The organism is Acinetobacter lwoffii (assembly GCF_019343495.1).
Lineage (GTDB): Bacteria > Pseudomonadota > Gammaproteobacteria > Pseudomonadales > Moraxellaceae > Acinetobacter > Acinetobacter lwoffii_P.
This window is the reverse complement of sequence record NZ_CP072549.1, coordinates 2420809-2536151: the sequence shown is the minus strand read 5'-3', so window position 1 is coordinate 2536151 and position 115343 is coordinate 2420809. Positions and strand designations below refer to the sequence as shown.

Genomic DNA, 115343 nt, shown 5'->3' with positions numbered 1-115343 from the left:
CAAAGTTTCAACCCGCTTGACTTGCAACAAAAGGATTATGCTGCTTTTCAAAACCAATGGTGCTGATCGGCCCATGTCCTGAAATGAATTGGGTTTCATCTGGCAGGCTGAAACATTCTCGCTGAATTGAATCTAAGAGCTGTTGATGGTTGCCACGCGGGAAATCAGTCCGGCCAATCGAGCCTTTAAACAATACATCCCCTGTCCATAACAAGTCATAATTTTTGTTATAGAATATCACGTGACCCGGCGTATGGCCTGGAGCAAAACGTACTTCAAATTCTTCATTGCCGAGTTTGAGCACTTCTCCACCTTCCAGCCATTGGGTCACTTCGACTTTTTCCGGAATCGGAAAGCCATAACGTGCAGAAACTTCCTGAATCATGTCGAGCCAGAATGCATCTTCCTTATGTGGTCCGATTACTGGGACATTCCAAGCCTTTTTTAATGCACCCACCGCACCCGCATGATCCAGATGACCATGAGTGAGCCACAAGGCTTTAACCGTTAAACCCAGCGCTTCAACTTCAGCTTTCAGTTTTTCAGGTTCGCCCCCTGCATCAATCAAAATGGCTTCTTTAGTATCCATATCCCAAACGATGGAACAGTTTTGCTGAAATGCAGTAACTGGAACAATTTTGACTTGTAACATGGATTGAAAAACCTCGGGCAAGTTAATGGGCAAGTGTCTGTGTCAATGCATCCAGATTAGCCTGAAGCAGACTATTGAGCAATCGCAAATGATCTTCACGGCTATTTAAAGCAGGAATATAGCGATAGCTTTCACCGCCGAGTGCTTTAAATGTCTCGGCATTTTCGATTGCCAGCTCTTCAAGCGTTTCCAGACAGTCCGCGGAAAATGCCGGACTCATCACCTGAATTGATTTCACCCCTTGCTTGGCCCAATCTTCGAGCAAAACATCGGTATAGGGCTTGATCCACTCCTGTTTGCCAAACCGCGACTGAAAGCTGATCGCATATTGATCTTCATTTAAACCTAGGGCTTTAGCCACCAGTTTGCCTGTGATGCGACAACGGTCGGCATAAGGATCGCCTTTATCGGCATATGGCTGTGGAATACCGTGGAAAGACATTAACAGTTTTTCTGGTTGACCATGAATTGCCTGATAATCACGTACACTTTGAGCCAACGACTGGATAAATAAAGGATGTTGATAATAATCCCGGATCACTGTCAAACCGGGTAAATTACGCTGTTTAACCACCCATTTCGCCACAGCATCGTATAGAGGTGCAGTCGACGTGGCAGAATATTGTGGAAACAGGGGAAATAGAATCACGTGTTCCTGTGGCTGCGCGGAGACCTGTGCCAAGACATCCTGAATATTGGGATTGCCATAGGTCATGGCAGGTACCACATTCAGTTCAAACTGTGGATACAGCTGGGTGAGATGCGTCTTGACTGCTGCGACCTGCTCAAACAGAATTTCACGCATCGGTGAATCCTGTCCCCATACTTGTGCATAAGCCTGTGATACCCGCTTTGGACGGAAGGGTAAAATGAATAAGCGCAGAATGATTTGCCAAATCGGTTTGGGAATCTCAATCACACGCTGGTCGGATAAAAACTGCTTGAGGAAACGGCGTACCGCTGGAATCGTAGGCTCATCTGGTGTGCCCAAGTTTGCCAATATAATCGTCACTTTCGCTTTAGCAGTAGAATACATTCAGTTCGTCCGTCAGGATATCAACCCCTGTACTTTAACAGCTTTTTATTTATTCTCTCTATGGATTAATACGCTGACTTATATTGAAAAGTGCGATCTAAATCCAGCAAGCTGCTGTCCAGCAACTTTTGCGCTTTTGGCGTGATCTGCCACAGCATGCGCTGTCGGTCATCACGACCGGATGGCACAATCCAGTCATTCTGGCGCATTTGAATTTTTAAACTATGCAAGGCACGGATATTCATCTGGGCACGCGCCACTGCATGTGCACGCGGCATCTGCACCCGTGCATCCTGCAAACCGGTTTCATTCAGATATTCATTCATGCGCTTCGAGAAAAATTCCTCAGGGGTCGGATTGACAAAGGTTGAACCCAGCAACGCCAACAATTGTGCCCAAGTCAGTTTTTTCTGGACTTTAATTTCCTTGAAGTTACCATCCTGATAGGCATGCATCCGGTATTCAAAAGAAAAAACTTCATGCATCGCCACTTTGGGTAAACTCAGGAATGGATCAATTTCTGCAGTTCCGCCATCACGTTCCAGTTGCGCGACTTTGGCTTTCAGCTGGTCAATCTCGTCATGCAGGGCTTGGGTATTTTGCGGGCGTACCCAGCCGGTCACCGGATAGCGCTCCAGCATTTGTGGCATGTTAAAACGCACTGCCATTTCCAGATCGCGCAGGCTACGGTAAGTAAAGACCTGATCGACTTCCTGCTGTAACAGTTGACGGAATTCCTTGAATTTTTCTTTTAATTCCGGTTTGGCATCATGCAATGCACTTTCACGTGATGCCGGATCATCATGCATAAACACAATAATCGGTTTTTGCTTGGTCACTGCATAAATATATTCGAGATGCATATAGCCGACACCCGATACCGACTGCTCCCCATACTGGCTGCCCAGCAGAATGACGACATAATCACAATCATCAATCTGGCGGCGTGCAAATGCAGTATTCAGCGGTGTACGCTGTTCCAGTCCCCACGAGAAAAACCCCATTCCTACCAGTGTTTGAGACAGAATGATACGCTCCGGTTGCATTTCTGCCCCAGAGGTTGAGATGAACACTTGGTACCGTTTATCCAGCATGGGCTATCCTCTTCTCCTGTACATTTGCGTAAAAATGCATTATCACATGCTTCTTTACCCAATATGGCCACCCCAAAATCAAAATATCTTTCTTCTTAAATTATAAAAATGAGTTTTAAACTGCACTCATATTACTGACCTGCCATTTTAAATCGGCCGGAATCAGGTGCTGCAAAATCGGTCGGAGCTGTTCAGCATTCTGCCCACTCACCACCAATTCAATTTTCACGCTTTCTTTAGACTCATGCTCAAATAATAACCCATTTTTAATTAAAATTCGGGCCGTTTGTCTTGCAACCGCGAATCCTGAGTCAATTAATGTCAGCTTTTGACCAAAAATATACTGAATTGACGATTTTAGGAAGGGGTAATGTGTACATCCTAATACTAAATAATCAGCGCCCTGATCTACAACTGGTTGTAAAATCTCTTTTAATGTCTGCAAACAGGCTGCACTCATCTGCTCTCCAGCCTCAACAAAAGGCACCAGATCCAGACTGGTCACAGGCAGGACTTTGACTTGAGCCGGTTCGGCAAAACGGGAAATGACATCTTTAATCAGTTGGCCGCGGAAGGTCGCGGGCGTGGCCAATACCGCCACCGTTTTCGACTGGGTATTCAGGACCGCCGGTTTAAGCGCGGGGACTAAACCGATAATCGGAAAGTTTTCACCATAATAGTCACGCAAATAATCCAGACTAAAAGCGGAAGCGGTATTACAAGCCACCACCGCAACTTTACAACCTTGACGATAAAGCCATTCAATCGCCTGAGCCGTCAAGGCACGAATTTCCTGATCATCTCTCGGGCCATAAGGCACATGCGCAGTATCCGCATAATAGACAAAGCGCTCATTGGGCAAATGGCGGGCAATTTCCAGGGCGACTGACAAGCCGCCTACGCCTGAGTCAAAAATACCAATCGGCGCATCTGCCGTGGCATTGGGCATCGGGTCTAATAGCTGGGAAATTGGTTGAATAGCGCTCATAACGTTGCAGGTAGCTTGTTTGAAATTTCTAGCGATCAAGCTTAAACCTCAGGTGCTCAAATGCAAGTCTAAATCACCACTTTTCAAACTTAAAACGGTTTCGCCTGCCGGATTTTCATCAAGCTCTCCCATCTCGACCAGATGTAAAAATGCAGCGCGCTGGATTAGGGCATTGATCCCGAAACGCACATGCACATAAGGTCGTAGTTCACCTTTATATTCACGCATAAAGATTGGATGTTCAGCATCGACAACAATCAGGTCTTGTGTGGTCGTGCCCAGTTGCAGATAAGTCACTCCATTGATCTCGACCTGATCGACCTGATTGACAAATAAAGGTTCATCTTCAACTTCAATTTCAATCATTTCTACCGGTGTTTTTAGATAGAAGTTATCGTTTTCTTTCCAGAGCACCGTTGCAAATAGGTCAATCATCGGCTGACGCTTGATCAATTGACCTTCGTGCCACCATTCGCCATTGGCTAAAACCTTCAGATCCATGGCGCCACAATGCTTTGGCTGCCATTGCTCCAAAGGAGGAATTGACCTTTTGTGACTGCCCTGTGCATCTTTTAAGTATTGTGCGATATCCATTAAATTTTTATCATCGGGATAAGTTACTTTTTTCGTCGGATTTGTGCTGGGTACTGGCTTATCCATAAAAGAAGACCTTAATGACGGAAAAATAATATGTTTCAGCCAATTGGCTAAAACCGGCTTTAAAACTATACTAGCCCAGATTATCAAAGACACCAGCATTTTTGTGTCTAGGAACCAAGAACACTTATGGCAGCACCCAACCATCCGGTTATGGTTGCCACCGAATAGTAATATGAGGAGTCCTACATGGAACACATCGAACGTGAATCGATGGAGTTTGACGTCGTCATCGTAGGCGCAGGCCCTGCGGGTCTTTCTGCTGCGATCAAAATCCGTCAACTTGCAATTGAAAACAACTTAAACGATTTGTCCGTTTGTGTCGTAGAAAAAGGCTCCGAAGTCGGTGCACATATTCTGTCTGGTGCGGTACTTGAACCGCGTGCCATGAACGAGCTGTTCCCGGACTGGAAAGAACAGGGTGCCCCGCTGAATGTCCCAGTGACTGAAGATAAAACCTTCTTCCTGCTGTCAGATGAAAAATCACAGGAAGCACCACACTGGATGGTACCTAAAACCATGCATAACGATGGCAACTATGTCATCTCGCTCGGCAACGTGGTGCGCTGGTTAGGCCAGAAAGCCGAAGAACTGGAAGTGTCGATCTTCCCGGGCTTTGCAGCCTCGGAAATTCTGTATCATGCCGATGGCACAGTCAAAGGCATCCAGACCGGTGACATGGGCATTGGTAAAGATGGCGAACCGACGCATAACTTTACCCCGGGTTATGAACTGCATGCCAAATACACGTTATTTGCTGAAGGTTGCCGCGGTCACTTAGGTAAGCGTTTAATCCAGAAGTTCAACCTGGACAAGGACGCTGATCCGCAACACTACGGTATCGGCATTAAAGAGTTGTGGGAAATCGATCCTGCCAAGCACAAACCGGGTCTGGTGATGCATGGTGCCGGTTGGCCACTTTCTGAAACCGGTTCTTCAGGTGGCTGGTGGTTGTACCATGCTGAGAATAACCAGGTGACTCTGGGCATGATCGTAGATCTGTCTTACACCAACCCGCATATGTATCCCTTCATGGAAATGCAGCGCTGGAAAACCCATCCATTGATCAAGCAGTATCTGGAAGGTGGTAAGCGTATTTCTTATGGTGCGCGTGCTGTGACCAAAGGTGGTTTTAACTCATTACCAAAATTCACTTTCCCAGGTGGCTCGTTAATTGGTGATGATGCCGGCTTCCTGAACTTTGCCAAGATCAAGGGCTCACATACTGCGATGAAATCCGGCATGCTCTGCGGTGAAGCGGTATTTGAGGCGATTGCGGCCGGTGTAGAAAAAGGCGGTGATCTGGCGGTGGCACGTGTTGTAGAGGGTGAAGATTTCTTTGTGAAAGAACTCACCGCATATACCGACAAGTTTAACAACAGCTGGCTAAAAGAAGAACTCTATAACTCGCGTAACTTTGGTCCGGCAATGCACAAGTTCGGTCAATGGATCGGGGGTGCCTTTAACTTCATCGACCAGAACGTATTTAAAGTGCCTTTTACCTTGCATGATCTGGTTCAAGACCATGCTGCGCTAAAAACCCAGGCAGCTGAAAGCTTCAAACCAAACTATCCAAAACCGGATGGCAAGCTAACCTTTGACCGTCTGTCTTCAGTGTTTGTATCGAATACCGTGCATGAAGAGAACCAGCCAGCACATTTGAAACTCACCGATGCTTCAATTCCGGTGGAAGTCAACCTGCCGACATGGGATGAGCCTGCACAGCGTTACTGCCCGGCGGGGGTCTATGAGATTATGGAAAATAATGACGGTTCAAAACGCTTCCAGATCAATGCAGCCAACTGTGTGCACTGCAAGACCTGTGACATCAAGGATCCGTCCCAGAACATCACATGGGTAACACCGGAAGGTGGTGGTGGTCCAAATTACCCGAATATGTAAGGTAATCATCAGATAAAAAATAAACCCGCTTTTAAGTGGGTTTATTTATGGATAAATATTAATAATTTCAGTTCCTGTCCATTCATCTATTTAATTAAGCAGATTTTTGAAATTTTATTTTCTAAATAAGACAAATGTTTGAGCTCATCAGTCCTTGGTATTTTTAGCCACCTTTCTTCACTAAATAATGAAATTCTTTATTGCCATTTTCATCCAGACGTTCTTCCTGCAAGAGCAACTCATGCCCCAAATGCATACAGAATTTTGGAATATCCCACGACGTTGAATTATCCGTGGCAAACACCTCAACTACATCACCTGCCTTGGATTTACGGATCGCCTGATGCAACATCATTACCGGCTCAGGACAACGCAAACCTCGGGTATTCAATTGCAGACTTGGAATAATTTCAGTTGGGGACATCGATAGACTCAGGATGGAAAGACCGTCATATTTTAGCATAAAGCTGCGATTACATTGCTGCTTTGCATACGTGGCCAGTTTTAAAATCAGCGCTGACTCACGCGATCAAGACTGTGCATCATATTTACAATAGACAAGCGTATTTTCTGCGGTATGATAAAACCACGTTTTTTTAGATATTAAGAGTCTTCAGGAAAAATCATGCACGAGGAATCAGGCCCGTCGTGGGGTATGCGCGGCTTACGCAAATGGCTGGGAACTGCACCCGAAACTCGCGACGAACTGCTAAAATTAGTACAAGATTCACGTCGATTTTTAGAACCCGATACTGTTGCCATGCTTGAGGGCGTTCTTGACCTCCCGGCAACCAAAATTCGTGAAGTCATGACGCCTCGCACGTCCATGATCAGCTTGCAGGAAGATGACCAGCTGCTGGATATCCTGCATGTACTGGTCGAGTCTGCGCATTCACGTTTTCCGGTATTTTCATCCGATCAGACCGATAATGTAGTCGGCATTCTATTGGCCAAGGATTTATTGCCTTTTCTGACTGAACCGACGGCCAAGGTCGATATTCGCGCGCTCATGCGTCAGCCTTTGTTTGTTCCGGAAAGTGCTCGCTCCGATCAGGTGCTGCGCATGCTGAAGAATACCCAGACGCATATTGCGGTAGTGATTGATGAATACGGTACGACTTCGGGTCTGGTGACGCTGGAAGATATTCTGGAAGAAATTGTCGGTGAAATTGAAGATGAACATGACAATGCTGATGAAGAAGCATACTACATTGTTCCGGACAATGATCCGACTACGGCCAATACATGGGTAGTCCAAGCCCTGACTCCGATTGAGTATTTCAATAATATGCTGGATGCGACTTTCCCGGATGATGAAGTAGAAACCATGGGCGGCTTGTTATTGCAGGAAATTGGTCTGGTGAGTGATCTTGAGGGTCAGACCATTGAACTGGAAAACTGGCAATTTACCATTCTTGAAGCAGATTCACGCTCGATTCACCTAATTCGAGCCGTGCGCCAATGAGAGCGTATTTTGATAAGCTGTTGAGTTCGTCTCAACAGCAAAAACCGTTGCCGCTAATCTATCCTGTTTTAATTGCCTTATTTGCAGGTGCCATCTTTAGTTTAGCACTGGCCCCCTATCATTACTGGTGGCTGGCGATTCTGTCTCCGGCACTGCTCTATGCCTCCCTGCGCGGACGTACTGCAAAACAGGCCTTTGGCATTGGCTGGGCTTACGGAATCGGCTTGTGGTTTGTCGGCGCATTCTGGCTGTATACCTCGATTCATGTCTATGGCGATACCAGTGCCTTTCTCAGCGTCGTAATGATCCTGATCATGGCGCTGGTGATGGGTCTGTTTAGTGCCGTTCAAACGTTTGTCTATCGCCGCTTTTTCCCGGAAACACCTTTAACCTTTGCCCCGCTCTGGGTGCTGTTTGAATGGTCCAAGACCTGGGTCTTTACCGGATTCCCATGGCTGTTTGCTGGTTATGCCTTTACCGAACGCTACTTGGATGCTTATGCGCCTTTATTCGGGGTGTTCGGGGTGTCTTTCGTGGTGATCATTCTGGCCTGTGCACTGGTTGAAATTCTGAATAGACGCCTGTTCTGGGCTATTCCTTCGGCAGTTTTATTACTCGGTGCCTGGGGCGCAGCACAGCTGACGTTTGTTGAGCAAAAAAATCAAAAGCCTTTAACGGTTTCCCTGATTCAGGGCAATATTCCGCAAGACTTGAAATGGCTAACTGAATATCAGGTGAAGACCTTATTGATTTATGCCAATTTGAGTAAAACCGAATGGGGCCGTGATCTGATCGTCTGGCCGGAATCTTCGATTCCCATGTTCCAGACTGATATTGAAGCCTTTCTGGAGGCCATGAAAGTACAAGCTGAAAAATCAGGCACTGCATGGGTGACCGGCATTCCATATTGGGATTTAGCCGAATCGCAGACTGCGGGCTATCCAAAATATTACAATAGTATTATGGCCAGTGGCGATGAATCCGATGGCCTATACAAGAAGCAACGACTGGTTCCCTTTGGTGAATATATTCCCTTATCAGGCTGGTTGAGCTGGGTATTGCCAGGTCTGCAGAATGATCCATCCATGAGCGGTTTTACCCGGGGTGCAGATCATCAGCAACCATTGAATGTGAAAAATCATCCATTGGGTTCTGCAATTTGCTATGAAGTGGCTTATCCGAATTTGACCCGCCGCAATGCTAGCCAAAGTGATTTTCTGGTGACCGTCTCTAATGATGCCTGGTTTACCGGCACGGCAGGACCATTACAACATCTGCAAATGGTGCAAATGCGTGCTAAAGAAAATGGCCGCTGGTTTATTCGGGCGACCAATACTGGTGTGACTGCGTTTATTGATCACAATGGTCATATTGTGAAAAAAGCCCCGATGGATCAGGAAGCAGTATTACGTGGCGAACTTCCAGCCATGCAGGGTGAAACGCTATATATGAAACTCAGCGACTGGCCGGTCCTGATCTTCTCGGTTCTACTCTTGCTAGTGGGCTGGCGCTTCCGTCCACGTAAAGTGGATGTCAGCTTTAAATCTAGACGGTAATTTTTTCAAGTACCCCTTTTACAAAGGGGGACTTAGGGGATTCCTGAATATAGCATCTTATCAATCCCTCCTCACCTCTCTTTATGAAAGGGAGGAACACTCAAAGCAATAAAAAAACCGAGGTCAATGCCTCGGTTTCTTTATCTCTTTAAAACTTAAAACTGTATAGCCAGATAACACAACATGCTGGCAAGAGACAGCATTGGTACATGACGATAGATCTGAACCAGTGTCTGCTCAAATACTGAACCTTGTTCGGCTTGAATGCGAACTACACTCGCGTTTAATGCTGACCAGAAACACAGGGCCAATAAACTGCTCATCAAGCTGATAGCAAAAAAAGCCACCATAATCTGGCTGCTGCCTTCGGTGCTTTGCCATAAATGAACGATACCCTGACTGATCGGCAGCATGCTTAAAACCAGAAGAACAGATTTCAGCATCGACCAATGAAATTGATTGATTTCATCTCCTAAGATTAATGCTTTCATGTGCTTCTCCGTTGGCGAGTCAAGTACCATTCAGATCATTATGAGCTTTTTTAAATAAATAGAAAGTGTATGTTTATTCATATTTTACGAGAATTGTAATAGATAAATATGGGAATAATTCTTATTATAACTCGCATATCGTTTTTATTATTTCATTATTATAAATATCATTAACTTACATTATATTTAATAATTAATAGTTATTATCACTTCACTTCGTATTGAAATAGCCTATTCAGTGAAGTGATATATTCTATCTATCGAAAATTTATAACGATTCTCAATTAAGGCTGATAATAAATATCGGCATCTGTTCCTTCACCACCCGATTGACCATCTGCACCAAATGAATACAGATCGAAGCTGCGGCCATCGGTGCCCGGAATCACATATTGCAGTTCATTATCCCAGCTGTCTTTTGGAAAACCGCCCTTGACATAACCGCCTGGCACCCAGTTTTTTGCAGTCGCTGGCTGATTCACCAGTGCATCCAGACCGCCTTCCTGCATACTTGGATACTTGCCATTGTCCAGCTTGTATTGATCCAGTGAACCTGCAATGCTTTGTAACTTGATCACGGTGGTATCGACTTTGGCCTTTTCACCACGTCCCATCACGTTCGGAACGATCAGCGCAGCAAGCACACCGAGAATTACAATCACCACCATGACTTCAATTAAGGTAAAGCCCGTCTGTTTATTTAATTGAGTCCTTTTCATTCAATCTCTCTCATTTATTTGCATCATTCAGAATTTCCACTTGAATCTTGATCACAACAAAATTCTAACTGGTTTCTGTTTAAATCATATTATTCATGTTCACAATTGGCAGCATCACTGCTATCACAATGACCAGAACAATACTGGCCATCAACACCAGCATTAAAGGTTCCAGCAAGGCCAGTAAAGTTGAAATCAGGGTGGTCACTTCGCGATCCTGCATTTGTGAAGCACGTTCCAACATGCGGTCCAGTTCACCAGACGCTTCACCACTTTTGATCATTTGTACCATCATCGGCGGGAAATAACCACTGCGTTCCAGTTGGGTTGCCAGGTTGCCACCTTCAGTGACTTTTTCCGCTGCCAGATTGACAGAATCCCGGATCACCCAGTTGTTACTGACTGCGGCACCAATCCGCAGTGCATCGACCAGCGGCACGCCAGACTGGGTCAAAATGGATAAGGTACTGGCAAAACGTGCGGCATTAATCCCGCGTGACAATTTGCCGAATAAAGGTAATTTTAAGGTCAGACGGTCAAAGGCATAATGCCCGGCGGTGGTTCTTAAAAACCGGACCAACAGGAAAATCCCCAAAGCCCCACCGATCAATAAAAATGGCCAGGCAATGCGGATAAAATCACTGGCTTTCATCAAGGCCACGGTAATCCACGGCAAGGCATCTTTACTCTGGTCAAAGGTCTTGACGATATCTGGCACCACATAGGTCATCAGCCCCATCACGATCGCAAAGGACATCAGCATCAGGATAATAGGATAGACCATCGCACCCTGGATTTTTTTCTGCATGGCAAAGCGGTTTTCGGTATAGTCTGCCAGTTGGTCCAGAATCAGGTCTAAATGCCCGGAACGTTCACCGGCGGCAATTGTGGCAATATACAGCTCGGGAAAACGTCCGGATTGTTGCAAGCCCTGCGCCAGACTATGCCCTTCCAGCACTTTGGAGCGCACCGACATCAGCAGGTTTTGTACATGCACTTTTTCACTTTGCTTGCCGACGGCGCGGATGGCTTCTTCTAGCGGAATTGCAGCAGCGACCAGCACGGATAACTGCCGGGTCATCAGAGCCAGATCGTAGGCGGTGATGCTTTTTTCAAACCATTTTCGACGATGCTGTTGATCTTTTTTTTCGACAGGATCAACAGAGACAGGAATAAGTGCTTTATCCCGTAATTGTTGCCGGATCTGACGTGCAGAATCCCCCTCCAGCACGCCTTTTTGCTGCTTTCCTGAAGCATCAAGCGCAATAAACTGATATGCAGGCATTGTAATGCTCTAATTTTCCAAAATTTTGCTCAACGCTGTTGCGTCAGACCACCGAAATCATTCATATTCTTTGATATAAATTATCTGCTCACTCTAACATAATCGAACTTTAAGCACGACGAAATTTCTTCAGGATCTCCACCCCAAGATATGCAAAATTCTCACACCGATTTAAGTCCAATTTATCGCGTACGCGTTGCTGTACCTGTGCATGTATTTGATTGTTTTGATTACACGATGAGTGCAGAACAATTTAAACAGGCGCAGATTGGCGCACGTGTACTGGTGTCGTTTGGTCGGCAGAATCTGGTCGGGGTGATTATCGAAAAACTCTCGGCAGACACCCCTCTCGATCCACGCTTTAAGCTTAAAGCTGTAACCGAACTGCTCGATGAACGCGCCATTATAGATAGCAAAGTTTTAAGTTTGTTGACATGGTCAGCGCAATATTACCAGTTCCCGATCGGTGAAGTCGTCCACAGTGCCCTGCCGACCCTGTTGCGTCAGGGTAAGCCTTATAACCTGCTGGCCCGTACCTGGAAATTGCTAGACCCTGATGCCGAGGCCAAAGTACGTCGTTCGGACAAGCAGCAGGAAGCCTACCGGATTTTAAAACTGCACCCGGTCGGGACTACTGAAAATGTGCTGAATATGGCCGGGATTGAAACCGCGACCTTAAAAGCACTGGAGAAAAAAGAGATTTGCGCCTGTGTACTGGAGCCACAAGATTTCAGCCCACAACCAATGCAATTGGCACAGATGCCGCTGACCGCCAATCCTGAACAAAAACATGCTGTCGAACAAGTATTAAAATATCGCAATCAATATCAGGCTTTTTTACTGGATGGTCTGACCGGCAGCGGTAAAACTGAAGTGTATTTGCAGATCATGGAACAGGTACTGAAACAGAGCAAACAGGTGCTAGTGCTGGTGCCGGAAATCGGCCTGACGCCGCAAACCATCAGCCGTTTTCAGTCCCGTTTTCATTGCCATATTGCGCTGCTGCATTCCGGGCTGAATGATTCCAAACGGCTACAAGCCTGGCAGTCGGCAGAAACTGGCAAAGCCTCAATTGTGCTTGGTACACGTTCCGCCATTTATACGCCAATGCCGAATCTGGGCCTGATCATTCTGGATGAAGAACATGACCTGTCCTTTAAACAGCAGGAAGGCTTCCGCTATCATGCCCGAGATGTCGCCCTGTACCGCGGCCATTTACAGCAATGTCTGGTAATCTTAGGGTCAGCCACACCAAGTATTGACAGTTATGCGCTGGTGGAACATGGCAAGATGCAGGTGCTGGAGCTGAATCAACGTGCCGGCACGGCCTTGATGCCCAAAATCCATATTCTGGATTTAAAAGTTGCGCAAAAAAAGCATGGGATTAGCCTTCAACTGATTCAGGACATCAAAAAGCGCCTGGAGAAAAAAGAACAGGTGCTGATTTTTTTAAACCGCCGTGGCTATGCTCCCGTCCTGCTGTGTGGCAGCTGTGGTTGGCAGGCGCAATGTCCGCACTGTGATGCCAACTTCACTGTACACCGTCAGCCTTATCAGCATCTGCATTGCCATCACTGCGGCACTATTCACCGCATGCCGGAACACTGCCCGCAATGTCAGCATCAGGAACTGGTTACACTGGGTATGGGCACCGGCAAAGTCGAAGAACATTTAAATGAGCTATTTCCGGATTTTGAGGTGATTCGGGTCGATCGCGATTCCACCAGTCGGGTCGGCAGCTGGCAAAAAATCTATGACAAGATTCAGAAAAGCGAACCGGCGATTCTACTCGGCACCCAGATGCTGGCCAAGGGGCATCATTTTCCTTATGTGACGCTGGTGGCGATTCTGGATATTGATTCCGGTCTACTGAGTGTGGACTTCCGTGCTACTGAACGGACTGCGCAACTGATCGTGCAAGTGGCTGGCCGTGCCGGACGTGGTGAACATAAAGGCGATGTTTATCTGCAGACCCTCAGACCTGATCATGCCCTGCTGAACACCTTAGTGAATGAAAATTATCGCGTATTTGCCCAGCAGACCTTAAAAGAACGGCAGATGGCCAGAATGCCGCCCTACCGTTATGCCATCCTGATTCGCTGTGAATCCAAGGATCAGGCACAAAATACCGAATTCTTACAGAAACATGCAGCACTCCTCAGGCAATATCCTGATCTGGCGCTGGACATCTGGGGACCAATTCCTGCGCCAATGGAACGTAAGGCCGGACGCTATCAGTCGCATATGGTGCTATTGTCAGCGGATCGTCCACGTTTGCATTACTATGTGCGTAGCTGGTGGCAAAACATGCTGCAGGACAAACCTTCTAGCATGAAGCTCACGCTGGACATCGACCCTCAGGAACTGAGCTAAAAGATATTGCGCCTGAGGATCGATCTGGAATACGAAACTGCAAGTCTGGATCAAGAATAAATTTAGGGCAGGAAAATGTCGATACTGTTACAAATAACACTGGTTCTGGTCATTGCACTGTTGATAGTGCCACTGAGTAAAAGGCTCAGATTGCCAAGTGTGCTGGGCTATCTGTTAACAGGGATCATCTTAAGTCCAAGCCTTTTGCACCTGATTCAGACACCCGAAGTCATGAGTAGTTTCATGCAAGTCAGCCTGATGGCACTGATGTTCTGGATCGGCCTGCAACTCAGACCACAACGCATTGTGCAGATTAATCCCTCCCTGTGGATGATGGTTGCTTTACAGGTACTAATCAGCACCCTGATTTTCACCCTCATGGCCTGGGTTTTCCTTCAGCAAAGCCTACTCGCCAGCATTGTAATTGGACTCGCCGGCAGTTTGTCCGCCCTGACTTTGGTGATTCAACATCTCAATCATCAGGAACAGTTCGCCACCAGCTATGGTCAGCAAGCCTATTCGATTCTGCTGATTCATGCTCTGTTGGCCATTCTGGTGATTGCAGCCATTCCCTTATTTGCCGGGATTCGCTCGACCGAACATGGCGTGGCCTACTTTGCTGCCCTCATCGCGACGTTAAGCGGTCTGTTCCTGTGTAATCGTTACTTGATGCAGCCGTTGTATCGCTGGATTGCTAAAAGTGGCAGTCACGAACTGCATGCGATTGTAGCGATTGCGGTGACCTTGGCATTGTTGGTGTTAATGAATACCCTCGGCCTGAATCTATTTCTCGGTGCCTTATTTGCCGGTATTTTACTGGCAGATTCAGATTTTCGTCCTGCGGTAGAAAGCACGATTCGGCCTTTTCAGGGCTTATTGATCGGCCTGGCCTTTATCAGTCTGGGCATGGCACTAAAATTGTCTGATCTGCTGAATTTCCCCTGGATCATTCTCGGCGGCACCCTCGCTTTAATCTTAGTCAAGTTTGCAATCAGCCTGACATTGGCGCGTTATCATCAAAATAGCTGGCGCAATAGCACCTTGTTAGCAGCTAGTCTGGCACAAGGCGGTGAATTTGCCTTACTGGCACTGGTGATTGCAGTATCCGACCAGATTATTCCGGCCGATCTGCTCTCTCCCTTGCTGTGGATGGTGAGTTTTTCCTTGCTACTGACGCCCGCATTTTATTGGTTATTGCACAGCCAGATTTTACCGCATCTGGATCGTCACAATCATCTGGCAGCGACCTTCGAAACCGATCTCAATCCTGAAACCAGTACTCCGATTCTGCTGATTGGCTTTGGCCGCTTCGGGCAAATCATCGCCCGGATTTTACTGCAACAGCAACACGCCTTTAGTGTCATGGACAGCAATGTGCAAGCCACTGAACTTCTGGCGCAGTACGACATCCCTTTCTATCAGGCAGATGCGACAGAGCCTGAAGCCTTGATACAGACCGGTATTGCCACAGCACAACAGGTGATTGTGGCGATTGACGATATTGAAGACTCAATGCTGATCGTGCGGCATCTGCGGCTGAATTATCCTGAAATCAGTTTATGGGTACGTGCCCGTGACCGGCATCATGTGCATTTATTACAGGATTTGGGCGTGAAACACATCTGGCGTGAAACTTATCTTTCAGCTTTAGAACTCAGTCAGGCCTTACTAAACCAGCTCAATCCTGACCCGGAAGAAAGCCTGCAACAGATTCAAAACTTCCGCGAACAGGATGAGAAACTGCTCAACAGCCAATATCATCTGGATCCGGATGAACATCCAAATTATGAAAATCAGCATAGTAGTTTGGCTGAACTGGAGCATCTGTTTACCCAGGATCAACGCCATAAAGTGCAAAAACAGGCTAAACAGCAGCAACAGGATACAAACGGCGCAGGAATTGATACGTTAAGAGATGAACTGTCCTAACTTGTGTTTTACAATAATGACACCATTAAAGCAGGGTTATGGAGAATTTTATGTCTGATTTACGCCAACGCTTTTTTATTGAAGATAGCCCTGTTCGTGGTGAAGTGGTGCATCTTGAAGAAGCTTTACAAACCATTTTAGCGCAACGTGACTATGCGCCTGCAGTTAAAATCCTGCTAGGTGAAATGCTTAGTGCCACTGCACTGCTGGCCAGCACATTGAAGATTAAAGGGCGTATCAGCCTGCAAATTCAGGCATCGGGCACATTTAAATGGGCTATGGCTGAATGTAACCATTTGGGTGAAGTTCGCGCTCTGGCTGACTATGAAGAAGATCCGCACTTTCTGGTCGGTGAAGACAGCAGTACAGTGTTGAAATCACTCACCTCTCCGGTTCTATTCATCAATATCGAACCAGAATTTGGTGAGCGTTATCAGGGAATTGTACCCCTTGATAAAGAAAATCTGGCGGGCTGTCTGATGCAATATTATGACCTTTCTGCACAGATTCCGACGCGTATTGTACTGGCAAGTGACCATCAGCGTGCAGGTGGTTTACTGATTCAGTTGTTGCCACGTAATAGTGAAGAAGAACAACGCCGGGTAGATGAAGACCTATGGCCACGTCTGACCATGCTCACAGAGACCCTGAAAACTGAAGAGTTAGTCGGTTTGCAAGCTACTGATATTCTGTACCGTTTATATAACGAAGAAGAAGTGCGTCTGCCAGATACGGAAGTGTTGAAGTTTGGCTGTACCTGCTCTAAAGAGCGTTGTGCAGTCGCTTTACAGCAAATCGGCGTAGAGTCGATCCGTGAAACGCTGGAATTTCAGAATCCGATCGAAATGGACTGTCAGTTCTGTAATAGCCAATATACTTTTACCGCTGAAGAAGCCTTGGGTCTATTTGGTAAACACCTGAGCTAAGCAGTTCTAATCCTTAAGTTTAAAAGTATTCCTAGGAATGCTTTTTTTATATTTTAAAACCTATGGGACTGAGTTCAACAGAGCGTATTCTCCTACAGTAGAAAACCTGTCTACCCCCTGAATCAAACTCTCCTGTAAATCCAATCTAAGAATCCCTTTTAAATTATAAGATTATTCACACTAACAAAACCTGAATATTCATCATTTTCAAAAAATTATGAGAAAGACCGCACAGTTCATACTCTTGATTTAATTATGCTTTTAAAATAAATTAGAGCAATAATTCTAAAATGAATACATCATCAATTTAACAGGTATGTTATGAGAAAATTATTGAATACTCTACTAATGGGGATAAGTTTGGCCGCAGTCTCTAGCCTGGCCTTTGCCTATGAAGATCCGTTATTGGGTAAATGGAAAACCATCGATGATCAATCGGGTTATTCTCGTGCGGATGTGGAAATTCGCAAGAAAGCAGATGGCAGTTATGAAGGAGTGATTGTCGAAACACGCAGCTTGCCTGGCGCAGAAAAAATGGGAATTTGTCATAAATGTCCAGGTCAGCTTAAGAACAAGCCTTTTCTAGGCCTGCCGTTTATCTGGGATTTTAAGGCAGATCCGAAAAAGCCACGTGAATACCATGATGGCAAAGTGCTTGATCCGATCAGTGGCAAAGTTTACAAAGGTAAAGCACGCTTAAGTGCCAATGGCAAACGTCTGACCTTGCGTGGTTATGTCGGGGTATCGGTAATTGGCCGCAGTGTTACTTGGGTAAAATATTAATTTCAGAAAGATTTTCAAAGCCCCTATATCAGGGGCTTTTTTCTTTGTCATGATTTGAAACAATAAGGTACAAATAAAAACTGTTTTGGAGCAGGCAAAGTCATAATAATGGATCGAAGACGGTTATTTTTTATCCACTTATGATGATCAATCTTCAGCCTCGTTCAATTTTGCCCTCTGGTCTGCTTTGCAGCCCTGATATGGCGCCCTCTATTCAACACAGGAAAGTGATTGAATACGCTTTGTCGATAACACATAAAATTATAAAAACAACTTCAACTTTAACCTTCTTTGCCTCGCATGCTGCTGATAGATATCCGGTCAGACCGACTGATCCATCAACTACTGGCACATCCCGACTCTTCACTCATGATCATTTGAGTCATCACTCTGAGTCTGCATGTCCAAGGATTGGAAAGCGTTCTATTTTAGCACCTTCCCTTTCTCCGGATTTTGCACACTTGGCTGTTTAAGGAGTAGACCCATGACTACGATTCAGTACCAAGAAAGTTTTTCCCAAGGTTATACCCCCTCAGAAATTATGGACGATCGTTCATTTGACTTGATCCACTTTGCAGAAGCGTGTGGACAAAGCCCGGAATGGGTCATGCAGTTAATTGAACATGGAATTTTACCCAATCGTTCTACAACCCCGACCAGCACTTTCCTCGGTGAAGATATCTCGCGTGCACAACGCGCCTATCGCCTGCAACGCGATTTTGATGCCTCATTTAGCGCCGTTGCCATGATGCTGGACCTCATTGATGAAGTGCAGGAGTTACGCCGCGAGGTCAAACATTTGCACTTCAAGTAAATCCTTTTCATGTTCTGTCGATCTGCATTTTTCAGTGCAGATCAGAACATATTTATATTTAATTTTATGATTAGAGTATAAGAATCCCTATGAAAACCAAAGATTGCAATAAGAAAATCAAATACATGTTTCCCGAATACCGCGACTTGATTGTGCAACTTCGCGAGGAAAATCCCTATTTTGCCAAATTATTCGAGGAACATAACGAGCTGGACAAAGAAATCAGCCAGCTTGAACTTGATCCAGTCAATCATATCAACAATGATATTGAGGCGATCAAGCGTAAAAAACTGAAATTAAAAGATGAAATCTATAAAATACTGACTCGAACAGCTCAAGTTGAGTGATCAGCAGAACAGAGTGTTGATTTCTACAGAGCTAATCTAAAATTGAAGTCCACTGATCTACGTGTGCTTGAAAAATAGGACAACTTTTATAAATATCGATTGATAAAGGTAGCTCTATTTTAATTTGGTCAGCTTTTCAACCTCTTTCATGGTCTCTTTCACTGATTGCTTAATCGGCTCATAGTCCAGGAACCAGAACAGATTCACGTGTTGATTCTTATGCTGTTGTGCCAGTAGATCAATCACACTGCGCTCCCCTCGGCCGACCAGATGTCTGCAATAGAAATAATACACCAGCAATACCGTGCTAATGAACATGATCATTAACATACTCCAGAACCCGACAGGAGATTTCGCCCCCGGAATAAATTCAAAGTTCATCCCGTAAATCCCGGTCAATAAGGTCAGCGGTGCAAAAATAGCGGTAATTATCGCCAAGATGCGCATATTTTCATTGGTCTGATTGGCAATGGCTGAAAAATGCAGGTCGATAGCCGCCTGAATCGAGGCACGCAAACGAACAGTGTGTTTTTGGATGCGCTCTACATGGCTGACCAGGTCATTCATTCGGACCAGCATAATATCCTGCCGTTCCGACTTCTTCTTACCTTTCAGGTGTGGATAATTATCGATAATTTCATCTCGCAGTTCTTGCAAGGTATCAATTTGCTCTTCACAGAGATTTTCCACTTGTTGAAAAGATATGCTTTCTTGCAATAACTGGTTCCATTTAGTAAAGCGGCGATGCCCCTGTAATAACTCCTGTTGCCAGAATTCAACCCGTCGGGTTAAAGGCACACGTAAATCCAAATAACCATCCACCATGCTATTCAGCAAACGTAACGATAAATCCAGCGGGGTCATCGGGAGTTTTCGTGACTTATTTTGTTCCTGAGTGGAACGGATCACATGGGTTTCAATACGGGAAATATAATTTTTTATTGCTTTATTGCCTTGCTCACGTACTGTAATCAGCACTTGAGGAGTCATGATAAAACTAATCGGAGTAGTCGCCAGACCAAATACTTTTTCATGCTGTTCCAGCGCCTGCTCACCGCTCTCGATGTCATCATCCGGGGTAATCAGCTTGCGAAAAATAAGCAACTCATAGTCATCCATGCTATCAAATACACAAGGATGTTCTAAATTAAGAATATCGTTTACATGCAATTCGTTTAGGTATAAATGGGTCTGCTGTTCTATTTCTTTTTGCCAAGTCTCAGCCCGATTAACCACATCTGCCCGGGTATAGTCGATCCAGATAAATTCAGGTTCGGCTTGAGCAATAGGCTCTTTTTGTACAAAAATATGATGTTCGGTCGGATGTTGGTAAAAATAATAAACCTGCATTAAGACAATTCTCTATTCACAATTCTGCTTTTTGTTGTTGCAGGATAGAGCTAGGCCTTCCCCATCTATCCGTCTTAAAATTATGAGCCGAGCCGAAGACTTAAGCAATCCAATCAGTCTTTATTTGCGTAGCAGAATCTTATTGAAGGCATAAAAAAGCCCTGAGCCAGCCAAAATAAACACTTTGATCAAGCTCAGGGCTTTTTTATTGTTATTCACATGAATTTTCCCATGTGAATATTTTTAAGAATTAAACTTGTTCGATGTCTTTCATCGTTAATTTAATGCGGCCACGGTTATCAACATCCGCAACCTGTACTTTTACTTCCTGACCTTCTTTCAATACATCTGCCACGTTCGCAATGCGTTCGTTTGAGATTTGAGAGATGTGAAGTAAGCCATCAGTACCTGGCAGGATATTTACGAACGCACCGAATTCAACAATACGAATCACTTTACCTGTATAAATTGTACCTGGCTCGATTTCAGCCGTAAGTGCCTGAATCTTGGCAACTGCAGCTTGCGCAGCCGCTTTAGTTTCACCAAATACGCGAACTGTACCGTTATCTTCGATATCAATCGCCGCTTTAGTTTCTTCAGTAATTGCACGAATGGTCGCGCCGCCTTTACCGATCACATCACGGATTTTATCCGGGTTGATGTTGATCACCTGGAATGTCGGTGCGTGCATCGAAATTTCAGGACGCGCACGTGAAATCACCTGGTTCATCTCATTCAAGATGTGCATACGACCCGCATAAGCTTGGTTCAATGCAGATTCCATGATCTCTTCAGTGATGCCTTCGATCTTTATGTCCATTTGTAGCGCAGTAATACCGTTTGCAGAACCCGCTACTTTAAAGTCCATGTCGCCCAAGTGATCTTCATCACCCAAGATGTCAGAAAGAACTGCGAAACGCTCGCCTTCTTTCACTAGACCCATCGCAATACCTGCAACTGGCGCTTTAAGTGGAACACCAGCATCCATCAATGATAATGAAGCACCACATACAGACGCCATTGAAGACGAACCGTTTGATTCAGTGATGTCAGAAACGATACGGATCACGTACGGGAAGCGATCAGCCGCAGGAAGAACTGCTTGAACACCACGACGTGCCAAACGACCGTGACCAATCTCACGACGCTTAGGACCAGATTCACGACCTGTTTCACCTACAGAGTATGCAGGGAAGTTGTAGTGCAACATGAAGTTGTCAGTTTTTGTACCTGCAAGGGTATCAACCATCAACGCATCACGTGTATTACCCAAAGTCGTTGTGACCAAGGCCTGAGTTTCACCACGTGTGAACAATGCTGAACCGTGTGCACGATCCAATACGCCTACTTGTACGTCGATTGCACGAACAGTTTTGGTATCACGACCATCGATACGTGGCTTACCAGACAGGATGTTGTCACGAACGGTACGGTATTTAAGGTCTTCGAACAGCTCATTTACTTCTTCTGCAATGCCAGTTTCGTCATTTTCAGGAACGAACTGTGCAACTGCTTCTGCATAAAGCGCGTCAAGTGCCGCATAACGGTCTTGCTTAACTGCAATCGTGTAAGCTTCAGAGATTTTCGCTTCGAATGCTTCTTTCAATTTACCAAGAAGTTCTTCGTTTTTAACTGGAGCAACCCAAGTTGATTCAACCGCGCCTGCAGCTGCAGCAAATTCTTTGATCGCCTGGATCGCAATTTGCATTTCGTCATGACCGAACAATACAGCGCCCAGCATTTGGTCTTCTGAAAGTTCTTTCGCTTCAGATTCAACCATCAATACTGCAGTTTCAGTACCCGCAACAACAAGATCAAGATCAGACTCTTTAAGTTGTTCAAGGTTTGGGTTCAGGATGTATTCACCGTTGATTAAACCAACGCGCGCGCCACCAATCGGACCACGGAAAGGTGTACCAGCAATAGACAATGCAGCTGAAGTACCCAACATTGCAGCAATATCAGCATCCATGGTTTTATCAGAAGAAATAACAGTGGCTGTTACTTGAATTTCGTTGAAGTAACCTTCTGGGAACAATGGACGAATTGGACGGTCAATCAGACGTGAAATCAAAGTTTCAGCTTCAGACTGACGGCCTTCACGCTTGCCATAACCACCCGGGATACGACCAGCAGCATATTGCTTTTCTTGATAGTTTACAGTCAATGGGAAGAAGTCTTGACCTGCTTTTGCTTTAGGCTGTGCCACAACAGCAACAAGTACTTGTACGCCGCCCATGGTGATCACAACAGTGTTTGCCTGACGGGCAACACGACCTGTTTCCAAGATAACGTTGTGCTGACCGAATTGGAATTCTTTACGAATAATATTAAACATTGACATGTTTTATTTTTTCCTAGTTCTTGTGAACAATTATTCTAGTGGAGACCCCTAAGGTTTGGCATTCATGACCATATGGACGAGTAAATGACAAAGCTTAGAAGCCGACCTCACCAGATTAAATACTATTTTTAAACACAAAGAAGGAGCGAAATATTCGCCCCTTCCACAGACCTAGCCATAAGCCAAGCCAACTTTAGTTTTCAGCAATACAGCACAAAGCATGCAATAAACCCGAAAATAAAGTTTAAATCGAATTAACGACGTAAACCTAAAGCACCGATCAATGCTACATAACGACCGTGGTCTTTACCATTTAGGTAGTCAAGAAGCTTACGACGTTGGTTAACCATACGGATCAAACCGCGACGGCTATGGTGGTCGTGTTTATGCTCTTTAAAGTGACCTTGTAAGTCATTGATTTGAGCAGTTAAAAGAGCTACTTGAACTTCTGGTGAACCAGTGTCGTTTTCAGCGCGAGCGAATTTAGCCATGATCTCTGCGCGATCTGCGTTAGTTAAAGCCATTCGATTTCTCCGAGATGCTTATATATTTTGATAAAAATCAAAGTGATGAGAATTCAAAACCTTGACTGCCGTGCATCACTACAGCAAGTTGCATATTTTAAGGGAAAACGCATCAAATTGCAAAAATAGATCCATATTTTTGCATGGCTTTGGTCGCTCATTGATGCAGTTCAGATCCGATGACTCTTGTCCCCCAAAGATTCGGGTTTTGCATTATTTTAGTGAAATAAATCCAGAATGAATTAAATATAGAAATTCCTTTGAAAAGCCAACAAACCCTTTAGCTCGCGTGAATCTTCCGCTGCTCTCCATAAAAATGGATAAAAAAAAGCCCGAGTAAACTCGGGCTTTTTGGCGCTGTAGTTCTTTCTCTTATCATTATTATTTATTGTATTATTATGGCGTTTTACGCTTATTATTATTTTCAAACATCCTGTTGAAAAATCATCTTCCTTGTGTGGTAGATTTTGCCATATTCCTACGAGACCACTAGAGGCATTTGCCTCATTTTGCTGTAAGCCATTTCGTACATCACAGGGTAAAAATTTGCATAATGTTACACAGCTCTCGTTTTATTTAACGCTATTTACTTAAGTTTACTGGCTAGAACTGAAAATCTTTGCTAAGAAATTAGAATAAAAATCCAGCAAGCTTCCTATAAAAAAAATCAGGATATAAAAAAGCCTTGTAGTCTCTCCCAAAACTACAAGGCTTAGCGGCTGTAAGTTTCCTCTTTCACTTACTTCACTGTAAGTTCGCTGTCTACCGACATTATTATTATCATTATACGATTATGCTCAACTTTCCGTGTTGAGTTATTTTGTAGAACCAATCTTCTCAAAAACCGAGCAAAAGCTCTATGCGTCAATTTCCTGAATCCTTGTAAGCTTTTACCTACAAGATTTGATTATTTTTGCCAATTAAATTACTAGATTTTTCAATGATTTTTTGGCTCAAACCACTTTTCCGGGTGGTTCTGACACAAAGTGCTTGTGTAAAAGCATCATAATCTACCAATAAACTGACCACTTTTTTGGCTCGAGTAATTGCAGTATAAATCAACTCTTTGCTCAATAAATTTTTTGCATATTGATCCAGCACCACTGCGGTATGGGAAAATTCTGAACCTTGAGATTTGTGAATGGTCAGTGCAAAAGCAGTTTCAATACTTTTAGGTAAACGGGTGGCTAACACCCATTTTTCCAAACTCGGAAAATACACTTCAAACTGGTGCTGACCAGATTGCTCACGTAAAAAACAGATGCCAATATCACCATTGGACAGCCCCAACTGATAGTCGTTATAATTCATCATGACGGGGCGTCCGACATACCAGTCGCCCTGTTTCAACTGCCCTTGGGCTGCTAAAAAGCGTTGCTCAATCTGCAGGTTGATCTTGATCAGACCCAAATCACCAGAACGGATTGCTGTTAAAATACGGTAATCATCAAAAGTTTTGACCACCTGTTGTACATACTGCTCAAAATCAGCTGAGTTTCGTTCTGTTTTTATGGCCTGTACATAAGCCTGATAACCATACATCAGCTGGTCATAATACAGATTCAAACTATGCGAGGTCTGTTCAGTGTCCGAGAGCAGATATTGTAGCTGTAACTGGTCGATTTCGACCTGATTCAAGTCAATCGTTTGTAACTCACTGGCTGCCACGATTTGCTGCTCAAATTTCTGCAAGACATGAGAAGGCTCATGATTCTGCTGGATAAACTCCGCCATTGCGCCAATCTTGGCTCCAGTCGCAAAACGTCGTGTGGTGATTAAATTGACCCGATTATCGTCCAGAGTCGCTACTTGCTGTAAATCTGCCAGTACCGTTCCGACATCCACAGAGGCCAGCTGGTCTGCATCACCGAGTAAAATCAGCCGTGCATGAGACGGTACGGCGGCCAGCAACATCTGTGACAGATTAAAATCCAGCATTGAGGCTTCATCGACCACGATCACATCATAGGGCAAAGGCTGTTTGGCATGAAAGCGTGGCTGTCCGCGAGTGCCCAGACCCAATAAGCGATGCAGGGTCACCGGTTGTAACTGTTTTAATGCTTCTAGCTCAAACTGTTGTAGAGCTTCACTATGCAAGGCTTTTTGCAGTGCCTCTTTCATCCGCTGTGCGGCCTTTCCGGTAGGCGCTGCCATGGCGATCCGGATATTTGGCATGGCCTCATGCAGGACCGCAATCATATGCGCCAATGTATAGGTTTTACCGGTACCCGGACCGCCGGTAATAATGCTTAAAGCTTGCTGAGCCACCATGTGCAGGGCTTTTTGCTGCTGTGGATCTGACAATAGGCTGCGATCGCGTTCGGATAAATGAATAGCGGCAACCGGTTGGGTTTTAATCCGAGCAATATGTACAGCTACCGCCTGCTCTAGCTGCCAGTAGCGGTACAAATACAAATGCTGATCTGCACAAATAAATGGTGCAATTCCTGTACTTTGCTGACGGCGATCTAGAACCAGATTATGTAATAGGGCAACCTGCTGAGGATCAACTTCGATACAGCTATCCCCCGCCTGCATCGCCTCAAGCAGTTGCTGGATCAATAATTTTACTGCCGGATCAAATACAGCTGTACTGAATGGAGGCTGACAAAGATAGTCAATCCAAGCCATTAAATTGGAGTCTTGCTGCGACACGTGATTCTGCTCATTTTCCACACAGTTATCCTCAAAGTTATCCACAGGATAATTTTCTGTTTAATCTTTATATATTTTATAAAACTGCAAAATCATGCTGATTTTTTCTGCTCAAAATAGCCCAATATTTGATCCAGTTTTTCTATGAATTCCAGGCTCGGTTGCCAATGATAAGCCCCTTGCTGCGCCTGTCCATTCATCCCGCGCAAATACAGATAGGTCGCGCCGCCCAATTGCTGCTGAATCGAATAACCCTGCATATTGGCACTCAGGTACCGATGCAGCGCCACCAGATACAAAGCGGCCTGCAACCAGTAACTGGACTGGCTCATATTCTGCTGAATTGCCTCAGCACTATAGTGCTGCTGATCAGGTCCGAGGAAGTTACTTTTATAATCGGCAATATGGTAGCGCTGACCATCGAAATACACCAGATCGATGGAACCGGTCAGATACCGCGCCGATTTGGCTTCATTAAAATCGCTCATGACCATGTCATGTTCGAGAAACAGCTGATGGATTTGCCAAATCTGCAAAGGGGCATCGATCAAGGAAAGATAAAAAGGAAATTCTGACAGATACTGTTTAGCCTCCAGCTGTGCCAAGGCAAAATCTGCCTGAATCGGAGTGGCCAGAATGTCATGTACCCAGTCATGCACCAGGTTCAGCAAAATATCTTCTGTGATCTCGTCCAGCAAGCCATCAAATGCAGTCTGGAAAATATTGTCCACATTCAGTGATTCAGTACTTGCAGGGCGTGTGAGCTGGGCCACTTCCTGTTCAAAAAACTGGATAAAGGAGTCATCCTCCAGCCCATCGATATACACTCGAAACTGATCTAAAAATTCCAGCAGACCCGAACGATCGAGCTGTTGTGCCGAGTGAAACAGCTGCTGCCATTGCTGGCGATAAGCTTTGCTTTGGTCATGCAGGCGAATTCCGGTCAATAACTTATAGTTCAGGCTGGACAATACGCGCTGCATACTATGACGCAATTCCTCGGCTTTGAAATCTGCCTGAGCTGTGGCCTGAAACAGGGTTCGCAGATTCACCACAGCGGCCTGATAATGCAGGGAAAAAGCCTGTTCTAGTACACTACGTATATGAAAAGCCTGTTCAAATTTTTCTTTCAGTTCCTGCCAGATTTGCGGTGCGGTATTTTTAAAACGGCGCCGGATTTCCAGATTCCAGTAACTGCTGTCCTGAAAATCAATATGTTCAAAAATGCTGTGCAAGAATGTTCCGGCTACGGTGCCTTTAGGAAAATTCAGCCTAATCCAGTCTAGGGGCACAGCTGCTGGCTGTTCTTCCAGACCGGTAAAATGAATTTCATCGGCGGCACTATCGGGCTGTTCATAAGCCGTGACCAGATCGTCCTGCAAGATATGTCCATGTAGCTGATGCTGTGACAAAGCCGTAAAACTGGTTTTGGTTCGCGGATAAAACTGCCGCTCTGGCAAAGGTTGCGCCCGCATGTCGACCTGATGATGGTTCGACTGCTCGACCAGGCGCGGTGGCTCCTGAGACAGAGGCGGCTCGACCAGACTTAAAGCATGTTGAAACAGTTGATCTCCCTGACCACGCCAGAAGGCCAGCCCCGAATCGGACTGTGCGTTTTGATCCTGCAGCATGGCATATACTCGGTGACTGGCACGGGTCAGCGCCACATACCAGAGCCGGTGGTTTTCGGCAGCATTACGCGCTGCATTTTGCAGAATCGCCTGCTCATGCAAATTCTTGTGATTGACTGCAATCACCCGGGATTGTTCCAGGATGTTGTCCTGTTCAGGCGCAGACAGGGAAAAATTCAGATTGCCTTTATTCACATCAAAAGCAGCATCTGCTCCCAATAAAAACACCACTTTAAATTCCAGCCCTTTGGAGGCATGAATGGTCATCAGCTGCACCCCATGATCCCCAGACAGCTTGCGTTCTTTTTCGCTGTCCTTGCCTGAAGGTGACTGAAGCTGGCGCAAATACCAGTGATAGAGTTTTTGCGCCCCCTGATAATATTCACTCTGCTGGCTCAGCATCTCGGTCAGATGGCGCAGATTGACCACCACCCGCTCATTGTCCAGACTTTGACTGGCCACCAGATTGGTCCAGACCTGAAACAGGTTCAGTGCATAATTCCAGGCGGTCAAAAAGCCTTTCTCAAACCACATTTCCCGAATTATATCCAGATCCGCAATATAGCGACTGAGGCCTTCACTCTGGCTTTGCAAATCAATCAGTTTTTTCAGATTGAAGCCCAGCAGACGGGTTAGTAAAGCCCGCTTGACCTTGGCCTCATTGAAAGGATCCATAATCGCCGTCAATACGGCCGCGACATCCTGAGCGATGGGACTGGCAAACACGCTCTGTTTGGATTCTTTATAGGAGGGAATGCCCATACGCTGCAGACGCTGCTTCACCTGTTCCAGAGCAAAATGCCCAAATCCCAACACCGCAATATCATCTGCACTCAGGTTTTGCTGATGCTCCTGCTGCTGAAAGTACAATTGTTGCTGGGCGGACTGATTCAGCAATGCACGGATTTTCCAGGCCACCTGATCGGCTTCTACATCGGCTTCACCTAGCTGAATCCATCGTAGCGGCTGTGGATTGCAGGCACCACTGTCGATTAAATCCGGATGTGGCCGGCTACCGGCCTGAATCAAGGTGTACTGCACCTGTTCGCCAAAATCCATTTGCCGCTGGAACAGCGCATCAACCACTTCTACGAGTGGTTTGACTGACCGATGGTTCTGCATCAGGGTATATTCGCGGCCCTGTTTATGCAGCACATCGGCATGTGCCTTGTTATAGGTGAGCATATCGCCGCCACGGAAACCGTAAATTGCCTGTTTCGGATCACCGACCATAATCATGCAGCCGGACTGCACCCGGTTGGCATCACGCCAGATCTTGGCCAGCAGATCATCCTGATCCTGATTGGTGTCCTGAAATTCATCGACCAGAATCAGCGGATAACGTGCCTGTACAAACTGGGCAAAACGCTGTCCCTGCTGGCCTTGCAATGCTTCCGCCAATGTACGGATTTGCTGGGAAAAAGTGGTTTCACCCTGCTGTTGCAAGGTTTGTGGCAAACGGGTCTGCACACTTTGAATAATATGAAATTCCAGATAGGTCGTAAGCTGTTGCAGCTGCTCATCCAGATACTGTTTGACCTCACACAGCGCATCAATTGCCACGATCAGACTATGTTGCAAAATCAGCTGCTGCTCTGCATCCGGACAGCTTTTGTTAAAGACCTGAGTGGTCGGCTGGAAATCGGTTTTCTTGCGGCGCAAATGGCACAGATTCAGTAAAATCGGCTGCAATTCAGCATCAAAGAAACTCATTGTTCCTTGAGTTTTCAGGGCTGCGCTCCAGGTCATAAAGTTTTCACAAATTTCGGTTAACTTGGTCAAAAAACTCTTGTGAAAATACTTCGGACTTTCCTGACAATAACGCCGCATGACGGCAAGATCATGCTCCTGAATATTCACTAATTGACTGATGCAGGCTTCCAATTTGTTCAGGTCACATTCAGCCGGTTCGATCTTCCGAAAATGCTGCTTGCTGAAATTCAGGGCATCACGCACCAGCCCGGTATAATGCTCCACCGGTTTCAGCAGATTCTGGACATACAGATGATTGACCATATATTGCGGCTGCTGCTGGATCCAGTCACGCAGCACATCATGAATCAGCTGCTGGATATACAGATCTTGATCTTCGGTCAGTTCTGCACGTTCAATCTTGCCACTTTCAAAGGCAAATTCACGTAACAGTTTCTGGCTAAAGCTGTCCAGGGTGCCGACAAACAGTTCATCCAGCTGGTTCAACACCAGACGTAAACGGCGACGGGCATAATCCAGTCGTGAACCATAATCTTTCAGTACCTGCTGAAATAAAGGATCGGTTTCATTCTGGATTTTTGCTGTAATTTCAACTGAATTGAGCTGCTGATGACGCTGGATATAAGCCAGCGTTTCCTCGACCCGAAGCCGTACCCGGTTTTTCAGTTCAGCCGTGGCCTTACGGGTAAATGTCGTCGCAATCACCTGATGCGGATAATACTGGTCCAGAAAAATCCGCACCATCAGACTGGATAGCGTATAGGTCTTGCCGGTGCCTGCCGAGGCTTCAATCCAGTGTAGGCCCCGAAACTTCATGTCCTGAATCGGATTGGTAGAAATGGCTGTTTGCGTCTGCTGCTTTAAGAAAGTCATACGGCTATTTCACCCATTCCAGATGTTGATGAATTGGTGCATACAGGCCATGGGCAAAATCATGACAGCAGTTTTGCAAGGCCAGATCCGGATCCTGATCTTGCAAAATAAATTGCCAATCCTGATGCAAGACACTAGATTCATTCGAAGTCAATGGCTTAGCTGTTTTAGGACTATAACTGTTGTTCCAGGCTTCCAACAATTCCTGCATTTCCACAATGGTCATTTTACCCTGTTCATTCTCGGCCCACTGCCACTCTTTTTTCATCAGTAATTCTGCCGGCAAGACCAGCGGCTGCTGTTGACCAATTTCCCACGCCTTTAACCAGAGCTGCAAATACTCATGTGCCTTGCTCGAACTCAAGCCAGAAAACTTCAGGGTTTTATTACTGAAAATGACAATGCGCTCCAGTTCTGGTGAGCGTGCATCGTCATTCAAGTAAGCCAGCCATAGCAGATACTCCAGCCAGATCTGGGCACGGCGTTTTTCCGAGGCCGAAGAGGATTGCATACTCAGCCAGTAGCTGCTGTGTGGAACCTGAGGCACGTTTATATGAATGATCAGTTCAGGACTGAACTGCAGGGATTGTTGGGTGACTGGCGTCAGTTCTTTGCCCAACTGTAGCAAACGTTCTTGCAATAACTGCTGTTCCTGCTGGCTGCCCAGCCAGGTGGCTTGCTGGGTTTTGCCCACCGGCAAACGGTCTAGCATCAGGTTTGGCTCAATCTCCTGCTCTTGTTGTAACAGGAAATCCCGCACCTGATACTGTTCCAGCTTGTTCAATAATAAGGGTTCCCGGGAACTCGGCAAATCGGCATAGCGAATCGTGGAAACCCCGACACTTTTCAGGAATAGACGTGCCGGGAAAATCATATCGCGGATCCATTCATCACCTTTGAGTACCCGGATTTCTTTTTGTTCTAGTGCCGGATAATGTGCATTAATCCAGCTGCTGCGTTTGCCTTCGGCGCTGCGGATATATTCTGCCACTGCAAACCACTGATCCTGATAACGTGGTGTCTGCATATCTGCGAATCCGGCTGGATCAAAAGGCTGCAAGGGATGTACATGATAAAGCTGCTGGATATGTTGAGCGACCGATAGACCATGAATATCCACCATCGGATCGACTTCGACATCCGGCTGTTCAGACTGGCAGATCAGCGCGATATGTTGAACCAGTTCCTGCAAGGCAGTGGATGGATCGCGAGCCTCACCATCCTCCAGATCAAAGCCATTATAGAACAGCCATAGATTTTCCTGTGCCAGCAGCAAGGCATCCAGAAAGGCGCCCTGCTCGTCATCCAGACGGGAACGGTCACCGAGTTGCGGCTTCAGGCTGCGCATCAGGTCAAACGGAACCTGTTGATTACGGCTCGGAAATTTACCGCTATCCAGATTCAGCATCACCACCAGTTTATAAGGCAATGGCCGGATCTGACCAATCTGGCTAAAAGTAATCTGTCCGGTCGGTTCGGCCTGATCCAGCTGCATCTCCAGGGTATTCTGAATTTCTTCCAGCACATAAGGCAGAGGCAGACTGAGTGCCACCAGTTCCTGACTGGCATGCGGATCATCCTGGTCATGATAATCGGCCAAGGTCAGCATCCGCATTTGCTTGTCGATAATCTCGGCAACAGTTTTGAGTGATTCTACCCCGGCATCACGGAACTCGTTCAGGTCGGTGCGCAGATATTCCAGCCAAGTTTTGACTGGCGTGCGTTGTCCGGTTTCATGTAAAGTCAGCCAGTCACGGCGCTGTACCAGATCCTGATAAATCCGGATCAGGGTCGATATCAACGGAAAATCACTGGTCAGAACCTTGGCATAACTCAAGGTATCCTGAAATAGGGTATGTTCAGGAATCGCCAGACCCAACGCCAGACGGTCCAGCGCGAATTTAAAGCTAAACCGGTAATCCTCATCGCCTGCGCTGAGGCTTTGCTGTAAATGCTGCTGGTCCAGTCCACGCTTAAAGCCAGCATCTGTCAGCAACTGCAACATCCGCTCTACCTGACTATAGTCCAGACCATAATACTGTTGGGTCGCATTCAGGCTAAGCCAGTCGGCAAAGTCCTCAATACTGAAACGGCGCCGTACCCACTGAATCCGGCCCAGTACCGCGCGCCAGGCGTTGCTGACATCCAGACGCGACACCCCGGCAATCTGGATCGGTAAATACAGGTTATCTTTCTGCAGGCGTTTGCTGCCAGTCTCATGCTCACGTGGTGGCGGCGCAAAGACACTGCGAATTGCCGGTTCCAGTTCTTTCAAACTTGGCGTCAACACCAGAATATCACTCGGCTGACGCGGCGCGTCATGAGTATCTTGAGCCAGCCAGTGAATCAGCTGTTCTTTGAGGACTTCTAGCTGACGTAATGAAGAATGACAGACATGAATCTGTACCGAATCATCATCAGGGCTTAAAGCATATTGATGCTGTTCAGGCTCGAGTAAATACAGGATATCCGACTGGATTTTGGCCAGCAGCCTGTCCTGATATTCATCGACAAAGACATCGGCCCAGAGACCCTCTTCCCCCGAAGACAGTTTAGAGAGTAGAGAAAAATGATCCCGTGCCTGCTTGCCGAATCGGGTCAGAAGCGGATGCCGCGATTCCCGGTCTTCGGCATTAAAGTTCAGCTGCTTGATCCTGAAGTCTTTTATTTCCGCATCATTCGGTTTACGTTGACGGGTTTTTTCAAAACGCTGAATAAAGCGCTCTTCCCGCTGCAAATCAAATCTGGCTTTCCAGTCAGGATCGACACTGTCCGCCCAGTATTCCTGCGAAGGGTTGAAGTGAAAAATATAGATATCAATGTATTGCCCCAAACGGCGTAAAAAATCCAGCTGGCTGGGTGGCAGTTCCAGCAGGCTAAATACCACAATCTGGGCCGGCAGTCGTTTTAGAGCCTGAGCGCGGGTTTCTGCATTCTCCAGCCGCTCCCAATACAGGCGTTCAATCTCCAGGATTTTGGCATAATCATCCTGAAATACATGCTGCCACAACCAGCGTTGCCAAGCTTCCAGTTCACGCGCCTGAATCTTGACAAAATCCGCCACCTGCATCTCATGACCATTTTCATCTTTGGGACTATAGATCATTTGCTCGATATCGAGCGCAATATCCTGCCCCCATGCTTCTAGCCAGTTGGTCGGGCAGCTGCAACTTTGCGGTGGACAATTCCGTGCGCAATAACCACGATAATCCATATAATGACTGAACAAACGTGACACCTGCTCCGCCACCCAGTACAGCATGCTCTGTTTTTTTAGCTGTTTTTCTGTGCCCTGCTCCAGCCGGTCGGCACTGTCATAAATCCGTTTCACAATGGAATACAGCGGATGGTCTACATCTAAAGGAATCTGTTCAGGCAGAATGCATTTTCGCAGCGCCTGAAATACCCGCCATTTGATGATAATGCGCGGAATATTGGCCTCACGCACCTGTTCCACTTCTTTAGGCGCATTCAATACCCATTGATAAGAGGTCCATTGAAAGGCGCGAATCCGGTGATGAAACTGGGTATTGGCACTAATGCCTTTTTTCTCGGCAATTTTCTGGGTCAGCCAAGTTTCTACTGCCGGAGATGGCACAATAAAATGCCGGGTTTGTAACACCTCAAATGGATTCCGGGCAGTCTGGTTGACAATACGCAGCATACTATCCAAAAGCACATCAATACGTTGACTCTGAATAACATGGATGGCCATTGGTTCCCCTGAACTGCTGAATGTGGTTTTTACTACAAAACGATAAAGATTATTTACTATACATCCCGAGCGCTCTATGACACTTTAAAACCACACTTCAGTCGAAAAATTTCTTTGAAAAAAGCATCTTAAAGATGCTTGAATAGAAAAAAACAACATAGAGCTTAGGTAGTGCCCATGAAATTAGATAAAATTCCTGAACGTCTCGATCCGAGCCTAGATTTAGAACAAATCCGCGCCGAGTGCCTGGAACTCACCAAAAAACGCGCCTATTATTCTGCCGGTGCTGCGGTTATTCCAGTGCCGTTTATGGACGTGGTCATTGATATCGGTATCTTGTCGCAATTGATTCCCGAGATCAATGCCCGCTTCGGCCTGGCGCCTGACCAGATCAGTGTCTATGATCCAAAAACCCGTCAGGTGCACTGGAATGAGTTGCGTAAACGCGGCGTAGAATTTTCTGGTCTGGTGGTCGCACGTACGGCAGTTAAAAAATCTTTGAACAATGTTGCAGCGAAAGTGATCACAAAGCAAGTCACAAAATTCATTCCGCTGGGCGGCCAACTGGTGGCGGCAAGTCTGGGCTATTTTGTCATGAAAAAGATTGCTGAAGCACATGTAGAGGAATGCTACCGTGCAGCTAAAAATATCCAGCAAAAACAGGTGGCGCAAGGTTAAAATCCGGGTGAGCTGAATTTTTGCAGCCCTCTAGACACTCTTACTTCAGGCAGATTATTCTGCCTGAAGCTGTTTTAAAATAGCCTTTAATACTTCGACCCGTGCGGTATGTTTATCATCAGACGCGATAATGTGCCAAGGCGCTTCCTCAGTCGAAGTATGTTCAAACATATCGGCTGCCGCTTTCAGATAATCATCCCAGCGTTCCCGGTTACGCCAGTCTTCTTCAGTAATTTTAAAACGCTTATGTGGTGTATCTTCACGCGCCTTGAACCGTGCTGCCTGTTCCTCTTTAGAAATGGCCAGCCAGATTTTCACAATCACCGTTTGATGCTTGACCAGGCTCTGTTCAAAACGGTTAATTTCCGCATAAGCTCGCTGCCATGCGGCCGGACTGGAAAACTCTTCTACCCGTTCTACCAATACCCGCCCATACCAGGAACGGTCAAAAATACAGATATCATCATCGGTTTGCAGCTTGGTCCAGAAGCGCCATAAATAGGGACGGCTCAGCTCAAATCTTTCTGGTGCAGCAATGGTATGAATTTCATATTCACGTGGATCAAGTTTTTTGACAATCCGCTTGATCGCGCCGCCCTTGCCGGCAGCATCCATACCTTCAAACAGAATCACCACATTACGCGAATCGGAACGCATGGCTTTGGCGACCTTCGCGGTTAATTTTTTTAGTTCCGGTTTGTAATCTTCTGGCTGGGCTTGAGTCTTGGAAGGATGTTTTAACTGCTCGGGAATCTTGGCCTGCTTCCATCTTCCCTTGGCTCTGGCGGGATGATCCGGACAATGTTTCAAGGCACTCAGGATATACTGGGCAAATTGCTGGTCGCGCTGCTGCTCATCTTCGCCATCAATAATGAACCAGTCCTCGGTAAAGCGCTGACGCAGGCGCTGCAAGGTGTCATATTCTTTGCGATTGCGCCAGTCCAGACCATGCAGTTGATGCCAGTGAGTTTCACTCGGATCCATGGCATCCAGACGTTTTTGCAAGACTTTCCAGGACAGGTCAAACCAGACCTTGATCACATCGACATGGTTATTTTTCAGGTCCTGTTCAAAGGCCTGCATCTCTTGCAGATATTCATCAAACTGTGCATCACTCAGCGGGCTTTCAGCTTGCATGGCACTGCCGAGAAGATCGCTGTACCAGTTGCCAAACAGCACCATGATCTGGCCTTCGGCAGGAATAAAACGTGCATAAGGTTGCCACAAGGTCTGCTTCGGGCCGGCTAGCTGAGGCTTATCGGCTTTCACACGCAAATAGCGCGGATCGACCCATTCACGTAACTGTTTAACCGCTTCACCCTTGCCGGCCAGTTCAATGCCATTCACTAGAATCACCAGACTTTTGGCATTTTTCTGGCCCCGGGTCTTTTTTAAATTATATTGGGCATCAATCAGCTCGACAGACAGCTGATCTTCATCCATTAACTGAAATTGTGGTTGTTCCATACGCATCTTCAACCCTGATCTTTTATTCTGTTTGCAGTATAGCGAGGAGTTTCAGCGCAAAAATAGCTCTGGCAACGTTTTTCACACGATTAAATTGGCTATTTAAACAACAGATTGACATACAAATGCTCGATCTCTGTTCAATTTGTCATAGCAGGATTGTCCGGCAGCCTCTAAGATTCTTGCATCCTCCAATGATAATTGAAGCCTCATGTCCAAACTTGCCGTACTCGATGATCTGTTAGCGCATTATTATCAACTGGCTTATCACACCCGGCCTGACATTTTAAGCCGTTTACAGGATGTGCAGGCCTGGCAGAAAGTCCGCATGCAGCGCACCCATCGCGCCCATTTTGCTGAAAAACAAAACCTGTTGATGTCGGAGTATTTCCTGAACCGTCTCTACGGCGGCGCTGACTTTGATGCGCTGGCAGAACAGATTGCCCGGCTGATGAAATATGCGCATAAAGCAGAAAAAGTTATTCCGGAAAATGCCATTAAAACCGGCACCTCAGGTGTAGAGCTGGCTATTCTGGCGGTACAGCTCGATGAACAGGTCGCAATTCAGTTATTACAGGATTATCATCCACATGAACCGCTGACTGACGAGATGATGCGCCTGACCTATTTGAAGCTGGATCAGGGTGAAGCACGCCTGAAACAGTTGGCTCTGCTGGATCAGCTCGGTATGAGTCTGGATAAATACATGCGTTCATTTGTGGTCTATACCGCCTTTAAAATGTGTAAGGGCGCGGCGAATAAATATAACTTTCAGGTAATGTATGAATTTATGCAGGATGGTTTTCTGGCCATGAAGCCACTCAAATCGGCAGAAAAATTTGTACGCACGTTCACTGCCACCGAACGCCAGATTATCGAGAAAGTACATTCTGGCGATCCGCTACCGTTTCAGTAAATACCCGATGAGTATTTCTGCCAAGCGTGAATTTTTCTGTATATTATTCATAACAATTGCATCATGATTGCTGAATAAGCCTTTAGAATCTGTCATGATGCAGACAATGCAAGATTAACCCGATTGATATGTTAGGAGTGACTCCAATGTCGAATGAAAATACAACGCCTACCCCTACCCCCGAGTCGGCACAACAGACAGACAAAGTGAGCCCATTCTTAACTGACCCCCTTCCACAAGGCACCCCGCAAGGTCAGCAACAATCTTTAGAACAACGTCTGACTGACACGCCTGTGACGGGTACTGTGCCTAAATATAATCTGCCACGTGGTGCCAATACCGGTAACGTCGGCTCAACCACACACTTCGGCTATCAAACTGTCAACAGTGAAGAAAAAGCCCAGAAAGTCGCAGAAGTGTTCCACTCTGTAGCGAGCAAATACGACATCATGAATGACTTGATGTCTTTTGGTATTCATCGCCTGTGGAAACGTTTTGCAATCAATATGTCAGGTGTACGCCGTGGCCAGCATGTGCTGGATATCGCGGGCGGTACTGGCGACTTAGCGAAGGTCTTTAGCCGCGAAGTTGGCCCGACGGGTCATGTGGTACTATCTGATATTAACGAATCCATGCTGAATGTCGGTCGTGACCGTCTGATTGATGCAGGCTGTACCAATGTCGATTTCGTTCTGGCCAATGCCGAAACCTTAGAGCCATTTGCAGACAACAGCTTTGATCTTTTAACGATTTCTTTTGGTCTACGTAACGTGACCGATAAAGATGCGGCACTGGCTGCGATGTACCGCGTCCTTAAGCCAGGTGGCCGTTTACTGGTTCTAGAATTTTCTAAACCAGTGTTTGAGCCATTCTCTAAGCTGTATGACCTTTATTCGTTCACGGCATTGCCAATCATGGGTAAAATCATTGCCAATGATGCAGAAAGCTATAAATACCTAGCTGAATCGATCCGTATGCATCCAGATCAGCGCACCCTGAAAGGCATGATGGAAAATGCCGGCTTCCAGAATTGTGACTATCACAACCTGACTGGCGGGATTGTTGCGGTTCACCGCGGTTTCAAACTTTAAGGTTCCTTGCCTATGTGGTCAATTCTGGCACTCGGTGCTGTTGAACGCGTGATTCATCATGTGATTGATCTGGATGCCATTACCCGCATCCAGCTGAATGCCCTATCCGGTAAAATGCTGCGGGTGGTGATCGCCTCGCCACAGCTTTCGGTCGATGTGTTTTTTGATGAGGGCAAAGTTCGTCTGGAGCCAACGGCAACCGGTCATACCGAAACACCTTCGGTCTTTGAACAACGTCCATTTGACGCAAGTTCCGCGACAGTCACCGAAGCAACTGCAACCTTGCAGGTCAGCAATGTGGTGGAATTACTCAAGCTGCTGCTTTCCGATGAAGTCGGCAATATTCCATTGCAAGGCGACTACAAGTTATTGCAGGAAATCCAGCGCATCATGCAACAGGCGGAACTGGATCTGGCAGCGCACTTAAGTCCCTGGATTGGCCCGACGCTGGCGCATGAAATTGGCAAGTTGCAGCTGGCTCCGAAGCATTTAAAACGCACTTTACAAAGCCAGTTATTTTTTGCTGAAGATGCCCTAAAAGAAGATAGTGGTCTCTTTGCCCCGCGCTGGCAAATGGATGACCTGAATCAGGACACCCGTATCCTGAATCAAAATTTAGATCGGGTTGAAGCCAAAATCAGTCAGCTTCAGGCACAGATTGAATCTGACGACTCTACTGATCAGCCTTTTACTCCTGCTACACCTCATATTCCTTCTCAATACTAGGTACACCGCTTTATGATTCCGCATGTTTCACGTTTACTCGAACTTTGGCGCATCGCCGCGCACTATAGACTCGACACGTTGTTTCCTGCGGAAGAATTACCAGAAAAATCCCGGCATGTACTGTCCCTCATCCGGATGCATCCGGCTGCCTGGTCCAGTCGTGAACGTAAAAATCCGCTCAAGCTGAAACTGGCTTTAGAAGAAATGGGGCCGTTGGCGATCAAGCTCGGTCAACTGCTCTCGACCCGCCGTGACCTGATTCCACCTGAAGTTTTACAGCAACTGGTGTTACTGCAAGACCGGGTCAAGCCATTTGATAATGATGTGGCCAAGATGCGCATTCAGGAATCCCTGAAAGCTGATGTAAATACCCTATTCGCGCGTTTCGATACCCAGCCACTGGCTGCAGCTTCGATTGCTCAGGTGCATACGGCTGCCCTGCATGATGGCCGTGAAGTGGTGGTTAAAGTCACCCGCCCGAATATTCGCCAGCAGATTTTGCAGGATTTTGAAATTCTGGAATGGCTCGGTCAATTTCTGGAAAAACGTCTGGAAGCTGCCCGCGCATTGCACCTGTCGGAAATCATTCAGGATTATCGACAGATCATTCTGAATGAACTAGACCTGACGCTGGAAGCAGACAATACCCGCCGCATGCGCCATCATTTTACCGGCTCGAGCATGATGTATGTGCCGGAAATTTACATGGACAGCAAAGATGTTCTGGTGGCCGAGCGTATTACCGGGGTACCAATTTCAGATATCGCGACCTTTGACCGGTTGGGCATGGATCGTGCCGATCTGGCGCGTAAAGGCCTGACCATCTTCTTTACTCAAGTGTTCCGCGATAATTTTTTCCATGCCGATATGCATCCGGGAAATGTCTTTGTAGAAACCATCAATCCAGCCAATCCGCGTTTTATTGCGCTGGACTGCGCGATTATGGGCGAGCTGTCCAAACACGACCAGATGACCGTAGCACGCATGCTACTGGCGGTCATGAACAGTGACTTTATGCAGCTGATTCAGGTGGTGCATCAGGCTGGCTGGATTCCACCGGGGACTGATCAGGATGCTTTGGCACGTGAAATGCGCCGCAGTGTGGGGCCGATGGTGTCCAAACCGATGCATGAATTGGACTTTGCCGGCATTCTGATTGAAGTGATGGATATCGCGCGTCGTTTCCATCTCGAAATTCCACCTCAATTGATGTTGCTGCTAAAAACTTTGGTGCATGTCGAAGGTCTGGGAACCGACTTGTATCCTGAACTGGATATCTGGAGTCTGGCTAAACCAATTCTGACGGACTGGATCAAGGCCCAGATGAATCCGCAAAAGAACCTGAAAGAACTGGGACAGAAAATCCCGGATCTGCTTTTAGGGGCGCAGGATTTACCGACCCTGATGATCGACAGCTTAAATGGTTTAAAAAACCAGTCGGCATGGCATGCCAAACAGCTCAATGAATTACAAAGCATGCGCCTGCAAATGGAACATCAGCAAAAACGCAGCTGGATGTTTGGCAGCGTCATGGCCATTCTGCTGGCGATTGCAATTATTTCACCATGGTTTGTGTCGGTGATTTTGATTGTGCTCGCAAGCGTGCTTGCCGTCTGGCGGATTGCTAAATAAATCTCCGTGATTTTAGAACATGATAAAAAAAGCCTGAAATGATGCAGGCTTTTTTTATGTCTTAAAGATGAGGATGACTCCAAAGTCACCTTAGGACATATCTTGCCATTGGGTCTTCAGACCTATCGCTTAAAATAAGCACACATTTGGCTAGTATAGGTTCAACCATGGTACAGATTTTACAAAGACGTGCGCCTGCGCTGACGATTCGTGCTGGCCATCTGGCACGTGAGCTGATTCTGGAACAAGGTTTGCAACCCGAACAGGTCGATATCGTGCCCGGTGCGGCAGGCGGCCCCAAAGGCATCGGGATCCAAGGACTGGATCAGGCGATTTTTGGTGAGTTTTTTCCACGTGCACCTCAGCGTAGAACTTTGGTGGGTTCTTCGATTGGCAGCTGGCGTTTTGCCAGTATGGCTGCACATGGAGTTCAACAGGGAACCGAACGTTTGGGTGAGCTGTATACCAACCTCTATTTTCATAAAAAAATGACCCGTCAGGATGTCAGCGAAGTTTGCCGTGGCATGCTGCTGGATCTGGTACAAGGCAAAGAAAACAATCTAGTCAATCATCCAGATTATCATCTCGCAGTCATTTCAATTAAAGCCCAACACATTTTCCAGAGTGACAAGGCATTGCCGTTGCTGGCTTCTGTGGCTGGAATTCTTGGAACGACCGCAGTCGCGCGCCGGCACAGCCGTTATTTCATGCAACGTGTGATCAGCCAGCCCAATATCGGTGAACAGTTTAAAATCGCTGAAGATGGATTTACCACACATTATCATGCACTGACCGAACAGAGTGTGTTGTCTTGGCTGATGGCTTCAGCCTCTATTCCCGGGGTAATGGCAGCGGTGAACAATATTCCGGATGCACCGCAGGGTTATTATCGCGATGGTGGCCTGATTGACTATCACATTGACCTGCCCTTTCAGAGCAAAGGTATTGTGCTGTATCCACATTTTACCGATAGCATTACCCCCGGCTGGTTTGACAAGTTATTTAAACGTACCTCAAATCCGGAAAATCAGGCACGAACTTTGCTGCTTTCTCCATCGCAGCAATATCTGCAAAGTTTGCCTTTGGGTCGTTTGCCTGACCGTAAAGACTTTAACTTAAAAGGTTTGGACCAGGCCCAACGCATTCAGCTCTGGAAGCAATGTATTGCGGAAAGTCAGCGTCTGGGCGATGAATTTCTGGAACTGGTCGAGAAGCAGAATTTTGCTGAGGTGATGCAAACCTTGTAATTGGCCGCAGCTGCCCGATTATTTGTATAATTGCTTTAATTTTGTGAACTGTTGAGATTTATGCAGAAGTTTTTAGTTGTCCTGCAATACCTGTGTCTGGCCTTTGCCATTTATCTGATTTATAGCGTTAGCATGTCGCTGTATAGCCAGGATTTTGTCCTGATGGAACTGGTCGCTGATATCGGTACGATTCTGATCTGTATCGACTTAGCGGTATTTTTATTTACCAGTAAGGGTAAGCCCGGCATTAGCATGGAAGAATATGCAAAAAGACTGGAACAGCCACCGTCTAAGCTGGTCTATGTGACACGAAAATTGGGGCATCTCGGTATTTTGCTGATTATCACCAGCTGGATTGTGCCGATGATCAATTCATAACAATCCAATAAAAAACCTCCCAATTGGGAGGTTTTTTTAAATTAAAGATATCTGAAAATTATTTAGAACCTTTAATCCCGGCTTGCAATAACAATGCACCCAAACCACCAATTTTTTGCTCTTGTGGTTTAGCCGCTTGAGGTTTCTTGCCCTGAGGACGGTCGCCTTGCGGACGTGCTTGCTGTGGACGTTTGCCTTGAGGCTTACGTTCACCGTGTGGCTCATTGTTTTCACGACGTGGCTGACGTGGTGCTTTCGCCGGCGCTTCAGAACCTTCAGGACGCATCGATAGATTCACGCGGTTACGTTCAGCATCCACATTCAAAACACGGACTTGTACGATTTGACCCGGTTTCACCACTTTATGCGGATCAGCGACAAATTCATTGGCAAGTTCAGAAATATGTACCAAACCATCTTGATGTACACCGACATCGACAAAAGCACCAAAGTTAGTGACGTTGGTCACTACACCTTCAAGCTGCATGCCTTCAGACAATTGCGCAACTTCAGTAATGTCATCACGGAATTTAGCAGTACGGAATTCTGGACGCGGGTCACGGCCCGGTTTTTCCAGTTCAGCCAATACGTCTTGAATCGTCGGCAGACCGAATTTCTCATCTGCAAATTCTTCAGCATTCACTTGGCGAATGATTTCAGTATTGCCAATGATGTCTTTTACAGTCGTTGCTTTTGCTTCAACAATTTTGCTCACCAAAGTATATGACTCAGGGTGAACTGCAGACGCATCCAGTGGTTCTGTACCATCTTGAATACGCAAGAAGCCCGCAGCCTGCTCAAAAGTACGCTCGCCTAAACGTGGTACTTTTTTCAAAGACTGACGATTGTCAAAACGACCATTTTCCTTACGGAATTCCACAATTTGCTGTGCGATCGATTTATTCAGACCTGCGATATAACCCAAAATCGCTGCTGATGCAGTATTTACATCCACACCCACCGAGTTCACACAGTCTTCGACTACTGCTTCTAAGGTTTTCGCCAGACCGGTCTGGTTCACGTCATGTTGATACTGACCCACACCAATCGATTTCGGATCGATTTTCACCAGTTCCGCCAATGGATCCTGCAAACGGCGTGCAATCGATACTGCACCACGGATCGACACGTCCAGTTCTGGAAGTTCCTGTGAAGCCAGTTCAGATGCTGAATATACAGATGCACCTGCTTCAGACACAGACACACGTGTCATTTTCAGATCACTGTTCGCAGCCATCATTTCAGCAACTAAAGCTTCAGTTTCACGGCTTGCAGTACCATTACCAATCGCGATCAGGTCAACATTGAACTCGCGGCATAAACGTGCAAGTTCAGTTAATGAACCATCTTTATCATCTTTTGGCGCAAATGGATAAATCGTACTATGTGCCAGTACATCACCAGACTCGTTCACCACCGCCAGTTTCACACCGGTACGGATACCTGGGTCCACGCCCAAAGTGGTACGTGCGCCTGCAGGTGCAGACAGCAGTAAATGACGCAGGTTTTCAGCAAAGACGTTCATCGCTTCTGTTTCAGCAGCCAGACGTTTTTCAGTCAGCAATGAATGTTCAATCGTTGGACGAACTTTACCGAGCCAGAACAATTTTGCAGTTTGCTTCAAGAAATCCTGACGAGCTTGTGGCTGAACAGTTTCAAGATTGTATTCAGTTTCAATACGCGCCAATGGAGCATCATCTTCGCCATCAACTTTCAGGCCTAAAACGTTTTCCTGACGGCCACGCAGCATCGCCAATAAACGGTGTGAAGGCACTTTGTTCAAGTTTTCAGAGAAATCGAAATAATCACGGAATTTTTTACCGACTTCTTTTTTCTCATCACTTGCAACTAAACTTTTCAGCACGGCAGTTTTTGCAAATGTCGCTTTAAGTTCAGTGGTCAGTGCGATATTTTGTGCCCAGTCATCAATCAGGATGTGCTGGATCGCATCAAGCTGGCTTTCAGTATCTGGATAATCTTCATGGCTAAAGCCCGCCAAAGCTTCAGCTGGATCAACGGCTTCATTAAAGATTTTTTCGGCAATCGGGCCTAAATCGGCTTCTTTGGCCTTGAATGATTTACTGGTACGTTTTGGGCGGTACGGCGCGTAAATTTCTTCTAATGCATTTTTGGTTTCGGCCGCATTCACACGCGCCAATAAATCATCAGATAATTTATCTTGTTCTTTGAGTGATTCAATCACCTTTTCACGGCGCTCATACAAATCACGCAAGTATGATAAACGCGTATCGAGTTGACGTAGTTGCGTATCGTCTAAGCCTTGCGTTACTTCTTTACGGTAACGTGCAATAAAAGGAACACTGGCACCTTCATCAATAAGCTTGATGGCAGCCTCAACTTGATTTGGACGTACGGCAAGTTCTTTTGCCAACTGCTGAACTAAGTCAGTCATCGTGTTTGATCCCACAAGGATAAGTACTAAATGGCATGATTATAAAGACCGGGTCTATAAAATCCACCATTGTTTTTATTAATTTACCTCATCTTTATATTATGAAGTGCCACAGTTTTCAGCTTTTCCCGATAAAGTTTGTATGAACTTTGCTTTTTATCCAGCTTAAAATCGTATTTTTTGCTCATTTAGATGTATATATTTGGTATCTATGTCTTGATTTTAACTGCAATATTTGGTGCTTTAGAGCATAGTCAATTAATATCAATGAATCGTATACTCAAAGCCTATTTGATTTTTGTTTATGATGACAATAAAGAATAAAGGAGCATCTCATGAGTTTAGTTGTACCTGCTGAAAAAGCCGATGCCGTACATACCGAAACGGACCGGGTCGAACGGATCCTGGTGGTTGATGATGATGTTCGTCTGCGTACCTTATTACAGCGTTTTCTCGAAGATAAAGGCTTTGTGGTCAAAACTGCACATGACGCCACGCAGATGGATCGACTTTTACAGCGGGAACTGTTTTCTCTGATCGTGCTCGACTTTATGCTTCCGGTCGAAGATGGCTTGAGTATCTGTCGTCGTTTACGCCAATCCAATATCGATACGCCTATCATTATGCTCACCGCTCGTGGTAGCGATTCTGACCGTATTGCCGGTTTAGAAGCAGGTGCCGACGATTACCTGCCTAAACCGTTTAACCCGAATGAACTATTGGCACGTATTCGTGCGGTATTACGTCGTCAGGTACGCGAAGTGCCAGGTGCACCAAGCCAGCAGATGGAAGTAGTTTCTTTTGGTCCATGGTCACTGGATCTATCTACCCGCACCCTTACCCGTGAAGGCCAAGTGGTAACACTCACTACCGGTGAGTTTGCGGTACTGAAAGCACTGGTGCAGCATCCACGTGAACCATTAACCCGCGACAAGCTGATGAATCTGGCGCGTGGCCGTGAATGGGGTGCTATGGAACGTTCAATTGATGTTCAGGTGTCACGTTTACGCCGTTTAGTGGAAGAAAATCCAGCCCGTGCACGTTATATCCAGACCGTATGGGGTGTGGGTTATGTCTTTGTTCCAGATGGTGCTGAATAAAGGAAAACTTATAGGATAAAGATTACCCCAATCTATTGTCCCTAAAAGCCATTCGCTGCTGTTTGAGCTTCCCCTTCTTTAAAGGCTCGTATACAAAGGCGCCAGTTCAGCGAATGGCAAAGTTTTTACTTGCGTAACAGTGTTACTCATTTTTTCAAAAAAAGTAACACAACAAGCTCCTTTCATCGAAGGTTCAAGCAGTAAGATTCCATTACAAATTATTATTACTGCTCAATTTGGAAAATGCCTACAGGGAGCTGGTGTGAAACTCGACCCCATCGATCCACAAAAATTTACCGATTTTGTCAGCTACTCGGAAAAAAAGCGTACCCGCGGGGAACGCTTTCTCGACAAGATCAAACCGCGTTCTGCTGCCATGCGTACCACGGTACTGGTGGTTTTCGTGGTCTGTTTCAGCCTGTTCATGTCCTTATGGTTCTTTTGGCGTACCCTGTTTTTACCTGAAATCCAGCAACATGCGCGTTATCTGGCCATGGAACTGGAAATTCTCAACAATCCCGATCTGCGCCTGTATCATAAACAGCAGGAAGTCGATATCGATGACTGGTTAAGAAACCGGGTCGGCATTGAATACGTTACTAATCCGGCAGAATATCCCACTGTCCGTGAAAAGCTGATTGCCGAATTTTTTACCCGACAGATCGAAACCAAACTCGCCAAAGAGTTACGCATCGAACAAGCCACAGTCTATTTCCAGTTTAAGCCGAGTCCGCGTATCTGGATCCAGACTCCTGAAATGAATGGTCATTGGGTACAAGAGCCTTTAAAGACGTATGCCAATTATAGCAATGAACTGATTTTGGGCTGGTTGCTCGGCACCCCGATTATTGTCGGCATCATTATTTTGACCTTGGTGCGTCAGCTCAACCGTCCTTTACGCCGGTTACAAAATGCCGCCAACAGTTATAGCCGAATCGGTTCAGCACCCTATCTGGATACCAATCATGGTCCACTGGAAATCCGTCAGGTGAATCATGCCTTTAATCAGATGATTTATACGCTAGATCAGACCGAGCGGGAACGTCGAATTATGCTGGCCGGCATTTCACATGACTTGCGCACGCCCTTAACCCGGATCCGCCTCAGTGCCGAAATGATGCCAGATGAAGACTTTCTCAAAGAAGGCCTGATTTATGATGTCGAAGATATGGACGCGATTCTGGATCAGTTTATTTCCTATATGCGCGACGGTTCCGATGAAGAACCACAGGACACCAATGTCAATGTACTGCTACAGGAACTGGTCAAGCAGTTTAAACCGCTAGATATCCGTTTCACCCCACAAGATATACCGACCATTCAGGCACGCAGCATGTCGCTAAAAAGACTGATTGGCAATCTGATCAACAATTCAAAACGTTATGGTTCAGAACCAATTGAGCTTTCTACGCATGTTGAAGAAGATCAACTGTTGATTTGTGTGGCAGACCATGGCGAAGGCATTCCGGAAGATCAGATCGAAGCCTTGATGCAGCCTTTTGTTCGGGGCAATTCGGCACGAACGGTACAAGGCAGTGGCTTGGGGCTGGCCATTGTGAAACGGATTGTCGATATTCACCATGGTCAATTACGTATTCATAATCGTCCTGAAGGTGGGCTGGAAGTTATCATTTCACTACCCGTAAATCAGGTGAACCCAGAGACACTCCCCCCAGCCACCACACTCGATAAAATTCGCCAAACCTTGACTGATCACTTTTAATAAGTGATCAATAATTCAACAAATGACTTTTTAGTTTTTCTATACAATTCATTTTATAGTTCACGAATTCAATCATTTAAAAATCATCATTTTTTATTATACCTACATTTAGCTAAAAAATTAGACCTTAGCCTAACACCTATGCACAATACATTTTTTGAGCGGTACAATCCGTATCATAGTTTAAGAATTAATGAGAGTTAAAATGTCTTTAGATCGTATCCGTTTAGCCTCCCTACACAACAAAGTCATCAGCCCTGAACAAGCGGCTGAATTCATCCAAGATGGTATGACTGTGGGTATGAGTGGCTTTACTCGCGCTGGTGAAGCGAAGGCGGTTCCTTTAGCTTTGGTTCAACAGGCAAAAGCAAATCCATTAAAGATCACGTTAATTACTGGTGCATCACTAGGGAACGATCTAGACAAACAACTGACTGAAGCTGGCGTATTGGCACGTCGTTTACCGTTCCAGGTCGATAACACTTTACGTAAAGCAATCAACAACGGCGAAGTGATGTTCATTGACCAGCACTTGTCTGAAACCGTTGAGCAAATGCGTAACCTGCAGTTGAAAAAACCGGATGTTGCGATTATCGAAGCCGTAGCAATTACTGAAGATGGCGGCATTATTCCAACAACATCTGTTGGTAACTCTGCAAGCTTTGCGATTTTTGCTGAAAAAGTGATTGTAGAAATCAATACCAACTTAAGCCCGGCATTTGAAGGCTTGCACGATATCTACATCCCGACATACCGTCCAACGCGTCAAGCAATTCCATTGACTCAAGTTGATGAGCGTATCGGTACGCATGCGATCAATATCGATCCATCTAAAATTGTTGGTATCGTATTTAACAGCGAATTGCATGACTCTCCATCTACTGTAACTGCGCCAGATGATGAGACTCAAAGTATTGCCAACCATTTAATCGCTTTCTTTGAAAAAGAAGTGGCTGAAGAGCGTTTACCGAAAAACCTGGGGCCTCTTCAGGCAGGGATTGGTTCAATCGCAAATGCGGTATTGACCGGTCTGAAAGATTCAAACTTCGAAGACCTGATCATGTACTCAGAAGTTCTGCAAGACTGTACGTTTGAATTGATCGATGCCGGTAAAATGAAGTTTGCTTCAGGCTCGTCTATTACACTTTCTGCAAAATACGGCGAGAAAGTATTTAACAACCTTGAGCAATACAAAGACAAACTGGTATTACGTCCACAAGAAATTTCAAACCATCCTGAACTGGTACGTCGTTTAGGCATTATCGGTATCAATACTGCGCTTGAGTTTGATATTTACGGTAACGTGAACTCGACTCATGTATGTGGTACCAAAATGATGAACGGTATCGGGGGTTCAGGTGACTTCGCACGTAATGCCCACTTGGCGATCTTCGTAACTAAATCAATCGCGAAAGGTGGCGACATCTCTTCTGTGGTACCGTTTGCTTCACATATCGACCATGCAGAACACGATGTTGATATCTTGGTGACTGAACAAGGTCTTGCAGATCTTCGTGGTTTGGCTCCGCGTGAGCGTGCACGTGCAGTAATTGATAACTGTGCGCACCCAATGTACCGCGATGCATTGAATGATTACTTTGACCGTGCATGTGCAAAAGGCGGCCATACCCCTCATCTTCTTCGTGAAGCGCTTTCTTGGCACTCAAACTTCGAAGAAAATGGTCACATGCTTGCTGTGGAAGCTGCGGTAAAAACTGCATAATTGACTGCATTCACAAAACGCCCTACGGGGCGTTTTTTATGGCATCTTTATATTTTTTTTGAATAGTCAGAACCTGATTATATTAAGGAAGCCACCTGGCTATCACCTACTCTTTCTTCTTTTATTTATCCTGCCGATCTGCTGTAGAAATACACTTCTGATGCTCAAGGGCTTTAAATTCTGATTCTTCACCCTCATACTTGAACACAAGAGCAAAATTAGAGACATGACATGCGCGTAGATATCTGGTCAGATGTGGTTTGCCCCTTCTGCTATATTGGTAAAAAACGTTTAGAAGCTGCTGCACAAGAAGCCGGTATTGAACTGGAAGTACATTGGCACAGTTTCCAGCTCGACCCTGAAGCACCTATACGTCAGGAAGTGTCTAACTTTGAGCGTCTGGCGCAAAAATATGGCCGCACCGTAGCAGAAGTCGAAGAGATGCAGCGCAATATTGCTGAAATGGCCAAAGCCGAAGGCATTGAATTTAAATGGGAAGGTGCCAATTCAGGCAATACCTTTAATGCGCATCGCCTGATTCACCTGGCGCAAAGCAAAGGTCTGGGCAATGAAGCAGAGGAAGCATTCTTCTATAGCTATATGACCCAAGGTCTGGCCATTGGTGAACGTGAAACGCTGGAAGATGTCGCAGCGCGTATCGGTCTGAATCCGGTCGAAGTCGATGACCTGTTGGATTCGGAAGAATATGCCGACTTTGTCAAATTCGATCAGGAAGTGGCACATGACCAGCTTAAGGTCACAGGCGTCCCTTTCTTTGTCTTTGATCAGCGCATTGCTTTGGCGGGTGCCCAGCCTAAGGAAGTTTTCTTGCAAGTATTTGAAAAAGCGCTCGATACGTCAACTAACAGTCAGGCAGCACAGTGCTCAACAGAAATGTGTGACACGCCAGACCAAGCTAAATAAAATAACGTTCAATAAAAAACCCCATTTCAAATGGGGTTTTTTATTTGTTATTGAATGGCATTCGCTTAATCAACCAGAAAACTAATTTTTAAATTGACACGATATTCCGTGATTTTATTTTCTTTAATGACAACCTTCTGTTCATTGATCCAAGCACCTTGTACATTTTTGACCGTTTCTGTGACTTTTTGAATGCCCGTTTGAATCGCATCTTCAAAGCTTTTATTGCTGCTTGAATTGACTTCTACCACTTTTGCAATTGCCATAATAAAACTCTCAGGATGAAAATGAATGGAATTCCATCTTAGTCCATTCTTAGAAGATTGCAGCAGCTCGTAAACAAGCGATAGCAAAAACTTACATGGATTTAACAAAGCTCGAAATTCAGTCTTAAATTGGCAGATCAAAAACACATCGCCGCTTGTTTTGGCACTCGATTAAGTCCAGATTTTCATCGCTAAAATAAAGTATAAAGCCGTGTAAAACCACACAAATCAAACTAGAGTAAATATACTAATTTATTGTTTTATAGAGTAATTTATCTAAAATTTACTACCTGAATTTGCCGAATATATCATTTTCTATTAAGTCTTATTTGCTATTATTTCACCCGAATTAAGTTTAAATACTCTCCTATGTTCAAGTCATTGAACACTCTGATATTAAAGGTCATCCTATGAATGCTCTTAAATTTGCTTTCGCAGCAACCGTTATGGCTTTTTCTGTTCAAGCGTCTGCACAAATGGCGCAAGTGGTTCATCTGCCAGACTTTCCAGCGACTAAAGTACCTGCTGAAACAGTAAATGCAGATGCTGCGACTGTAGCAACTGAAAAAACGGCTTAATACAAAGCTGTTTTTCATTAAAATAGGCTGATTAATTCAGCCTGTTTTTTTGATCATATTGAACACATTCAGTGTGAAAGATGCACGACTCTAAAAATATCGACTATTTCCTACTCTAGTTTTTTCTATTGATTTTTATCACTTTTAATTAAAAAAATTTGTTTATATAACACTCAAAATAGATCACTATTTTATGTGATCTCTGCTTATAATTGCAGCAATATAAATAGATTAATGATAAGAAAATTTTTTATGCATGAACTTCAGGCATTGGTACAGGGCAAAATTCCGCCTCAGTCAGTTTCTATTGATTATTTAATTGAAATGGCAGAAAGCTATACAGACTCGAATTCTGCTGAATACAGACTGGTCGAGCTGGCGGTTAACATTGTACTGGCACAAACCCTGGATAAAGCACTGAAACATCTCTAGAGATCAAAAAATGAATGCTTTAGAAAAAGCACACTTAATTAAAGAACTACATGGACTGGCGCAGCAACTGGAGCATAAAGTCCTGCCTTTCTATGAAATTGCCCGTTCTAAAAAAAGGATACGCGATATTTTTAATCTGTGTGATGAGCCTATTTTCAAGACCCAGATTTCAGCATTTAAGGCCCGCACTCAACCTGAACTTGTTGCTTACCAATTTTCTGCTAATACGTCTTATCATCTAAGCTTTCGTGGCTATTTCACCGAAATCTTAGCACTGGAACAAGCACTGTCTGCCCATCCGGATTCAGGCTGGGCAGTTTTACATCATCCTGAACGTGGCTGGCAAATTTGGCTGATTCCGGCTCCCCAATCTCCTGCCCTGCACAGCCAATGGGCTGAATTGCAACACTGCTATATCTGGCTATTGCAACAACAGCAACGATTTTCTTGCCTGAAACAGGATCCACCCTTGATCGTTCCAGCCTTATCCTTACACGAAGCTGAAACCAGCTGCAATTCTATGGAAACAACCAAATATCATCGGGGACGGCCGCGCGTAAGAATTCATGCACTAGAATTAAATCGCTCAGATGAGTCAACCAATCAGATACAAATTGAACGCGAGGCGTTAAATCCTCAGTTAAAAACTGAAACGACCATTCCGCAAGAACAGATCACAGCCTCCGAATTGATTCAATTCCCTGCACAGATTCAACTAGGCGAACTAAACGCCCATGTACACCCTTTAGGCTTAGAAGAAACCAATATCCAGCGGCTCTGTGCTTTAGAAATGACTGAGAAGATCGAGCATCCTGCCTATTTGGATATCGCACTGTATTATGCAGCAGAAGATAATTGGCAGGCACGTCAGGTTTATTTGGTTGAACAACTGAATCTGCAAGGCCAGTTTGTTAAATATCTGATGCTCTTAGGGGTACCGAGTCAGTTGCAGGCTCACTATTGTATTCAACATTGGCTTACCCACCATCAACGCCAGGCTGCTGCGATTAAATCACTGGCCTGGTCTGTTATAAGCATCAGGTTCATGCAACTCGAGCTTTTTTCAACAGCTTACTTGCAGCAGGCTGAAACAGTCTGGACACAGCCAGATTACCATCCGTTTATACCCGCCCAGTTTATTCAGAAGCAGAAATTTATTTCTTTTAAAGAGGCTGCTGCTGATTTTTCTACTCCTGTACTCTTACTGCAGGAACATCAAAAAATCCGAGTGATTCATGGTGAAAAACGCATCTCTCTCGCAGAGGATGAGCTGGCCTATCCATACATCTTGCTGCAACGCGACAAACAGCTAAATTGGCAGAATATTCACAATATTATTTTAACAATGCCACAACCCATTCGGGTATTAGAGCTTTATCGGGAAATTCAGGCTCAAATGATTGAATAATTGCTGTTATTTTGTAGCTTTAACTTGCTTTTTAAGGCCGTTTTTTAGAAAACTACAGCTGAATATAAGAATACAAGAGCAACAAATATCTCATGCAAATAAACAGGGTTACTCAAATTTTACTGCTCTCTCTGGGCTTAGGAATGAGTGGTAGCATGTCTTGGGCCAATTCAGTCACAGCTGCTCCTGCCAGTCCAACAAATACAGAGCCAAGTCGATCAGGCTTGCTGGATCAGATTCCACGTTTGATCGATGCAACACCGACGGTTCTGCCAGAGCAATCAAGTGTCGCCATCGTTCCATCCACGCTAGAGACAGAAAATTATTCATGGGCGGATCAAAAACAGAAAGGCATCCGCGAATGGGCCGATCGTACTGCACATAAAATTGATAACTGGTTTGGTGAAACCGATCCGGATCAGCCAGCTGCAGCCACATTACGGATCATTCTAGATAATCGCTGGGATGAATATGAAGGCTATGAGATTAAGCCCCGAATCCGCGGCAAGATCAAGCTTCCGACCTTGGAACAAAAGCTGAGTGTGGTTTTTGGTGATGACAGTCTGGACAATGAATTAGACAGCAATGTCGCCATTACCAATGAAAATCCTGCCACTTCCGGAGATAAGCGTCTGGATACTAAACGTGCACGTGAAGATAACAGCTCTTTTGCCTTACGTTGGTCAGAATGGTCAGATCGCATTCCTTTCCAAACCGATCTGGATCTGGGCTTACGTTCTGGCGATGATATTTATCTGCGTGTCAAAGCCAGTAAGGATTGGACGTTGGAAAATGACTACTCTTTTCATGCCGAACAGATTTATCGCTATGGCACTCAAAGCGAAAACTATTTACGGACCAATCTGGAGCTAATCCATGCCCGTCCCAATCAGGCCTTTTTCTCCAATCAGCTTAGTCTGACTTATGCAGATGATCAAGACGATGATCTGACCTGGGACAACTACACCTTCAGGCAACATCAGTTTTTTCAGGACAACCGTTTCAGTTACGGCATTTATACCGGTGGTTATCTAAATGACAAGGATCTGCGTCTCAACCGCTGGGGCCCCTATGTGTCGTGGAGACAACCTTTTTTACGTGAATGGTTTTTTGTCCAGACCGACCTGAACTATTTGAATGATCATCGCGAAGATCGTGATCACTATGTCGGAGCTTTGGTGCGTTTAGAAGCGTTATTTTAAACTGACTGATACGAGAAAATAATAAAAGCCCATCATTCATGGGCTTTTTTCAATATTACTGAGGCAATCAGCGTGGCAAGTATTAGCTGGTTTTATTCAAGATAATACGATCACTGCGTAGCACACGTTTTTGCTGCAATGAGGGTTGTTCCATCACCGGCATATTGAAGCGAATATGATCGCTACGTTGTACACGTTTCGGTTTTGTTACGTTTACTTTTGCTGTTTTATAAAAGCTAATGCGATCTGTGCGTACCACTTTTCCTGCAGCAGGTGCCGCTAGACTAAACTGGCTCATCGACATCAGGATTACAGCGCCCATACTGATCATCAGCTTAGATTTCATAACATTCTCTCTCTTTGCTTAATGATCGCAATTATAAATTAAAAATTAATTAATAATCTAAAATATAGATTTATGATTCGAAGGTATTTTTTTATTCTCTCTATCGTTTTTCCAGATCATTTCTAGAAATGAAAAATGAAGCAGGCATAAAAAATCCCTCCGAAGAGGGATTTTCTCATTCAACACATCAGCAGTTAAGCAAGCAGCAAGCTATTAATCCGCTTGACATATTCAGCAGGATTTTCTGGTAATCCACCTTCTGCAATCACTGCCTGGTCAAAGATCACATTGGCCAGATCATCAAACTGCGCCGAGCCATCCAGTTTTTTCACCAACGGATGTTCCGGGTTGATTTCCAAAATCGGCTTGATATCCGGCACAGGTTGGCCTGCATCTTTCAGCATACGAATCAGCTGCGGAGACAACTCACCTTCTCCAGTCACCAGACAAGCCGGAGAATCGACCAGACGCGTCGTCACCCGCACTTCTTTGGTCTTGTCTTTTAATGAATCCGTCAACTTATCCACCACCGGTTTAAACTGGGCTGCGGCGTCTTCAAGGGCTTTCTTCTCTTCGGCATCCTGAAGGTCACCTAAGTCAACTGCACCTTTCGACACGTTTTGCAAAGGCGTACCATCGAACTCATTCACAAAGTTCATCGCCCATTCATCCACGCGTTCAGTCATCAACAGAACTTCAATGCCTTTTTTCTTGAACAGTTCCAGTTGCGGTGAATTTTTCGCAGCATTCAGGCTATCTGCAGTCACATAATAAATGGCTTTCTGGCCGTCTTTCATGCGTGCTTTATAGTCTGCCAATGACGTGCTAACTTCATCATTGGTCGAAGTCGCATAACGCAGCAGTTTCAAGATACGTTCACGGTTACTGAAATCTTCACCCAAACCTTCTTTCAATACTGAAGCAAATTCCTGATAGAAAGTCTTAAAGTTTGCCTGATCTTTTTCATCTTCAGATTTAGCCAGATTATCCAAAATGGTCAGGATACGGCGGGTATTGCCTTCACGGATGGTTTTTACATCACGGCTTTCTTGCAGTAATTCACGACTCACGTTCAATGGCAGATCGGCACTGTCCACCACACCCTGTACAAAGCGCAGATAGTTTGGAATCAGGTTATCTGCATCATCCATAATGAACACGCGTTTCACATACAGTTTGATACCAGCTTTGGATTCACGGGTGAAAATATCATGTGGCGCTTTGCTTGGAATATATAATAACTGGGTATATTCAGTGCTGCCCTCAACCCGATTATGCGCCCAAGCCAATGGCGCTGCGAAATCATGGCTTAAGTTCTTGTAGAACTCGACATACTGCTCTTCAGTGATTTCAGACTTGTTACGAGTCCATAATGCACTGGCTGAGTTAATGGCTTCCCACTCATCGGTTTTGACATATTGGCCACCTTTAGACGTTTCACCTTCAGCCGCTTCTTCTTCCTGCCAGACTTCTTTTTGCATCTGGATTGGCAGGCTGATGTGGTCTGAATATTTATTGATAATCTGCTTCACTTTATAGCTTTGCAGATAATCCAGCGCATCGTCACGCAAGTGCAGAATAATATCGGTACCACGACTTTCTTTAGTGATCTGTTCAACTTCGAACTCACCGGTTCCGCCACTGATCCAGCGTACGCCTTCAGAGACATCTGTACCGGCACGACGGGATTCTACCGTGATCTTGTCAGCGACAATAAAGCCGGAATAAAAACCGACACCAAACTGGCCAATCAACTGGGCATCGGCTTTTTGATCGCCGGTCAGTTTGGACATAAAGTCTTTGGTGCCTGATTTGGCAATAGTCCCTAAATTATCAATGGCTTCCTGTTCGCTTAAGCCAATCCCGTTGTCTGAAATGGTAATGGTTTTATTGTCTGCATCCAGACTGACACGAACGCGCAGATCAGGATCATTTTCATAAAATTCGGGATGGTTAATCCCTTCAAAACGTAATTTGTCACATGCATCTGAGGTATTCGAGATCAATTCGCGTAGGAAAATTTCAGGGTTTGAATAAAGCGAATGGGTCACGAGATGTAGTAACTGAGCCACTTCAGCCTGGAAACTATGTTTTTGTGCGCTAGACTCGCTCATTAATCACTCCTTTTATTTTAAATACAGGTCAATACTGTTGCCTATATGAATGGAGTGAGTTGCTAAATTTTCAATAGCCAGTTGTATATTTTTTCTCAAGATACTTTATAAAGGATCGTTTGATCTAAAATGGCTTGCATTTGTAAACGCTTAATAAGGCCCGAGCTTATAAATACGTTGAAATTGCAGGTCTATTTGCTGCTGGCGCATATTATAGACCTGGCTCAAACAGGACACCGATTCCTGACAGCGGTCACGAAACTGTAGCCATTTTACCTGATCGCGCTGGATCACCGAGCGGGTTCCCATAGGCACCATACGACGCAAAATATGATAGCTGGTACTCATCTTGACATCGGCATCATTCAGCAGACGATGTTCACAAATCGCTTTCTCTGTCAGAGTTTCAGCTTTCTGACAATCAAAACTTGCCGCATAGGCAGACCCTGCCAGCAGACTGAAGAAGATCACAATACCTTGGCTTAAAAACTTCATGCTGATCTTCCTTATTATTCAATTATTAAGTCGTATTCAATTAATATTTACTTTATTCGTTTTAATATAGTTGAACATTGCCGATCTGCTCAATTTCAATAAGTTATAAATCGTTGTTATTTTGAAAAAAAAGCCTCATTCAAGATGAGACTTTTTTGTTGAGCAAGGTTAGAATTTAGAACTTGTAGCTATAACCGATCGTGTAAACCCAAGGATCAATATCGAAATCAAATTTAGTATTATTGGCATCATCTAAAGTCACTTCAGGACTCAAATCTGCATAGCGCACGTCAGCAAATACTCCCCAGTTTTTGGCATCTGCTGGCTGATAATTAAAGCCGATCTGACCTGCTACACCAAATGCTTCTTTCACATCTTTAGCCAGACCTTCTTCATCCCAAGCAATAAAAGCTGTGCCACCTACACCAATATATGGCGTAAAGCGTGTTGCGTTTTTAAAGTGATATTTAGCAGTAATTGTGGGTGGCAGATGTTTGATCTTAGCCACCTTACCCACACCTTGAAGAGAGATGTCGTGATTGAATGGTGTGGCTAATAAAAGTTCTGCAGAGATATTGTCATTAAAAAAGTATTCAACCGATGGCGTAAAACCATATTCTTGATCCGCTTCTACGACTAAACCTGGTGCAATTTCAGTGTCACTTGATGGTGCTAAAGAACTGGCACCAACTTTCACCTGCCATTGACCTGCCATCGCAGATGCAGAAAGACCCATTAATGCAATTAGAGCGACTTGCTTTAACATTTTAAAATACCCCACAGGAAGAATAATTATTGAGAAAATAAATCTTAATTAATAATAAACACGAGGGAAAATAATATGCAATAAGGATTATAAAACTAATTTTTAATTATTATTTAATGTATTGATTTTAATAAATATTTATTTTAAATTGACCAGACTGGTTGGTTTTAAATACTAAGTAAATTAATCAGATAAATATGGTTTTATTCAGAGTAAAATAATCAGGTTTATATTAATTTCTATTTAAACATATATTTTAAATACATCTTATTATTTATTTTAAATCCAGATAAATCTGCTCCAATAGATATCGGAGCAGATTGAAATTGACTTACAGAACCATGGCTGCAATCCAGCCAAAAATCATCAACGGAATATTAAAGTGAATGAAGGTTGGAATCACACTATCCTTCATATGATCATGCTGACCATCCATATTCAGACCAGAAGTTGGGCCCAAAGTTGAATCCGAAGCTGGAGAACCGGCATCCCCCAAAGCTGCTGCAGTCCCGATAATTGCAATAGTCGCAGCCGGGCTAAAACCGAACTGGATACACAGCGGAACATAAATAATCGCCAGAATGGGAATGGTTGAGAAAGACGAACCAATGCCCAATGTGATCAGCAAACCAATCAACAGCATCAGGAAGGCAGCCAATGCCTGACTATTACCAATCCAGTTTACTGATGCTTCAACCAAGGTTGGTACCTGATTAGTCGCTTCAATCACCGCGGCAAAGCCTTGTGCTGCAATCATGATAAAGCCAACTAGCGCCATCATGCGCATACCGGTAATGATCACATCATCCGCTTCTTTCCATTTAAAGATCCCGGCACAACTCAAGATTGCGACACCGACCAGACCGGCCAGAATCATCGAGTCTGAATAAAGCTGTACCGCCAATGTGGCAATAACTGCAAGGCCGGCCATCCAGATGGTAAATTTGGCAATCTGCGGTTTAACCTGCTCAGCCACACCTAATTCAGCGGAAATACTTTGCTGTTCCTGGACATGAATATCTTGATATTGACGTGGTTTGTGATAGCTAATAAAGATCGCCACCAATAAGCCCACAAACATACCGAATACTGGAATTGCCATCGCAGATGGAATCTGGTCATAGCTAATTTCAAATCCATATGGCTTACCAAAAGTATTGATGTTATGACCCAGAATGTCATTCAGGAAGATGGCACCAAAACCGACCGGAATCAGCATATAGGTGCCTACCAGACCAAAGGTCAGCAAACAGGCCACCAAACGGCGATCCAGCTGTAAATGGTTAAATACAATCAATAGCGGTGGAATCAGTACCGGAATGAAGGCAATATGCACGGGAATGACGTTTTGCGAGAACACAGCAGCAATGGCAACCGTGAAGAAGATCAGATATTTCACCCGGTTTTGCGCTTTAAAATCTGCCTCACCTTTTAAGGTGCTGATCATTTTATAAGCCAGTAAATCCGGCAAACCCGAACGCGCCAGAGCCAAAGCAAATGCACCTAAAATACCGTAAGCCAAGGCAATTTTGGCACCACCACCCAAGCCATTGTTAAACGCGTCCAAGGTTCCCTGCAGGCCCAAACCTGCCAATAAACCACCTGTAACAGCACCAATGACCAGGGCAAAAACCACAGGTACACGTGCCAACGAGAGTCCGAACATGACTCCAATAGCAGCAAGAATTGCGAACATAATGAATCGGAATAGAGAGAAAGCGGCTATTTTATCAGAAAATGCGGATAAAAATTCCGCCACTTTTTTCTGGTGGGTTCATGTTTCGCTGAGTGGCCTATCAAGTGATGACAACAGATTTACGCTGAATAAACTCATCAATCAATTGAGCCACTTGCTCCGGTTGACTCAGAATCGCCCAGTGATTGGCAGCCAGTTCTACTTTCGAGAAATCATCCACCCATTTTGACATTTCATCAACCAGATCTGGCCCGACAAACTGGTCATATTTCAGTACAATCGCCTGTACCGGACAGATGGCAAAACGCTGCCGTGGTTGAGCTAAGCGTGGCAAAAAATTGGCCCGATACAGGTTCACACCATATTTGCCATCTTTGACAATATGCGGGTTGAGTGGCAGATCATCGTGTCTTTCCAGTTGCTGCACGATCTTGCCCCAACGCTGCGGATTAAAAAAATTCCAGGCCAATGGCGCCACCAAGGGCAAATGAAACATCGCGATATACCAGGACTTGCTCATTTGCTTTAAGAATTTTGTCTTGTTTTGCTGGAACTGTTCACGCATCCAGAAAGCCGCGTGATCCAGACATGGCCCAGACAAGGTGCTATAAGACAGAATTCGTCCTTTGAAGCGTGGATCGGTGACAGATTCCCAGGACTGAATTGAGCCCCAGTCATGCGCAGCCAGATGAAAAGCTCGATTCGGCAATACCTTATTCACCACCTCTTCCAGATCCTGACTTAAACGGGCCAAGCGGTAATCGGAGATTTTTTTGGGAATACTGGACTCCCCTGCGCCCCGGACATCATAAGTCACCACAAAATAATCCTGACTCAAATGAGCAATGACTGGCTCCCAAACTGCTTGATGATCAGGATAGCCATGAACCAGTACCAAGGCTGTTTGTTCGGATTGTCCATAAGTTTTGACACAAAGACGCTGCTGATCCGTGGTATCGACCCATTGCATGTGCATTTCCATCTTTTGATCCTGTTTTTGTTATTGACCACTTAGTTTATAAATCGGCATGATTGATCAATGCCAGCGCATTTTTGTTGCTCTAGTATGCATAATCACAGCCGCAAAAAGAATGTCAGTATGAGCCTATTCCAGAAAATTCAAAAACTGCCTCTGGTTTCAAAATTTATTCTGAACCGCTATGCCCCTTATCGTGGTGCAGGCATCGAAATTGATAAGATTGATTTTAATAATTATCACGTTCGGGTCAAAATGCCGCTAACCCGTAAGAACCAGAATATTGTCGGTGTGCATTTTGGTGGCAGCCTGTATTCGATGGTCGATCCCTTTTATATGTTATTGCTGATGCATCATTTGGGACCGAAATACCTGGTCTGGGATAAAGGCGCCAGTATTCAGTTTTTGGCACCGGGTCGCGGAACAGTGGTAGCGGATATTCGGATTTCTGCTGGAGAAATTGCCACGATTATCAATCTGGCGGCCGACAATGCGCCAGTGTATCGGCATTATCAGCTGAATATTTATGATGAAGCCGGGGTCAGAATTGCCGAAGTAGAAAAAACGGTGTATATCCGGCGTAAACAGAGTAAAGGGAAAATTAACTCTCCTAAATAAGATAAAAGCGCCACATTGGCGCTTTTAAATCTAGATGAATCTGAAGTGACTTTCGACTTAACGACGACGGTTATCCTGTTCAATCGCAGCACCGGCACCACCACCGATTGCGCCACCGATTGCAGCACCCGCATTACCACCGAAGATGCTTTTACCAACTGCTGAACCAACAGCACCACCTACACCACTATAGGTCGCATTGCGGTTTGAACCGCCTTGGGATTTACTACCCACTGCTGCACCGGCACCACCACCAACAGCTGCACCAACGCCACCGCCGACTTTATTACCGACACCACCACCGACTGCACCACCAAGGGCTGCAGCACCGATCCGTTGCTCATTGGCAGACATACTTTCACAACCCGCCAACATAAAGGTTGAAAGAGTGGCAACTGCCATAACACCCATTAATTTTTTCATGACCTTGGCCTTTCTGTCTTGCTTTAATTAAGCTTATCTTCATTTTATGAAACTAAAATCTGTAGCGTGTTACTTCTCTCGGTATTCCTGCTGAGTTTTGTAAATATCAATGGATTATTCTTCTGTTCAAGATGTCCTATTTATAAATTTCAGACAAAAAAAAAGACGCCCGAAGGCGTCTCTTTTCTCAACTTTAACTCGAATTAGAATTCTTCGTTAAATGCTTGGCTTAGAGCTTGGTCTACATCAGAGAAGTCATTGTGCAGTTCAAATTCTGCAGCTTCTGCTTCTTGACGACGACGCTCCAGGTGGTAAGCCAAACCTGTACCCGCTGGGATCAGACGACCTACAACCACATTCTCTTTCAAACCGCGTAAATCATCTTCTTTACCTGTTACAGCCGCTTCAGTTAACACACGCGTGGTTTCCTGGAACGATGCAGCAGAGATGAACGAGTCAGTAGAAAGCGATGCTTTGGTAATACCCATCAATTGACGTTCAAACTTCGCAGGGAACTTGTTTTGTGCAAGAACTGCTTGGTTTTCTTGAACAACGCGGATGTAATCCACTTGTTCGCCTTTGATGAAGCTGGTATCGCCGCCATCAGTGATATCAACTTTACGCAGCATTTGACGTACGATGACTTCAATATGCTTATCGTTGATTTTTACACCTTGCAGACGGTATACGTCCTGAACTTCGTTCACGATGTAGTTTGTCAGCGCAACTTCGCCTTTCAAACGCAAGATATCGTGCGGGTTCTGTGGACCATCAGAAATAGTTTCACCACGGTTCACATGTTCGCCTTCGAACACGTTAATCGTACGCCATTTCGGAATCAGCTCTTCATAAATCTCAGAGCCATCATCCGGCGTAATCACCAGACGGTTCTTACCTTTGGTCTCTTTACCAAAGCTTACAACACCCGACACTTCTGCAAGGATTGCATGCTCTTTTGGCTTACGTGCTTCGAACAAATCAGCTACACGCGGCAGACCACCGGTAATATCACGGGTACGTGAAGTTTCTTGTGGTACACGACCGATGACATCACCGACACCAATCGTTTCGCCATCACGAACAGAAAGAATCGTGTTCTGTGGCAGGAAGTAGAACTGTTCGCCACCATCAACGGTATCTAACACAACAGCAGGACGCAAATCTTTACCTGACGCAGGACGTGAAGTCACTGGCAAGATTTCGATAGTTGACATACCTGTTGCATCATCAGTTTTAGAAGTAACCGTCACGCCATCAGCAATCTGGCTGAAACGTACTTTACCAGCAACTTCTGTTACCAATGGATGTGTATGCGGATCCCAAGTCGCCACAATACCGCCTGCTTCTACAGCTTCGCCATCTTTCAGCAAGATAGACGCACCGTAAGGCAGTTTATAGCGCTCGCGCTCACGACCTAAATCATCTGCAATACCGATTTCACCTGAACGTGAAGTCGATACCAAGTGACCTTTGGCATGTTGTACTGTTTTCACATTGTGGAAACGTACTGTACCTTGGTTACGAACTTGTACGCTGTTTGCAGCAGAAGTTCGGCTCGCAGCACCACCGACGTGGAAGGTACGCATCGTTAACTGTGTACCTGGCTCACCAATCGATTGAGCTGCCATTACACCAACAGACTCACCCGGGTTCACCTGATGACCACGTGCTAGGTCACGACCGTAACATTTCGCACATACACCGAAGGTAGATGCACAGTTCACGACTGAACGTACTTTAATTTCGTCGACACCTTGGCTTTCGATAAACGTCGCCAATTTCTCGTCAATTAACGTATTACGTGGAAGTAGAACTTCATCTGTACCTACACGTTTCACATCTTCAGCAACCACACGACCCAATACTCGTGCACCCAGGTTCTCGATGACATCGCCACCTTGAATGAACGGAGTCATTACCAGACCGTCATACGTACCACAATCCGGCTCGGTAATTACCAAGTCCTGCGCAACGTCTACGAGACGACGAGTCAAGTAACCAGAGTTTGCAGTTTTCAGTGCTGTATCGGCCAAACCTTTACGCGCACCATGTGTCGAGATGAAGTACTGAAGTACAGTCAAACCTTCACGGAAGTTCGCTTTAATTGGGGTTTCAATGATCGAGCCATCCGGCTTCGCCATCAAACCACGCATACCCGCCAACTGACGAATCTGAGCTGCCGAACCACGGGCACCCGAGTCAGACATCATATAGATCGAGTTGAATGATTTTTGCTTCTCGTCTTCACCCTGTTTGTTCTTCACAGTGGTAAAAGACAAGTTGTCCATCATCGCTTTAGCAACCTGGTCATTGGTACGCGCCCAAATATCGACCACTTTGTTATAACGTTCGCCGGCAGTTACGAAACCTTGTTCGAACTGTTGTTCGATTTCACGAACTTCAGCTTCCGCTTTACCAATAATTGCTTGTTTTTGCGGTGGAATAACCATGTCTTCCATACCGACAGAAACACCTGAACGCGTCGCTTGACGGAAGCCCAAGTACATCAACTGGTCAGCGAAGATAACAGTATCTTTCAGACCCAATTTACGGTAGCAAGAGTTAATTAACTTCGAGATATTTTTCTTGGTCATCTCAACGTTAATTTGCTGGAAATCCATACCTTCAGGCACAACTTCCCAAAGTAGGCAACGACCAGGCGTCGTATCTACAATAATGGTTTGCTGTTCACGGTTACCATCTTCGTCGATCACAGTCTGGTGTACACGTGCTTTAACGCGAGCGTGTAGATCAACCTGACCTGTTGCCAGTGCACGGTTTACTTCGTGAGTATCCGCGAACACCATGCCCTCACCTTTGGCATTGATTGCATCACGCGTGATGTAATACAAGCCCAAGACAACGTCCTGAGACGGTACGATGATTGGCTCACCGTTCGCTGGAGACAAGATGTTGTTCGTTGACATCATTAACGCACGAGCTTCAAGCTGAGCTTCAAGTGTTAATGGTACGTGTACCGCCATTTGGTCACCATCGAAGTCGGCGTTAAACGCAGCACATACGAGTGGGTGTAGACGGATCGCTTTACCTTCAATCAGGATCGGCTCAAATGCTTGAAGACCCAGACGGTGAAGGGTTGGCGCACGGTTCAACATCACTGGATGTTGACGAATCACATGAGCAAGAACGTCCCAAACCTCTGGAGTCTCGCGCTCAACCATTTTCTTCGCAGCTTTAATGGTGGTTGCTTGGCCAGATGCCTGTAGTTTCGCGAAAATGAATGGCTTGAACAGTTCAAGGGCCATTTTCTTCGGAAGACCACATTGGTGCAAACGTAGGTTTGGACCAACAGTAATTACCGAACGGCCAGAGTAGTCAACACGCTTACCAAGTAAGTTTTGACGGAAACGACCTTGCTTACCTTTGATCATGTCTGCCAAAGATTTAAGCGGACGCTTGTTCGAACCGGTAATTGCACGACCACGACGACCGTTATCCAACAATGCATCTACAGACTCTTGTAACATACGTTTTTCGTTACGTACGATGATGTCTGGCGCTGCAAGGTCAAGAAGACGCTTCAAACGGTTGTTACGGTTGATCACACGACGATAAAGATCGTTCAGGTCAGAAGTCGCGAAACGACCACCTTCAAGTGGTACAAGCGGACGAAGGTCTGGTGGAAGAACTGGAAGTACAGTTAACACCATCCATTCTGGCTTGTTGTTCGAATCGTTGAATGCTTCCATCAACTTCAAACGCTTAGACGCTTTTTTCAGCTTGGTTTCTGAAGTTGTAACAGGAATTTCTTCACGAAGACGCGCAATTTCAGCTTCAAGATCGATGTCTTTCAACAAGTCTTGAACCGCTTCAGCACCCATTTTCGCTGTGAATTCATCACCGTGTTCTTCTAATGCATTGAAGTATTCTTCATCGTTTAGAAGTTGGTATTTCTCAAATGGAGTCATACCCGGATCGGTCACTACATAAGATTCGAAATACAATACGCGTTCGATATCACGTAGCGTCATGTCTAATAATAGACCGATACGGCTAGGCAATGATTTCAAGAACCAGATGTGTGCAACTGGAGATGCCAGCTCGATGTGACCCATACGCTCACGACGAACTTTCGCAGTTGTTACTTCAACGCCACATTTTTCACAAATGACGCCTTTGTATTTCATACGCTTGTATTTACCACACAAGCATTCGTAATCTTTCACTGGACCAAAGATTTTGGCACAGAACAAACCATCACGTTCAGGCTTGAACGTACGATAGTTAATGGTTTCTGGCTTTTTAACTTCACCGTGAGACCATGACTTAATCATTTCTGGTGACGCAAGACCAATACGGATGCGGTCAAACTCTACAGGAGCATGACCGTCTGAATCCGTCTTTTTGCGCATGATATCGAGCAAGTCTTTCAATTTTTTTCTCCGTGTGTTGTGGAGATTTTCACTCAACAACTGGGTCACAAATATTGTTTTTTAACTGAATTTTAATCCCCCTCAGTCCCCCCCTTTGTTAAGGGGGAAGCCCCTCTTTATCAAAGAGGGGTTTGGGGAGATTCAATGGAACTAATTAGTCACCATTTTTCAGTTCAATGTTGATACCTAAAGAACGGATCTCTTTGGTCAATACGTTGAACGATTCAGGCATGCCCGGGTCCATATAATGGTTGCCATCTACAATGTTCTTGTAGATACGGGTACGGCCTTCAACGTCATCCGATTTCACAGTCAGCATTTCTTGTAGCGTATATGCTGCACCGTAAGCTTCTAGTGCCCAGACTTCCATCTCACCGAAACGCTGACCACCGAATTGTGCTTTACCACCAAGCGGCTGTTGCGTTACTAGAGAGTAAGAACCAGTTGAACGCGCATGCATCTTGTCATCAACCAAGTGGTTCAGTTTCAGCATGTACATGTAACCTACAGTTACCGGACGATCGAAACGCTCACCAGTACGACCATCATATAATACGGTCTGACCAGTACTAGACAGGCCTGCAAGTTGTAACAACTCTTTGATCTGACCTTCTTCAGCACCATCGAATACCGGAGTAGCCAAAGGCACGCCAGCACGCAAGTTGCCAGAAAGTTTCAAGATTTCTTCATCAGTCAAGCTATCAAGATCTTCTTGCTCGCCACCAACTTTGTTGTAAATCTTGTCTAGGAAATCACGAAGCTCAAGTACAGTACGTTGCTCTTTCATCATCTTGTCGATTTGATCGCCAAGACCTTTCGCCGCCATACCCAAGTGAGTTTCAAGAATCTGACCCACGTTCATACGCGATGGTACGCCAAGCGGGTTCAATACGATATCAACAGGTACACCGTTGGCATCATGTGGCATGTCTTCTACCGGCAGGATGTTTGATACAACACCTTTGTTACCGTGACGACCCGCCATCTTATCACCCGGCTGGATGCGACGTTTTACAGCAAGATAAACCTTAACAACTTTTAGAACGCCAGTGGTCAGTTCATCGCCTGTAGAAAGTTTGCGTTTTTTCTCAGCAAATTTCTCGTCAATTTCGAAGCTCTTCTCTTTCAAGAACACTTGAATTTGAGTTAAACGTTCAGCAATTGCTTCATCAACTGGTTGAATTTCAAGAAGATCAACAAGCTCTAAACCAGACAACACATCTTCAGACAGTTTGTCGCCACGTTTAGTTGTACCGCCACCATTCGACTCTTGGCCATTCAGTAGACGGATTACACGTTCACGTGCAGCTTCTTCGAAGATTTTAAATTCTTCTTTCAAGTCTTTACGGTATGCGTCCAATTGTGCTTTTTCAATTGCTTGAGCACGTTCGTCTTTTTCAAGACCGTCACGTGTAAACACTTGAACGTCAATCACAGTACCTTTTGTACCTGATGGAACGCGTAAAGATGAGTCTTTTACGTCAGCCGCTTTTTCACCGAAGATTGCACGTAGCAATTTTTCTTCTGGAGTAAGCTGTGTTTCACCTTTAGGGGTTACTTTACCTACAAGGATGTCCCCAGCAGTTACTTCAGCACCGATGTAAACAATACCTGACTCGTCCAGTTTAGACAGAGCAGCTTCACCTACGTTCGGGATATCGGCAGTGATTTCTTCCGCACCCAGTTTGGTATCACGTGCGACACATGACAATTCCTGGATATGAATCGAGGTTAAACGGTCTTCTTGAAGTACACGCTCAGAAAGTAAGATCGAGTCTTCGTAGTTGTAACCGTTCCAGGTCATGAACGCAACGCGCATGTTTTGACCCAGTGCTAGCTCACCGCCATCAGTCGATGGACCATCAGCCAGTACATCACCACGACCTACTTTATCACCTAGGTTCACAAGAATTTTCTGGTTGATACAAGTGTTCTGGTTCGAACGGGTGTACTTGATCAGGTTGTAGATATCTACACCTGCTTCACCTGCGATCATTTCGTCTTCATTCACACGAATAACCACACGAGACGCATCAACAAACTCGATACGACCACCACGCTGAGCGATCACACATACACCTGAGTCATGTGCTACGTTCGCTTCCATACCGGTACCAACAAGCGGCTTGTCAGCGATCAACGTCGGAACTGCCTGACGTTGCATGTTCGAACCCATTAACGCACGGTTGGCGTCATCGTGTTCTAGGAATGGAATCAGTGACGCTGCTACAGATACAACCTGCTGAGCAGATACATCCATATGGGTTACTTTTTCAGGAGGAATACGTACGAAGTCACCTTGATGACGAACAGATACAAACTCTTCTGTTAAGTTACCGTCTTTATCCATTGCAGAATCGGCCTGTGCAATCACAGTGCCTACTTCTTCAATTGCAGAGAGGTATTCAACTTCATCTGTTACACGACCATCAACAACCTTACGGTACGGGGTTTCCAGGAAACCGAAGTTGTTACATTTCGCATAAACAGAAAGCGAGTTGATCAAACCAATGTTTGGACCTTCCGGTGTTTCAATTGGACATACACGACCGTAGTGAGTTTGATGTACGTCACGTACTTCAAAGCCTGCACGCTCACGTGTTAAACCGCCGGGACCAAGCGCAGAAACACGACGTTTGTGGGTAATCTCAGATAACGGGTTGTTTTGGTCCATAAACTGAGATAACTGGCTTGAACCAAAGAATTCTTTGATTGCAGCAGCTACTGGCTTCGCATTGATCAAATCTTGCGGAGACAGGTTGTCAGTTTCAGCTTGGCTTAAACGTTCTTTAACAGCACGTTCTACACGAACCAGACCTACACGGAATTGGTTTTCTGTCATTTCACCAACAGAACGAACACGACGGTTACCCAAGTGATCGATATCGTCGACTTCACCTTTACCGTTACGGATTTCAACTAATGTTTTTAATACATCAGTGATATCTTCGTTCGAGAGAATGCCTTCAACTTCACGTGACTTCTGATCTGTACCCACTTCATAAGGACGACCCAAACGACGGTTGAACTTCATACGACCAACTGGAGACAAGTCATAGCGTTCAGAAGAGAAGAACAAGTTGTTGAATAGGTTTTCAGCAGCTTCTTTTGTTGGTGGCTCGCCCGGGCGCATGACTTTGTAGATTTCTACCAATGCTTCTTCACGATTGCTCGTTGTATCTGCACGTAGAGAATCTGCAACGAATGAACCGCGGTCGATATCATTAGTGAACAGAATATTGAACTGCTTCACGCCGCCTTCTGCAATTTTCACCATGATTTCATGGCTTAATACAGTATTGGCCGCAATCACATCACCATCTTTTAATGGGATGTCTTCAGCAGTGATACGCTCATACAGGTACTCATCAGGCACTGCAAGTTTTTCAAGACCTGAAGCTTCCATTTGACGTACATGACGCGCATTGATACGTTTACCTTGCTCAACAATTGCCTTGCCATCCTTGTCCAGGATGTCAAATTGTGCCATTTCGCCACGCAGACGTTCAGGCACCAGGTCAATCTGGTAGCTACCCATGTCAAGATACACAGGTACTTTCTCATAGAACATGTCGAGAATGTTTTCGTTGCTATAACCCAAGGCACGAAGCACCACAGTCGCAAGCAATTTACGACGACGGTCAATACGTACATAGACGAGGTCTTTGGCATCGAATTCAAAGTCTAACCATGAACCACGGTAAGGAATGATACGCGCTGAATAAAGGACTTTACCACTTGAGTGAGTCTTGCCTTTATCGTGATCAAAGAATACGCCTGGTGAACGGTGTAATTGTGACACGATCACACGCTCGGTACCGTTAATCACAAAGGTACCGTTATCCGTCATTAATGGCATTTCGCCCATATAGACTTCTTGTTCACGTACGTCTTTAATTGACTTCGTTTCACGATCTTTCAGGATCAAACGAATTTTTACACGCATTGGTGCTGCATAAGTTGAGCCACGAAGAATACATTCGCGTACATCAAACTCAGGCTTACCAAGACTATACTCAACAAATTCTAAAGCAGCATTGCCAGAATAACTTTCAATAGGAAAAACTGAACGAAATGCGGCTTGGAGACCGATATCTTCGCGGTTTTTTGGTGATTTGCCATCTTGTAAGAATGTTCTGTACGAGTCGACTTGAATCGCGAGCAAGTACGGAGCATCCATGACGCTAGGCAATTTACCAAAATTCTTACGGATCCGTTTCTTTTCGGTATATGAGTATGCCATCTGGAGTCCTCGGAAAGTGTAAACCAAGCCCGCCTGCAGAACGGGCTCAGAAGGAATTACGCTGGCCGATATGGCCACCACTCTTTACAAATGCTGCAATTTTTAGTGGTATTAAAACGCTTATCAATATTTTTTAATGAAAAATATTGGTAAACGTTTGTTCATTATGTTTATTTTCAATTTGTATGATTTTTATATCATGCAAACAAAAATCGAGCCGATTATTGTAACGCAAAAAGGCTGATGACCCAAGAGCCATCAGCCAATTTTTGGAGCCGATTATAAAAAACCGGCTCCCTTAAGAAATTACTTAAGAGTAACTGTAGCACCAGCTTCTTCAAGTTTCTTCTTAAGCTCTTCGCCTTCTTCTTTAGAAACGCCTTCTTTAAGAACTGCAGGAGCGCCTTCAACCATGTCTTTAGCTTCTTTCAAGCCAAGGCCAGTCGCTTCACGAACTGCTTTAATTACAGCAACTTTGTTCGCGCCGAAAGAAGTCAATTCAACATTGAATTCAGTTTGTTCTTCAGCAGCAGCAGCAGCAGGACCAGCAGCAACAGCTACAGCAGCAGCAGATACATTGAATTTCTCTTCGAAAGCAGAGATAAGTTCAACAAGTTCAAGAACAGTTTTTTCAGCAACTGCGTTTAGGATTTCTTCGTTTGTTAAAGCCATGAGATTAACTCCAAATGGGTATTGAATGATGTGTGTTTAAGTTTGAGCTTAAGCAGCTTCTGACTCGTTTTTCTCTTGAAGCGCTGTAAGTAAGCGGCCCAATTTCGAAATAGGAGCTTGAAGAACGTTTGCAAGCATAGTAAGCGCTTTCTCTTGGTTCGGAAGATTCGCGATTACGCTAACTTCTGCACCTTGATAAAGTTTGCCATCAAATGCAGCAGCTTTAAGTTCAAATGCTTTATTAGTTTTAGCGAATTCTTCGAACAAACGTGCAGCAGCACCCATGTCGTCTTCAGAATTCGAGAAAGCTAAGATTGTTGGGCCAACAAGGTTGTCGTTCAAGATATTGAATTGAGTATCTTGAAGAGCACGTTTAGCCAAAGTGTTACGAACGATACGTGTAGTAACACCAAGTTTACGCGCTTCAACACGTAGAGTAGTTAACTGCTCTACAGTCAAACCTTGGTAGTCAGCAACAACAGCAGCAAATGCAGTAGAAGCAACTTCAGCTACTTCAGCTACGATCTGTTTTTTGCCTTCGATAAGAAGAGCCATTGTAAAACCTCCTAACGGTGATTTATGTACTTACGCGAAGTACACTCCCAATTCGCAAGACCATCACTGGACTCACACGCGGAGGATGAACAAATCACACCACCGCGTCTACGCAGGCTGGGCTATTAAGAGAGAAGCATAAAACTTCCCTCGCCCGCGGTCTTTGACGCTGATAAATTTTCATTTATCAATTCAAAGTTTGCCTAAGTCTGCAAAATACGACAGAGCGTTTCTTGCGTAAGTTTTAAAGCAACGCTTTAAAACTTACTCAGGGCTTTAAAATTCTGTAATAAGTCGAGACTTATTTAGAAACGTTTGCTACATCAACGATCAAACCAGGACCCATAGTTGAGCTCAAAGTGATCTTTTGAATGTATACGCCTTTAGACGTAGCAGGTTTCAAACGTTTTAAGTCAGCAACAAGTGCTTCAACGTTTTGACGAACAGCAGCAGCTTCAAAACCTACTTGACCGATCGCAGCATGGATAATACCAGCTTTGTCTACGCGGTAACGTGCTTGACCAGCTTTTGCATTTTTAACTGCAGTAGCAACGTCAGGAGTTACAGTACCCACTTTAGGGTTTGGCATTAAGCCACGTGGACCAAGGATCGTACCAAGTTTACCTACAACGCGCATTGCATCTGGAGCAGCAATTACTACGTCAAAGTCAAGGTTACCCGCTTGGATGCTTTCAGCAAGATCGTCGAAACCAACAACGTCTGCGCCTTCAGCTTTAGCAGCTTCAGCAGCAGCGCCTTGAGCGAATACAGCTACACGTACAGTTTTACCAGTACCTGCAGGAAGTGTAGTCGCGCCACGAACAACTTGGTCAGATTTACGAGGATCAACACCTAGGTTTACCGCGATATCTAGAGATTCTTTGAATTTAGGAGCTGGAAGGCTCTCTAAAACTGCAACAGCTTCTTCTAGCGTGTAAACTTTGTGCGCTTCTACAGCAGCTACAATCGCTTTTTGACGTTTAGTTAATTTAGCCATGTCTTAAAGCTCCACTTCCAAGCCCATAGAACGCGCAGAACCAGCAATGGTACGTACACGTGCGTCTAAATCAGCACCAGTCAAATCTGGTTCTTTAGTAGTCGCGATTTCTTCGATTTGAGCACGAGTCAACTTACCAACTTTAGTTTTGTTAGGTACAGCTGAACCCTTCTGGATACCAGCAGCTTTCTTAAGAAGAACAGCAGCAGGTGGAGTTTTCATGATGAATGTGAACGACTTGTCGTTGTACACAGTGATCACGACTGGAATTGGCAGACCAGCTTCAACTTTTTGTGTAGCAGCATTGAATTCTTTACAGAATGCCATGATGTTTACACCACGTTGACCTAGTGCAGGACCAATCGGTGGAGATGGATTCGCTTTACCAGCTGGAACTTGCAGCTTGATATAGCCGTCAATCTTCTTAGCCATTTCAAATTACCTCTGGGTGCAAACGCCGGTGAAGGCTCCCCAATGATTTCAAGTAACGATACCGTTACAACAACAATGCCTGACTTATAAATAAGTCAGGCGTTTTCAACCCATACAAATTAGACTGATTTTTCGACTTGACGAAATTCCAATTCAACTTGAGTTGGTCGGTTAAATACATTAATGGTCAGCGTTAAACGCGACTTTTCGTACTGAACTTCTTCCACCACACCTTTAAAGTCAGTGAATGGACCGTCAACCACGAGTAATTCTTCGCCTGGTTCAAACATCGTCTTAGGACGAGGCGCTTCACCAGTATTGCGTACACGCGCAAGAATCGCATCTGCTTCTTTTTGCGTAATCGGTGCCGGTTTTTCAGCCGTACCACCAATAAAACCTAAAACTTTTGGACATTCTTTAACAATGTGCCAAGTATCATCGTTCATTTCCATTTCGACTAGGACATAGCCAGGAAAGAACTTACGCTCTGATTTACGCTTCTTGCCATCCTTCATTTCTACCACTTCTTCGGTAGGAACAAGGACTTCACCAAAGCTATCGGCAACAGCGCTACGCTGGATTCGATCATTAAGCGAACGCATCACTTGTTTTTCATAACCTGAATAGGCATGAATAATGTACCAACGTTTCATAGCTCTCTTACCCGATAATAAACTTCATTAACCAGCCTAAAATATAGTCAAAACACCACAATAAGATGGATGCAATTACGACTACAACAAGAACTTGCCAAGATGTGGACATCGTCTCTTGCTTGGTAGGCCAGGTCACTCGACGCAACTCAATTCGTGCATCTTTCAGCAGACGAATAAAGCCTTTGCCTTGATGGGTGGCGTATAATAAACCGAATGCTGCAACGATACAAGCCAAAATCACCCCAACGCGCACCCAAATATCATTCGCAGGTGCCCAGTACGCTGGTAAATATTGGTTTACCATCATTGCACCAACCAATAAAATCAAGGCGATAACCCATAGAACCATGTCTAATGGAGAACCAGAACTTACATCTACTGCAGGATTATTTCTTTGAGGAATTGCCGCTTCGCCTAATGCGTCGCGTGATTTTTCATTCGACATTTTTGTACTCGTCGTAGGTTTCGCGACTTATTATATGACCAATTTTGCCGACATCAAGCGTCTTTTTAGAAACTTGGCAGGTCAGGAGGGACTCGAACCCCCAACATTCGGTTTTGGAGACCGACGCTCTACCAATTGAACTACTGACCTGCAAAACAACAAGTTGGAGCCTAAGCTCCAACCTGCTTGTCTTATTCTATGATTATGCAGTTACTTTAGCAACTACACCAGCACCCACTGTACGACCGCCTTCACGGATCGCAAAACGTAGACCTGGGTCCATTGCGATTGGGTGGATTAGCTCTACTGACATCTCAACGTTGTCACCAGGCATAACCATTTCCACGCCTTCTTTAAGCGCGATCGCACCAGTTACGTCCGTAGTACGGAAGTAGAACTGTGGACGGTAACCGTTAAGGAATGGAGTGTGACGACCACCTTCTTCTTTAGAAAGTACGTATACTTCCGCATCGAATTTAGTGTGTGGCTTGATCGCACCTGGTTTAGTCAATACTTGACCACGTTGTACGTCTTCACGCTTAGTACCACGAAGAAGAACACCACAGTTCTCGCCCGCACGACCTTCGTCAAGAAGTTTACGGAACATTTCTACGCCGGTTACTGTAGTAGTTTGAGTATCACGGATACCAACGATTTCTACAGACTCACCTACTTTAACGATACCAGTCTCTACACGGCCAGTTACTACTGTACCACGACCAGAGATTGAGAATACGTCTTCAATTGGCATAAGGAATGGAAGGTCAATTGCACGCTCTGGCTCTGGAATGTAAGAGTCAAGTGCTTCAACAAGCGCAACTACCGCTGGCTCGCCGTATTGGCTGTCATCACCGTTAAGCGCAAGAAGAGCAGAACCACGGATCACTGGAGTGTCATCACCCGGGAAGTCGTAAGTAGAAAGAAGTTCACGAACTTCCATTTCAACTAGTTCAAGAAGCTCTTCGTCGTCTACAAGGTCGCATTTGTTCAAGAATACAACGATGTAAGGTACACCTACCTGACGAGAAAGCAGGATGTGTTCACGAGTCTGTGGCATAGGACCATCAGTCGCAGCACATACAAGGATCGCACCATCCATCTGAGCAGCACCAGTAATCATGTTTTTAACATAATCGGCGTGGCCCGGGCAGTCTACGTGAGCGTAGTGACGAGTTGGAGAATCGTATTCTACGTGTGAAGTATTAATTGTAATACCACGTGCTTTTTCTTCTGGTGCAGAGTCGATTGCAGCGTAGTCTTTCGCTTCGCCACCGAATTTCTTCGCACATACAGTTGCAATTGCAGCTGTTAAAGTTGTTTTACCATGGTCAACGTGACCAATTGTGCCCACGTTAACGTGTGGCTTATTACGTTCAAACTTAGCCTTAGCCATGTTAATCTTCCTCGTTTACGTCGAACACAATTCTGAGTAAAACCCAGCTCCGACATATCGTTTAAAAAAACCGAACACCAAATACTTGAAAAGCAGACTAAATAGCCTGCTTTTGGAATTTCTTTGCAACAGAGTTGCTAAACTGTAATCTGGAGCTCTTATCGAGATTTGAACTCGAGACCTCTCCCTTACCAAGGGAGTGCTCTACCACTGAGCTATAAGAGCAAATATTAGTACTTCAATGGAGCGGGAGACGAGGGTCGAACTCGCGACATGTAGCTTGGAAGGCTACCGCTCTACCAACTGAGCTACTCCCGCACGATGTTGGTACAAACCACTTATTGAAGTCTTAAAATTGGTGGTGAGGGAAGGATTCGAACCTTCGAAACTTTCGTAGCGGAGTTACAGTCCGCCCCCTTTGACCGCTCGGGAACCTCACCATTTTTTACACTTACATCAGTGCTGTTCATTACTTCACACTACCAAACCTCTAAGATGGTGCCGGCACACGGATTCGAACTGTGGACCTACTGATTACAAGTCAGTTGCTCTACCAACTGAGCTATGCCGGCGTTTCTTAGTGTTTCGTACGTTTCGTATCGGAACGGTGTGCAGTTTAGCAAAACTCAGAATCCTTGCAAGTGTTTTTTTCAAAAAAAACCTCAAAAACTCATAAAATCAAACCATTTGATGATAATTCAACCGCTTTGATCACTGCGCGAGCTTTTATTTGGGTTTCATTCCACTCAGATTCAGGATTTGAGTCGGCAACTAACCCTGCTCCAGCCTGAACATAGACCTTATTTTCGCGAATGACACAGGTACGAATCGCAATCGACATGTCCATTTCGCCATGCCAGCCTAAATAACCAACAGCACCACCAAAAATTCCACGTTTTACCGGCTCAACTTCGTCAATAATTTCCATGGCACGGATTTTTGGCGCACCTGAAAGTGTACCAGCAGGGAAAGTTGCTTTAAAAACATCCAGAGCATCGACATCATCACGCACTTCACCCTGCACATTGGAGACAATATGCATCACATGCGAATAACGTTCGATCACCATTTGATCAGTCACCTGCACTTTGCCAATTTTTGCGATACGCCCTACATCATTACGTCCCAAGTCAATCAGCATGACATGTTCGGCAATTTCTTTTTCATCGGATAATAGGTCTTCCTCAAGCGCCAGATCCTCTTCTTTGGTTTTACCGCGTGGGCGTGTTCCCGCAAGCGGTCGTACGGTAGCAATACCATTTTCCAGACGGGACAGAATTTCAGGAGAAGAGCCGACAATATGGAATGGCGTATTGTTTTCCAAGGTCTGCCCTTGCACAAGAAACAAATACGGCGATGGATTGAGATGACGCAGCGCACGATACACCTGTAGCGGGTCTCCATCGAAGTCAGACACCATCCGGTGCCCGGGTACGACCTGCATTACATCGCCAGCACGAATATACTCTTTGACTTTTTCTACCGAGGCAATGAAGTTGTCATGTCCGGTGAGGGACTCGAAATGTGGCGGCGTATGTTTTTCAGCTTTAAGACTGATGGGCGTGGCCAGAATATTTTCTAATTCATTTAATTGTTCATGTGCTTTTTCATAAGCAACTGGATCAGTTGCATCGGCATGTACAATCAAGAATAAAGTATCTTTCAGGTTATCAAAGACAATCACTGTTTTAGACAGCATCATCCAGATATCTGGCAAGCCGACCGGATCCGCTTCCGGCACATTTTTTAATTTCGGTTCGATATAACGCACCGCGTCATAACCAAAGTAACCGACTAATCCACCAGTAAAACTCGGTAGGTCCGGCAATTCTGCCTGGGTTGGCACCTTAAATTTCGCCTGAAAGTCGCGAATATATTGAAATGGGTCCGCACAGTGCTGCTTTTCAATCGAAGCATCTGCGTGCTGTACCGTCAGCTCGCCTGCATTGCAGGAAAATACCGTGGATTCACCTAGTCCAATAATCGAATAGCGCGCCCAGTTCTCACCACCTTCTACAGACTCGAATAAATAAGCCTGCTGATGCTGTTTAAGCCGAGCAAAAATAGAAAGTGGTGTATCGGTATCCGCCAGGCGCTGACGATAAACAGGAATGAGGTTATAGCCTTGCGCAGCAAGTTCTTGGAATTGTGCTTGAGTGGTCATGCGGTTTTTCTCTTTAAATTAGGGTTACTCAGTATGTAAATAGAATTGAACTGAGCGACGCCATCGAAAAACCTTACAACTATTCATTTTCTTTCCTTAGTACGCGTATTAGGCAAGTAATTCTCTAAGATCATCCACAATCTGCTGCGGCTGACAATCTGCAATATTTTCACCATGATTATAGCCATAGCTGACCACAACACAATCAATCCCGGCGCGGCGTGCGGCTTCAACATCATTGGAAGAATCGCCAATGAGCAAGACCTGTTCTTTGCTCACCTTATAATGTTCGACACAGTGCAACAACTGGCGTGGGTGCGGCTTACGTTCAGTAAAACGGTCGCCACCAATGGTATCGGCAAAATAATGAGCCATATCCAAGGTATCTAAAATGCTGCGGGCAGGAAGTTCAGGCTTATTGGTCACACAAATCAGGGTTTTACCTTGGGCTTTAGCCCAGTCCAGAAATTTCAGGATTCCCGGAAAAGGAACGGTATCGACGCAGGGATCGACATTATAGATATCCAGAAAAGTCGTTAAGAGTTCCTGATGCTGTGCCGGTGTGACTTCACCCACCAGATGCTGGAGTACACTTTCACAGAATATCGACGTGCCCTTACCTACCCAGGTCCGTACCTGCTCTTCAGTCACCAGAGGCAATTGCAGCACATTCAGGCTCATATTCATGGCGCGATACAGATCATGTGCTGAATCCACCAAGGTACCATCCAGATCAAACAAGATCAGTTCACGCTTTTCTAATTGTGCAATAGACATCCCGACCCTCTTTTATAATGTGCGCAGCCACAAAAAAGGCATGCGCTATGCATGCCTTGATTGTAACCAATCATCAGCTTATTTGAACAACAACCAAGCCATAATTGCCAAAATAATCAGCACAATCACTGAAATCAAACCTACAGATACATTTTTCTGGGTTTCTTTTTCCTGTTCTACACGTGATACAGGCTGCTCAACCGGAATTGGGGTAGGCTCTGGTTTTACCGCATTAATGTCCACGCCTTCCGGAATAGGCGCCGGTTTTGGAATACCGATATTGGTTGGCATGCCATCACGGGTTAATTGTACCGTAGCATCACGATGTTTCAGTTCCGGCATTCCCTGATCATTCATTTGCTGTGCAGGTGTAGGCTCAGCTACTTCGACCTGTTCCACAACTTTTTCTGCCGTTGCTTCAATTTCTGCTGGAACCTCGACTGCAGCCACAGGCGCCAGTACTGAAAATTTCAAGCTGGCAAACTGAACAATGTCATCCTGCTTTAATAAGGTTTCCTGCGCAATTTGCACATCATTGACGAAAGTACCGTTTGATGAACCCAAATCCTGCACCCAGAGCGCATCATCCTTCAGTAAAAATGCTGCATGTTTACGGGAGATTTCCGCAGCCTGCAATACAATATCCGCAGCCTGATGACGCCCCACCAGCATGTCACGGTCAATGCTAATTTCCTGTCCTGTTAAGTCGCCTGTAATCGCGTGTATTTTCCAAGTCATGAAAGTTACTTCTCTGTTCTCTTTGACATTATCATAACATGCTGTCTGCAAATGCGAATGGCTTAGCTTTTGGGTCTAAGTGTGGTTGTTGTAACGGTATTTTTACTTTTTTCTACCTGTTGTACGGGTTGTGCCACTTGTCGCTGAATCACTGGCTCTATCACTACCGGCGTAACGACTACATTGGCTGGTTGCGCCCGAACCGGTGCGGTCGGCACAGTTTGATAAGTCGAGTTTTGCAATGGCGTTCTGGATACCGGAATGCGCTGCTGATACACATCTTCAACACTTTCTGGGAGCTTGGCGAAGTTCCCATCTGAATCGAGTGCGAGTTGCAGACTATATAGCTGACTATAGCGTTGCTGGGTCAGTTTACGCACTGCATTTTTATCGCCCACAATGGTTGGGTGGATAAAAATCAGTAGATTACGTTTTTGATTGGACTTACCTTCTGAACGGAATAAACGTCCCAAGCCTGGAATCGCACCCAGACCCGGCACCGCTTGGCGTCCATAACTGGTGTTATCTGAAATCAGACCGCCAAGCACAATAGTTTGCCCATGTTCGGCCAGAATTGAGGTTTTAATTGCACGTTTGCTCGTCACCAGATCCTGCGCCTGCCCTTTACTGGCTTTGACATCAGAAACTTCCTGTTCCACTTCCAGGCGTACCGTACCATCTTCGCCAATATGCGGGACCACCTTTAAAGTGACCCCGACATCCTTACGTTCAATGGTGGTATAGGGATTAGCAACTCCAGCAGCACCTGTGGACACCGAACCGGTAACAAAGGGTACGTTTTCACCCACCACAATATAAGCTTCTTCATTGTCCATAGTCACAATTGACGGCGTAGACAACAGATTGGATTTAGTGGTTTCTTTGAGTGCCTGAATCATCGCACCATACAGACGACGGGAACCATCACTGCCTTCACGATAATCACCGAGTACCAGTGAACTGCCCGCGCCCACGGCACTTGCAGCACCTGCACCACCACCGGTGAGATAACCGGCCGCAATATTTTTCAGGCTAGTCCCAAAATTATCGAAGTTCACCAGTCCAATACCACTACTGATATCACCCAAGGCCCATTGCACACCGAGTTGATCCGCATCGGTTCCTTCCACTTCAATAATCGCGGCTTCAATCAAAACCTGTTGACGACGGATATCCAGCTGATCAATTGCCGATTCAATTTCCCGCATCAGTTGTGGATCTGCTTTCACCACCAGAGAATTTTGTGTGGTATCGGCAATAATACTGACGCCATTGCTATTAAAGCTGGTAATTCCGCCCTGCTCATTATTCATGCCGCTATTCAGCTGAATGCCTGAAGAGGTGTTGCTACTTGAACCTGTGCTGGTATTATTGTTATTTAAATTGCTACTAGAACTGAGCGAAGACGAGTTCGAGGATGTACTACTCGAATTTGAATTACTGTTCACCGCCTGCCCGCTTACCAAACCCTGCAAGATTTCCGCAAGATTTTTAGCGCTGGCATATTTCAGACGAAAAACTTTTAATCCACCCAAACGATCCGCAGCCGGTACATCCAGAGTTTCGATTACTTGACGCACCCGTTTGCGCGTCGTGGGATCACCTTTAATGATGATCCGGTTAGTACGAGTATCTGCAATCACCCGCACTCGCGAACCGCGGACATCTTTAGCTCCACCGGTTGCAGTCATGGACTCGATCAGTCCAATCATTTCTTCGGCTTGACTCGATTGTAAGCTGACCGCTTCAATGTCATTCTGACCAGTGCCATCCAGATTGCGAATGATGGTTTCCAGCTGGTAAATATTACTGGCACGATCCGACAAGATTAAAGCATTCGTACCCGGCACTGCCGCCAGATGGGCGAACTGCGGCATTAAAGGACGTAATGCAGGAATCAGGTCATTGGGATTGGTATTTTCCAGCCACAACACCCGGGTTACAATCTGGTCACCACTGGCACGACTTCTGGCATCATAGGGAATGCCCGAGCTTTTGACATTGCTGTCTGGAACCAGCTTGATGGTATTACCTGATGGAATCGCTACCACGCCATTCACATTCAGCACGCCTAAAAACAGGTCATAGACTTCATTTTTATTCAGGGCTTTATTGGAGATGACCGTCACGTTGCCACGTACCCGCGGATCGACTGCAAAGTTTTTGCCGGTAATATCGGCTACTTCATTAATGAATGCAGTTAAGTCAGCATCTCGAAGATTAATTTTCCAGGTTTGTGCATAACTCGCCGTACTGACCATAGCCATTAACGGTGCGGCCACACAGAATGCCCATGCTGATCGATTATTATTAAATAAAGCCATAAACTTTCGTGTTTCCTAACCCTATGCGTGATGACACATCACTTCAAATCTTGTTGTATGGTCATCACCTGATCACCACGTTTTATTTCGAGTTTGACCTGACCTTCACGTCGGGCCTGTTCCAGTAATTGTGCTTCGGTCTGTCCCTGGCTCAGCGTCTGGCCATTTAAAGACAAAATCCGGTCGCCTGGTCTTAAACCCAGACGATTACGCAGTGCAGCCGGCGTCCGTGAAGTCACTTCATAACTTCCATCTGCTGCACTCACCCCCATATTCTGTAAATACTGGTCCTTATTTTCCTGCATCTGCTGGATGGCCCGACCAATTTCATTCTGTGGCGAAGGCTGCTCAGGCATACCACTATTAGAAGGCATAGCAGGCATTGAACTTGAAGAGGCTGATGTTTCCGGCACAATCGGCTGATTCAAGCCATTTTCCAGACCTTTGAATAAGACTTCCTGAGTAGCACCTGTGGATCGACGTAAAATAACCCGATCCCAATACACTTCAGCCAACTCAAAACCGCTATTGGCTAGCATTTCCCCGACACGGTAACGATCGACCTGATCATTAATTTTCAGTACAGCAGAAGAGTTATAACTTGGACTGGCAACCACCACCCCTTGTAAAATGATATTGGCCGTTTCAATCACACCCGTAGACTGCCCTACTTCCTGAAACAGTGAAAATGCACTGATATTCGGAATTTGTGCCTGTTGCGAGCCCAGTTCAACCCGATCCAGCTGCATGGCTTGGGGTGGAGCTATCAGCAACCAGAACAAAGCCGCCAGCTTCCAGCATAAGTACAGAATGAGCAGCAACAAAATCACAGGTGCAGCACGATTGATCTGTTTCAGTTCAATATTTTTTAAATCATTCAAAGAAACTGCCATCAGTTCAAGCCTCCCATTAAGGGCTGGCGGGTACTGATCACATAGGTATCTAATCCGGCTTTACCTTCATAAGAAGGCGCATTCATTAAAAAGCGCTGGGTGAGCTGAATATCCAGCATCAGACTCGGATCAAGCTTGATATTCAGCATGCGTTGATCGCGACTATCCCGAACATCAACTAACAGCTGTCCGCTTTCATCTGCGAGTTTTCCAGTCATTGCGGGTACATTCATGCGTTCCTGACGCTGAGCAAAGGTATAAATCAGCTCACCACCCGCCCATTGCATTTGCCCATCCACCTGACTGAAACCCTGTTCTTTTTTATATTTAAAATCCAGATCTTTAAACTGAATCGCAGTACTCGGCCATTGCCAGTCTGCAAGTTTTTTTAGAGTTTCAGGCGCGATCTGCCCTTCAAGATTTTTGACAATCAAAGACTTATTCAGACCATAAGCCATGATCCCGGAAAGCTGGGTATTGCCGCTATGCAAATCCACATGTGCCCCAACCCGCAGCAACAGCAAATCCAGAGGCCGTACTTTCCAGTTCAGACTGCCCCGAAGATTGCCTTTTTTCCAGTCCGCACTTCCCTGCCAGATATTTCCGTTTACATTATGCAAAGTCTGATTATTTTTATAAAATTTTAAAATTAACCAGGCCGCTGGCACTTGTAATACGACAAAAATAAAAAATGCAACAAGAGCAAGGATCAACCATCTTAAAGTTTTCGGTTTACTGCTCATCCCCACCACGACCAATCGCTCAAGTCCAAATCCCCATTTATAATTTTTCCCTTATACCCACACATTATGCACACTTTTCTGCCAACGCCAATTCATAGATATAAAAAAACCAAGCAGGTATGCTTGGTTTAATCATCTTAGACTGTCTGTATGACAGCCTAATGACCAGATCAAATGGAGGCCTAGATCAGAAAATCGTCCAGCTTTGCGCCTTTTTCCAATTCTGCCACTAACCAGCGCGGTTGTTTACCACGGCCAGTCCAGGTATCGTCCGGATTGCTTTTGCTACGGTAACGCGGCTCAACCGACTTACGTGATGATTTTTTACGTTTAGACGCACCAAATTCAAGTAACTGTTCAACTGTCATACCCACTTTCTCGGCAACTGCCAAGATTTGCTGATAAGCGTCTTCAATCTCTTGATCTTTTTTTGAAGCAATCAGTGATTCTGCTTCTGCTTGTAAACGTTTTAACTCTTCTACTGATAAATGCGTAATATCTGGCATAATGCTCTCCGAAAAATAATATTATTCATTTTATTAAATAATAGCCCCATCATATTTATATTAAATAAAACATTCAATATAAAACCTTAAAGCAATAACAATAAAGTTTAAAAAAAATTACAAAATAAAATGCTTCATTCATTTTTAAATTTCATGTTGAACGCTTAATTCAAGTGCTTTGATTTTTTCGCGAATATGTTCCGGAATTTCTGTTTTCTGCATGGTCTTTTTATCGACACAGACAATAACTGCTTCTGAAGTAGCAACAATACTTTGCTGTTTTTCACTCCATAATACATATTGCATTCTAACTGCACTATTACGGATTTCTTCAATACGTGCTGCCACTTTTAAATGATCAGGAAAAACCACGGGTTTTAAATAACGGCACTGATTGGATGCCACTACGGTAGATACCGATTCAGTGAGAATTTCTAATTGGGTTAAATAAGCTAGACGTGCACTTTCGACATAACGGTAATACATGGCATTATTGACATGTCCAAAGGCATCCATATCGCCCCATGCAACTGTTTGTTCATAAATAACTGGATATTGTTTTAATTCTGACATCATTATTCTCAAGTCTTAATTTCTATAAAGTTTACATTCGATTCAAATACTGCATTTAACTGCTGTAGCAAGTCCTCCCGATCTTGTAAGGCAGCTTTAATTCTTAAATAACTCATACGAATATCATCCGGATACAAGTCAAGTAGTTGCTGGGCTTGATCTGTATAGCCTGTGGCTTGCAACACATGCCATTTCGCAAAGCTTAAAACCGGTAATGCCGGATACTTGGTTTCCCAGTGCGAAATCTGTTGTGCAATCGCATCATAATCCGGGTTTTGACGCAATAACTGTTGCTGGAACCACAAATAAAATACATCCTGATTAAATTGCTGTTCCATTAAATGAATCGCAAGCACTTCATGCTCGGCACTCATTTCTGGCATTCTAAATAATAATTTCAACCATAATAATTTGACCGAATAGTCACGATCAAATATTTGCGGTTTTAAATCTAAATAACGTTGCTGTAAATAAAATAAATCGTCCTGTGTGGCTTGGTCATAGGCTAATAATAATTGTTCAAGCCATGTTTTTTTTACTTCTTGGTCTAAATGCCCATATTGGGTCGAACGTAAATATAACCAAGGAAACTGCATGGCAAATACCCCCCATAAGGCGACAAGGCGCTGCTCATAGGCTGTTTTAACCTGTATTAACCAAGGTGATAATTCATGCTGATTTAAAAACTCTAAATGGGTAAGTGCTTGTTCACCTTGCTGTTGTGATAAATAAATTTCAATCCGCTGTAATTCTGCCAATTCAAATGCCATGGGATTGGACTGATTTAAAGCAGTTAATGCATGGGTATATTGCTGTTGCCCCCAAGATAAACGTGCATCAATAATATGTTTAAGTAAACCCGACTTAGTAAAAGACTGCTGAATAAAATCCCGCTGATCCTGCGCAGCGTTTAATAACCAGATCACGGCCAATTGTTCATAAGGGTGCAAGCGGGAAAAACTAAAGACTGTTTCAGTTTTACGCTTTTCACGACTGCGATACTGCTTGATCGCATACCAGATGCAATGCATCAGAAAACTTACACTGACCAAGGATGCGGCCAAAAACCAGAGGGTGGTTTGTAACTGCCACTCGCGCCAATACAGATAGACATAGCCAGCCCCATGTCCATAACTCAGGATACTCAGCCCCGCAATACCAAGCAGGCAGACAAATAAATAGGCTAGCAGAATCTGTTTCATAAGCAATTAGCCCACTAGGGTGCGTGTGTTTAATAATGGAATCGGAGTAATCGGGGTGGCCTTGATTTGATACAATTGCTGAATCCATTTTTGGCTCTGTGCATCCGGCAATTGTTCCAAGACTTCAATCACGGCATTCAGTGCCTGCTGAAAAGCGACAGATTGGTCTTTTTGTAAGGTATTCTGTGCGATGAGCAAGCGCAACTGGGCCTCTTTCAGTACCAGATGCCGTTGCATCAAGACTGTGCTTGGCTGATCTGCGGATTCAACCTGAATCCAGCGCTGCCAGAAAGAGCGTTGAGTTTCTGGACGCTGACGATGTGGTGTCTGAATTTCTTTTTCAATTTCAGCATCCATCTGCACCAAGAGTTCTTTTACTTTATTTTGCTGCACTAATCGGCTGTTCACGAATTTTTTCAGCATGTCCTGATCTTTCGCAATTACTTGCTGCAAACTACTGACCAAGGCAGGCGCTAAAACATAATCATCCAGCTCATTGGATAACTGAGTTAATTTTTCTATTGCAGTGGCGTATTGTTGCTGTTGCAGTGCAAATTCGATCAGATCCAGATGTTGCTGTACCAAGGCAATATCATTTTGCGTTGCATCAATTGTCACTTCACGTCCTGACGCTTTAGATGAAGTGGTTCCAGCATTTTCCTGCTGAGCAGAAATCTGGCGTTTTAAAGCCACGAACTGATCATTGAGATTGGCATTTTGCTGCTGTAACTGATTGATGCTTTGATTGAATTCAGTCTGTGCTGTATTCAGAACATGTAAGTCGTAGCTGAGCTTAACTAGCCACGCCATACTCAAGATGAACAATACAATGAATAGTTTCTTCATGCGTTCCCTAATATCAGCCTCATTTTCTGCAAGATCGTGTTTGCGTCTAAATCATCGATTTCTACGAATTGAAAACTTGCCTGATGCTGCTGTTGATATTCCCCAAGAATAGTAGCCAAACGTGGCCCCAAAACCAAATAACAGACGTGCTGCATGAACTCTGCATCATCCTGCATAAGTGCCAGCCAGTTTAACCAGCTTGCTTCACTGGTGATCAGAACTGCAAAACGCTGCTGCGTCTTAAGCAGCCCCAGGTTCTTTGCCAAAATCGTTGCTGTCGTTTCAGGACATTGCCGCCGGTACAAAATAAAGTTTAAAACTTTAATATTGCTGGCACGTAAATGATCCATCATAAATTGACGACCACCTTCTCCGCGCCAGAAGGCTACACCTGAACCAGAAGCCAGTTGCTTCAACACAGGCAATTGCAGCATGCCTTCCGAAGTTTCGACCTCAGGCACATGACTATGAATGCCATAGCTCGCCAATGCCTGTTCAGTGGCTTTACCCACTGCCACCCAATGCACCTGTGCCAAAGTCGAGAGCGCGACTCCAGCCTGTTGCAAATATTGCATACCAATCTGGGCAGCCGTCGGGCTAACCACCACAATAATCTGTGCCTGCTCCAGCTGCTGATACAAACTCGACAGCTCATCGGAATAAGGCATTGCATGCAGTTCGAGCAAAGGCAATTCTAAAACAGACACTTGCGCTGCCTGTAACTGCTGGGTCAAACCTGCAGCACGATCACTGGGGCGGGTATTAATCAATAACATCAGTGTGAATAGAGTGCTTTCAGCAACTCGCCAGCACCTTGATCAAGCAAGTCTTTTGCCAGCTTCACACCCAATTGCTCTGCATCTGCCGTTTTTCCAGTCTGCTGTGCCCGGAGCAAAACTGCTCCATCGATACTGCCTACACGACCTTCGATTGAAATCACACCCTCTTTGAGCGTGGCATAACCGGCAATCGGCACCTGACAGCCGCCTTCTAGATAGGCATTAAAGGCACGTTCGGCACGTACACACGCATCTGTATCCGCATGCAGGAGTGGCTGAATCAAGTCCAGCACCGTCTGATCATGAGTACGGCATTCCAGTCCCAATGCCCCTTGACCCACGGCCGGCAGACTGACTTCAGGCGTCAGAGTATGACGAATACGTTCTGCCAGACCCAAGCGTTTTAAACCGGCACTGGCCAGAATAATCGCATCATACTGGCCTGCATCCAGTTTAGATAAACGTGTGCCGACATTACCGCGTAAATCGATAATGTCCAGATCTGGACGCTGTTTTAAAATCTGGGTTTTACGGCGCAAGCTTGAGGTTCCGACTTTGGCGCCTTGTGGCAATTCTTCAAAACTAGTGTAGGTATTCGACACAAAGGCATCTAAGGGATCTTCACGTTCACAGATCACTGCCAGACTCAGACCTTCGGGCAAGGCCATCGGGACATCTTTCATGGAATGCACAGCCAGATCTGCACGACCATCCAGTAAAGCGGCTTCTAATTCTTTTACAAACAGTCCTTTTCCACCAATTTTAGCCAGTGGTGTATCTAGAATTTTATCGCCCTGTGTAACAAAAGTGACTAACTCGACCTGCAAACCAGCGTACAAATCTTGTAGGCGCGCACGGATGTGTTCCGCTTGCCAAAGCGCAAGTGGACTTTGTCGAGTTGCAATTTTTAGGGTCTTCATAAATTTCAATAACAGTAAATGAGAACAATAGTCTAAACTTAACCTGCTCACTTGAAAATGCAAGTGAATTTATACAAGTTTCAACTGAATGCTCTCATTCATCCCCCGCTAAAGCTTTTGAATCCGATCTCGTAAAAACGGTAAATGTCGCCGACTAACCGCCAAACGATCGTCCAGCTCACGACAACGTACCTGATACTGACCAGAACTCACCACTTCCAGACCATCCAGATAATGCACCGAGATCAAGGCATTACGATGAATCCGGATAAACTGGTTCCCAAACTCCTGCTCTAACTCCTTTAAGGTTTCATCAATCAATACACTGCCGTTTTTATGACGCACAGTGACATATTTCTGATCCGCCAGAAAATAATAGATATTTTCAACTGGCACCAATTCGACACCACGATAGGTCTTTGCCGCAATCTGCTGGCGGCTGATATTGATTTCGTCCATATTTTCTTTTTGTTTTAGTTGGCTCATTTGAGCTTGGGTAAGTTTAGTTAAGTGCTCTAAAACCTGTGCCAATTCCTGTTGCATCACCGGTTTAAGTAAGTAGCCTTCGGCATTTGATTTAAATGCATCCAGCGCATGTTGGTCATAGGCCGTACAAAAGACAATGGCCGGCATTGGATCCAGTTGACGCAAATGTTGCGCACAAGCCAGTCCGTTCATTTCAGGCATTTGAATATCTAATAGGATGACATCGGGTTCGTATTGGTGAGCCAGATCAATCGCTTGACGGCCATGGCTTGCTGTCGCCACCACATCATGCCCCAGTTGAGAGACTAAACGTGATAAACGCTCGACGGCCAAAGGCTCATCATCACAAATCAGGATGTCCATTTCTCCTCCTTACTCAGTTAACATCATCAGATGAATGATAAAGCTAACTGCGATTTCTTTGATTTATTTTTATTTATATTGATATCGCACTACCGTCGTAAACATCCCTTCGCCGGCAAAGGTTTGAAAAGTCACACTGGGTCCATAATAAGCTTGCAGACGCTGTCTGACATTTTCTATTGCAATACCATGTCCCTTTTTTAAAGTTTTATTATCCTGTGCATAAGGGTTCGTTATGATGATATTAATTTGATTTTGCAATATTTCAACCAATATGCTTATGGTACTCTTTGTAAGAATTTTTTCAACTCCATGGAAAATACTATTTTCTAGCAAGGGTTGTAAAGTTAATAATGGAATTTGAACTTGTGAGTATAAGTCTTTGTTTTCTAACTTCCATTTGACCTGCAAACGCTCACCTAGACGGATCTGCTCAATCTCCAGATAGCGCTGGCACAGATCAATTTCCTCCTGCAGGCTGACCAGTTTTAATTCCTGAAAACTGGCACGAAATAACCGTGACAAATTCAGCAGCATGTGCTCGGCTTTATCCGGATTGATACTGATCAGGCTGATCACACTGTTCATGCTGTTAAACAAAAAATGCGGCTGAATCCGTGCCTGCATGGCCTGAATCCTAGCATTCAACTCACTATGCTGCTGCTGCTCCCATTGCTCACGTAAATAAAGATAGCGAAAACAGAAAGTTCCCAGCAAAATTCCCAGACTTAAATGGAGTCCGACCCGATCCAGCGCAATCGCCAGGTTTAAATCCTGAAAATTAAAATTCTGTCCAAAATATATCAAGATATTCAGGTTCACCGTAGTGAGCAGTACAATTGCCTGTAACAGCAGAAATCCAGAAATCAAAGCCAATTTGATTCCCATACGTTGAAAGGCTTGATGGAACAGCTCGACCAGTGCTGCGAAACATAACAGTACCCAGTTGATATACAGGATATTTTGCAGCAGGTGCATTCCATTCAAAGCCTGCCAGGATTGCGCTTCTGCAAGCGCCAGAATCATGGCCAGAATATTGCCGCCAGCAAACAGTTCCAGCAAATAGCGTAGATTGCCGATCTGGCTAAAAAAATAGGAATTTTGCGTCTGTTCGTTTATCGATGTAAAAGATTGAGCAGATGTGACTTCGGCAATGGGCTTTGAATTTGTTATACTCTTTTTCGTTCTACTGCTTTTAATCTGATTGAGCCGACATGACCACATCTTCTAATTCCTCTAATCCATCACACGCCCAGACTTCGGGTATGTGGGGCGGTCGTTTCTCTGAAGCGACTGATGCTTTTGTTGCTGAATTTACAGCATCTGTTCAATTTGACCAACGTTTTTATAAACAAGATATTGCAGGCTCGATTGCCCATGCAACCATGCTGGCAAAAGTGGGCGTACTGACCACGCAAGAACGCGATGACATTATTGAAGGTCTGACAGCGATTCAAGCCGATATTGAAGCAGGCAACTTTGAATGGCGCATTGATTTAGAAGATGTCCACATGAACATTGAGTCACGCCTGACTCAACGTATCGGCATTACTGGCAAGAAACTGCATACCGGTCGTAGCCGTAATGACCAGGTGGCTACAGATATCCGTCTTTATGTACGCGATGAAATCGATAGCATCCTGGAATTACTGAAAAAATTACAAAAAGGTATTTTAAGCTTAGCGGCTAAAAACACCGACACCATCATGCCAGGCTTCACCCACTTGCAAACCGCTCAGCCAGTGACTTTTGGTCATCATCTAATGGCTTGGTTTGAAATGCTGGTACGCGATTCAGAACGTCTGATTGATTGCCGTAAGCGTGTCAACCGTATGCCGCTTGGTTCTGCTGCACTTGCAGGTACTACTTATCCAATCGACCGTGCTTATACTGCTGAACTGCTAGGTTTTGAAGCTGTTGCTGAAAACTCGCTGGATGCAGTATCGGATCGTGACTTTGCGATTGAATTTAATGCCGCTGCATCTTTAATTATGATGCATTTATCACGTATGTCTGAAGAACTGATTCTATGGACATCTGCACAGTTTAAATTCGTGAATATTCCGGATCGTTTCTGTACTGGTTCTTCGATCATGCCACAGAAGAAAAATCCGGATGTCCCTGAACTGGTACGTGGTAAAACCGGCCGTGTCTATGGCGATCTAATGAGCCTGTTGACTCTAATGAAAGGCCAGCCACTTGCTTACAACAAAGACAATCAGGAAGATAAAGAGCCATTATTTGATGCGATCGATACAGTTCGTGGTTCACTCATGGCATTTGCCGACATGATTCCTGCACTGGTTCCAAACATTACCGAAATGCGTGAAGCAGCATTACGTGGTTTCTCAACTGCGACTGACCTAGCTGATTACTTGGTGAAAAATGGCGTTGCATTCCGTGATGCACACGAGATTGTAGGTAAAGCGGTTGCACTCGGTGTACAAGAATCTAAAGACCTGTCTGAATTGACACTCGAACAACTGCAACAGTTCTCTGACCTGATTCAAGCAGACGTATTTGAAAAAGCCCTAACTCTTGAAGCTTCGGTAAATGCCCGTAATCACATTGGTGGCACCGCGCCTGCTCAAGTGAAAGCAGCCATTGAGCGTGCACATGCGCGTTTGGAACAACTTTACGCATAATTTTGGAGTATGGATATGTCTCGACAAGTTTTTTGCCGTAAGTATCAGGCGGACATGGAAGGTTTAGACTTTGCTCCATTCCCGGGGCCAAAGGGTCAGGAATTGTTTGACACCGTGTCTAAACAGGCTTGGCAAGAATGGCTAAAACACCAGACTACGCTAATTAATGAAAAGCGTTTGAACGTGTTTGAAGCAGATGCGAAAAAGTTTCTTGAAGAACAGCGTGAAAAGTTCTTTAACAATGATGCATCCCTAGAAAAAGCCGAAGGGCTGAAGCCTGAGTAATTTTTAAAGCATTGCTTTAAAAATTACGCAAGACAAGCGCTGAAAGCGCGCGTAGGCTTTAATCTAAAAGAATCTCCAACTTTGGGGATTCTTTTTTTATACGTTGTTCTAAACATTACTCAAGACAAGGATGAAATCCGCGTAGGCATAAATCTATCCCCTATCTCAAGGGATTTTTTGACTAATCTAGCAAATCTTACTAACCAATATTTAGGGTACAAAAACAGATTATCACTTACCCTATTTCGTCTATCTAGTCAGTCACTATCCTGCTGAAAAACATTCAGATTTGTATCAAAATAATGGATTGTAAAAGCAATATACAGAGTAATCACAAAACACAACATTCTGCTACAAGAAGCCACATGATTTAAAAAAATCACATCTCTATAATAAGCCCTAAGAAGATGAGATATCTTTGAATAACTATAATAACAAGCAACAAATACCCCGATTTCATCCCAGTTCTTCCCCCAAAGGCTGGGTATTTTTTTGCCTGCAATTTGCCGATTGGCTTGATAATTTAAGCGCATAAAAAAAGCCCCCTTTCAAGGAGCTTCTCTTTTCATTTCGATTAAGGCTGTTTCAGATATGGCCAAGCCGCTTTCAGATAAATGAACATCGACCATAAGGTGAGTACCACTGCGGTGTATAGCAAGGCATACGCCAGCATTTCCAGCGGTGGCCAATTTAACAGAAATACGGTGATGGCGATCATCTGGAAAGCAGTTTTGTATTTACCCACCGTTGAAACCGCAACATTGGTCCGCGCACCGAGTTCTGCCATCCATTCACGCAGGGCTGAAACGGTAATTTCACGCGAAATAATCACAATCGCAGCAAAAGCCATCGACATGGAAGGCTGCCATTGCACCAATACAATCAGTGCAGCTGCGACCATCAATTTATCTGCAACCGGATCGAGAAACCGCCCAAAAGCGGAAGTCTGGTTTAATGTACGTGCCAGATAGCCATCAAACCAGTCCGTTACCGCAGCCACCACAAAGATCGTGGTTAAAATGATATGCCGCGTCATATCGGGGTTATGAGCATCAAAGCCCATTGCAGGCGGCCAGTAAGCCACCAATAAAAATACCGGAATAAGAGCGATACGCGCCAAGGTCAAGATATTTGGAATATTCAGGATACGACCTGTAGTCATAGACACCGCCAATTGTTCCCCTCATGTACGATGAAAATGCACACTTTTTTAGAGGTTTGATCCATCATTAATAGGCTTCACTTTATACGAATTGACTTGCAGTGTCACTAGGCAAACACCGTCACTGTTTGTCTTGCCATCGCAATCAGGCGATTTTCGGCATCCCAGAGATAGGCATGCTCCGTCGCATAACCATCCGCAGCATAGTCGGTAAATACTTTATATTTAAACCAATCATGCAATTGATGTTGAACCGGATGCACATAGGTCACTGTCCAGGTCAGACTACTCGCAGGTGCCATGTTTTTAAACATCGGTAACACCCCGGGTGGCCAGATATCAAAGATGGCCATCAGGTCGGCGACCAAAAATTCACGATTGTGATGCTTTTCAGGATGAAATCGGCACCAGCCACCAAAGTCCGGACGAGGACTGGCACTACAAGGCAGATTGATATCCGCCCAGGCTACTTCGAAATGGTCATAACAGTCTGGCATGCCATAACCCGCAGGAATCTGAAACAGCTGCTCTGGCACAGCATAGTCAGGTGCTTGAGCTTGTTGCTGTACCTGAATCTCTGAATCACGGGAAATACCGAAACTGGCAATCAGAATACTTTGCACCGCGTCGTCCTGCCATAAGCGCACTTCAATCGTGGTCACTGACTTGCCTTGCCGCAGGATTTCGGCACTCAGTCGTACTTTGGCTTGCTGAATCGGGCCGACAAAGGTCACACTGCAACTCAGCAAATGCTTGGCCGGATCATTGATGTGAGTGACGGCTTTTTGCATCATCATCGCGGCAGCCAGACCACCATACAGAGTACGACCCTGTAACCATCCCTGTGGAAACTCTACCCATTCCTGTTCGGCAATTTGTGCATAAAGTGCATGCAAAGACATGTTGATCCCTCAGTAAGTCTTGATGCTCAGTATATTCGGCAAAATTCTTCAGGTTGTGAATGTCACGTGACCCAAGCGTCAATGCGCACTTTGGCCCTTGCATTTAAGCCACGCGTCATTCATGCAGCACTTTATAAATCATCCGGGCCATGACTGAACCCAGTCCCGGTACCAGTTGCAGATCTCGTTCTGAGGCTTTCAGTACGCCCTGAATCCCGCCAAAATGGGTCAGCAAATCCCGACGGCGTTTTGGTCCGAGCCCCGGAATAACTTCCAGCACTGATGAACCACGCTTTTTATCGCGTTTGGCACGATGCTTGGTAATCGCAAAGCGGTGTGCTTCATCACGTACCTGCTGAATCAGATGCAGCGCCTTATGATCTTCCGGTAATTGAATTTTACTGCCATCGGTAAAGTGCAGGGTTTCCAGACCGGGCTTACGCCCCTCACCTTTAGACACACCAACCATAAAGGCATCCAGACCTAGTTCCTGCATAACCTCCATCGCCATGTGCAATTGCCCCTTGCCACCATCAATCAGCAGCAAGTCCGGCAACAGGGCTTTCTTATAACGACGGGTCAGCGCCTGACGCATGGCGGCATAGTCATCGCCCGCCTGAATATCGTGAATGGAAAACTGGCGATAATCGCGCTTGCGCGCACCACCACTATCAAAGACTACACAGGATGCCACGGTATCTTCGCCCATGGTATGTGAAATATCGAAGCACTCGATCCGGTCTACCGGACGGCCGACCACCTGCTCCAGCTGATGAAAACGCTCATTTAATTCTATATGATTGGCCAGCTTACCCTGAATCGCGTGCTGTACATTCATCTGCGCCAGTTCTAGCCATTCGGCCCGGGTTTCACGGACTTTGGACTTGATCTGGATTTTCTTGCCAAAATGCTGCGACAATGCTGCTTCCAGTTCCTTGCGGTCAGCCACTTCCAGATTGACAATCAGTTCAGCCGGGATTTCATCGGCTACCTGAAAATAAAAATTGGCAATAAAATCGGCCAGCATCTGCCCTAGGTCATCACTAAGCATATCCGGGAAATAACTTTTTCCACCTAGCATTTTACCATTGCGCACATGCATGATCTGCACACAGGTCACCCCGGCCTGATAGGCAATCGACAGGATATCGGCTTCACCTTTGAGCTTATAGATCGCCTGCTGCGACTGTACGTCTCTTAACAACGCCATCCGGTCACGATAGAACACCGCTTTTTCAAATTCCAGCGCTTCAGCGGCCGCTTCCATTTTTGTGATCAGTTCCTGATTCAGCTCCTTGGTATCGCCCTGCAAAAAGCGGATCGAGTTATCGACATCTGCCTTATAGTCTTCCGGAGAAATAAATCCGACACAGGGCGCAGAGCAGCGTTTGATCTGGTATTGCAGACATGGCCGGGTCCGGTTGGCAAAAAAACTGTTTTCACAGGAACGCACATTGAACAGTTTTTGTAGCACCACCAGAGTATCCCGGGCGGTATACGCACTCGGATAAGGTCCAAAAAACTTACCCACCTGGTGCTTGCCCTTGCCGCGCCCACTGGCTAAACGCGGATAGGGTTTATCTGCCGAAACAAAAATATAGACATAAGATTTGTCATCACGCAGCATGATGTTATAGGGCGGATGATGCAGCTTGATCAGGTTCTGTTCCAGCAACAAGGCTTCAGTTTCAGAACGTACCACCAGGGTCTGGATATCATAAATCCGTGCCACCAAGGCCTGGGTTTTGGGATGATCCAGCGTTTTGACAAAATAGCTGGAGACCCGGTTTTTCAGGTTTTTGGCTTTACCCACATACAATAATTCACCGTCTTTGCCATACATCCGGTAGACCCCGGGCAGGCTGGTCATATTCACCAGGATTTTTTCAATATGGGGGCGTGCGTTTTCGTTCACCTAAAGCCTATTTTTCACCTACAATCTGCAGATATATGTGATGATTGTTGCGTCATTTTCAAGCAAAAACACAAAATTCCCCTGAAGTTGCCATCCAATCTTAAAGTTCCTGTCGGGTTATCCCCCCAATCTATAATCCTCACGACATAACCTGATTGTTAAAAGCTATAAATTTCAACCTTTAACTTTGTTATGCTCAAAAAGTCTAGTTTTGAGATGATTCGCATGACCCTGCAGCAATCGGACATTCATATTGTTCAACCCTCCACCCATAGTCTGTCTGAACGTGATCGCCTGATTGGCAAACCGCGTTTTCATTTCGAGCCAAATAATGTAATGCAGCTGCTACGTGAACGGATTATTGGGCAGGATGCAGCCCTAAATGAAATTGAAAAAATGCTGCATGTGGTCAAGGCAGATTTTTCCAGTCCGGATCGCCCTTTGTCGGTTACCTTGATGCTAGGTCCTACTGGCGTCGGTAAAACAGAAACTGTGCGTCTGATTGCCGAAGCGATCTATGGCCGCCCGGATGCCTTTTGCCGGATTGATATGAATACTCTGGCACAGGAACATTATGCAGCGGCTTTGACCGGCGCACCGCCTGGTTATGTGGGATCAAAGGAAGGTCACAGCCTGTTTGATGAAACTGCGATTGCCGGCAGCCACACCCGGCCCGGCATCATGCTGTTTGATGAGCTGGAAAAAGCCAGTAACGAGGTGATTCGCGGCTTGATGAACGTGCTGGATACTGGCCGGCTGACTTTGACAGCGGGCACTAAAACTATCGATTTTCGCAACTGCATGATCTTTATGACCAGCAATGTCGGGGCACAGGCGGCGCAGCAATATCTGGACAAACTCAGCTATCTGCCTGAGAAAATGCAGGCCCTGTGTCTGAAGCGCGTTCCCACCCAGCGCATCATTGAAAAAGTCATGCAGCGTAAATTCGACCCCGAGTTTCTGAACCGGATTGACCGCAGCCTAAATTATCAGGCGGTACAGCATGATGCGCTGCCACGTCTGGTCGAAATTGAACTGGATAAACTGAACAAGCGCTTGCAACATCAGCAACGCAGCGTGCATTTAAGCGCTTCAGCCAAAGCCTATTTCTATCAGGACCATGATATTCGTTACGGCGCCCGACATTTAGGCCGCAAGATGCGTACCGAACTGGAGCCGATTCTGGCGCTGTATTTTTTAAACCAGCCTGAGCAGTTCAGTCTGCATCTGGACTGTGTCGATGGACAGCTGGTGGTTCTGCCTGAGCAAGCAAAAGCTTAACTAAGGCAGACTCGATATCAGTTTTTATTCGGCTGAAGCACCTGTATAAAAGCAGTTTGATCTTTGGGTGAAACCAATATAAATTTCTGCACGCCCACATCAGTATAGTCAATCCGCAGACGCTTTAAAGATAAGGCTGGCGCAATGATAGAGTGGTCTGTGGGCTGAATGGATTGGATTTCACTTAACGGAATCTTCCAGCTTAACCACAGGCTTTTTATGGTCAACACCCCATTGTCCATAACATAGCGCGTACTCCACAGCGGCCACCATAAAATGATAATAGTCAGGACATAAACCGCAGTGTGCAGCGGATATTGCTGCATAGTGCCTTTGGCCTGCATGGTCAGCAGTAGTTGCAGCAACAGGCCACTCATACAAATCACAAAAGCCAGCAGCCACCAGTCTTTTTTAGAACGAAATACGTGCATCGATATCCCCCATATCTAAGTGCAAGATCATCATAAACAATTCCATAGCAGATGACAGTGATTCAACCCGGCAGGATGGAAATTATTTTAAATCACACATCGACAGGATCGTTCCCATTTTCGATCTCATCAGAAAAGTTCAGTAACTCAAATGATCTAATACACTGTTATTTGTGCTGATTAAATACTATCAGCAAAGACCTGAAAGCCCTGCGCTCAGCATACTTCGAGGCTAAAAATGGCAAGTTCAAGGATAGAAATTGACTGAATTGACAAAACTCCGCTAGAAATACACCTTGAAAATCAGTCACCCTGCTCCATATTTATCAGGCTGATTGATAAAAAATAATGAATTGAAACAGAATCTTTGGTTCATCGGGCTATAAGAAACTGAAAGGAAAAATTATAACCGGTCGGATCAAGCCGGCAGAAATTGATGACCATTGCGTCACGGCTTGATACAACTTGTTATGTTCTTTTTGGATATAGTTATCGTAAGATTAGCGAAGTCAAAAAGTGCGCGGGACATGCGCACTTGCTTCACAACATCAACTTAGAAGTCCTCCAAAATAAAGGAGATCAGGGCATGATCCACGCTGGCAATGCCATTACCGTCCAAATGCTTGAGGACGGGATTGCAGAATTCCGCTTTGACTTACAAGGTGAGTCCGTTAACAAATTCAACCGTGCAACGATTGAAGATTTCAAGGCTGCTATCGAAGCCGTCTCCCATGCCGATATTCAAGGTCTGATTGTGACTTCAGGCAAATCTACATTTATTGTAGGTGCTGATATCACTGAATTCGGCGACAACTTTGCTCAGGGTGAACAAGCGATTGTTGACTGGGCAATGCCAGTACATGAAATTTTTAACAGCTTCGAAGACCTCGACATTCCTAAAGTGGCTGCCATTAATGGCATGGCACTCGGTGGTGGTTTCGAAATGTGCCTGGTGTGTGATTACCGTGTCATGTCAGAACAGGCGCAAGTGGGCCTGCCTGAAATCAAGCTGGGTATCTTCCCGGGCTTCGGTGGTACAGTGCGTTTAAGCCGTCTAATCGGTATCGACAACGCGGTAGAATGGATGGCAATGGCCAATCCTAAGAAGCCAGCTGCTGCACTGAAAGACGGCGCAGTCGATGCTGTCGTTCCTGCTGACAAGCTACAAGATGCTGCACTTGATCTGGTAAAACAGGCGATTCATGGCCGTTTAGACTGGAAAACCAAGCGTCAGGAAAAACTCGATCCAGTTAAACTCAGCCCGATCGAACAGATGATGGCGTTTAACTCATCGAAAGGCATGGTTCTGGCCAAAGCCAATCCGGCTCAATACCCTGCGCCAAAATTATTGCTTGATTCATTACAAACGGGTGCGAGCCTGCATCGTGATGACGCGCTGAAAGCTGAAGCTGAAGGCTTTGCCAAAGCAGCAGTCACACCACAAGCAGGTGCCTTGATCGGTTTGTTCCTAAACGACCAGATCGTGAAAAAAACCTCGAAGCGCTATGAAAAAGGTGCGCATCCAGTGAACCAGGCGGCTGTTCTAGGCGCAGGTATCATGGGTGGTGGTATTGCTTATCAGGCAGCAAGCAAAGGCACACCGATCATCATGAAAGACATCGGTAACCCGCAACTGGCTTTGGGTATGAAAGAAGCCAATGGCTTACTGACCAAACAGGTTGAACGCAAGAAGATGAAGCCTGCGCAAATGGGTGAAACGCTTGCACGTATCCGCCCGACTCTCAGCTATGACGAATTCAAAGAAGTCGACATCGTGATTGAAGCGGTAACGGAAAACCCGAAAGTCAAAGGCATCGTGCTGAAAGAAACTGAAGCCAAAGTTCGTGATAACACCATTATTGCTTCAAATACTTCTACGATTTCAATCACGCGTCTGGCTGAAAATCTGGAACGTCCTGAAAACTTCGTGGGCATGCACTTCTTTAACCCGGTACACATGATGCCACTGGTTGAAGTGATTCGTGGTGCGAAGACTTCTGACGAAGCGATTGCAACCACAGTCGTTCTGGCTCAGAAGATGGGTAAAACACCAATCGTGGTCAATGACTGCCCGGGCTTCCTGGTGAACCGCGTATTGTTCCCTTACTTCGGCGCATTTGACCTGTTGCTGAAAGATGGCGCTGACTTCCAGCAAATCGATAAAGTGATGGAAAAATTCGGCTGGCCTATGGGCCCTGCTTACCTGATGGACGTGGTCGGTATCGACACTGGCGTACACGGTGCAGAAGTGATGGCTGAAGGCTTCCCTGATCGCATGAAACCTGATTTCAAAGGTTCGATTCAGGTGATGTACGAAAACAAACGTCTGGGTCAAAAGAACGACGTTGGTTTCTACAAGTATGAACTTGACCGTAAAGGCAAAAAAGCCAAAGTGGTTGATCCAACTGCGTATGAGCTTGTGGCCTCTGTTGCAACTGCGGAAAAACGTGAATTTGATGCTCAGGAAATCATTGATCGCATGATGCTGGCTTTCTGTAACGAAACTGTTCGTTGCCTGGAAGACAACATTGTAGCCACTGCTGCTGAAGCAGATATGGCCATGATTATGGGTGTTGGTTTCCCTCCATTCCGTGGTGGTCCATGCCGTTACATCGATCAAACCGGTGTAGCTGAGTATGTTGCGCTTTGCAATAAGTATGCGCACCTTGGTAAAGCTTATGAAGCGCCAGAAATGTTGCGCGAAATGGCTGCTAACAACAAAAAATTCTACGGTTAAGGAGCAACGTGAATGGCTACTTTAAATCCACGTGACGTTGTCATCGTTGATGGCGTACGTTCAGCAATGGGTAAAACCAAAAACGGTATGTTCCGCAATGTACGTGCTGACTCGATGTCTGCTGAGCTTGTCCGTGCCCTTTTGGTACGTAACGAATTTGACCCGCATGAAGTTGAAGACGTAATCTGGGGCTGTGTGAACCAAACCCTAGAACAAGGGATGAACATTGCCCGTAATATCGCATTACTAGCAGACCTGCCGAAGACTGTTGCAGGTCAAACGGTGAACCGTCTTTGTGGTTCGTCTATGCAGGCGATTCATACTGCGGCTGCGCAAATTGCAACGAACCAGGGTGATATCTTCATCATCGGTGGTGTTGAGCACATGGGCCATGTCGGCATGATGCACGGCATCGACCTGAACCCTGAAGCGTCTAAGCATTATGCTAAAGCGTCGAACATGATGGGCTTAACTGCTGAAATGCTGGGTCGCATGAACGGTATTAGCCGTGAAGAACAGGATGCGTTTGGTGTGGAATCACATCGCCGTGCCTGGGCTGCGACTGAAAACGGTCTATTCCAGAATGAGATCGTCGGCATTGAAGGTCATAATGCAGATGGCTACAAAATCCTGTGTGATATCGATGAAGTGATCCGTCCAGATGCGAACCTTGAATCGTTCAAATCTTTGCGTCCAGTCTTCGATCCGAAAGGCGGTACAGTAACTGCGGCAACATCTTCAGCATTGTCTGATGGTGCTTCTGCAATGTTGTTGATGTCTGCTGAACGTGCTCAAGCTTTAGGTCTTAAGCCACGTGCTGTGATTCGCTCTATGGCGGTTGCGGGCTGTGATGCTGCGATCATGGGATATGGTCCGGTTCCGGCAACGCAAAAAGCGTTGAAACGCGCTGGCTTGTCAATTGCTGATATCCAGACTTTTGAATTGAACGAAGCTTTTGCTGCACAAGGTCTGTCTGTTCTTAAAGGCTTAGGCATTTATGACAAGCAAGACATCGTGAACCATAACGGTGGCGCGATTGCATTGGGTCACCCATTGGGTTGTTCTGGTGCGCGTATCACAACAACATTGTTGAACGTGATGGAACAGCAAGATACACAAATCGGTCTTGCGACGATGTGTATCGGTCTTGGTCAAGGTATTGCAACAGTGATCGAACGTGTTTAATTCTTAAATACGTAGATAAAGAAAACCCCGCTTAGTGCGGGGTTTTTTTATATATTCTTAAATTTTCTCTTTTTCATTTGCGTTCATTTGCGTTCATTTGCGTTCATTTGCGTTCATTTGCGTTCATTTGCGTTCATTTGCGTTCATTTGCGTTCATTTGCGTTCATTTGCGTTCATTTGCGTTCATTTGCGTTCATTTGCGTTCATTTGCGTTCATTTGCGTTCATTTGCGTTCATTATCCAACAGTATTTCAATCTAATAATTTTATTTTTCTCATCTTTTATTCATTATTTTTTCATGCAAATATTGCGTGTATGATTATTTTGTGTACAATATTTTTAGAGTAAAAAATCTAAAAGGTGTATCGTGAATAAGTATATTGAAGAAGTAAAAAGCTCTCCTTTGTATCTTACAACTGAAGATCTCGAAGACTTACCACCGGAATTAATTGATCAGCTCAACATTACTGAATCCGATAAAAAAGATATGTATTTGGCAAAATTGATTGATAAATGCGGCGGAATCATCAGTTTAGATAAGTTACTTATTGCAATATATAAAGATTCTAGTGAGATTTACGAAAGAAATAAGTTGATGGCACGACTATATCGAATGTCACAGAAAGGGTTGATTTATACACACCCTTCTAAAAAAGGACAATATTCTACAAGCAAGTGGAATATTGAAAATGAAGAAGCAACTGATGAGGAGGGAAAAGATGAAAATCTTTAATGAAAAGTAAAAACGGCTTAAGTACTGGAATACTTAAGCCGTTAGATGATTTTTTATAAAATCTTTAAATTTCAAAGCCTAAACTGGAATTTAAGACTGATTGAAATTATTCTCTATGGAACGAGAAGTTTAATATTAGTCCAAGTTCTGGTTTTAGGCAATACATTCGCGCCTAATTCATAAGGACTAATCCTATGCGCTTTTCAAAAAAATTTAGTATTACCGACCCTACCCCTGAGTTTTTTGATATCGATATTTATGCAGACACCAAGAGATTCGTAGATCCATACTGCATTAGTCAGACGCCAACACCAACAGGTGTAGCATCTCAACGATGTATTAATTTCTTTATGAAGGAACTTCTCACATCAATTCAGAATCAAAGTCACACTCGATCAACCTATTTATGTTCCAAGTTTAATGAACCAAATGGCACAAGACTAGGTTATTCAAAAATTAAGAGAGATGGGAGTGGTGCTGGTGAACATCTAGCAGCTCTTTTTCTTGAAGAGTTAAAAAGAATTCGCCATTTGATACAAAGTGGTATTTTTAATTATCTGGAAGAATGCTCGCTTCTATGTAATGAATTAAAATTTGATCGAATCTCCGATATCACTATAGATATTATTAAACTTCCTTTGATTAATTTCACTCAAGACCAATGCCGTAAATATGGTATTTCTATGAGAAAAACTAAATCAAAGTTAAGTTATTTTTGTATAACTAGTGGTCTATGGAAGGAAGATTACTTTGAATTACCACATATTGATGATACTGATGAGTTTTTAATTCTTATTCCAAGAACATTCATTCCTAGTGTCCCCACCTACAACCCACTGTATTTTTATACAAATACAGCTCAGGAACATTTCAAAAAACAGGCTATCTTTAATAATGATTCCTGTTTAAGTAGAGATCGTAAAGGAAATATTCAGGTACTTAGTAAAGACTTAAGAAGCTCTGAGAAATATAAACCCAATAAAGGAAATATCATAAGAGGTATCATTGAAAATCCTCAACTCCTGATTAAATTTAGGAATGAAATAGCAATGGATATCTATCGAAGAAACTTTAGAAAATAGAAAAGGGAGCCTTGGCTCCCTTTTCTTTATAAATGTTATCCCTTTGTAAGATTGGTTTATTTTTCAACCAATAAAACCATATTTATGAAGCACTTAAATTTTATAAATGTATGATCAAGCCTCTTTTTTCTATTTCCTTAAAAAGGTTGATATGAACATGCTTAAAACAATGATCGCGACTGCAATTGTAGCGACTTCTGCATCTGCAATGGCAACTGAAGCTCAAGTTGCGCCAGCAACTGTTGTAACCAAAACAACCCAAACTGTTGCTAAAGAAACTGCTGCACCTGTACAAGCGAAAGTTGAAGCTGCTCAAGCGACTGTTGCTGCAACTCAACAAGCAGCTGAAACTAAAGCTGAAGCAGTAAAAACAGAAGCAATGACTCAAGTAGAAACAGCTCAAGCTACAGCAGAACAACACGTTGAAGCTGCGAAAACTGAAGCAGTAGAAACCAAAGACACGGCTGCTGAAAAAGCAGAAGTAAAAGCCGAGAAAAAAGGCTGGTTCTCTTGGTTTAAAAAAGCAGCTTAAAATTTTTTAAGCATAAAAAAAAGATGTCATTCTGACATCTTTTTTTGTTTTGGATGATTTAATTTATTTTCAGAAATTAAAAGACTTCATCTTATTTAAACCTTTTGCGCCAACATGGTGGCAAAGTGCTGTTTAATCCGCTGGCCCTGCTCATCGACACGATACAGCTCACCGATATCTTCATTGTATTTCACAATATTCCAGCCCTGATAATATCTTCGCAACTCTCCCGGCTGAAAAGCAAATGGAAAATCGGCTTGTGCCGGAATATCTGGCGTATCCATGGCACAGACAATCAGGTTATAGCCACCCGGCACGGTCGCCTGCTGCATCTGTGCAATGAGCGGTGGAATGGTTTTCGCCTCAAGGAACATCATCACCACGGTACAGTAGATAAAGTCATATTGGCCTGCAATACTGGTATCCGTGTTGAGATCGCGGCGCTGTACCTGCACATGATCAATCTGCTCGGTCTGCACAATCTGTCTTAAGGTTTGCAAACTGTTTTCGTTGACATCCCAGGCATCGACCTTAAAGCCGTTCTGGCTCAAATAAAGCGCATTACGCCCTGTACCGCAGCCGACGTCCAGCGCACGGCCACCTTTTAAATAGGGCATGGCGGCCAGTACTTCAGAATGGGTAGGATTCAACTGATATTTCTTGATGAAGTAATCCTCAGGCCGGCAGTAAAAACGCAGCTGGCATTCGACATCTTCACTGGCAGAGACAATTTTGTGCCAAGCCTCAGGCTCAATAAATGGCGGTTGCTGCTCTGGTGTAAACACATGCTCGGATTGCACTGCACCAGATTCTTCCAGCATGGCAAAATGCAGCTCACCTTTTAATACTGTCAATTTCGCCCAGGTACCCGCTTTGGTATTGTGCTGATTCTTGAAGCCCTGAGGAATACTCTGCTGGGTCCAGACTGGAAGTTCCTTATAACATCTCAACTGTTGCATAATTTTTTGCCCTCCATATCATCCATGCTCCGCCTGTCATTCTTTTGGCAGCGGTAATTAATTCAGCATAGCCTGTTCAAATCGGAATTGGAATCAGCACCTGTTCGCGCTGTGCCGATGCAACAGCAAGATCAATACCAGTTTTCTATCAAAATAAAAAAGCTGCCTCTCTTGAGACAGCTCGGTTATCTATCAACGAGGAATATGACGATTCGATTAATGCAGCAGTTCCGACTTTAGCCAGTTGATGTATTTGTCCTGATCCATAAAATCCGGTGCGCTCCCCAGATCCAGACTGAAATACTGCTGATTGAACTGAATCACAATCTGTTCGGTATAGTGCCAGTCCTCGATCAGCGTGAAATATTGATTCAAGAACAACCGGTTCTTGTCCCCGTTATTCATCCTTTCTAATTTTGGATCTGTTTTATTTGCGACAAACTCACCGTACACCTGCTGAATATCAGCAAAAACCTGAATTGTTTGCATGACTCACCTGCTTGAATGTTATGTCGTGATCTGTGCGACCCCTTCAATTTAGCAAGCGAGTTTGAACAGCAGATGACAGTCCTATGGCAATCCTGTCATCTAGGTCATGCTACAACTTGTTTTCAACCGCTTTCTGATTGGCAGTCGCCACTCGTTCCATCTGTTTATTCAAGTGCAGCATTTCTTTATACAGCGCATTAAATTCTTGCACGGCTTTATCGTCATAGAACATAAAGGTGTTATTTTTCTTTTGCCATTTATGCTTTTTCAGTACTGCAAATAAGGCATCAGCCTTGGCCAGCGTCTGTTTTTCAATTTCAAAAATGACATGTGCATTACTATTTTGCTGACTGTCTTTCAGGGTCAGGCTCAGTTGCTGGCGATAACGGTTTTTAATATCCAGTTGTTGTGCCTTGTCGATCAGCTCGGCATCGCGCTGCTGGATTTTCTGCTGATAGCTGTTCACAATCTGATGGACTTGCTTGAGCATGGCTTCAGTTTCTTTATAGCCTTGTGCCTGATCCTTAGCCAAGCGGTCGATATTCAGAAAATTCTGCCAGTTGGCGGCTTTTAAGTCGCGTAGATACTGATTGCGTTCCTCGGCACTATCGCGCAATTGCCCCAGCATAAACTCAGCCATGATGGCATAGTCACCATCCAGACGGTCATCTTCAAGTTCAATCTGAATCGGTTTAGACCAGTCCTGTGCCTGCTGCGCAATGCTCTCGGTTTTTTCTTCGAGCACGGTTTCATATTCGAGCAGCTCGGCCTGATGTTTTTGCTGAACCGAATTCTGATAAAACAGCCCAATAAAAATTGCCAGTGTCACAGCGGCTACAATCATAAAAACACGCGGCATGTATACGCTCCAGCTCTGTCAGTCAGATCTTGTTGATTTACATCCACTATGCTTATTTTTTAAACACAATTCAAGGCATTTGATTTTTCCAATAATATGTCTAGCTTAGACAGAAATTGCTCCTCTCACAAAGCCACCCTTTCCAGCACCCTATTTTGTCGATCTCGTTGCATGACAGCTTGAATAAGCTTGTTAAACAAAATTATCTAGACCGACAGGCGCACATTATGGGGAATTAAATGGCAGGCTCAGATTCAGCCGGTTCGGATCGAATTGTTCCCGAACAATATTCACATTGGTGGCATCGCGGTTAATTCCAAAAGGTTGCAGCAGTACATATACCCCATTTCTTGGGTCTGAAGACTGCAAGCCCTGTGCGATGGCCAATACATATTCGCGAAACACCACAGGCAAGCTATCCAGATCAGGATCGGCAGGTGCACGCATCACATCAATATTCGCCACTACGTCGCCGTCCACGCTATAGGCTTGAATTTCACGTTCAATTTTCATCAGGCGCATTTGCAGGGCCTTACGCTGGCTGTTCTGCTCCTGATAAGGCAACATTTTTTCAGTCACGGCGCGCAGTTCCGGTTCCGCCATGACAGTCAGAGTCGGCAAGACGACGGAATCAGCAGCAGGCGCAGCATGGCTTAATATCGGTAGGCTAAAAGCAGTACAGACCGTAAGAAAGCCGAGTTTAATTGGTGTTAGGAGATTCATCATTTTCACCCTCGTTTGGAAAAGGGAAAGCGTCAAAGCTAAATCTTACAAATAATGCCAGTGCCTATTGTTAAGTTTGATAAACGGTCAATCAGGAAGAAAAAAGCAGGAAACGTCGAAAAAGAAGAAGTTGAAACAACTGAAAAATAGAAAAGAATAATGTTGATCTGGCTTTGGTGCAGGCAAAAAAAATCCCCAAACCAAGTTTGAGGATTTTTTGAATATGGTGGCGAGACCCAGGATCGAACTGGGGACACACGGATTTTCAATCCGTTGCTCTACCTACTGAGCTATCACGCCGATGCGGTGTATTAAGCCGTATCTGGCCTCATTAGTCAATCAAAATTATGAAAAAAATATTTGAGTGACTGATTTTTGGCCTAAAAAAAATCCCTGATGGGATCAGGGATTGAAAACTTTGAAATCGTTTTAAAATATGGTGGCGAGACCCAGGATCGAACTGGGGACACACGGATTTTCAATCCGTTGCTCTACCTACTGAGCTATCACGCCGATGTCGCGTATTAAACAGTTTCAGCTGTAAATCGTCAAGAGCAGAGAGAATAATTTTCGTCAAATGTTTACTTTTCCATCAACTCGCGTCAATTTGAGTCATAAATCGAACAGTGTTTACCAAAGACTTCAGCAATAAAACAGATTTAAGCGCTTATTTACATAAAAAAGCAGCCTAACGGCTGCTTGATATTGCTCTATCTTCAGATTTTTTCCAGATTGGCCAGACAGCGATGAATGGCCCCACAGCCTGGCACGAAGTTTTTCACGCCTTTTTCTTCTTCCATGCGGCAGACCTCACTCACCAGCCTTTCTGCAACGCCACGACCGCGATTGGCCGGATGCACCACAATATTTTCCAGAATCCGGCTTTCGCCCTGTCCGGTGCACCAGATTGCCCCAATAATTTTGCTATTAAATTCTGCGCTATAAACTGAGGTATACTGTGCAAGGTTTTGCTCTAGTTGTTCCATGGCATCTGCCCCGTCACTAAATTCAGGGCTCGTGTCATACAGTCGCTCAAGCTGGCTGCGCACTTCGTCATTTTCTAAAGAAGTATAAGCATGTACGGTGATAGGCATTGATAAACCCTCCTGAGCAATCTAATATGCGGTGACTTCGTCACGGCGAAAATATTTTCTACATCAATCATTTTGACGTATTTGAGGAACGTGTCTATGACAGATCGTATCAGTGAAGTGGTAAGAAATACCAACGAAACCAAAATTCGAGTTCGTTTGAATCTCGACGGTACTGGTCAAGGCACCTTAAACACGGGTATTCCCTTTTTAGATCATATGATTGATCAAATCAAGCGTCATGGCCTGTTTGATATCGATATTCATTGTGATGGTGACCTGGAAATCGACGACCATCATACCGTGGAAGACTGCGGTATTACGCTGGGTCAGGCTTTCGCGCAGGCACTGGGTGATAAAAAAGGCCTGAAACGCTATGGTCATTTCTATGCGCCACTCGATGAGTCTTTAAGCCGTGTCGTGGTAGATCTGTCTGGCCGTCCGGGTCTGTTTATGGATATTCCATTTACCCGTGCCATGATCGGCCGTTTTGATGTGGATTTATTCTCTGAGTTTTTCCAGGGCTTTGTAAACCACTCCTTGATGACGGTACATATCGACAACCTGAAAGGCAAAAACAGCCATCACCAGATCGAAAGCGTATTTAAAGCATTTGCGCGTGCGCTGCGTATGGCCTGTGAAGTGGATCCACGTGCTGCCAATACGGTAGCTTCAACCAAAGGTACACTGTAATGACCCGTATTGCCCTTCTTGATTATGGCATGGGAAATTTGCACTCTGCGGCAAAAGCATTAGAACATGTCGGTGCCACAGTAGATGTCACCAATGATCCAAAACTGATTGCACAAGCAGACAAGATTGTCTTTCCGGGCGTAGGCGCGATGCGTGACTGTATGCAAGGTATGCATGAAGCGGGGATTGATGAAGTGGTACGCAATGCCGTATTTAACAAACCGGTATTGGCCATTTGCGTGGGTATGCAAGCCTTGATGCAGCATTCGGAAGAAAATGGCGGTACCGATGCACTGGGTATTTTCGAAGGTGCGGTCAAGCATTTTCCGGAAATGGCAGGCTTAAAAGTGCCGCATATGGGCTGGAATCAGGTGCATCAGGCTGATCCAGAGCATCCGATGTGGAACAATATCGAACAGGATGCACGTTTCTACTTTGTACATAGCTACTATGTAGAGCCACAAGATTCAGACCTGGTGGCAGCTACTTGTACCTATGGCATCGAGTTCTGTACCGCAATTCATAAAGAAAACCTGTTCGCGACCCAGTTCCATCCGGAAAAGAGTCATACCGCCGGTTTGCAGTTATTGAAAAACTTTGTGGACTGGAAAATCTGATTTTCCTTTCGCCTAAAAAGCTCGCAGATTGCGGGCTTTTTTGTTGATTATTTTTTACACTTTTCATTTATAAAAAATCTCTTTATCATAGAGTTGCTTATAAAAAATCTAATGAAAACAAAGGAAAAATAATGAGTAATACAATTCAGGATTCGGGGTGGAATGCATCAGGACGTTTTGGGCGACGTTCTTATATCGCATGGAATATGCTGCTGGGTTTTTGCTTTATGATCATCGGGATCATTGCTGCTTTCATTTTACCTGGAATGAGTCCAGAGACTTTAGATGGTAAAATGTCCATGCCTTTAATGGCGCTGTTGGTTTTGATCTACGGCGTTGCGATTTATTTTAGCGTGATTTTTTTAATTCGTCGTTTACATGACCGTAATCATAATGGCTGGCTTTCTTTACTGATTTTTGTGCCGGTCGTAAACCTTGTCTTTACACTTTACCTGTTATTGGCACCCGGTCACAACGAAAGTAATGAATATGGCCCTCCACGCACGACACGTGACTGGGAAACGCTTTTGGTGGTGCTGTATCTGGTACTTGCAGTTATTTTGGCAGCCTTTGCTGTCCCTGCTTATCAGAATTATGTTGAACGTGCTCAACAGGCGCAGATCGAACAGAGTAGCTATCACACTGATTAATCCTTGTTAAATTTTGCATAAAGCCCATTCTGCATGGGCTTTATTTTGCCTAGAACAGCAAAAGTGATTAAGCTGAACGCATTCATTTCATGATTAATGCGTATGGAACAGCGGCTGGACATTTTACCAAGCAAGGAACAAATTCAGGCCTTTCCTGTATTTCAAAATCTTCCGATGCAACAGATTCAGGTGATTAATAGCATGGAACAATGTTATGCTCTTGAACAGGAGCTAAAAAGCCATGCAGTCCTGGGTTTCGATTCTGAATCCAAACCGACCTTTAAAGTTGGTGAGGTTTCTACCGGGCCACATCTGATTCAGCTGGCCACTTTAGATAAAGCCTATTTATTTCAAATGAATGATTCGATCTGGGATTTTCTTAAACCGATCTTTGCCAGTCGCGAGCAGATCAAGGTCGGTTTTGGCCTGAAAAATGATGCGCACCTGTTCCGTAAAAAAGGCATTGAACTGAATAGTGTGATTGAACTGTCCAAATGTTTTAAAGCTTTTGGTTTAAACAATCCGGTCGGATTAAAAAATGCCATGGCTTTGCTATTTCAAGTAAATTTTCCTAAATCCAAACGGATTAGTACCTCGAACTGGGCCAGCAAGAAGCTCAGCCCGGCACAAATTGATTATGCAGCCGCAGATGCCTACGCGCCCGTGCTGGTATTTGAAGAATTACTACGTCGGGATTTATTACCCAGAGAGATTCCCAATACTTCATTAAAATTAAGAATCCCTCCTTCATCGACGGCTTAAGCGCTTAAGTGGCGTGTTGGTTCTGGCAACTTAATGTCGCATAAAAGCTGGGATGAGCGCGTTCGATGAGAGAGCTGTGACTTTAACAGGTCTTACAGCTTCGATTATCGATCCGCTCAGTACACGACCCGTTGTGGAAAATCTGATTGCCATTCAAGAGACGGATCATTAAAACCATTAAAATAAATTACCTCACTGCTACCTATCTATGGACAGGTTTTCTTTATTCATACCGTTTAAGAGTTAGAAATTTCGACTTTATTTGCTAAGATGAATACACTCAAATTCATTCTAAAGATTAAGCAAGGAGCGAAAGCATGCTGATCATCCCTGCAATTGACCTGAAAGATGGCAAATGTGTCCGTTTAAAACAAGGTCGTATGGAAGACGATACCGTATTTTCAGACGATCCGGTCGCAACAGCACAGCATTGGGTAAATGAAGGCGCTCGCCGCTTGCATTTAGTAGATTTAAACGGTGCTTTCGCAGGTACGCCAATCCATAAGCCAGTGGTTGAAGCCATTGTCCGATCTCAGCCTGATTTGCCGATCCAGATTGGTGGTGGTATCCGTTCTCTGGAAACCATCGAGCATTATCTGCAAGCTGGTGTTTCTTTTGTGATTATTGGCACCAAAGCAGTTCAGGATCCTGAATTTGTTGAAGAAGCATGTCAAAAATTTGCCGGCCACATTATTGTGGGTATTGATGCCATGAATGGCATGGTGGCAACAGATGGCTGGGCCAATGTGACTGATGTCAAGGCTACTGACCTAGCGAAACGTTTTGCCGATGCTGGCGTGTCGAGTATTGTCTATACGGACATCGCGCGTGATGGCATGATGCAGGGTGTGAATATTGAGCAAACCGTGAATCTGGCGCAATACTCAGGTTTGCCTGTGATTGCATCTGGTGGTGTAACCAACCTGGATGACGTACGTAACCTGAAAGACCAACCAGGTATTTTAGGCGCAATTACCGGTCGTGCGATTTACGAAGGTACATTAAGCTTGCGTGAAGCACAGTTGTTGCTAGATGAGCAACAGGCGCTATAATTAAGCTTGCTGTAAAAGAGGTCTTCGGACCTCTTTTTTATTTTTTAATTTTCTGATCTCCTGGCATGTCTACACTTATTTCCAAAAATCACTCCGGCTGGATGGTGAAAGCGCCGCAACTCGCCCTGATCCTGATCACCATTATCTGGGGCGGCAGCTTTATTACCGTGCAATACGGGCTGAACTTTAGCAGTCCGATTATGTTTGTCGGCCTGCGCTTTGCTGCGGCAGCGCTTGCTGTCACCCTAATTTCACTGAAGTCGCTAAAAGGCATGAACCTGAAAGAGGTGTTCGCTGGCGCGGTAATTGGGATCATGATCGCCATTGGCTACGGCACCCAAACTGTGGGTTTGCAGACCATCAGCAGCAGTGAGTCGGCTTTTTTAACGGCCTTGTATGTTCCGCTGGTTCCGATCCTGCTCTGGCTCATTTTCCGTAAAAAACCGCATGTCATGACCTGGATCGGAGCGCTGTTTGCCTTTATCGGTCTGGTGTTTTTGACAGGAAATGGTTTTGCTGCGATTCAGCTCAGTTTCGGGCAAACCCTGACTTTGCTCGGTTCGATTGCGATTGCACTGGAGATTATTTTTATCAGCCATTTTGCCGAGCAGGTGAATGTACGCCGGGTCACAGTGCTGCAACTGATTTTTGCCTCCCTGTTCTGCTTTATGATCGCACCTGTTTTAGGTGAATCTCAGCTACCTGAATTTCACTGGCATCTGGCAGGGATTTTAGTCGGTTTAGGCATTGCCAGTGCCTTGATCCAACTGGTGATGAACTGGGCTCAGCGCATGGTGGATCCTTCGCAAGCAGCGATTATCTATGCAGGTGAACCGGTATGGGCAGCCCTGTTTGGCCGTCTGGCCGGAGAACGTTTACCGTCACTGGCTTTATTAGGCGGATTGATGGTGGTACTTGGCGTAATTGCCAGTGAATGGAAACCAAAGTTTTTAAGAAAAGATCCAACAGAACAATTAAAACAAGATCTTTCTTAATTCTGCTAAATCCCCCCTTAAAAAAGGGGGATTTTTTCTCTGGGGAAATACGGCTAAAATTATTTGCTATACATCGGTCTATTGTCATTTAAGCGCATGATGCCGCGAATCGCCCGATACACCATCCAGATCCAGGCCAAAACCACCACCACTAAACAGAACGCCGATGCGCCAAATGCGACCCCTGCAAACAAGTTAGGATCTTCGCCGGTAAAGAACAAAAAGAAAAATGGAATAAAGGCGACGATATTCCAGAACAGATACCACCAGAAACTGCGGATCTGCCAGGTAAAATGGCTTTCAAAGATGGAACCGCGCACATCGCGCCGTTTCACATAGTTAATGATTAGCGCCACGACAGCCAGCAGGCCAGCACTAAAAATGGCCACAATATATAAAATGTACAGTGCAAAAGTCAGTGTACGGTTTGAGTCTTTATCAATGGAATAGTTCACGTCCCCTCCTGGTACTTCCCCTAGATATTTAAACTATTCAACGGGGAAATCAGCCATATAATCAAAATGATGTTAAAGGCTATGGTACAAAAATATATCTGCCGGAAAGGTTGTTTTTGTGTTTTATGCCGTAATTTCTGCTGTGCCAGCCAGGCTGCCGGCCAGCCGCCTAAGAAAGCCACCACATGCAGAGTGTTTTCCGGAATACGGCGATTACCCAGCTGTGCCGCTTCCTTATCTTGCGCATAGAGCCAGTAGCTGAGCGCATTCATCAGGCTGACCAGCAACAACACCAGTCCACTCAGTAAACTACCCAAGGTCAAAGCCACCAGAAAAAGAATATAGAGCACACAGGCAATCTGCATCGGCTGTAATTTCTGTGTCTGCTGTGGCTTGGACGGTTTGAATTTTGCTTGCAGGCTTTTGGCTTGTACTGCTTTCAAGTACATCACTTGTTGCGCACGATAACGGCCGCGTTCATCCAGAATCACCAGATAATCCAGCGCACAGCCCACGATTGGACGTGGGCCAGGCTTGGCAAAGTCCTTGATATGCAGAAATACGCGATCTTTGGCCGGATCACTAGGCTGGATAAAACCATAACCCTGATCATCAAACCATTCCACCAAACGTCCCTGATCGCGCATATCCCCTATCCTTTTTAATCTGTTTGTTTAAGCGGTGACGAATTTTAAGCGTTCAATCAGCATATTACGCATTTCGTCCGGATTTTTTTGCAAAATATCTTCGCCGGTCCGGCCTAATGCTGCATTACGCTGAGCCACCTGCAGGCGCATCATCCAGAACCGTCCTGCCGCCATGGCCAGATACAATTCCAGACAGGCGCGTTCATCACTGGTTAAAGAACGAATCGTTTCATAGGCATTTAAAAAGGCAATCGCTTTTTCTTCGTTTAAGATTACGTCAGGATATTCGGTACAGAAGTCATTTAACGTAATGGCGATATCAAACAACCACTCATCTTTATTCAGCTCATAAAAATCCAGAATGCCATTCAGCTGATCGCCTTCAAATAAGGTATTGTCACGGAACAGATCGGAATGAATGAAACCGCGTGGACGGTCTGGATATACCGCCGTCAACGCCTCATATAAACCTAATAATTTGCCGAGCAAGACTTTATCTGCCGGACTCAAGCTCGGTTTGATCTCTTGAGAAACGGCTAGCCAATACGCATGATCACGCACGAAATTACGTTGCAGTTTAAAGTCTTTGAGAGCCACATGCATTTTTGCCTGAGCCACTGCAATCGCTTCAACTTGTGCGACGGTAGATGGCATCGGATGCTCACCCATCAGGCGCGGTGCAATCTGTGCCGGTTTATCTTTAATGCGGTGAATGGCCTTGCCTGAATGCGACAAAGGCACAGGAACGGCCAACCCGGCCTGACCCAGATGTTCCAGAACCGGAACCAGCTCACCTGCCGCCTGCTCATCCATATCTTCAAACACCGTCAATACATATTGTTGGTCTTCGCAGACTAAAAAGTAGTTGGTATTTTGAATACCGCCTTGAATGGGAATCAGATCAATCGCCTTTAAACCATAAGGCGCTGCAAAATCCTGAACTTCCTTTAAAGTCAAAGTGGTATAAACCGACATAGAAAACCTGCGAAAAAACTTACATAATTTTGCTAGAATACCGTTTCCATCTGCCAAGGTGTAGCGCTTGCGTGGGTGAGTTTCATAATCGGCTGTAATAATTGGAAAAATTTATGCTAGCTAAACGTATTATTCCTTGTCTGGACGTGGATAATGGCCGCGTGGTCAAGGGTGTCCAGTTCCTTGATATTCGTGATGCGGGTGACCCGGTCGAAGTGGCGCGCCGTTATAATGAACAAGGTGCCGATGAAATTACTTTCCTTGATATTACCGCTACACATCATGGACGCGATACCACTTACCGCACAGTAGAACGCATGGCCGAATCGGTTTTTGTACCCCTGACTGTCGGTGGCGGTGTACGTAAAGTCGAAGATATCCGTCTATTACTCAATGCCGGTGCAGACAAAGTCAGCATCAACTCGGCTGCGATTTATAATCCTGAGTTTGTGCAGGAAGCATCTCAACGCTTTGGCGCTCAATGTATCGTTGTTGCAATTGATGCCAAAAAAACTGGCGACCACAAATGGGAAATTTTCACCCACGGCGGCCGTAAAGAAACCGGGATTGATGCGATTGAATGGGCTGTGAAAATGGCTGACTTCGGCGCAGGTGAATTACTGATTACTTCGATGGATGCCGATGGCACCAAAGCCGGTTACGACATTGCCCTGATGCGTGCCATTAATGACCGCGTCACAGTACCGACTATTGCTTCTGGCGGTGTGGGGAATTTACAGCATTTGGCGGACGGCATTATCCATGGTGGTGCCGATGCGGTACTGGCAGCTTCAATTTTCCATTTTGGCCAGCACACCATTCCGGAAGCCAAAGCCTATATGGCAGCCCAAGGCATTGAAATGCGCCTTTAAGCCGTTTTAGATGATGATTTGATTAAAGAGTGTTTTTAATAAACACTCTTTTTTTATGCCTTAAATAAAACAACACAGCAAATACGGGACAAAAAAAAGGAGTCTTTCGACTCCCTATGAAACCAAGATAAGACTACAGCACTTGGTATTCAAAATAACTCATTACACCCAGAAACATTATCAGTATGAGGCTTTGCTCACCGACAGGAGCAAATATAAGTGAAATCCACAGGACAATATTGACAATACAATCGTATTTTATTGACAAATCACGACAAAGCCCTGTTTTACTCCATAACCTGCGTATTTAACTGCTTCATTACCGTATTTTTTGCAGTATTTTTCGTCATCTT

Annotated in this window: 102 protein-coding genes and 7 tRNA genes (1 of these 109 running past the window's edge); 40 read left to right on the top strand and 69 right to left on the bottom strand. The window is 45.0% G+C overall.

Translation table 11 applies throughout. The features are described 5' to 3' along the window. Nucleotides 1-7: 7 nt before the first annotated feature. The 5 genes from J7649_RS11905 to J7649_RS11885 form a co-directional block, all read right to left on the bottom strand. The gene (locus tag J7649_RS11905; protein ID WP_219308232.1) at nucleotides 8-652 is read right to left on the bottom strand and encodes an MBL fold metallo-hydrolase; all 645 of its coding nucleotides are present in this window, start codon (nucleotides 650-652) and stop codon (nucleotides 8-10) included. A gap of 22 nt (nucleotides 653-674) precedes the next feature. Continuing rightward, nucleotides 675-1688: a ferrochelatase gene (gene hemH / locus J7649_RS11900; RefSeq protein ID WP_219308229.1), complete on the bottom strand. Its 1014-nt coding sequence runs from the start codon at nucleotides 1686-1688 to the stop codon at nucleotides 675-677. 65 nt (nucleotides 1689-1753) lie between these two features. Then, nucleotides 1754-2782 carry a DUF4062 domain-containing protein gene (locus tag J7649_RS11895; RefSeq protein ID WP_219308227.1) on the bottom strand — a complete coding sequence of 343 codons (1029 nt, stop codon included), beginning with the start codon at nucleotides 2780-2782 and terminating at the stop codon, nucleotides 1754-1756. 115 nt (nucleotides 2783-2897) lie between these two features. Further along, a complete protein-coding gene (gene murI, locus J7649_RS11890; RefSeq protein WP_004729363.1) occupies nucleotides 2898-3770 on the bottom strand; it encodes a glutamate racemase in 873 nt (290 codons plus the stop codon). 48 nt (nucleotides 3771-3818) lie between these two features. After that, nucleotides 3819-4430 (bottom strand): DUF1285 domain-containing protein, encoded by a 612-nt coding sequence (locus J7649_RS11885; protein WP_114542198.1) that lies wholly within the window; start codon nucleotides 4428-4430, stop codon nucleotides 3819-3821. Between the two features lie 186 nt (nucleotides 4431-4616). Here J7649_RS11885 and J7649_RS11880 point away from each other — a divergent pair, with 186 nt between their 5' ends. Further along, nucleotides 4617-6329 (top strand): electron transfer flavoprotein-ubiquinone oxidoreductase, encoded by a 1713-nt coding sequence (locus J7649_RS11880; protein ID WP_219308225.1) that lies wholly within the window; start codon nucleotides 4617-4619, stop codon nucleotides 6327-6329. A gap of 163 nt (nucleotides 6330-6492) precedes the next feature. On the opposite strand, the gene tusA is transcribed toward J7649_RS11880, so the two are convergent. Then, complete coding sequence (gene tusA / locus J7649_RS11875) at nucleotides 6493-6753, bottom strand: sulfurtransferase TusA (protein ID WP_004729361.1); 261 nt, start codon at nucleotides 6751-6753, stop codon at nucleotides 6493-6495. 201 nt (nucleotides 6754-6954) lie between these two features. Here tusA and J7649_RS11870 point away from each other — a divergent pair, with 201 nt between their 5' ends. Together J7649_RS11870 and lnt are read left to right on the top strand one after the other, a co-directional pair. Next, on the top strand, nucleotides 6955-7794 hold the full coding sequence (locus J7649_RS11870; RefSeq protein WP_004278564.1) for an HlyC/CorC family transporter: 840 nt from the start codon (nucleotides 6955-6957) through the stop codon (nucleotides 7792-7794). Beyond that, nucleotides 7791-9350, top strand: a complete 1560-nt coding sequence (gene lnt, locus J7649_RS11865) for an apolipoprotein N-acyltransferase (RefSeq protein WP_219308223.1) — start codon at nucleotides 7791-7793, stop codon at nucleotides 9348-9350. Before J7649_RS11870 ends, lnt begins: the two co-directional genes overlap by 4 nt. 155 nt (nucleotides 9351-9505) lie before the next feature. Here the strand turns inward: lnt and J7649_RS11860 are convergent, their stop codons facing one another. From J7649_RS11860 to gspF, 3 genes are all read right to left on the bottom strand, one after another. After that, the gene (locus J7649_RS11860; RefSeq protein WP_219308221.1) at nucleotides 9506-9841 is read right to left on the bottom strand and encodes a hypothetical protein; all 336 of its coding nucleotides are present in this window, start codon (nucleotides 9839-9841) and stop codon (nucleotides 9506-9508) included. A 284-nt stretch (nucleotides 9842-10125) separates the two neighbouring features. Further along, nucleotides 10126-10560, bottom strand: coding sequence for a type II secretion system major pseudopilin GspG (gene gspG / locus J7649_RS11855; protein ID WP_219308219.1), 435 nt, complete (start codon nucleotides 10558-10560; stop codon nucleotides 10126-10128). A gap of 79 nt (nucleotides 10561-10639) precedes the next feature. Beyond that, on the bottom strand, nucleotides 10640-11845 hold the full coding sequence (gene gspF, locus J7649_RS11850; protein ID WP_004729358.1) for a type II secretion system inner membrane protein GspF: 1206 nt from the start codon (nucleotides 11843-11845) through the stop codon (nucleotides 10640-10642). Between the two features lie 150 nt (nucleotides 11846-11995). On the opposite strand from gspF, the gene J7649_RS11845 reads away from it, so the two are divergent. The 6 genes from J7649_RS11845 (at nucleotide 11996) to J7649_RS11820 (ending at nucleotide 19017) form a co-directional block, all read left to right on the top strand. Then, nucleotides 11996-14218, top strand: a complete 2223-nt coding sequence (locus tag J7649_RS11845) for a primosomal protein N' (RefSeq protein ID WP_219308216.1) — start codon at nucleotides 11996-11998, stop codon at nucleotides 14216-14218. A gap of 75 nt (nucleotides 14219-14293) precedes the next feature. Further along, nucleotides 14294-16147 (top strand): cation:proton antiporter domain-containing protein, encoded by a 1854-nt coding sequence (locus J7649_RS11840; RefSeq protein ID WP_219308214.1) that lies wholly within the window; start codon nucleotides 14294-14296, stop codon nucleotides 16145-16147. Between the two features lie 50 nt (nucleotides 16148-16197). After that, on the top strand, nucleotides 16198-17073 hold the full coding sequence (hslO, locus tag J7649_RS11835) for an Hsp33 family molecular chaperone HslO (RefSeq protein ID WP_004647344.1): 876 nt from the start codon (nucleotides 16198-16200) through the stop codon (nucleotides 17071-17073). 321 nt (nucleotides 17074-17394) lie between these two features. Beyond that, on the top strand, nucleotides 17395-17856 hold the full coding sequence (locus J7649_RS11830) for a DUF2147 domain-containing protein (protein WP_005102907.1): 462 nt from the start codon (nucleotides 17395-17397) through the stop codon (nucleotides 17854-17856). Nucleotides 17857-18340: 484 nt separating this feature from the next. After that, nucleotides 18341-18670 (top strand): chaperone modulator CbpM, encoded by a 330-nt coding sequence (locus J7649_RS11825; protein ID WP_219308212.1) that lies wholly within the window; start codon nucleotides 18341-18343, stop codon nucleotides 18668-18670. An 89-nt stretch (nucleotides 18671-18759) separates the two neighbouring features. Then, complete coding sequence (locus J7649_RS11820; RefSeq protein WP_004278574.1) at nucleotides 18760-19017, top strand: HP1242/YdcH family protein; 258 nt, start codon at nucleotides 18760-18762, stop codon at nucleotides 19015-19017. Nucleotides 19018-19131: 114 nt separating this feature from the next. On the opposite strand, the gene J7649_RS11815 is transcribed toward J7649_RS11820, so the two are convergent. The 6 genes from J7649_RS11815 to J7649_RS11790 all read right to left on the bottom strand — a co-directional run bounded on the left by J7649_RS11815 (nucleotide 19132) and on the right by J7649_RS11790 (nucleotide 33822). Beyond that, a complete protein-coding gene (locus J7649_RS11815; protein WP_219308209.1) occupies nucleotides 19132-20367 on the bottom strand; it encodes a magnesium transporter CorA family protein in 1236 nt (411 codons plus the stop codon). 250 nt (nucleotides 20368-20617) lie between these two features. After that, a complete protein-coding gene (pnp, locus tag J7649_RS11810; protein ID WP_171054287.1) occupies nucleotides 20618-22705 on the bottom strand; it encodes a polyribonucleotide nucleotidyltransferase in 2088 nt (695 codons plus the stop codon). A 260-nt stretch (nucleotides 22706-22965) separates the two neighbouring features. Further along, nucleotides 22966-23235 carry a 30S ribosomal protein S15 gene (rpsO, locus tag J7649_RS11805; protein ID WP_004278577.1) on the bottom strand — a complete coding sequence of 90 codons (270 nt, stop codon included), beginning with the start codon at nucleotides 23233-23235 and terminating at the stop codon, nucleotides 22966-22968. Nucleotides 23236-24129: 894 nt separating this feature from the next. After that, nucleotides 24130-25911 (bottom strand): exodeoxyribonuclease V subunit alpha, encoded by a 1782-nt coding sequence (recD, locus tag J7649_RS11800; RefSeq protein WP_219310112.1) that lies wholly within the window; start codon nucleotides 25909-25911, stop codon nucleotides 24130-24132. A 71-nt stretch (nucleotides 25912-25982) separates the two neighbouring features. Next, a complete protein-coding gene (locus tag J7649_RS11795) occupies nucleotides 25983-30107 on the bottom strand; it encodes a UvrD-helicase domain-containing protein (RefSeq protein WP_219308207.1) in 4125 nt (1374 codons plus the stop codon). Between the two features lie 4 nt (nucleotides 30108-30111). Then, nucleotides 30112-33822, bottom strand: coding sequence for an exodeoxyribonuclease V subunit gamma (locus J7649_RS11790; RefSeq protein ID WP_219308205.1), 3711 nt, complete (start codon nucleotides 33820-33822; stop codon nucleotides 30112-30114). 177 nt (nucleotides 33823-33999) lie between these two features. On the opposite strand from J7649_RS11790, the gene J7649_RS11785 reads away from it, so the two are divergent. Further along, nucleotides 34000-34500, top strand: a complete 501-nt coding sequence (locus J7649_RS11785; protein ID WP_004278581.1) for a hypothetical protein — start codon at nucleotides 34000-34002, stop codon at nucleotides 34498-34500. A 54-nt stretch (nucleotides 34501-34554) separates the two neighbouring features. On the opposite strand, the gene pap is transcribed toward J7649_RS11785, so the two are convergent. Beyond that, a complete protein-coding gene (gene pap, locus J7649_RS11780; RefSeq protein WP_005261620.1) occupies nucleotides 34555-35973 on the bottom strand; it encodes a polyphosphate:AMP phosphotransferase in 1419 nt (472 codons plus the stop codon). A 205-nt stretch (nucleotides 35974-36178) separates the two neighbouring features. On the opposite strand from pap, the gene J7649_RS11775 reads away from it, so the two are divergent. From J7649_RS11775 to J7649_RS11750, 6 genes are all read left to right on the top strand, one after another. After that, nucleotides 36179-36883 carry a DUF8198 family protein gene (locus J7649_RS11775; protein WP_004647334.1) on the top strand — a complete coding sequence of 235 codons (705 nt, stop codon included), beginning with the start codon at nucleotides 36179-36181 and terminating at the stop codon, nucleotides 36881-36883. Nucleotides 36884-37029: 146 nt separating this feature from the next. Beyond that, the gene (ubiE, locus tag J7649_RS11770; protein WP_219308203.1) at nucleotides 37030-37974 is read left to right on the top strand and encodes a bifunctional demethylmenaquinone methyltransferase/2-methoxy-6-polyprenyl-1,4-benzoquinol methylase UbiE; all 945 of its coding nucleotides are present in this window, start codon (nucleotides 37030-37032) and stop codon (nucleotides 37972-37974) included. Nucleotides 37975-37986: 12 nt separating this feature from the next. Then, nucleotides 37987-38700 carry a ubiquinone biosynthesis accessory factor UbiJ gene (locus J7649_RS11765; protein WP_219308201.1) on the top strand — a complete coding sequence of 238 codons (714 nt, stop codon included), beginning with the start codon at nucleotides 37987-37989 and terminating at the stop codon, nucleotides 38698-38700. A gap of 12 nt (nucleotides 38701-38712) precedes the next feature. After that, nucleotides 38713-40332: an ABC1 kinase family protein gene (locus J7649_RS11760; protein ID WP_004729335.1), complete on the top strand. Its 1620-nt coding sequence runs from the start codon at nucleotides 38713-38715 to the stop codon at nucleotides 40330-40332. A 167-nt stretch (nucleotides 40333-40499) separates the two neighbouring features. Then, on the top strand, nucleotides 40500-41579 hold the full coding sequence (locus J7649_RS11755; protein WP_219308200.1) for a patatin-like phospholipase family protein: 1080 nt from the start codon (nucleotides 40500-40502) through the stop codon (nucleotides 41577-41579). Between the two features lie 60 nt (nucleotides 41580-41639). Next, nucleotides 41640-41957, top strand: coding sequence for a hypothetical protein (locus J7649_RS11750; protein WP_005245842.1), 318 nt, complete (start codon nucleotides 41640-41642; stop codon nucleotides 41955-41957). Between the two features lie 58 nt (nucleotides 41958-42015). On the opposite strand, the gene J7649_RS11745 is transcribed toward J7649_RS11750, so the two are convergent. Then, complete coding sequence (locus J7649_RS11745) at nucleotides 42016-44370, bottom strand: Tex family protein (RefSeq protein ID WP_219308199.1); 2355 nt, start codon at nucleotides 44368-44370, stop codon at nucleotides 42016-42018. 335 nt (nucleotides 44371-44705) lie between these two features. Between J7649_RS11745 and ompR the strand changes: the two genes are divergently transcribed. The 4 genes from ompR to J7649_RS11725 all read left to right on the top strand — a co-directional run bounded on the left by ompR (nucleotide 44706) and on the right by J7649_RS11725 (nucleotide 49840). Beyond that, nucleotides 44706-45470 carry an osmolarity response regulator transcription factor OmpR gene (gene ompR, locus J7649_RS11740; RefSeq protein ID WP_004278590.1) on the top strand — a complete coding sequence of 255 codons (765 nt, stop codon included), beginning with the start codon at nucleotides 44706-44708 and terminating at the stop codon, nucleotides 45468-45470. 262 nt (nucleotides 45471-45732) lie between these two features. Beyond that, nucleotides 45733-47193, top strand: a complete 1461-nt coding sequence (locus J7649_RS11735; RefSeq protein ID WP_219308198.1) for an ATP-binding protein — start codon at nucleotides 45733-45735, stop codon at nucleotides 47191-47193. A 205-nt stretch (nucleotides 47194-47398) separates the two neighbouring features. Beyond that, on the top strand, nucleotides 47399-48916 hold the full coding sequence (locus J7649_RS11730) for an acetyl-CoA hydrolase/transferase family protein (RefSeq protein WP_219308196.1): 1518 nt from the start codon (nucleotides 47399-47401) through the stop codon (nucleotides 48914-48916). Between the two features lie 231 nt (nucleotides 48917-49147). After that, a complete protein-coding gene (locus J7649_RS11725) occupies nucleotides 49148-49840 on the top strand; it encodes a DsbA family oxidoreductase (RefSeq protein ID WP_219308194.1) in 693 nt (230 codons plus the stop codon). Nucleotides 49841-49905: 65 nt separating this feature from the next. On the opposite strand, the gene J7649_RS11720 is transcribed toward J7649_RS11725, so the two are convergent. Beyond that, nucleotides 49906-50106, bottom strand: a complete 201-nt coding sequence (locus tag J7649_RS11720; protein ID WP_004278594.1) for a dodecin family protein — start codon at nucleotides 50104-50106, stop codon at nucleotides 49906-49908. 410 nt (nucleotides 50107-50516) lie between these two features. On the opposite strand from J7649_RS11720, the gene J7649_RS11715 reads away from it, so the two are divergent. From J7649_RS11715 to J7649_RS11700, 4 genes are all read left to right on the top strand, one after another. Further along, nucleotides 50517-50684: a hypothetical protein gene (locus J7649_RS11715; RefSeq protein WP_219308192.1), complete on the top strand. Its 168-nt coding sequence runs from the start codon at nucleotides 50517-50519 to the stop codon at nucleotides 50682-50684. 252 nt (nucleotides 50685-50936) lie between these two features. Beyond that, the gene (locus tag J7649_RS11710; RefSeq protein WP_004647321.1) at nucleotides 50937-51116 is read left to right on the top strand and encodes a hypothetical protein; all 180 of its coding nucleotides are present in this window, start codon (nucleotides 50937-50939) and stop codon (nucleotides 51114-51116) included. 10 nt (nucleotides 51117-51126) lie between these two features. Next, a complete protein-coding gene (locus J7649_RS11705) occupies nucleotides 51127-52524 on the top strand; it encodes a hypothetical protein (RefSeq protein WP_219308190.1) in 1398 nt (465 codons plus the stop codon). A 92-nt stretch (nucleotides 52525-52616) separates the two neighbouring features. Next, nucleotides 52617-53726 (top strand): hypothetical protein, encoded by a 1110-nt coding sequence (locus J7649_RS11700; protein ID WP_219308188.1) that lies wholly within the window; start codon nucleotides 52617-52619, stop codon nucleotides 53724-53726. An 82-nt stretch (nucleotides 53727-53808) separates the two neighbouring features. On the opposite strand, the gene J7649_RS11695 is transcribed toward J7649_RS11700, so the two are convergent. The 6 genes from J7649_RS11695 to J7649_RS11670 all read right to left on the bottom strand — a co-directional run bounded on the left by J7649_RS11695 (nucleotide 53809) and on the right by J7649_RS11670 (nucleotide 60125). Then, the gene (locus J7649_RS11695; RefSeq protein ID WP_219308186.1) at nucleotides 53809-54072 is read right to left on the bottom strand and encodes a hypothetical protein; all 264 of its coding nucleotides are present in this window, start codon (nucleotides 54070-54072) and stop codon (nucleotides 53809-53811) included. 194 nt (nucleotides 54073-54266) lie between these two features. After that, on the bottom strand, nucleotides 54267-56186 hold the full coding sequence (gene htpG / locus J7649_RS11690) for a molecular chaperone HtpG (RefSeq protein WP_219308184.1): 1920 nt from the start codon (nucleotides 56184-56186) through the stop codon (nucleotides 54267-54269). A gap of 150 nt (nucleotides 56187-56336) precedes the next feature. Further along, complete coding sequence (locus J7649_RS11685) at nucleotides 56337-56681, bottom strand: lysozyme inhibitor LprI family protein (RefSeq protein ID WP_219308182.1); 345 nt, start codon at nucleotides 56679-56681, stop codon at nucleotides 56337-56339. Nucleotides 56682-56856: 175 nt separating this feature from the next. Further along, nucleotides 56857-57447: an OmpW/AlkL family protein gene (locus tag J7649_RS11680; RefSeq protein WP_180087440.1), complete on the bottom strand. Its 591-nt coding sequence runs from the start codon at nucleotides 57445-57447 to the stop codon at nucleotides 56857-56859. A gap of 331 nt (nucleotides 57448-57778) precedes the next feature. After that, nucleotides 57779-59143, bottom strand: a complete 1365-nt coding sequence (locus J7649_RS11675) for a Na+/H+ antiporter family protein (RefSeq protein WP_180087439.1) — start codon at nucleotides 59141-59143, stop codon at nucleotides 57779-57781. Nucleotides 59144-59243: 100 nt separating this feature from the next. Next, a complete protein-coding gene (locus J7649_RS11670; protein WP_219308180.1) occupies nucleotides 59244-60125 on the bottom strand; it encodes an alpha/beta fold hydrolase in 882 nt (293 codons plus the stop codon). Between the two features lie 117 nt (nucleotides 60126-60242). Between J7649_RS11670 and J7649_RS11665 the strand changes: the two genes are divergently transcribed. Further along, nucleotides 60243-60737 (top strand): DUF4442 domain-containing protein, encoded by a 495-nt coding sequence (locus J7649_RS11665; protein WP_218946977.1) that lies wholly within the window; start codon nucleotides 60243-60245, stop codon nucleotides 60735-60737. A gap of 57 nt (nucleotides 60738-60794) precedes the next feature. Here J7649_RS11665 and J7649_RS11660 read toward each other — a convergent pair whose 3' ends face one another. The 29 genes from J7649_RS11660 to J7649_RS11520 all read right to left on the bottom strand — a co-directional run bounded on the left by J7649_RS11660 (nucleotide 60795) and on the right by J7649_RS11520 (nucleotide 89485). Beyond that, nucleotides 60795-61160 carry a glycine zipper domain-containing protein gene (locus J7649_RS11660; protein WP_005108070.1) on the bottom strand — a complete coding sequence of 122 codons (366 nt, stop codon included), beginning with the start codon at nucleotides 61158-61160 and terminating at the stop codon, nucleotides 60795-60797. 203 nt (nucleotides 61161-61363) lie between these two features. Further along, complete coding sequence (gene rpoC / locus J7649_RS11655) at nucleotides 61364-65554, bottom strand: DNA-directed RNA polymerase subunit beta' (RefSeq protein WP_004278609.1); 4191 nt, start codon at nucleotides 65552-65554, stop codon at nucleotides 61364-61366. A 154-nt stretch (nucleotides 65555-65708) separates the two neighbouring features. Further along, nucleotides 65709-69797 (bottom strand): DNA-directed RNA polymerase subunit beta, encoded by a 4089-nt coding sequence (gene rpoB / locus J7649_RS11650; RefSeq protein ID WP_219308178.1) that lies wholly within the window; start codon nucleotides 69795-69797, stop codon nucleotides 65709-65711. A 306-nt stretch (nucleotides 69798-70103) separates the two neighbouring features. Beyond that, entirely contained in the window at nucleotides 70104-70469 is a 366-nt protein-coding gene (gene rplL / locus J7649_RS11645; RefSeq protein ID WP_004278611.1) for a 50S ribosomal protein L7/L12, read from the bottom strand. Between the two features lie 48 nt (nucleotides 70470-70517). After that, nucleotides 70518-71024, bottom strand: a complete 507-nt coding sequence (rplJ, locus tag J7649_RS11640) for a 50S ribosomal protein L10 (RefSeq protein ID WP_004278612.1) — start codon at nucleotides 71022-71024, stop codon at nucleotides 70518-70520. A 301-nt stretch (nucleotides 71025-71325) separates the two neighbouring features. Then, nucleotides 71326-72021, bottom strand: a complete 696-nt coding sequence (rplA, locus tag J7649_RS11635) for a 50S ribosomal protein L1 (protein WP_004278613.1) — start codon at nucleotides 72019-72021, stop codon at nucleotides 71326-71328. A 3-nt stretch (nucleotides 72022-72024) separates the two neighbouring features. After that, entirely contained in the window at nucleotides 72025-72453 is a 429-nt protein-coding gene (rplK, locus tag J7649_RS11630; RefSeq protein ID WP_004278614.1) for a 50S ribosomal protein L11, read from the bottom strand. Nucleotides 72454-72572: 119 nt separating this feature from the next. Further along, nucleotides 72573-73106, bottom strand: a complete 534-nt coding sequence (gene nusG / locus J7649_RS11625; RefSeq protein WP_004278615.1) for a transcription termination/antitermination protein NusG — start codon at nucleotides 73104-73106, stop codon at nucleotides 72573-72575. 7 nt (nucleotides 73107-73113) lie between these two features. Further along, nucleotides 73114-73554, bottom strand: a complete 441-nt coding sequence (gene secE / locus J7649_RS11620; protein ID WP_004278617.1) for a preprotein translocase subunit SecE — start codon at nucleotides 73552-73554, stop codon at nucleotides 73114-73116. Nucleotides 73555-73628: 74 nt separating this feature from the next. Next, a tRNA-Trp gene (locus tag J7649_RS11615) sits at nucleotides 73629-73704 on the bottom strand. 52 nt (nucleotides 73705-73756) lie between these two features. Next, on the bottom strand, nucleotides 73757-74947 hold the full coding sequence (tuf, locus tag J7649_RS11610; protein ID WP_004646112.1) for an elongation factor Tu: 1191 nt from the start codon (nucleotides 74945-74947) through the stop codon (nucleotides 73757-73759). A 150-nt stretch (nucleotides 74948-75097) separates the two neighbouring features. Next, a tRNA-Thr gene (locus J7649_RS11605) sits at nucleotides 75098-75172 on the bottom strand. Between the two features lie 17 nt (nucleotides 75173-75189). Beyond that, nucleotides 75190-75265 (bottom strand) — tRNA-Gly (locus J7649_RS11600). A gap of 38 nt (nucleotides 75266-75303) precedes the next feature. Continuing rightward, a tRNA-Tyr gene (locus J7649_RS11595) sits at nucleotides 75304-75387 on the bottom strand. Between the two features lie 56 nt (nucleotides 75388-75443). Beyond that, nucleotides 75444-75519: transfer RNA gene (locus tag J7649_RS11590), tRNA-Thr, on the bottom strand. 98 nt (nucleotides 75520-75617) lie between these two features. After that, a complete protein-coding gene (gene trpE, locus J7649_RS11585) occupies nucleotides 75618-77111 on the bottom strand; it encodes an anthranilate synthase component I (protein ID WP_219308167.1) in 1494 nt (497 codons plus the stop codon). A gap of 108 nt (nucleotides 77112-77219) precedes the next feature. Then, a complete protein-coding gene (locus tag J7649_RS11580) occupies nucleotides 77220-77888 on the bottom strand; it encodes a phosphoglycolate phosphatase (protein ID WP_086044201.1) in 669 nt (222 codons plus the stop codon). 78 nt (nucleotides 77889-77966) lie between these two features. Beyond that, nucleotides 77967-78626, bottom strand: a complete 660-nt coding sequence (locus tag J7649_RS11575) for an FHA domain-containing protein (RefSeq protein ID WP_219308165.1) — start codon at nucleotides 78624-78626, stop codon at nucleotides 77967-77969. A gap of 62 nt (nucleotides 78627-78688) precedes the next feature. Beyond that, nucleotides 78689-80950: a type II secretion system secretin GspD gene (gene gspD / locus J7649_RS11570; RefSeq protein WP_219308163.1), complete on the bottom strand. Its 2262-nt coding sequence runs from the start codon at nucleotides 80948-80950 to the stop codon at nucleotides 78689-78691. A 38-nt stretch (nucleotides 80951-80988) separates the two neighbouring features. After that, on the bottom strand, nucleotides 80989-81843 hold the full coding sequence (locus J7649_RS11565) for a type II secretion system protein N (RefSeq protein ID WP_219308161.1): 855 nt from the start codon (nucleotides 81841-81843) through the stop codon (nucleotides 80989-80991). Then, nucleotides 81843-82586 carry a type II secretion system protein N gene (gspN, locus tag J7649_RS11560; RefSeq protein WP_219308159.1) on the bottom strand — a complete coding sequence of 248 codons (744 nt, stop codon included), beginning with the start codon at nucleotides 82584-82586 and terminating at the stop codon, nucleotides 81843-81845. Before gspN ends, J7649_RS11565 begins: the two co-directional genes overlap by 1 nt. Before the next feature lie 182 nt (nucleotides 82587-82768). Further along, nucleotides 82769-83095 carry an H-NS histone family protein gene (locus tag J7649_RS11555; RefSeq protein ID WP_026055760.1) on the bottom strand — a complete coding sequence of 109 codons (327 nt, stop codon included), beginning with the start codon at nucleotides 83093-83095 and terminating at the stop codon, nucleotides 82769-82771. A 141-nt stretch (nucleotides 83096-83236) separates the two neighbouring features. Continuing rightward, the gene (locus J7649_RS11550; RefSeq protein WP_004729290.1) at nucleotides 83237-83665 is read right to left on the bottom strand and encodes an acyl-CoA thioesterase; all 429 of its coding nucleotides are present in this window, start codon (nucleotides 83663-83665) and stop codon (nucleotides 83237-83239) included. 8 nt (nucleotides 83666-83673) lie between these two features. Further along, nucleotides 83674-84867: a membrane protein gene (locus tag J7649_RS11545; protein ID WP_044113062.1), complete on the bottom strand. Its 1194-nt coding sequence runs from the start codon at nucleotides 84865-84867 to the stop codon at nucleotides 83674-83676. A gap of 6 nt (nucleotides 84868-84873) precedes the next feature. Beyond that, the gene (locus J7649_RS11540) at nucleotides 84874-85713 is read right to left on the bottom strand and encodes a hypothetical protein (protein ID WP_004647307.1); all 840 of its coding nucleotides are present in this window, start codon (nucleotides 85711-85713) and stop codon (nucleotides 84874-84876) included. Next, nucleotides 85710-86489, bottom strand: a complete 780-nt coding sequence (locus J7649_RS11535) for a uroporphyrinogen-III synthase (RefSeq protein WP_004278631.1) — start codon at nucleotides 86487-86489, stop codon at nucleotides 85710-85712. Before J7649_RS11535 ends, J7649_RS11540 begins: the two co-directional genes overlap by 4 nt. Next, nucleotides 86489-87412, bottom strand: a complete 924-nt coding sequence (gene hemC, locus J7649_RS11530) for a hydroxymethylbilane synthase (protein ID WP_219308157.1) — start codon at nucleotides 87410-87412, stop codon at nucleotides 86489-86491. The genes J7649_RS11535 and hemC overlap by 1 nt, the downstream gene beginning before the upstream one ends. A 108-nt stretch (nucleotides 87413-87520) precedes the next feature. Continuing rightward, nucleotides 87521-88261: a LytR/AlgR family response regulator transcription factor gene (locus J7649_RS11525; RefSeq protein ID WP_004278633.1), complete on the bottom strand. Its 741-nt coding sequence runs from the start codon at nucleotides 88259-88261 to the stop codon at nucleotides 87521-87523. Nucleotides 88262-88330: 69 nt separating this feature from the next. Beyond that, entirely contained in the window at nucleotides 88331-89485 is a 1155-nt protein-coding gene (locus J7649_RS11520) for a sensor histidine kinase (protein WP_219308154.1), read from the bottom strand. Here J7649_RS11520 and argH point away from each other — a divergent pair. Continuing rightward, the gene (gene argH, locus J7649_RS11515; protein ID WP_219308152.1) at nucleotides 89476-90906 is read left to right on the top strand and encodes an argininosuccinate lyase; all 1431 of its coding nucleotides are present in this window, start codon (nucleotides 89476-89478) and stop codon (nucleotides 90904-90906) included. The two genes, J7649_RS11520 and argH, sit on opposite strands and share 10 nt — an antisense overlap. Nucleotides 90907-90921: 15 nt before the next feature. Then, complete coding sequence (locus tag J7649_RS11510; RefSeq protein WP_004278636.1) at nucleotides 90922-91191, top strand: oxidative damage protection protein; 270 nt, start codon at nucleotides 90922-90924, stop codon at nucleotides 91189-91191. A 257-nt stretch (nucleotides 91192-91448) separates the two neighbouring features. Here J7649_RS11510 and J7649_RS11505 read toward each other — a convergent pair whose 3' ends face one another. The 4 genes from J7649_RS11505 to uvrC all read right to left on the bottom strand — a co-directional run bounded on the left by J7649_RS11505 (nucleotide 91449) and on the right by uvrC (nucleotide 95170). Beyond that, nucleotides 91449-91724 carry a hypothetical protein gene (locus tag J7649_RS11505; protein WP_219308150.1) on the bottom strand — a complete coding sequence of 92 codons (276 nt, stop codon included), beginning with the start codon at nucleotides 91722-91724 and terminating at the stop codon, nucleotides 91449-91451. A 41-nt stretch (nucleotides 91725-91765) separates the two neighbouring features. After that, nucleotides 91766-92353, bottom strand: coding sequence for a CDP-diacylglycerol--glycerol-3-phosphate 3-phosphatidyltransferase (gene pgsA / locus J7649_RS11500; RefSeq protein ID WP_016806864.1), 588 nt, complete (start codon nucleotides 92351-92353; stop codon nucleotides 91766-91768). Nucleotides 92354-92460: 107 nt separating this feature from the next. Then, complete coding sequence (locus J7649_RS11495) at nucleotides 92461-93255, bottom strand: thioesterase family protein (RefSeq protein WP_219308148.1); 795 nt, start codon at nucleotides 93253-93255, stop codon at nucleotides 92461-92463. A gap of 115 nt (nucleotides 93256-93370) precedes the next feature. Continuing rightward, a complete protein-coding gene (uvrC, locus tag J7649_RS11490) occupies nucleotides 93371-95170 on the bottom strand; it encodes an excinuclease ABC subunit UvrC (protein ID WP_219308146.1) in 1800 nt (599 codons plus the stop codon). 225 nt (nucleotides 95171-95395) lie between these two features. Here uvrC and J7649_RS11485 point away from each other — a divergent pair, with 225 nt between their 5' ends. Further along, on the top strand, nucleotides 95396-96451 hold the full coding sequence (locus J7649_RS11485) for an AAA family ATPase (protein ID WP_219308144.1): 1056 nt from the start codon (nucleotides 95396-95398) through the stop codon (nucleotides 96449-96451). Between the two features lie 17 nt (nucleotides 96452-96468). Here the strand turns inward: J7649_RS11485 and J7649_RS11480 are convergent, their stop codons facing one another. Continuing rightward, entirely contained in the window at nucleotides 96469-96882 is a 414-nt protein-coding gene (locus J7649_RS11480) for a PH domain-containing protein (RefSeq protein WP_219308141.1), read from the bottom strand. 586 nt (nucleotides 96883-97468) lie between these two features. Between J7649_RS11480 and fadB the strand changes: the two genes are divergently transcribed. The 5 genes from fadB (at nucleotide 97469) to J7649_RS11455 (ending at nucleotide 103151) form a co-directional block, all read left to right on the top strand. Further along, on the top strand, nucleotides 97469-99619 hold the full coding sequence (fadB, locus tag J7649_RS11475) for a fatty acid oxidation complex subunit alpha FadB (protein ID WP_219308139.1): 2151 nt from the start codon (nucleotides 97469-97471) through the stop codon (nucleotides 99617-99619). A 12-nt stretch (nucleotides 99620-99631) separates the two neighbouring features. Next, on the top strand, nucleotides 99632-100804 hold the full coding sequence (gene fadA, locus J7649_RS11470; RefSeq protein WP_004729264.1) for an acetyl-CoA C-acyltransferase FadA: 1173 nt from the start codon (nucleotides 99632-99634) through the stop codon (nucleotides 100802-100804). Between the two features lie 367 nt (nucleotides 100805-101171). Further along, on the top strand, nucleotides 101172-101537 hold the full coding sequence (locus tag J7649_RS11465) for a hypothetical protein (protein ID WP_219308137.1): 366 nt from the start codon (nucleotides 101172-101174) through the stop codon (nucleotides 101535-101537). 194 nt (nucleotides 101538-101731) lie between these two features. Then, nucleotides 101732-102619 (top strand): hypothetical protein, encoded by an 888-nt coding sequence (locus J7649_RS11460; RefSeq protein WP_219308136.1) that lies wholly within the window; start codon nucleotides 101732-101734, stop codon nucleotides 102617-102619. Between the two features lie 151 nt (nucleotides 102620-102770). Beyond that, nucleotides 102771-103151, top strand: a complete 381-nt coding sequence (locus J7649_RS11455; RefSeq protein ID WP_219308134.1) for a hypothetical protein — start codon at nucleotides 102771-102773, stop codon at nucleotides 103149-103151. Nucleotides 103152-103246: 95 nt separating this feature from the next. Here the strand turns inward: J7649_RS11455 and tehB are convergent, their stop codons facing one another. The 7 genes from tehB to J7649_RS11420 all read right to left on the bottom strand — a co-directional run bounded on the left by tehB (nucleotide 103247) and on the right by J7649_RS11420 (nucleotide 107275). After that, nucleotides 103247-104110 (bottom strand): SAM-dependent methyltransferase TehB, encoded by an 864-nt coding sequence (gene tehB, locus J7649_RS11450; protein WP_219308132.1) that lies wholly within the window; start codon nucleotides 104108-104110, stop codon nucleotides 103247-103249. 216 nt (nucleotides 104111-104326) lie between these two features. After that, entirely contained in the window at nucleotides 104327-104599 is a 273-nt protein-coding gene (locus J7649_RS11445) for a hypothetical protein (protein WP_071852129.1), read from the bottom strand. Between the two features lie 109 nt (nucleotides 104600-104708). Continuing rightward, the gene (locus J7649_RS11440) at nucleotides 104709-105458 is read right to left on the bottom strand and encodes a hypothetical protein (protein ID WP_004729250.1); all 750 of its coding nucleotides are present in this window, start codon (nucleotides 105456-105458) and stop codon (nucleotides 104709-104711) included. A 225-nt stretch (nucleotides 105459-105683) separates the two neighbouring features. After that, complete coding sequence (locus tag J7649_RS11435; protein ID WP_219310110.1) at nucleotides 105684-106181, bottom strand: hypothetical protein; 498 nt, start codon at nucleotides 106179-106181, stop codon at nucleotides 105684-105686. 224 nt (nucleotides 106182-106405) lie between these two features. Beyond that, nucleotides 106406-106481, bottom strand: a tRNA-Phe gene (locus J7649_RS11430). A gap of 137 nt (nucleotides 106482-106618) precedes the next feature. Beyond that, a tRNA-Phe gene (locus J7649_RS11425) sits at nucleotides 106619-106694 on the bottom strand. Nucleotides 106695-106897: 203 nt separating this feature from the next. Next, entirely contained in the window at nucleotides 106898-107275 is a 378-nt protein-coding gene (locus tag J7649_RS11420; RefSeq protein ID WP_004278652.1) for a GNAT family N-acetyltransferase, read from the bottom strand. Nucleotides 107276-107371: 96 nt separating this feature from the next. Here J7649_RS11420 and hisB point away from each other — a divergent pair, with 96 nt between their 5' ends. From hisB to J7649_RS11390, 6 genes are all read left to right on the top strand, one after another. Further along, complete coding sequence (hisB, locus tag J7649_RS11415) at nucleotides 107372-107965, top strand: imidazoleglycerol-phosphate dehydratase HisB (RefSeq protein ID WP_004729244.1); 594 nt, start codon at nucleotides 107372-107374, stop codon at nucleotides 107963-107965. Continuing rightward, nucleotides 107965-108582: an imidazole glycerol phosphate synthase subunit HisH gene (hisH, locus tag J7649_RS11410; RefSeq protein ID WP_086044210.1), complete on the top strand. Its 618-nt coding sequence runs from the start codon at nucleotides 107965-107967 to the stop codon at nucleotides 108580-108582. The genes hisB and hisH overlap by 1 nt, the downstream gene beginning before the upstream one ends. Nucleotides 108583-108713: 131 nt before the next feature. Continuing rightward, nucleotides 108714-109232 carry a DUF805 domain-containing protein gene (locus J7649_RS11405; protein WP_219308130.1) on the top strand — a complete coding sequence of 173 codons (519 nt, stop codon included), beginning with the start codon at nucleotides 108714-108716 and terminating at the stop codon, nucleotides 109230-109232. Nucleotides 109233-109334: 102 nt separating this feature from the next. Continuing rightward, nucleotides 109335-109994: a 3'-5' exonuclease gene (locus tag J7649_RS11400; RefSeq protein WP_219308128.1), complete on the top strand. Its 660-nt coding sequence runs from the start codon at nucleotides 109335-109337 to the stop codon at nucleotides 109992-109994. Between the two features lie 317 nt (nucleotides 109995-110311). Further along, entirely contained in the window at nucleotides 110312-111046 is a 735-nt protein-coding gene (gene hisA, locus J7649_RS11395) for a 1-(5-phosphoribosyl)-5-[(5-phosphoribosylamino)methylideneamino]imidazole-4-carboxamide isomerase (protein WP_005095189.1), read from the top strand. Between the two features lie 65 nt (nucleotides 111047-111111). Next, complete coding sequence (locus tag J7649_RS11390; protein ID WP_219308126.1) at nucleotides 111112-112041, top strand: DMT family transporter; 930 nt, start codon at nucleotides 111112-111114, stop codon at nucleotides 112039-112041. A 59-nt stretch (nucleotides 112042-112100) separates the two neighbouring features. Here the strand turns inward: J7649_RS11390 and J7649_RS11385 are convergent, their stop codons facing one another. From J7649_RS11385 to J7649_RS11375, 3 genes are read right to left on the bottom strand one after another with little or no spacing between them, the layout of a single operon-like run. Then, entirely contained in the window at nucleotides 112101-112496 is a 396-nt protein-coding gene (locus tag J7649_RS11385; protein ID WP_219308123.1) for a DUF4870 family protein, read from the bottom strand. A gap of 20 nt (nucleotides 112497-112516) precedes the next feature. Further along, nucleotides 112517-113143 carry a DUF1294 domain-containing protein gene (locus tag J7649_RS11380; protein WP_180180837.1) on the bottom strand — a complete coding sequence of 209 codons (627 nt, stop codon included), beginning with the start codon at nucleotides 113141-113143 and terminating at the stop codon, nucleotides 112517-112519. A 27-nt stretch (nucleotides 113144-113170) separates the two neighbouring features. Next, on the bottom strand, nucleotides 113171-114118 hold the full coding sequence (locus J7649_RS11375) for a homoserine kinase (RefSeq protein WP_219308121.1): 948 nt from the start codon (nucleotides 114116-114118) through the stop codon (nucleotides 113171-113173). Between the two features lie 113 nt (nucleotides 114119-114231). On the opposite strand from J7649_RS11375, the gene hisF reads away from it, so the two are divergent. Beyond that, nucleotides 114232-114990, top strand: coding sequence for an imidazole glycerol phosphate synthase subunit HisF (hisF, locus tag J7649_RS11370; RefSeq protein ID WP_004647284.1), 759 nt, complete (start codon nucleotides 114232-114234; stop codon nucleotides 114988-114990). Nucleotides 114991-115277: 287 nt separating this feature from the next. Here the strand turns inward: hisF and J7649_RS11365 are convergent, their stop codons facing one another. Next, nucleotides 115278-115343: the 3' end of a sterol desaturase family protein gene (locus tag J7649_RS11365; RefSeq protein ID WP_219308119.1), read on the bottom strand. The gene runs 591 nt beyond the window's last position; the window shows 66 of its 657 coding nt (coding positions 592-657); its start codon lies beyond the right edge, outside the window; it ends in the stop codon at nucleotides 115278-115280.

What these genes read in the sequence shown, in the direction of transcription:
- pap (WP_005261620.1), bottom strand. Translation starts at nt 35,973, where the DNA reads ATGCGTATGGAACAACCACAATTTCAGTTAATGGATGAAGATCAGCTG.
- J7649_RS11685 (WP_219308182.1), bottom strand. Translation starts at nt 56,681, where the DNA reads ATGAAGTTTTTAAGCCAAGGTATTGTGATCTTCTTCAGTCTGCTGGCA.
- hemH (WP_219308229.1), bottom strand. Translation starts at nt 1,688, where the DNA reads ATGTATTCTACTGCTAAAGCGAAAGTGACGATTATATTGGCAAACTTG.
- J7649_RS11495 (WP_219308148.1), bottom strand. Translation starts at nt 93,255, where the DNA reads ATGTCTTTGCATGCACTTTATGCACAAATTGCCGAACAGGAATGGGTA.
- J7649_RS11710 (WP_004647321.1), top strand. Translation starts at nt 50,937, where the DNA reads ATGCATGAACTTCAGGCATTGGTACAGGGCAAAATTCCGCCTCAGTCA.
- gspG (WP_219308219.1), bottom strand. Translation starts at nt 10,560, where the DNA reads ATGAAAAGGACTCAATTAAATAAACAGACGGGCTTTACCTTAATTGAA.
- J7649_RS11750 (WP_005245842.1), top strand. Translation starts at nt 41,640, where the DNA reads ATGCAGAAGTTTTTAGTTGTCCTGCAATACCTGTGTCTGGCCTTTGCC.
- J7649_RS11380 (WP_180180837.1), bottom strand. Translation starts at nt 113,143, where the DNA reads ATGCGCGATCAGGGACGTTTGGTGGAATGGTTTGATGATCAGGGTTAT.
- pnp (WP_171054287.1), bottom strand. Translation starts at nt 22,705, where the DNA reads ATGTTTAATATTATTCGTAAAGAATTCCAATTCGGTCAGCACAACGTT.
- J7649_RS11785 (WP_004278581.1), top strand. Translation starts at nt 34,000, where the DNA reads ATGAAATTAGATAAAATTCCTGAACGTCTCGATCCGAGCCTAGATTTA.
- hslO (WP_004647344.1), top strand. Translation starts at nt 16,198, where the DNA reads ATGTCTGATTTACGCCAACGCTTTTTTATTGAAGATAGCCCTGTTCGT.
- hisH (WP_086044210.1), top strand. Translation starts at nt 107,965, where the DNA reads ATGACCCGTATTGCCCTTCTTGATTATGGCATGGGAAATTTGCACTCT.
- J7649_RS11760 (WP_004729335.1), top strand. Translation starts at nt 38,713, where the DNA reads ATGATTCCGCATGTTTCACGTTTACTCGAACTTTGGCGCATCGCCGCG.
- J7649_RS11795 (WP_219308207.1), bottom strand. Translation starts at nt 30,107, where the DNA reads ATGACTTTCTTAAAGCAGCAGACGCAAACAGCCATTTCTACCAATCCG.
- J7649_RS11905 (WP_219308232.1), bottom strand. Translation starts at nt 652, where the DNA reads ATGTTACAAGTCAAAATTGTTCCAGTTACTGCATTTCAGCAAAACTGT.
- nusG (WP_004278615.1), bottom strand. Translation starts at nt 73,106, where the DNA reads ATGAAACGTTGGTACATTATTCATGCCTATTCAGGTTATGAAAAACAA.
- fadB (WP_219308139.1), top strand. Translation starts at nt 97,469, where the DNA reads ATGATCCACGCTGGCAATGCCATTACCGTCCAAATGCTTGAGGACGGG.
- lnt (WP_219308223.1), top strand. Translation starts at nt 7,791, where the DNA reads ATGAGAGCGTATTTTGATAAGCTGTTGAGTTCGTCTCAACAGCAAAAA.
- J7649_RS11675 (WP_180087439.1), bottom strand. Translation starts at nt 59,143, where the DNA reads ATGTTCGCAATTCTTGCTGCTATTGGAGTCATGTTCGGACTCTCGTTG.
- J7649_RS11860 (WP_219308221.1), bottom strand. Translation starts at nt 9,841, where the DNA reads ATGAAAGCATTAATCTTAGGAGATGAAATCAATCAATTTCATTGGTCG.
- J7649_RS11715 (WP_219308192.1), top strand. Translation starts at nt 50,517, where the DNA reads ATGAATGCTCTTAAATTTGCTTTCGCAGCAACCGTTATGGCTTTTTCT.
- J7649_RS11680 (WP_180087440.1), bottom strand. Translation starts at nt 57,447, where the DNA reads ATGTTAAAGCAAGTCGCTCTAATTGCATTAATGGGTCTTTCTGCATCT.
- J7649_RS11375 (WP_219308121.1), bottom strand. Translation starts at nt 114,118, where the DNA reads ATGTCGGTTTATACCACTTTGACTTTAAAGGAAGTTCAGGATTTTGCA.
- J7649_RS11575 (WP_219308165.1), bottom strand. Translation starts at nt 78,626, where the DNA reads ATGACTTGGAAAATACACGCGATTACAGGCGACTTAACAGGACAGGAA.
- J7649_RS11840 (WP_219308214.1), top strand. Translation starts at nt 14,294, where the DNA reads ATGTCGATACTGTTACAAATAACACTGGTTCTGGTCATTGCACTGTTG.
- J7649_RS11825 (WP_219308212.1), top strand. Translation starts at nt 18,341, where the DNA reads ATGACTACGATTCAGTACCAAGAAAGTTTTTCCCAAGGTTATACCCCC.
- hemC (WP_219308157.1), bottom strand. Translation starts at nt 87,412, where the DNA reads ATGAAGACCCTAAAAATTGCAACTCGACAAAGTCCACTTGCGCTTTGG.
- J7649_RS11700 (WP_219308188.1), top strand. Translation starts at nt 52,617, where the DNA reads ATGCAAATAAACAGGGTTACTCAAATTTTACTGCTCTCTCTGGGCTTA.
- ubiE (WP_219308203.1), top strand. Translation starts at nt 37,030, where the DNA reads ATGTCGAATGAAAATACAACGCCTACCCCTACCCCCGAGTCGGCACAA.
- J7649_RS11580 (WP_086044201.1), bottom strand. Translation starts at nt 77,888, where the DNA reads ATGTCTATTGCACAATTAGAAAAGCGTGAACTGATCTTGTTTGATCTG.
- htpG (WP_219308184.1), bottom strand. Translation starts at nt 56,186, where the DNA reads ATGAGCGAGTCTAGCGCACAAAAACATAGTTTCCAGGCTGAAGTGGCT.
- hisF (WP_004647284.1), top strand. Translation starts at nt 114,232, where the DNA reads ATGCTAGCTAAACGTATTATTCCTTGTCTGGACGTGGATAATGGCCGC.
- J7649_RS11775 (WP_004647334.1), top strand. Translation starts at nt 36,179, where the DNA reads ATGTCCAAACTTGCCGTACTCGATGATCTGTTAGCGCATTATTATCAA.
- J7649_RS11880 (WP_219308225.1), top strand. Translation starts at nt 4,617, where the DNA reads ATGGAACACATCGAACGTGAATCGATGGAGTTTGACGTCGTCATCGTA.
- J7649_RS11870 (WP_004278564.1), top strand. Translation starts at nt 6,955, where the DNA reads ATGCACGAGGAATCAGGCCCGTCGTGGGGTATGCGCGGCTTACGCAAA.
- murI (WP_004729363.1), bottom strand. Translation starts at nt 3,770, where the DNA reads ATGAGCGCTATTCAACCAATTTCCCAGCTATTAGACCCGATGCCCAAT.
- rplA (WP_004278613.1), bottom strand. Translation starts at nt 72,021, where the DNA reads ATGGCTAAATTAACTAAACGTCAAAAAGCGATTGTAGCTGCTGTAGAA.
- gspF (WP_004729358.1), bottom strand. Translation starts at nt 11,845, where the DNA reads ATGCCTGCATATCAGTTTATTGCGCTTGATGCTTCAGGAAAGCAGCAA.
- J7649_RS11535 (WP_004278631.1), bottom strand. Translation starts at nt 86,489, where the DNA reads ATGTTATTGATTAATACCCGCCCCAGTGATCGTGCTGCAGGTTTGACC.
- J7649_RS11405 (WP_219308130.1), top strand. Translation starts at nt 108,714, where the DNA reads ATGAGTAATACAATTCAGGATTCGGGGTGGAATGCATCAGGACGTTTT.
- J7649_RS11485 (WP_219308144.1), top strand. Translation starts at nt 95,396, where the DNA reads ATGACCCTGCAGCAATCGGACATTCATATTGTTCAACCCTCCACCCAT.
- gspN (WP_219308159.1), bottom strand. Translation starts at nt 82,586, where the DNA reads ATGAGCAGTAAACCGAAAACTTTAAGATGGTTGATCCTTGCTCTTGTT.
- argH (WP_219308152.1), top strand. Translation starts at nt 89,476, where the DNA reads ATGACCACATCTTCTAATTCCTCTAATCCATCACACGCCCAGACTTCG.
- J7649_RS11755 (WP_219308200.1), top strand. Translation starts at nt 40,500, where the DNA reads ATGGTACAGATTTTACAAAGACGTGCGCCTGCGCTGACGATTCGTGCT.
- J7649_RS11745 (WP_219308199.1), bottom strand. Translation starts at nt 44,370, where the DNA reads ATGACTGACTTAGTTCAGCAGTTGGCAAAAGAACTTGCCGTACGTCCA.
- J7649_RS11445 (WP_071852129.1), bottom strand. Translation starts at nt 104,599, where the DNA reads ATGCAAACAATTCAGGTTTTTGCTGATATTCAGCAGGTGTACGGTGAG.
- gspD (WP_219308163.1), bottom strand. Translation starts at nt 80,950, where the DNA reads ATGGCTTTATTTAATAATAATCGATCAGCATGGGCATTCTGTGTGGCC.
- J7649_RS11730 (WP_219308196.1), top strand. Translation starts at nt 47,399, where the DNA reads ATGTCTTTAGATCGTATCCGTTTAGCCTCCCTACACAACAAAGTCATC.
- J7649_RS11440 (WP_004729250.1), bottom strand. Translation starts at nt 105,458, where the DNA reads ATGCCGCGTGTTTTTATGATTGTAGCCGCTGTGACACTGGCAATTTTT.
- J7649_RS11725 (WP_219308194.1), top strand. Translation starts at nt 49,148, where the DNA reads ATGCGCGTAGATATCTGGTCAGATGTGGTTTGCCCCTTCTGCTATATT.
- tehB (WP_219308132.1), bottom strand. Translation starts at nt 104,110, where the DNA reads ATGCAACAGTTGAGATGTTATAAGGAACTTCCAGTCTGGACCCAGCAG.
- J7649_RS11815 (WP_219308209.1), bottom strand. Translation starts at nt 20,367, where the DNA reads ATGCAGGTTTATTATTTTTACCAACATCCGACCGAACATCATATTTTT.
- ompR (WP_004278590.1), top strand. Translation starts at nt 44,706, where the DNA reads ATGAGTTTAGTTGTACCTGCTGAAAAAGCCGATGCCGTACATACCGAA.
- hisB (WP_004729244.1), top strand. Translation starts at nt 107,372, where the DNA reads ATGACAGATCGTATCAGTGAAGTGGTAAGAAATACCAACGAAACCAAA.
- J7649_RS11505 (WP_219308150.1), bottom strand. Translation starts at nt 91,724, where the DNA reads ATGCGCTTAAATTATCAAGCCAATCGGCAAATTGCAGGCAAAAAAATA.
- J7649_RS11520 (WP_219308154.1), bottom strand. Translation starts at nt 89,485, where the DNA reads ATGTGGTCATGTCGGCTCAATCAGATTAAAAGCAGTAGAACGAAAAAG.
- J7649_RS11665 (WP_218946977.1), top strand. Translation starts at nt 60,243, where the DNA reads ATGAGCCTATTCCAGAAAATTCAAAAACTGCCTCTGGTTTCAAAATTT.
- J7649_RS11720 (WP_004278594.1), bottom strand. Translation starts at nt 50,106, where the DNA reads ATGGCAATTGCAAAAGTGGTAGAAGTCAATTCAAGCAGCAATAAAAGC.
- tuf (WP_004646112.1), bottom strand. Translation starts at nt 74,947, where the DNA reads ATGGCTAAGGCTAAGTTTGAACGTAATAAGCCACACGTTAACGTGGGC.
- J7649_RS11660 (WP_005108070.1), bottom strand. Translation starts at nt 61,160, where the DNA reads ATGAAAAAATTAATGGGTGTTATGGCAGTTGCCACTCTTTCAACCTTT.
- J7649_RS11510 (WP_004278636.1), top strand. Translation starts at nt 90,922, where the DNA reads ATGTCTCGACAAGTTTTTTGCCGTAAGTATCAGGCGGACATGGAAGGT.
- J7649_RS11885 (WP_114542198.1), bottom strand. Translation starts at nt 4,430, where the DNA reads ATGGATAAGCCAGTACCCAGCACAAATCCGACGAAAAAAGTAACTTAT.
- J7649_RS11765 (WP_219308201.1), top strand. Translation starts at nt 37,987, where the DNA reads ATGTGGTCAATTCTGGCACTCGGTGCTGTTGAACGCGTGATTCATCAT.
- J7649_RS11830 (WP_005102907.1), top strand. Translation starts at nt 17,395, where the DNA reads ATGAGAAAATTATTGAATACTCTACTAATGGGGATAAGTTTGGCCGCA.
- J7649_RS11525 (WP_004278633.1), bottom strand. Translation starts at nt 88,261, where the DNA reads ATGGACATCCTGATTTGTGATGATGAGCCTTTGGCCGTCGAGCGTTTA.
- rpoB (WP_219308178.1), bottom strand. Translation starts at nt 69,797, where the DNA reads ATGGCATACTCATATACCGAAAAGAAACGGATCCGTAAGAATTTTGGT.
- J7649_RS11895 (WP_219308227.1), bottom strand. Translation starts at nt 2,782, where the DNA reads ATGCTGGATAAACGGTACCAAGTGTTCATCTCAACCTCTGGGGCAGAA.
- rplJ (WP_004278612.1), bottom strand. Translation starts at nt 71,024, where the DNA reads ATGGCTCTTCTTATCGAAGGCAAAAAACAGATCGTAGCTGAAGTAGCT.
- rplL (WP_004278611.1), bottom strand. Translation starts at nt 70,469, where the DNA reads ATGGCTTTAACAAACGAAGAAATCCTAAACGCAGTTGCTGAAAAAACT.
- J7649_RS11460 (WP_219308136.1), top strand. Translation starts at nt 101,732, where the DNA reads ATGCGCTTTTCAAAAAAATTTAGTATTACCGACCCTACCCCTGAGTTT.
- trpE (WP_219308167.1), bottom strand. Translation starts at nt 77,111, where the DNA reads ATGACCACTCAAGCACAATTCCAAGAACTTGCTGCGCAAGGCTATAAC.
- rplK (WP_004278614.1), bottom strand. Translation starts at nt 72,453, where the DNA reads ATGGCTAAGAAGATTGACGGCTATATCAAGCTGCAAGTTCCAGCTGGT.
- secE (WP_004278617.1), bottom strand. Translation starts at nt 73,554, where the DNA reads ATGTCGAATGAAAAATCACGCGACGCATTAGGCGAAGCGGCAATTCCT.
- J7649_RS11790 (WP_219308205.1), bottom strand. Translation starts at nt 33,822, where the DNA reads ATGGCCATCCATGTTATTCAGAGTCAACGTATTGATGTGCTTTTGGAT.
- J7649_RS11550 (WP_004729290.1), bottom strand. Translation starts at nt 83,665, where the DNA reads ATGTCAGAATTAAAACAATATCCAGTTATTTATGAACAAACAGTTGCA.
- pgsA (WP_016806864.1), bottom strand. Translation starts at nt 92,353, where the DNA reads ATGACTACAGGTCGTATCCTGAATATTCCAAATATCTTGACCTTGGCG.
- J7649_RS11545 (WP_044113062.1), bottom strand. Translation starts at nt 84,867, where the DNA reads ATGAAACAGATTCTGCTAGCCTATTTATTTGTCTGCCTGCTTGGTATT.
- J7649_RS11845 (WP_219308216.1), top strand. Translation starts at nt 11,996, where the DNA reads ATGCAAAATTCTCACACCGATTTAAGTCCAATTTATCGCGTACGCGTT.
- J7649_RS11420 (WP_004278652.1), bottom strand. Translation starts at nt 107,275, where the DNA reads ATGCCTATCACCGTACATGCTTATACTTCTTTAGAAAATGACGAAGTG.
- J7649_RS11820 (WP_004278574.1), top strand. Translation starts at nt 18,760, where the DNA reads ATGAAAACCAAAGATTGCAATAAGAAAATCAAATACATGTTTCCCGAA.
- fadA (WP_004729264.1), top strand. Translation starts at nt 99,632, where the DNA reads ATGGCTACTTTAAATCCACGTGACGTTGTCATCGTTGATGGCGTACGT.
- J7649_RS11705 (WP_219308190.1), top strand. Translation starts at nt 51,127, where the DNA reads ATGAATGCTTTAGAAAAAGCACACTTAATTAAAGAACTACATGGACTG.
- J7649_RS11435 (WP_219310110.1), bottom strand. Translation starts at nt 106,181, where the DNA reads ATGAATCTCCTAACACCAATTAAACTCGGCTTTCTTACGGTCTGTACT.
- hisA (WP_005095189.1), top strand. Translation starts at nt 110,312, where the DNA reads ATGCTGATCATCCCTGCAATTGACCTGAAAGATGGCAAATGTGTCCGT.
- J7649_RS11540 (WP_004647307.1), bottom strand. Translation starts at nt 85,713, where the DNA reads ATGAAGAAACTATTCATTGTATTGTTCATCTTGAGTATGGCGTGGCTA.
- J7649_RS11695 (WP_219308186.1), bottom strand. Translation starts at nt 54,072, where the DNA reads ATGAAATCTAAGCTGATGATCAGTATGGGCGCTGTAATCCTGATGTCG.
- J7649_RS11565 (WP_219308161.1), bottom strand. Translation starts at nt 81,843, where the DNA reads ATGGCAGTTTCTTTGAATGATTTAAAAAATATTGAACTGAAACAGATC.
- J7649_RS11455 (WP_219308134.1), top strand. Translation starts at nt 102,771, where the DNA reads ATGAACATGCTTAAAACAATGATCGCGACTGCAATTGTAGCGACTTCT.
- J7649_RS11480 (WP_219308141.1), bottom strand. Translation starts at nt 96,882, where the DNA reads ATGCACGTATTTCGTTCTAAAAAAGACTGGTGGCTGCTGGCTTTTGTG.
- J7649_RS11670 (WP_219308180.1), bottom strand. Translation starts at nt 60,125, where the DNA reads ATGGAAATGCACATGCAATGGGTCGATACCACGGATCAGCAGCGTCTT.
- J7649_RS11390 (WP_219308126.1), top strand. Translation starts at nt 111,112, where the DNA reads ATGTCTACACTTATTTCCAAAAATCACTCCGGCTGGATGGTGAAAGCG.
- tusA (WP_004729361.1), bottom strand. Translation starts at nt 6,753, where the DNA reads ATGTCCCCAACTGAAATTATTCCAAGTCTGCAATTGAATACCCGAGGT.
- J7649_RS11400 (WP_219308128.1), top strand. Translation starts at nt 109,335, where the DNA reads ATGGAACAGCGGCTGGACATTTTACCAAGCAAGGAACAAATTCAGGCC.
- rpsO (WP_004278577.1), bottom strand. Translation starts at nt 23,235, where the DNA reads ATGGCTTTAACTAACGCAGATCGCGCAGAGATCATGGCTAAATTCGCT.